Below are 115343 nucleotides of genomic sequence, written 5' to 3'. Positions count from 1 at the left end.
AATTTATAGTGGTATTAAAACGCTTAACAATATTTTTTAAACGGAAAAATATTGGTAAGCGTTTGACATTTATCTGTATTTCTAATTTGTATGATTTTTATATCATGCAAACAAAAATCGAGCCGATTATTGTAACGCAAAAAGGCTGATGACCCAAGAGCCATCAGCCATTTTCTGGAGCCGATTATAAAAAAATCGGCTCCTCTTAAGATTACTTAAGTGTAACTGTAGCACCAGCTTCTTCAAGTTTCTTCTTAAGTTCTTCGCCTTCTTCTTTAGAAACGCCTTCTTTAAGAACTGCAGGAGCGCCTTCAACCATGTCTTTAGCTTCTTTAAGACCAAGGCCAGTCGCTTCACGAACTGCTTTAATTACCGCTACTTTGTTCGCGCCGAAAGAAGTCAACTCTACGTTGAATTCTGATTGCTCTTCAGCAGCAGCAGCAGCAGGACCTGCAGCTACAGCTACAGCAGCAGCAGATACGTTGAATTTTTCTTCGAAAGCAGAAATAAGTTCAACAAGTTCAAGAACAGTTTTTTCAGCAACTGCGTTTAAGATTTCTTCGTTTGTTAAAGCCATGAGAGTAACTCCAAATGGGTATTGAATGATGTGTGTTTAAGTTTGAGCTTATGCAGCTTCTGACTCGTTTTTCTCTTGAAGCGCTGTAAGCAAGCGGCCCAATTTCGAAATAGGAGCTTGAAGAACGCTTGCAAGCATAGTAAGCGCTTTCTCTTGGTTTGGAAGGTTCGCGATAACGCTAACTTCTTCGCCTTGATAAAGTTTGCCTTCAAACGCAGCAGCTTTAAGTTCAAATGCTTTGTTAGTTTTCGCAAATTCTTCAAATAAGCGTGCCGCAGCACCCATATCATCTGCAGAAGTTGAGAAAGCTAAAATTGTTGGGCCAACAAGGTTGTCGTTCAAGATATTGAATGGAGTATCTTGAAGAGCGCGTTTAGCCAAAGTATTACGTACAACACGTGTAGCAACACCCAACTTACGAGCTTCAACACGAAGAGCAGTTAATTGCTCAACAGTTAAACCTTGGTAGTCAGCCACAACAGCAGCAAACGCAGTAGAAGCAACTTCAGTTACTTCAGCAACGATCTGTTTTTTGCCTTCGATAAGAAGAGCCATTGTAAAACCTCCTAACGGTGATTTATGTGCTTACGCGAAGCACACTCCCAATTCGCAAGTTCATCACTGAACTTGCACGCGGAGGATGAACAAATCACACCACCGCGTCTACTCAGGCTGGAAAATTAAGAAAGCAATCGAAATCACTCTCGCCTGAGGTCTTTGACGCTGATAAATAAATTTATCAATTCAAAGTTTGCCTAAGTCTGCAAGCAGTCCGAAACCGGTTTTGCTTGCGCAATATTTGAAGCAGCGCTTCAAATATTACTCAGGGCTTTAAAATTCTGTAATAAGCCGAAACTTATTTAGAAACGTTTGCCACTTCAACAACAAGACCAGGGCCCATAGTTGAGCTCAAAGTGATCTTTTGAATGTAGATACCTTTAGAAGTCGCAGGTTTTGCTTTCTTAAGGTCAGCAATTAATGCTTCAACGTTTGAACGAACAGCTTCAGCAGTGAAACCTACTTGACCGATCGCAGCGTGGATGATACCCGCTTTGTCTACACGGTAACGCGCTTGACCAGCTTTTGCATTTTTAACTGCAGTTGCTACGTCAGGAGTTACAGTACCCACTTTCGGGTTCGGCATTAAGCCGCGTGGACCAAGAATCGTACCCAGCTTACCCACAACGCGCATTGCATCTGGAGCAGCAATTACCACGTCAAAGTCAAGGTTACCCGCTTGAATACTTTCAGCAAGATCATCAAAACCAACAACGTCCGCGCCTTCAGCTTTAGCAGCTTCAGCAGCAGCGCCTTGAGCAAACACAGCAACACGTACAGTTTTACCAGTACCTGCAGGAAGTGTAGTCGCGCCGCGAACAACTTGGTCAGATTTACGAGGATCAACACCCAGGTTTACCGCAACATCCAAAGATTCTTTGAATTTTACAGCAGGCAGGCTGCTAAGAACTTGTACTGCTTCTTCCAAAGTGTAAACTTTGTTTGCTTCAATAGCAGCAGCAATGGCTTTTTGACGTTTAGTTAATTTAGCCATGTCTTATAGCTCCACTTCCAAGCCCATAGAACGCGCAGAACCAGCAATGGTGCGTACACGTGCGTCTAAATCAGCACCAGTTAAATCTGGTTCTTTAGTAGTCGCAATTTCTTCTAACTGAGCGCGAGTCAACTTACCAACTTTAGTTTTGTTAGGTACAGCTGAACCCTTTTGAATACCGGCAGCTTTCTTAAGCAGAATCGCAGCAGGCGGAGTTTTCATGATGAATGTGAACGACTTGTCGTTGTACACAGTGATCACTACTGGAATTGGAAGACCAGCTTCAACTTTTTGTGTCGCAGCATTGAATTCTTTACAGAATGCCATGATGTTTACACCGCGTTGACCTAGTGCAGGACCAATCGGTGGAGATGGATTTGCTTTACCAGCTGGAACTTGCAGCTTGATATAGCCGTCAATCTTCTTAGCCATTTCAATTACCTCTGGGTACTGACGCCGCTAGGCTCCCCATACATTTAAAGTAACGATACCGTTACAACAACAATGCCCGACTCATAACAAATCGGGCGTTTACCAGCCAATTCAAATTAAACTGATTTTTCGACTTGGCGAAATTCCAATTCAACTTGCGTTGGACGGTTAAATACATTAATCGTCAGCGTTAAGCGCGATTTTTCGTAAAGGACTTCTTCCACCACACCTTTAAAGTCTGTGAATGGACCGTCAATTACCAGTAATTCTTCGCCTGGCTCAAACATCGTCTTAGGACGAGGCGCTTCACCAGTATTGCGTACACGAGCAAGAATCGCATCAGCTTCTTTTTGCGTAATCGGTGCAGGCTTTTCCGCTGTACCGCCGATGAAACCCAATACTTTTGGACATTCTTTAACAATGTGCCAAGTCTCATCATTCATTTCCATTTCGACCAATACATAGCCTGGAAAGAATTTACGCTCTGATTTACGCTTTTTGCCATCCTTCATTTCCACCACTTCTTCAGTAGGGACAAGGACTTCACCAAAGCTATCGGCTACAGCGCTGCGCTGGATTCGATCATTAAGTGAGCGTAACACCTGTTTTTCATAGCCTGAATAGGCATGAATAATGTACCAACGTTTCATAGCTCTCTTACCCGATAAAAAACTTCATTAACCAGCCTAAAACATAGTCAAAGCACCATAAAACAATAGATGCAATAACAACTACTGCAAGAACTTGCCAAGATGTGGTCACAGTCTCTTGCTTTGTAGGCCAAGTCACACGTCGCAACTCAATCCGCGCATCTTTCAATAAACGGATAAAGCCTTTGCCTTGATGGGTGGCGTATAATAAACCTAAAGCCACGATGATACAAGCCAAAATTACCCCAACGCGCACCCAAACATCATTTGCAGGCGCCCAATACGCTGGCAGATGCTGATTCGCAAGCATTGCTCCGACCAATAAAATCAAGGCAACCACCCATAGAACAATATCTACAAGGGAACCAGAATTTACAACTTCAGCTGAATTATTTCTTTGGGGAATTGGCGCGTCGCTCAATGCGTCACGCGATTTATCATTCGACATTTTTGTACTCGTCGTAGGATTCGCGACTTATTATATGACCAGTTTAGCCAGCATCAAGCTTCTTTTTGAAAAATTTGGCAGGCCAGGAGGGACTCGAACCCCCAACATTCGGTTTTGGAGACCGACGCTCTACCAATTGAACTACTGACCTGCAGAATAAATCGAGAGCCTAAGCCCTCGATTTATTTTTACAACTTGTATTATGCAGTAACTTTAGCCACTACACCAGCACCAACTGTACGGCCGCCTTCACGGATCGCGAAGCGTAAGCCAGCGTCCATAGCGATCGGGTGGATAAGCTCTACTGACATTTCTACGTTGTCACCAGGCATAACCATTTCAACGCCTTCTTTCAACTGAATCGCGCCAGTTACGTCAGTTGTACGGAAGTAGAACTGTGGACGGTAACCGTTAAGGAATGGAGTATGACGGCCGCCTTCTTCCTTAGAAAGCACGTATACTTCTGCGTCAAATTTAGTGTGCGGCTTGATCGCGCCTGGCTTAGCCAATACTTGACCACGCTGAACGTCTTCACGCTTAGTACCACGCAGAAGAACACCACAGTTCTCGCCCGCACGGCCTTCGTCTAGAAGCTTACGGAACATTTCTACGCCAGTTACAGTTGTTTTAACTGTATCTTTAATACCAACGATTTCAACTTCTTCGCCTACTTTCACGATACCAGCTTCAACACGGCCAGTTACTACTGTACCGCGGCCTGAAATTGAGAATACGTCTTCGATAGGCATCAAGAATGGCTTGTCGATTGCGCGTTCTGGTTCTGGGATGTAAGTGTCAAGCGCTTCAACTAGAGCAACTACAGCTTCTTCGCCGTATTGGCCAGCATCACCGTTCAACGCAAGAAGAGCTGAACCACGGATTACTGGAGTGTCGTCGCCTGGGAAGTCATAAGTAGAAAGAAGTTCACGAACTTCCATTTCTACCAATTCAAGAAGCTCTTCGTCGTCTACAAGGTCGCATTTGTTCAAGAATACAACGATGTATGGAACGCCTACTTGGCGAGAAAGAAGGATGTGTTCACGAGTTTGCGGCATTGGGCCGTCAGTCGCAGCACATACAAGGATCGCGCCGTCCATCTGAGCAGCACCAGTAATCATGTTTTTAACATAATCGGCGTGGCCCGGGCAGTCTACGTGAGCGTAGTGGCGGATTGGAGAATCGTATTCTACGTGTGAAGTATTAATTGTAATACCGCGTGCTTTTTCTTCTGGTGCAGAGTCGATTGCAGCGTAATCTTTCGCTTCACCGCCGAATTTCTTCGCACATACAGTTGCGATCGCAGCTGTTAAAGTAGTTTTACCATGGTCAACGTGACCGATTGTGCCCACGTTAACGTGTGGCTTATTACGTTCAAACTTAGCCTTAGCCATGTTCATCTTCCTCGTTTACGTCGAACACAGGTATAAACAACTCGGTATCGACACATCGTCTAAAAAAATCAGACACCAAATACTTGAAAAGCAGACTAATAAGCCTGCTTTTTAAAAACTTTGTAGATAATCTACTAAACTGTAATCTGGAGCTCTTATCGAGATTTGAACTCGAGACCTCTCCCTTACCAAGGGAGTGCTCTACCACTGAGCTATAAGAGCAAATATAAGAACTTAGAATGGAGCGGGAGACGAGGGTCGAACTCGCGACATGCAGCTTGGAAGGCTGCCGCTCTACCAACTGAGCTACTCCCGCACGATGTTGGCACAATCCACTTCTAGAAGTCTTAAAATTGGTGGTGAGGGAAGGATTCGAACCTTCGAAACTTTCGTAGCGGAGTTACAGTCCGCCCCCTTTGACCGCTCGGGAACCTCACCATTTTACACTTGCTTCAGTGCTGTTCTTTACTTTACTTACTCAACTCTCTAAGATGGTGCCGGCACACGGATTCGAACTGTGGACCTACTGATTACAAGTCAGTTGCTCTACCAACTGAGCTATGCCGGCGTTTCTTAGTGTTTCGTACGTTTCGTATCGGAACGGTGTGCAGTTTAGCAAAACTCAGAATCCTTGCAAGTGTTTTTTTAAAAAAAACCGTCAAAAACTCATAAAATCAATCCATTTGATGATAATTCAACCGCTTTGATCACTGCGCGAGCTTTTATTTGGGTTTCGTTCCATTCAGATTCAGGATTTGAGTCATAAACCACCCCCGCTCCCGCCTGCACATAGACTTTATTTTCACGGATAACGCAGGTTCGAATGGCAATCGACATGTCCATTTCACCATGCCAGCCTAGATAACCCACAGCGCCGCCGAAAATTCCGCGCTTTACCGGTTCAACTTCGTCAATAATTTCCATCGCGCGGATTTTTGGCGCACCGGAAAGCGTGCCTGCAGGGAATGTTGCTCTAAAAACATCCAAGGCATCCACATCATCACGCACTTCACCCTGCACATTCGACACAATATGCATCACATGTGAATAGCGCTCGATCACCATCTGATCGGTGACTTGCACTTTACCGATTCTGGATACACGCCCCACATCGTTTCGGCCCAAATCAATCAGCATTAAATGTTCTGCAATTTCTTTTTCATCTGACAGCAAATCTTTTTCCAAAGCCAGATCTTCTTCTTTGGTCTTGCCGCGCGGACGCGTCCCCGCCAGCGGACGCACCGTGGCAATGCCATTTTCCAAACGCGATAAAATTTCAGGGGACGAACCGACAATATGGAAGGGCTGATCATTCTCCAAGGTTTGCCCCTGCACCAGGAATAAGTACGGCGATGGATTTAAATGGCGCAGCGCGCGGTAAACCTGCAATGGATCACCGTCAAAATCTGAAACCATGCGGTGCCCAGGCACTACCTGCATCACATCACCTGCCTTAATGTATTCCTTAACTTTAGCAATAGAAGCAATGAATTGATCATGACCTGTTAACGATTCAAAATGCGGCGCAGTATGTTTCTGCGCTTTCAGACTGACAGGGGTCGCCAGCAGCTCTTCCAGCGCATCCAGCTGACTCTGCGCTTGAGCATAGGCATCTGTATCCTGCACATCCGCATGTACAATCAAAAACAGCGTGTCTTTTAAGTTATCAAAAACAATCACGGTCTTAGACAGCATCATCCAGATATCAGGCAAGCCGACTGGATCAGCTTCCGGCACATTATTTAAGCGCGGCTCGATATAGCGCACCGCATCATAGCCAAAGTAGCCCACCAAGCCGCCGGTAAAACTAGGCAGCGCCGGAAGATCCTGCTGGGTAGGCACGCGGTACAGCGCCTGAAAGTCACGGATATATTGGAAGGGATCTGAACACTGCTGTTTGCTGATCCCGCCATCTGCCTGCTGAACCGTCAGTACGCCCGCATTGCAGGAAAATACAGTCGACTCGCCTAAGCCGATAATGGAATAGCGCGCCCAGTTTTCACCGCCTTCCACGGATTCGAATAAATAGGCCTGCTTATGCCCTTTTAGACGGGCAAATACAGATAATGGTGTTTCCGTGTCCGCCAGGCGCTGGCGGTAGACAGGAATTAGGTTATAGCCCTGGGCTTTGAGTTGATCGAATTGGCTTTGCGTGGTCATGCGGTTTCTCTATTTTGATTGGCGCTATTCAGTTTTATTGGATTGCTGGACTGAGTTCCGCCATCGAAAAACCATTCTGCTGCTCATGTTTATTCCTTCAATGCACTGTATTACGCAAGCAATTCCCGAAGATCATCCACCACAAGCTGCGGCTGGCAATCTTGAATATTTTCACCATGATTATAGCCATAGCTGACCACAATACAATCTATACCCGCGCGGCGCGACGCTTCCACATCATTCGATGAGTCACCCACCATCAGCATGTTTGCTTTTTCAGTCTGATAATAATCTGCGCAATGCAGCAGCTGGCGCGGATGCGGCTTGCGCTGTTCAAAACGGTCACCGCCAATAACATCTGCAAAATAGCTGGAGATTCCCAAATTTTCAACAATCATGCGGGCCGGCTGCTCAGGCTTATTCGTCACGCAAATCAGTGTTTTCCCTTGCGCTTTGCCCCAATCTAAAAATTCCTGAATCCCCTGAAACAGCTGCGTTTCCACACACGGATCGGCATTATAAATTTTCAAAAAGGTCTCCAGCAGCAGCTGATGCTGCGCAGCGTCCACAATACCGGTTAAATGCTCCAAGACGCTGCTGCAAAAAATGGAAGTGCCTTTTCCAACCCAAACCCGCACCTGCGCTTCAGTGACCAGGGGCAGCTGCAATGCATTCAGGCTCATATTCATCGCACGGTATAAATCTGTGGCCGAATCAACCAGCGTGCCGTCCAAATCAAATAAAATCAGCTGTTTTTCCGCTAAATTCAGATTCAACATAAGGTCCTCTTTTCCATATATCTTCAGCTTAAACAATAAAGGCATGCGATTGCATGCCTTATTGCAGTCCAAGCGCGGCTTACTTAAAGAACAGCCATGCTAAAACTGCCAAAATAATAATGACAATCACGCTCATTAGGCCAACAGATGCATTTTTCTGCTGTTCTTTTTCCTGTTCAACCTGTGTCACCGGCTGTTCAACGGGAATTGGCGCCGGGTCAGGCTTCACCGCGCTGATATCGACACCTTCTGGAATTGGCGCCGGTTTTGGCACAGCGACATTTTGCGGCATGCCGTCACGGCTCAGCTGTACGCCTTCATGGCGCTCTTTCAAATCAGGCATGCCCTGATCATTCATCTTCTGCGCTGCCGCCGTCACTGGCGCTGCTGACTGGGCGGTTTCTGATACAGCGACCGCTTCAGATGGCTGCACCGCAGCTTCAGCCGGCGGGGTTTGCACTGGCGCTTTCTCTTCAGCATCATCCAAAGTGCGGGCGGGCTGCAAAACTGAAAATTTTAAGCTGGCGAATTGAACAATATCACCCTCTTTTAACAGCGCTTCATTTTCAATCTTCACGTCATTCACAAATGTGCCATTCGATGAATTCAGATCCTGCACCCAAAGCGCCTGATCCCTTAAATAAAATGCAGCATGCTTACGGGAAATTTCAGCCTGCTGCAGGACAATATCCGCAGCCTGATGACGCCCAATCAGCATATCACGGTCAATGCTGATTTCCCGCCCTGTTTGCTCTCCAGTAATGCCTTGTAGTTTCCAAGTCATGAAATGATTCTCTATCTGATTTTGATTTCATCATACATGCTGCAGTCTAAATTCATCAACCGCATGTTCTGCCCATGTTTTCCCGCTGCGCAGCAATACATTAAGGCGCAGGTGACTGACGCGCTCCATTCGGCACAGTCACCACCTGCCGCTTCACTGCCGGCTCTATCGCCACAGGCGTAACCTGAACCGCCGGCTGCTGCTGCGCGCCGCCCGATGGAACCGCCTGATAAGCCGGCTTCGGCGGATTGACCGGCATCTTCGAAACCGGAATCCTCTGCTGATACATGTCTTCGATATTTTCCGGCAATTTGGCAAAGTTGCCGTCATCATCCAGCGCCAATTGCAGGCTGTACAGCTGGCTGTAGCGCTGCTGCGACAGCTTGCGCACATCTTTGGCATCCCCCACAATGGTCGGATGGATAAAGATCAGCAAATTGCGCTTCACATTGGATTTGCCGTCTGAACGGAATAAGCGCCCCAGGCCCGGAATCGCACCCAAACCTGGAACGGATTGCCGCGTATAGGCCGTATCATCTGAGATCAAGCCGCCCAGCACAATAATCTGGCCATGCTCAGCCAAAATGGAGCTTTTAATGGCGCGCTTGCTGGTCACCAAATCTGAGGCTTGGCCTTTGTTGGCCTTAACGTTAGACACTTCCTGTTCGACCTCTAAGCGCACAGAGCCGCCTTCACCGATATGCGGCACCACTTTTAAGGTTACGCCTACATCCTTGCGCTCAATGGTGGTATAAGGATTGGCTGTGCCTGAAGATGTGGTTGAAACAGAACCCGTCACAAACGGCACGTTCTCCCCCACGACAATATAGGCTTCTTCGTTGTCCATGGTTAAAATGGACGGTGTCGACAGCAAATTGGATTTGGTTTTCTCTTTCAGCGCCTGAATCATCGCGCCATACAGCTTGCGTGAGCCGTCAGCGCTTTCTTTATAATCCCCCAAGATCAGTGAGGTGCCCGCGCCAATCGCGCTGCCCGCCCCCGCTGCGCCGCCGGTTAAATAGCCCGCTGCAATATTTTTTAAACTGGAACCGATATTGTCAAAATTGATTAAGCCAATCCCGCTGCTTAAATCACCCAGCGCCCACTGCACACCCAGCTGATCCGTATCGCTGCCTTCCACTTCAATAATCGCCGCTTCAATCAGCACCTGCTCACGGCGGGTATCCAGCTGTGAAATAGCCGATTCAACCTCCCGCATCAATGGCGGGTCGGCTTTCACCAGCAGGGAATTCTGTGTGGTATCCGCAATAATGCTGACCCCATTGGCGCTAAAGCTGCTGATGCTGTTTTCATTTGGATTATTCGAACCTGAGTTCAGGTTGATCCCCGAAGAAGCTCCCATGGATGAGCTGCTGGAACTTGAATTCGAATTATTCAGCAGATTGCTGATGGCATTATTAGAACTGGACGATGAATTGGATGAACCAGAATTAGAGCTGGACACTGCCTGCCCGCTTACCAGGCCTTGCAGGATTTCCGCTAAGTTTTTTGCGCTGGCATATTTCAGCCGGAATACTTTCAATCCGCCTAAACGGTCTGCAGGCGGCACATCCAGCATCTCGATGGTCTGCCGGATACGCTTCCGCGACTGCATATCGCCTTTAATAATGATGCGGTTGGTGCGGTTGTCCGCAATGATGCGCACACGCGAGCCTTTTAAATCTTTTGAAGCGCCCGTAGAGGTCATGGCTTCCAAGAGGCCGATCATTTCTTCCGCTTGACTGGATTGAAGCGTAACAGCCTCAATGTCATTCTGCCCTGTGCCATCCAGATTGCGGATAATGGTTTCCAGCTGATATATGTTGCTGGCGCGGTCAGACACAATTAAAGCATTGGTGCCGCCTACCGCAGATAAATGCGCAAATTGCGGCATCAGCGGGCGTAAAGCAGGAATCAAGTCATTGGCGTTGGTATTTTCCAGCCAAATCACCCGGGTCACAATTTGGTCCCCCGTTGCGCGGTGGCGCGAATCATAGGGAATGCCTGAGCTTTTCACATTGCTGTCCGGCACCAGCTTGACGGTATTGCCCGATGGGATCGCCACAACGCCATTGACGTTCAGCACCCCCAGAAACAAGTCGTAGACTTCATTTTTATTCAGCGGCTTGTTGGAAATCACCGTAACATTGCCGCGGACCCGCGGATCAACTGCAAAATTCTTGCCCGTAATATCAGCCACTTCATTAATAAATGCGGTTAAATCTGCATCCCGCAAATTGATTTTCCACGTCTGCGCGTGGCTTGCCGTGCTCACCATAGCCACCAATGGCGCTAAAGCATATGCCGCAAAGACAGCACGATGATTATTTAATAAAGCCATGAACTCTTATGCTTCCCAACCTGCTAGGTGATGACACATCACTTAAAATCCTGCTGCACGGTCATCACTTGATCACCCCGTTTTATTTCCAGCTTCACCTGCCCTTCGCGGCGAGCCTGTTCTAATAATTGCGCTTCTGTCTGGCCAGCGCCGACACTCTGCCCATTCAGCGACACAATGCGGTCCCCCGGCTGCAGGCCCAGCTTATTTCTCAATGCCGCCGGCGTGCGCGCCGTGACTTCAAACCCGCCGCCGGAAGATGCATTCACGCCCATTTCCTGCATATACTGTTCACGGTTTTCCTGCATGCGCTGCACCGCTTGCCCAAGCGCGCTTTGCGTTTGGCCGCTGCCTGAATAGCCTTGCTGCTGCGGATTGTTCATTTGCGGATTGGCGCTGCCACTGGGCACAATGGGCTGGTCCAATCCGTTTTCAATGCCTTTAAAAGCCAGCTCACGCACCGCGCCATTTGCGCTGCGCAAAAAGACCTTATCCCAATAGACTTCCGCCAGCGTATAAGATGAGCCTTCAACCGCCTCTCCCACCCGATAGCGCTCGGCTGTTTCATTGACTTTAATCACCGCTGACGAGTATTGGCTTGGATACCCCACCACAACCCCCTGCAATACCATATTCAGCTGTTCATCCGCACCGGATGCCCGCCCTGCTTCCTGAAATAAGGCAAAGGAGCTGATGTTCGGCACTTGAGGCTGCTGCGAGCCCAGCTCAACCCGATCCATCTGCATGGCTTGCGGCGGCGCCAGCACCAGCCACAGCATAGAAGCCAGTTTCCAGCACAAGCACATAATCAGCACGGCCAGCACAGCTGGCGCCAGACGGTCTGTATTTTTCCAGTTGTACTGCTTAAGCTTTTCAATCCAGTCATGCATTAGAAACCGCCTTTCAGCATAGGCTGACGGGTACTAATCACATAGGTGTCCAAACCGGCTTTGCCTTCATAAGAAGGAATATTCATTAATAAACGCTGCGTCAACTGCACATCCAGCATCAATTCCGCATCCAGCTGCAAATTCATCATTTTTTGTTCCCGCGGATCACGGACATCAATCTGCAGCTTGCCCTGATCATCCGCTAATTTCCCAATCAGCGACGGAACATTCATGCGGTCTTGACGCTGCGCAAAGATATACAGCAGCTCTCCGCCCGCCCATTGCAGCTGGCCGTCAGCCTGGCTGAATCCTTGCTGCTTTGTATATTTCAGCGAAAGATCCTTGAGCTGAACCGCATTGTTCGGCCACTGCCAATCTGCGATGGACTTTAAGGTTTCCGGCGCAATCTGCCCATTGAGAGATTTGATGATTAAGGATTGACCCAGGCCGTATCCAACCACGCCTTGCAGCTGTGTATTGCCGCTGTGAATTTCCACATCTGCACCCAACCGCATCAGCAGCAAATCCAAGGGCCGGCTTTTCCAGCTGATTGAACCTTTCAGCTGGCCTTTGCTCCAGTCCGCTTGCCCGCGCCAAATATTGCCGCTGACATTTTGCAGCGTCTGATTATTTTTATAAAATTTTGAAATCAGCCATGCTGCTGGTACTTGCAGCATAACGAAAATAAAAAATATGATGACCGCGAATAACAGCCATTTTATTTGTTTTGGCTTACCGCTCATCCCGCCCCAACCAATCTGTCAATTTCTTTCCCGAAAACTTTATTTCTTTTATAAACACATTATGCACACTTTTTCCACGCAGCCAATTCATAGGGATAAAAAAAACCAAGCAGTACTGCTTGGTTTTTTTTATCCTAGACTGCTTTTATGACAGCCCAATGACGCTAAGTTAAATTAAGAAGCTTTCCAGCTTAGCGCCTTTTTCCAATTCCGCAACCAGCCAGCGCGGCTGTTTACCGCGGCCGGTCCATGTATCATTTGGATTTGCCTTGCTGCGGTAGCGCGGCTCTACTGATTTCCGCGTTGTTTTCTTACGCTTGGTCGCGCCCAGTTCTAAAATTTGATCAATGCTTAAACCGACATTTTCAGCAATCGCTAAAATTTGGTTATATGCATCTTCAACCGCTTGATCTTTTTTAGAAGCGATTAACGCTTCCGCTTCAACTTGAAGTTTTTTAAGTTCTTCAACAGATAAATTACTGATGTCTGGCATGATATTAATTCCTCAACAATGAATATGTATTATTTTACTTTAAACTCGCTCATCATATTTACATTAATATAAACATTCAATATCAATATGGGGATTAAAAACCAGATTTCTATAGTTTTAACGAATTATTTTTCAGAATTTAAATTAAATAACATGCTGCGCGCGTAATTCAATTTGTTTTATTTTTTGGCGGATCATTTCAGGCATAGCTATTTTCTGCATATTTACTTTATCAACACACACAATGACCGCTTCTGCGGCTGCCGCTATTTTCTGCTGCTGCGTGCTCCATATTAAATAACTCATTCGAATCGCGCTATTTCGAAGCTCTTCTACACGCACGCCTATTTTCAACTGGTCTGGATAAAGTATTGGACTGAAGTATTTACATTGATTCGAAGCAACCACGGTAAAAACATCCTGCTGAAAAATATCAAGCTCATCAAAATAGCAAATGCGCGCGCTTTCAATATAGCGGTAATACTGCACATTATTGACATGGCCAAATGCATCCATATCGCCCCATGCCACATTTTGCTCAAAAATCACTGGATATTCAGAAATATTAATCATTTTATTTTTCACTATATTTTAATTTCTACAAAATTTGCATTATTTTCAAAAATTAAATTTAACTGTTTAATCAAATCTTCCTGACCTGACAAATTCGATTTAATTCTTAAATAACTCATTAATACATCATCAGGATACTGGTTCAGCAATAAAGCCGCCTCTGCTGCGCGCCCGGTTGCCATATATACATGCCATTTGGCAAAACTGAAGACAGGCAATGCTGGATATTGGCTTTCCCAAGCATTAATCCGCTGCTCAATTTGTTCATAATCAGGATTCTGCTTCAGCAATTGCTGCTGGAACCACAAATAGAACGCCTCCTGGTTAAACTGCTCTGACAACAAATGCACTGCGAGCTGTTCATGCAATGCACTCATTTCCGGCATGCGCGAAAGCACTTTCAGCCATAACAGCTTAATAGGAAAGGTGCGGTTATAAATTTGATCATTCAATGCCTCATACCGCTCTTTTAGCAGCTGCAAACTATCCGGGTCTGCCTGATCAAATGCCGCCAGCAGCTGTTCCAGCCAGGCCTGTTTGGTTATTTCATCCAAATGCCCATATTTTGTAGAACGCAAATACATCCATGGAAACTGCAGCGCAAACTCTCCCCATAGCGCGGTTAAACGCTGCTCATACGCTGTGCTGACATTCTGCAGCCAAGGCGAAAGTTCATGCTGATTGAGAAACTCTAAATGCGTTAAGGCTTTTTCGCCATCCTGCTGCGCCAGGTAAACCTCAATCCGCTGCAGTTCCGCCAATTCAAAAGCCATAGGATTGGCATCCTTTAATGCATTCAGCGCATCATTATATTGCTGGCGCATCCAATATAAGCGCGCATCCATAATCCCTTTCAGCAAACCGGATTCAGTAAATGCCTGCTGAATAAACTGACGCTGGTCCTGTGCCGCATTTAACAGCCAAATGACCGCCAATTGCTCATAGGGATGCAGTTTGCTGAAACTGAAAATATTTTCCCGTTTACGCTGTTCTCTGCTTAAATAACGCTTAATGCCCAGCCAGGCCATTTGCCCAGTAAAACTTAAAAGCGCCAATATAATGAGAAAAAACCAGATATTGGTTTGAATTTGCCATTCGCGCCAATAGATATAGACATAACCGGGACCATAGCCAAAACTGAGCACACTAAATAACGCAACAGCCAATAAACTGATAAATAAATACGCGAGTAAAATTTGCTTCATATGCAATTATCCAATTAAAGCCCGTGTATTTAAACTTGGTACCGGATTGGCTGAAATTTTCTTCAAATCATTTAAACGCTGAATAAAATTTTGTGTTTTTGCATCCGGCAGCTGCTTTAAAATTTGAACTGCTAAAGTTAATTCCTGCTGAAAGGCAATATATTGCCCTTTCTGCAATTGCTGCTGAGCCAGCAATAAACGCAGCTGCGCTTCTTTTAAAATGATACTGCGGTGCATTAATACTGCATTTGGCTGCTGTACCGATTCAATTTGAATCCAGCGCTGCCAAAATGATTTGCCTGCTTGCGGCGCCGGCTTTTGATATTGCGCTTTAATTTCCCCGCCAATTTCACGGTCAAGCAAATCCAGCACTGCTTGTATTTTATTTTGCTGTTCATTATTGGCATTAATATATTGCATTACCGTATGCCGGTCTTTATCAATCACCTGGTGCAGGCTGGCTTTCAGCGCCGGGGCAAGCGGGTATGCATTTATATTCAAATTCAGCTGATTCAATTTTTCCAAAGCCAGCGAATATTGCTGCTGCTGCAAAGCGAACTCAATTAAATCAAGCTGCTGCGCAATTAAAACCGTTGGCTGCAGCGCTGCGGCGGACGGTTGCGCCAAGGCTGGTTCCGCATGCTCTGTATCGGACGAAAGCGCTGCCTTGCTGAATTGCCGGTTTAAGGCAGCCAGCTGATCATTCAAACTGGCCGTTCTCTGCTCCAGCGCATTTTGCTGCTGCATCAACGCATCCTGTGCCGCATTGAGCCGATATAAATCAAAACTGATTTTTGCAATCCACAGAACACTTAAGGCCAAGGCCAGAACAAGCAGTTTTTTCATGAATTTCCTTGCACAAGCGCTATTTGCTTCAAAATGGATTCCTTCCGCAAATCATTTAACTGATAAATAGAAAAATTATATGGATGAGCTTGCCTGTAATGCTGCAGCAGATCAGATAAGCGCTCGCCCAGCACTAAAAAATGCGCTTGATTCAGCACATCCAGATGCGCCGCAATCAGCCTCAGCCAATTCAGCCAGCTGGCTTCACTGGTCACAAGCATGCAATAGCTCTGCAGCCCTAAAGGATTTTCCATAAGAATTTTAGGAGTTTGCTCCGGGCACTGCCGCCGGTACAGCACAAAATTCAACAGCTGAACGCCTTTCTTGCGCAGTGCATCCATCATGAATTGCCTGCCGCCTTCGCCGCGCCAAAAGGCCACTTGGGCAGTATTGTCCAGCTGATGCAGCACAGGCAAATCCAGCATGCCTTCAGAGGTTTCCACCAGCGGCACATGGCTGCTGAGGCCATAAGCCTGCAAAGCCTTTGCGGTCGCTTCACCGACGGCAATCCACTGGATATGCAAAATACTGGCCTGCGTCAGGCCTGCACGCTTCAACCCTTCCATGCCGTATTGCACAGCAGAAGGGCTCACCGCCACAATCACCTGAACCGATGCCAGCGCTGCATACAGCGCAGCTAAATCTTCAGACCAGGGCATCGGTGACAGTTCCAGCAGCGGCAAGTCCAGCACATCAATCTGCTGCGCCTGCAGAAACTGCGTTAAATCAGCTGCCCGGTCGGCTGGCCGCGTGTTTAAAAAAAGCATGCGGATTAATACAGCGCCTTCAGAAGCTCACCTGCGCCTTGAGCGACTAAATCTTTCGCCAAAGCCACGCCAAGCTGTTCAGCCTCTGCCGCTGCGCCCATATATTCAGCTTTCAGCAAAATTGCGCCATCAACGCTGCCTACACGGCCTTCCAAATGAATTTTCCCATTTTGCAAAGTTGCGTAGCCCGCGATCGGCACTTGGCATCCGCCTTCCAAATACGCATTGAAAGCGCGTTCCGCCCGCACACACACATCTGTCTCAGCATGCATAAGCGGGGAAATCAAGTCCAGTACAGCTTGATCTGCATCTCGGCATTCCAGGCCCAAAGCCCCCTGTCCAACTGCAGGCAGACTGAGTTCAGGCGCAATAGCATGGCGGATGCGTTCCGCTAAGCCTAAACGTTTTAAGCCGGCGCTTGCCAGAATAATGGCATCGTAATTTCCAGCATCCAGTTTAGCTAAGCGTGTACCGACATTGCCGCGCAAATCAATGATCTGCAAATCCGGGCGCTGCTTTAAAATCTGGCATTTACGGCGCAAGCTGGATGTGCCGACTTTTGCGCCTTGAGGCAAATCATCAAAATGGCGGTATGTATTGGATACAAAAGCATCCAGCGGGTCTTCACGCTCACAGATCACGGCCAAAGCCAGACCTTCAGGCAATGCCATCGGCACATCCTTCATGGAATGCACAGCCAGATCGGCGCGGCCATCCATTAAGGCCGCTTCCAGTTCTTTCACAAATAACCCTTTGCCGCCAATTTTGGCCAATGGCGTATCTAAAATTTTATCGCCCTGTGTCACAAAGGTCACCAACTCAACCTTTAAGTCCGCATGCAGCGCTTCCAGACGGGCTTTAATATGCTCTGCCTGCCACAGGGCCAGCGGGCTTTGACGAGTTGCGATTTTCAGGGTTTTCATAAATTTTAAACGGCTGTAAGAATAAACATTATTCTAAACTTATCTTGCCGATATTAAAATGCAAGTAAATTTAAGAAAGATGACAGCATTTATTCTTTTCTGCAGCTTTACAATTTCTGAATCCGCTCGCGCAAATTCGGCAAATGCCTTCGGCTCACCGCAAGGCGCTCCTCAAGCTCGCGGCAGCGCACTTGGTATTGGCCTGAACTGACCACTTCCAAACCATCCAAATAATTGACTGAAACCAGCGCATTGCGGTGAATGCGGATAAACTGGTCGCCAAACTCTGTTTCCAGGTCTTTCAGTGTTTCATCAATCAGGACACTGCCGTTTTTATGGCGCACGGTGACATATTTTTGATCTGCTAAAAAATAATACACATTTTCAACAGGCACCAATTCAACACCGCGATAGGTCTTGGCCGCGATTTGATGGCGGCTGATTTTGAGTTCTTCCATAGTTTCTTTTTGTTTTAGACAGCTCACTTGAGCTTGGGTTAATCTTATTAAATGATCCAAAACCTGCTGCAGTTCCTGCTGCATCACCGGTTTGAGCAAATATCCTTCTGCGTTTGATTTGAATGCATCCAATGCGTGGTGGTCATATGCAGTGCAAAAAATGATTGCCGGCATCGGTTCAAGCTGGCGCAAATACTGAGCGCAGGCTAAACCATCCATTTCCGGCATTTGTATATCCAACAGCACAACATCGGGCTCAAGGCTTCTCGCTAATTCGACCGCCTGCTGTCCATGTGTTGCATGACCTGTCACTTGGTGCCCCAATTGAGTGACTAAGCGTGACAAGCGCTCTAATGCAAGAGGCTCATCATCACAAATCAGGATGTCCATTTCTCCTCCTTACTCAGCTACCATCATTTTTTTTATAGGTTAACTGCACTGTTTTTACTTATATCGATATTGCACTACAGTCGTAAACATCCCTTCTCCTGCAAAGCTTTGGAATGCTGCAGATGAACCATAATACGCTTTCAGCCGCTGCTGCACATTTTCCACTGCAATACCATGTCCTTGACGTAAAGTTATTTTATCCTGTGCGTATGGGTTAGTAATGACTATATTGACTTGATTTTGCAATATTTCAATCAATATGCTTATCGTACTCTTAGTTAGAATTTTTTCAACTCCATGAAAAATACTATTTTCCACTAAGGGTTGTAAAGTTAGCAGCGGAATTTGTACGCGCGTGTACATTTCCGGATTAACCAATTTCCATTCAACCTTTAAGCGCTCTCCCAGCCGGATTTGCTCAATGGCTAAATAGCGCCGGCATAAATCAATTTCATCACTCAGCGGCACCAGCTTCAGTTCCTGGAAGCTGGCGCGAAACAGGCGCGATAAATTCAGCAGCATTTCTTCGGCTTTATCTGGATCAATGCTGATGAGGCTGATGGCGCTGTTTAAGCTGTTAAATAAAAAATGCGGATGAATGCGGGCCTGCATGGCCTGAATGCGGGCATTCAGCTCACTGTTCTGCTGCCGGCTCCATTGTTCACGCAAATATAAATAGCGGAAGCAAAATGCCCCCAGCAGCATGCCAAAACTGAGATTCATGCCTGCACGGCTGAACACGGTTCCCCAGCTGAGGCCAGCAAAGCTGAAGCTCTGCCCAAAATACATTAAAATATTCAGAACGAGTGTGGTGCACAGGACAATCAGCTGCAGCAGCAAAAAGCCCAGCAGCAAGGTCAATTTCAAATTTAAAGGCGATAAGCGCTGATCGAAATATTCCACAATCGCCGCGAAAGCCAGCAGCACCCAATTGATGAATAAAATATGCTGTATCAGGCTGCTGAAGCTTAAATTTGACCATGACTGCGCCTGCGCTAAAGCCAGCACCAGCGCCAAAATATTGCCGGCAGTAAACAGCTCAAGGACATACTGCCAGCGCCCAATCCTGCTGGAAAAAAAAGAAACCTCCATTTGCCCTCACTGCTCGAAAAAGATTGATGAACTTGCACTTCGGCAATAGGGTTCGAATTTGCTATACTCTTGGACAGTTCTACTGCTTTTTATCTTATTGAGCCGACATGACCACATCTTCTAATTCCTCAAATCCGTCACAAGCCCAAACTTCGGGCATGTGGGGCGGCCGTTTCTCTGAAGCAACTGACGCTTTTGTTGCTGAATTTACAGCATCTGTTCAATTTGACCAACGCTTTTATAAACAAGATATTGCAGGTTCTATCGCGCATGCAACCATGCTTGCCAAAGTTGGCGTATTAACCGAACAGGAACGCAATGACATTGTTAACGGCTTAAATACGATTAAAGCTGAGATTGAAGCAGGCAATTTCGAATGGCGCATCGACTTAGAAGATGTGCACATGAATATTGAGTCGCGCTTAACGCAGCGGATCGGCATAGCTGGCAAAAAGCTGCATACGGGCCGCAGCCGCAATGACCAAGTGGCAACAGACATCCGTTTATATGTGCGTGATGAAATTGATGCCATTTTGCAATTGCTTGAAAAATTGCAAAATGGCATTTTGGGCTTGGCTGCAAAAAACACCAATACCATCATGCCGGGCTTCACGCATTTGCAAACTGCGCAGCCTGTGACTTTTGGCCACCACTTAATGGCCTGGTTTGAAATGCTGGTGCGTGACTCTGAGCGCTTGATTGACTGCCGCAAACGCACCAACCGCATGCCATTGGGTTCAGCGGCGCTTGCAGGAACCACCTACCCGATTGACCGCGCCTATACAGCGGAACTGTTAGGCTTTGAAGCCGTTGCAGAAAATTCGCTGGATGCGGTGTCTGACCGTGATTTTGGCATTGAATTCAATGCTGCGGCCTCGCTCATCATGATGCACTTATCGCGCATGTCTGAAGAAATGATTTTATGGACATCTGCACAATTCAAATTCGTGAACATTCCAGACCGCTTCTGCACCGGCTCTTCAATCATGCCGCAAAAGAAAAATCCGGATGTGCCTGAACTGATCCGCGGTAAAACCGGCCGTGTGTATGGTGACCTGATGAGTTTGCTGACCCTGATGAAAGGCCAGCCTTTGGCTTACAACAAAGACAACCAAGAAGACAAAGAGCCTTTGTTTGATGCCATTGATACCGTCCGCGGTTCGCTCATGGCATTCGCTGACATGATTCCTGCATTGGTTCCCAACATTGAAATCATGCGTGAAGCGGCGCTGCGCGGTTTCTCTACTGCCACCGACTTGGCGGATTATCTGGTGAAAAATGGCGTTGCGTTCCGTGATGCGCATGAGATTGTGGGTAAAGCGGTCGCGCTAGGCGTGCAAGAATCTAAAGATTTGTCTGAACTGAGCCTTGAGCAGCTTCAGCAATTCTCAGACTTGATTCAAGCCGATGTCTTTGAAAAAGCACTCACTTTGGAAGCATCTGTCAATGCCCGCAACCACATTGGCGGGACTGCGCCAGCTCAGGTAGAAGCCGCCATTGAACGCGCTTATGCCCGTTTGGAAAAACTTTACGCTTAAAGGATAGGCGCCATGACTCGACAAATATTTTGCCGCAAGTATCAAAAAGAAATGGAAGGATTGGATTTTGCACCGTTTCCCGGCGCAAAAGGCCAGGAATTATTTGACTCTGTGTCCAAAGAAGCTTGGCAGGAATGGCTGAAGCACCAGACTACGCTAATCAATGAAAAGCGTTTAAACGTGTTTGAGCCGGATGCGAAAAAGTTTCTTGAAGAACAGCGTGAAAAATTCTTTAACAATGATGAGTCATTGGAAAAAGCTGAAGGGCTAAAGCCTGAGGCGTGATAAAGCGGAGCACTGCTCCGCCACGCCGCAAGACAAGAAGCTATGCTTCGAGTGGAAAAAATAAAGCGCTGCTTTAATTTTTATTCAAGACAAACACCGAAGGTGTGCGCAGGCTTTAATCTGAAAAATCCCCCATCCTTGGGGATTTTTTATGAGCTGCCTTTATAGGCTGCCTTATTGTTCTGAAAGACAAGCGAAGCGCACAGCTCCAAATGCCATCAAGGAATCTGAAACAGCTCCTTTTTTTATCAAGCAAAGTACTGCGCCGCCTGAATACAAAATCAGCCATTTTGCATGCAGCCCATCGAAAAGCAGAACGTTTAAGTTTTTAAAATTTAAACATTCCTTTGCACAGTATTTTTAAACGCAAGAGAAGCATAGAATTTGTATCAAAATTAGGAAATGTAAATCTGCGATACATTCTCTTAATAAAACGCAGCATTACAATACAAGAACCTACATGATTTTGGCGTTGCGAGTTCCTATAATCGGTTTCAAGAAGATGGAAACATCTTCGAATAATAGTGATAAGTATCCCCAATTTTCTTCCCAGATTTCCCCCAAAGTCTGGGATTTTTTTTTATTCTAATGCCTGCAGATTCTGCAATCTTTGACTTGAGTCAATAGCCAGCCTGAAATGTGCTGCCGGCTGGCATTTTTAAATATTAAAGTCGACATAAAAAAACCCCATAAAGGGGCTTTCAGAGCTCTAAGCTTAAGGCTGCTTCAAATACGGCCATGCTGCTTTTAAATAAATAAACATTGACCATAGCGTTAAAATCACTGCGGTATACAGCAGCGCATAAGCCAGCATTTCCAGCGGCGGCCAATTCAGCAGAAAGACGGAGATCGCAATCATTTGGAATGCTGTTTTGTATTTGCCCACTGTGGATACCGCAACACTGGTGCGCGCGCCCAGTTCCGCCATCCACTCGCGCAGCGCAGACACGGTAATCTCACGTGAAATAATCACAATAGCGGCAAAAGCCATCGAAATCGTGGGCTGCCATTGCACCAGCACAATCAGCGCCGCCGCTACCATCAGCTTATCTGCAACAGGGTCCAGAAAGCGGCCAAAGGCTGAAGTCTGGTTTAAGGTGCGCGCCAAATAGCCATCGAACCAATCCGTAACCGCAGCCACTACAAAAATCCCCGTCAGCAGCATATGCCGGCTCATGCCGGCATCATGGCCTTCAACTCCCATGGCTGGCGGCCAATAGGCCACAAGCAAAAATACCGGAATTAAAGCAATACGCGCTAAAGTTAAAATGTTTGGAATATTCAGGATTCGACCTGCAGTCATAGACACCGCCAATGTTTCCCCTTCATGCACGATGCAAATGCACAATATATTGAGGATTTACCCTTCGTTAATTCTGTTCACTTTATACGAAATGGCCTAAAGTGTCACTAGGCAAACACGGTAACTGTTTGCCGTGAAATCGCGATCAGCCGGCCTTCTGCATCCCATAAATGCGCATATTCCGTCGAATAGCCGTCTCCTGCATAGTCGGTAAATACTTTATATTTAAACCAATCCTGCACCTGATGCTGCAGCGGGTGCACATACGTCAGATGCCATGTCAGCGAACTGGCTGGCGCCATGCGCGTATACATCGGCAGCACACCGGGCGGCCACATATCGAAAGCCACCATTAAATCCGCCACCGTCATCTCGCGGTTTTCATGCCATGCCGGATCAAAACGGAACCAGCCGCCAAAATCAGGCTGCTGGGCTGCAGTACAAGGATACTGCCCTTCCGCCCATGCCATTTGCATCTGCTTAAAGCATTCCGGCGCCAAAGGATGATGCTGCGCAATCTGCAGATCTTCAACAGCAGGATAATCTGGCGCTGCCCGCTCATGGCTCACCTGAATAGATGATTCGCGCTGCGCGCCAAAGCTGGCCAGTAAAATGCTTTGCACCGCGCCATCCTGCCAAAGCCGGACTTCCACGGTAGTCACAGATTTTCCTTCACGCAGGATTTCCGCAGTCAGCTTCACTGAACTTAATTGCACAGGCCCGACAAAAGTCACACTGGCGCTGAGCAAGCGCTTCCCCTCATCGGCCACCGCCAGCACGGCTTTCTGCATCAGCATGCCCGCCACCAAGCCGCCATAAATCGTGCGCCCCTGCAGCCAGCCTTGCGGAATATCGACTGTATCTGACTGCTGAATCTGCTCATATAATGCGGTTAATGACATGCTGCTTCCCTGCTGAACGCCAACGTGGTGGCCGATACGCTATCTTTATTGGAATGGCCGCTGATGTAAATGCTCAATGACCCATGGGTCATTGAGCATTTTAGCCAAGCGCTTCCATTTTCAGCACAGCGCTTTAAGTCCGCCTGCGCCCAGGCAATTTATTCATGCAAAATTTTATAAATGGTGCGCGCCATCACATCCCCCAAACCTGGCACCAGTTTCAATTCATTTTCCGAGGCTTTCAGCACGCCTTGAATGCCGCCGAAGTGGGTCAATAAGTCACGGCGGCGTTTCGGCCCCAAACCCGGAATGACTTCAAGCACTGAAGAACCGCGTTTTTTATCCCGCTTAGCGCGGTGTTTGGTAATGGCAAAGCGGTGCGCCTCATCACGCACCTGCTGAATTAAATGCAGCGCTTTGTGGTCTTCAGGCAGCTGAATTTTCGTGCCATCGGTAAAATGCAGCGTTTCGAGGCCCGGCTTGCGCCCTTCCCCTTTGGACACACCAATCATAAACGCATCCAGCTCCAGTTCCCGCATCACCTCCATTGCCATATGCAGCTGGCCTTTGCCGCCGTCGATCAGCAGCAGGTCAGGCAGCATGGCTTTTTTATAGCGGCGGGTCAGCGCCTGGCGCATCGCCGCATAGTCATCGCCTTCGGTAATGTCATTGATGGAAAACTGGCGGTAATCGCGCTTGCGTGCGCCGCCTGCATCAAACACAACACAGGAAGCAACCGTGGCTTCCCCCATGGTATGGGAAATATCAAAACATTCAATGCTGTCAATGGGCCTGCCCGCCACCTGTTCCAGCTGATGAAAGCGTTCATTCAATTCAAAATGATTGGCCAGCTTGCCTTTAATGGCGTGCTGCACGTTCATCTGCGCCAGCTCCAGCCATTCAGCGCGGGTTTCACGCACACTGTGCTTAATTTGAATCTTTTTCTCAAAGTGCTGCTGCAGCGCCTGCTCCAGCTCTTTGCGGTTGACCGGTTCAACATTCACAATCAATTCAGCTGGAATCTCATCTGCCACCTGAAAATAAAAGTTGGCGATGAAATCTGACAGCATTTGCGCCAGATCATCACCCAGCATATCGGGGAAATAGCTTTTGCCGCCCAGCATCTTGCCATTGCGCACATGCATAATCTGCACGCAGGTCACCCCCGCATGGTAGGCAATGGCGATAATATCCGCCTCGCCTTTGACCTTGTAAATCGCCTGCTGCGCCTGCACATCCCGCAGCAGCGCCATGCGGTCACGGTAAAATACCGCTTTCTCAAACTCCAAAGCTTCGGCCGCCTGCTCCATTTTTGCAATCAGTTCTTGATTCAGCTCTTTGGTATCCCCCTGCAAAAAACGGATCGAGTTATCGACATCATTTTTATACTCTTCAGGGCTAATCAGTCCCACACACGGCGCTGAGCAGCGCTTGATTTGATACTGCAGGCACGGGCGCTTGCGCTGTGAAAAATAGCTGTTTTCACACTGGCGCACATTGAACAGCTTTTGCAGCACCAGCAGCGTATCGCGGGCATTGTAAGCGCTTGGATAGGGCCCAAAAAACTTGCCGGCCTGATGCTTGCCCTTGCCGCGGCCTGACGCAATGCGCGGATACGGCTGATCTGCGGAAATGAAAATATAGACGTAGGACTTATCGTCCCTCAGCATGATGTTGTAGGGCGGCCGGTGCAGCTTAATCAGATTCTGCTCCAGCAGCAGCGCTTCGGTTTCAGAACGGACGACTAAGGTTTCGATGTCATAAATGCGCGCTACCAACGCCTGCGTCTTCGGGTGCTCAATGGTTTTGACAAAATAGCTGGAGACGCGGTTTTTTAAATTTTTTGCTTTGCCCACATACAGCAGCTCGCCATCCTTGCCCAGCATGCGGTACACGCCTGGCAAAGTCGTCATATGGGCTAGAATTTTTTCAATATGTTCACGCGCGTTTTCGTTCACTGGCGGCCTGTCTTCTGCTGATTCACTGCATTGCTGCGTCTATGCTACATGATGTGATGGTTTAAGCCGTATTTTCAAGCATTCCCCCCTGAATTTTACGGCGCTGGCAATAACATGATTGCTAAAAGCTATTATTGAAAAAACTGAAGTTTGCTATGCTCAAAGCGTGCGGAATGTATTGTTGAGGCGCCTGTTTTTTGATGGCTCTTTTCCCAGCCAATCCAGTTTTAAACCCAAGGAATCAAACGGAATGAACACAGCCCATCCAGCCCTCCATGCCGTGCAGCCCAGCACTTCAACATACAGCGCATCGGAAAAAGACCGCTTGATTGGCAAGCCGCGCTTTCATTTTGAACCGCAGGCGGTGATGCAAAGCTTAAGGCAGCGGATTATTGGGCAGGATGATGCGCTGAATGAAATTGAAAAAATGCTGCAGGTCGTCAAAGCGGATTTTTCCAGTCCTGAACGCCCGCTATCGGTGACCTTAATGCTGGGCCCAACCGGGGTCGGCAAAACCGAAACTGTGCGTTTAATTGCTGAAGCTATTTATGGCCGTTCAGACGCCTTTTGCCGCATTGATATGAACACCTTGGCGCAGGAACATTATGCCGCAGCCATTACCGGCGCGCCTCCGGGCTATGTCGGCTCGAAAGAAGGCCACAGCCTGTTTGATGAAGCCGCCATAGCAGGCTCACATACCCGTCCGGGCATTGTGCTGTTTGATGAACTGGAAAAAGCCTCGATTGAAGTGCTGCGCGGCCTGATGAATGTGCTGGACACCGGCACGCTGACCCTGACGGCAGGCACCAAAACCATTGATTTCCGCAACTGCATGATTTTCATGACCAGCAATATCGGCGCGCAGGCAGCGCAGCTGTACTTGGATAAATTGAATTTCCTGCCAAAAAAAATGCAGGATCTGTGTTTAAAGCGCGTACCGACACAGCGCATTATTGAAAAAGCCATGCAGCGTAAATTCGATCCTGAATTTCTCAACCGCATTGACCGCGCCCTGCACTATCGGCCGGTGCAAAATGATGCCTTGCCAAGGCTGGTCGAAATTGAACTAGAAAAACTCAATCAGCGCCTGCAGCATCAAAAACGCAGCCTTTCCTTAACAGAAAGCGCCAAAGCGCATTTTTGCCAAGGGCATGACATCCGCTACGGCGCCCGGCATTTGGCGCGCAGAATGCGCACCGAGCTTGAACCGATTTTGGCCGTGCATTTTCTCACCCACCCCGAGCAGGCCGCACTGCATATAGACTGTTCAAACGGCCAGCTGACGGTAAAGTCCTCTGCCTGAACAAACAGCGGATTTATTGGCCCAACCCGCAGCAACAGGCCTGATCCATATGTTATGAAGCTGTGATCAACAAATCGGTCAGATATTCCTGTCAAAGGATAAAACAAGCAGAATGGTTAAATACAGCGAATCAAGAATACTGCCTTCATGTATGGATCAGGCACTCCAATTGCTGAAATAGATGCGCTAAATCTTTGACATCAATAGGCTAGTGAAACCCTGCTTGTCTTTTGGGGAAACCAATACAGATTTAATTTTTCCATCTTTCAGATAATCAACTTTCAGACGGTCAAGGGACAGCGCAGGTGATGAAACGGAGTTGGACGTCGGAGAAATGCCCTGAATATCAGCCATAGGAATATTCCTGTTCAGCCACATGCAGCGGATATTCAATTGCCCGTTAGCCACTGTATACTGCGTCGTCCAGACCGGCCACCAGATCATTGCAATAGTCAGCACATAAACCGCGGTATGCTCCGGATACTCTGCCATGGTGCCCTTCGCATACATGGTCAGCAGCAGCTGTATCAGCATCCCCGTCAAACAGATCACAAACCCCATTACCCACCAGTCAATTTTACTTCGAAATCTTTGCATAGCCGGAAACCATAATTTTTCAATGCTTATTTTTGCAGTGTAAATTAATCCCATATTTTTTTCATGGATTAATGATCAACACTGCAAAACTAATCCTCATAAAAAACGCGCCGCAGGGTATTTTGAGTTGCAATTGACTTTTCTGACTGCAAATAAAGACCCGTCTACAAAAAAAAACAGTCCATTGATGGCATAAATCATGCCGTTACGAATTTTAAAATACCTGCTGAAACAATCAGTTCCCATACACTATCTGCTGCAGATGCAGGCATGGCGCAGTTCAGCCCCCATTGATGAGAAAAAAAATTGATGACCCTTGCGTCACGGCTTGATACAACTTGTTATGTTCTTTTTAGATATAGTTATCGTAAGATTAGCGAGGCAAAAAGTGCGCAGGAATCGCGTACTCACCGCTTCAAAACATCAACTTAGAAGTCCTCCAAAATAAAGGAGATCAGGCATGATCCACGCTGGCAATGCCATTACCGTCCAAATGCTTTCGGACGGAATTGCAGAATTCCGCTTTGACTTACAAGGTGAGTCGGTCAACAAATTTAACCGTGCAACAATTGAAGATTTTAAAGCTGCAATTGACGCGGTTAAAGCAAACGGTGACATCAAAGGCTTAATCGTTACTTCGGCTAAATCTACATTTATCGTTGGCGCAGATATTACTGAATTTGGCGCAAACTTCGCTCAAGGCGAACAAGCGATTGTGGATTGGGCATTGCCTGTTCACGACATCTTCAATGCGTTTGAAGATTTAGACATTCCTAAAGTTGCAGCAATCAATGGCATGGCATTGGGCGGCGGCTTTGAAATGTGCCTCGTGTGTGACTATCGCGTGATGTCAGAAGCGGCGCAAGTCGGCCTTCCTGAAATCAAACTGGGCATCTTCCCTGGTTTCGGCGGTACAGTTCGTTTAAGCCGCCTGATCGGTATCGACAATGCAGTTGAATGGATGGCCATGGCCAATCCTAAAAAACCAGCTGCTGCGCTGAAAGACGGTGCGGTTGATGCGGTTGTTGCTGCGGATAAACTGCAAGACGCTGCAATTGACTTGGTTAAACAAGCCCTTGCTGGCCGTGTAGACTGGAAAGCAAAACGCCAGGAAAAACTTGACCCAGTTAAATTGAACCCAATCGAACAAATGATGGCGTTCAACTCGGCGAAAGGTGCAGTTCTTGCAAAAGCAAATCCTGCTCAATACCCTGCGCCTAAACTTCTTCTTGACTCATTACAAGCAGGTGCAAGCCTTCCGCGTAATGAAGCGCTTCAAGCTGAAGCGGCTGGTTTTGCAAAAGCAGCCATTACACCACAAGCAAATGCGTTAATTGGTCTATTCATCAATGACCAAGTGGTGAAGAAAACTTCGAAGAAATATGAAAAAGGTGCGCACCCTGTCAACCAAGCGGCTGTATTGGGCGCGGGCATCATGGGTGGCGGTATTGCTTACCAAGCGGCAAGCAAAGGCACACCTATCATCATGAAAGACATTGGTAACCCGCAACTTGCTTTGGGTATGAAAGAAGCCAATGGCTTACTGACCAAGCAAGTTGAACGCAAAAAAATGACCCCTGCAAAAATGGGTGAAACACTTGCGCGCATCCGTCCAACTTTAAGCTATGACGAGTTTAAAGAAGTGGACATCGTGATTGAAGCGGTGACTGAAAATCCAAAAGTAAAAGGCATTGTACTTGCTGAAACTGAGAAAAATGTTCGTGACAACACGATCATTGCTTCAAATACTTCAACAATTTCAATCACACGTTTGGCTGAAAACCTACAGCGTCCTGAAAACTTTGTCGGTATGCACTTCTTTAACCCAGTACACATGATGCCATTGGTAGAAGTGATCCGTGGTGAGAAGACTTCGGCTGAAGCAATTGCGACCACTGTGGTTCTTGCTCAGAAAATGGGTAAAACACCGATTGTTGTCAACGACTGCCCTGGTTTCCTTGTAAACCGCGTATTGTTCCCTTACTTCGGTGCATTTGACCTGCTATTGAAAGACGGTGCTGACTTCCAGCAAGTCGACAAAGTCATGGAAAAATTCGGCTGGCCTATGGGTCCTGCTTACCTAATCGACGTTGTTGGTATCGACACGGGCGTTCACGGTGCAGAAGTCATGGCTGAAGGTTTCCCTGACCGTATGAAGCCTGACTTCAAAGGTTCAATCGAAATCATGTACGAAAACAAACGTTTGGGTCAAAAGAACGACGTTGGTTTCTACAAATACGAACTTGACCGTAAAGGCAAAAAAGCCAAAGTGGTTGATCCAACTGCATATGAGCTTGTTGCTACTGTGGCAACTGCGGAAAAACGCGAGTTTGATGCTCAAGAAATCATTGACCGTATGATGCTTGCTTTCTGTAACGAAACTGTTCGCTGCTTAGAAGACAACATCGTAGCGACTGCTTCTGAAGCAGACATGGCGATGATTATGGGTGTAGGTTTCCCTCCATTCCGTGGTGGTCCATGCCGTTACATCGACCAAACAGGTGTTGCTGAGTACGTTGCACTTTGCGACAAATACGCACACTTAGGTAAGGCTTATGAAGCGCCACAGATGTTGCGTGACATGGCTGCTAACAACAAAAAATTCTACGGTTAAGGAGCAACGTGAATGGCTACTTTAAATCCACGTGACGTTGTCATCGTTGATGGCGTACGTTCAGCAATGGGTAAAACCAAAAACGGTATGTTCCGCAATGTACGTGCTGACAGCTTATCGGCTGAATTGGTTCGTGCTTTAGTTGCCCGCAACCAGTTTGACACCAATGAAGTTGAAGACCTGATCTGGGGCTGTGTAAACCAGACTCTAGAACAAGGGATGAACATTGGCCGTAACATCGGTTTATTGGCTGACCTTCCAAAAACTGTGGCAGGTCAAACGGTTAACCGTCTTTGCGGTTCATCTATGCAAGCGCTGCACACGGCTGCTGCACAGATTGCTACCAACCAAGGTGATATCTTCATCATCGGCGGTGTAGAGCACATGGGTCACGTCGGCATGATGCACGGCATCGACCTGAACCCAGAAGCGTCTAAGCACTATGCAAAAGCGTCTAACATGATGGGCTTAACGGCTGAAATGTTAGGCCGCATGAACGGCATTACCCGTGAAGAACAAGATGCGTTCGGTGTTGAATCTCACCGCCGCGCTTGGGCCGCAACGCAAGAAGGCCGTTTCAAAAATGAAATCGTGGGTGTTGAAGGTCATGATGCCAATGGCTTCAAAATCCTTTGCGATATCGATGAAGTGATTCGTCCAGATGCAAACCTTGAAGCATTCAAAGGTTTGCGTCCTGTATTTGACCCGAAAGGCGGTACGGTAACAGCAGCAACGTCTTCAGCTTTGTCTGATGGCGCATCTGCAATGCTGCTCATGTCTGCTGAGCGTGCTCAAGCTTTAGGTCTTAAGCCACGTGCTGTAATTCGCTCTATGGCGGTTGCAGGCTGTGATGCTGCGATCATGGGTTATGGTCCTGTACCTGCAACTCAAAAAGCGCTTAAACGTGCTGGCTTAAGCATGGCGGATATCCAAACCATCGAGTTAAACGAAGCGTTTGCTGCTCAAGGCTTATCAGTGATGAAAGGCCTAGGTGTTTATGAGAAGCAAGACATCATTAACTTAAATGGTGGTGCGATTGCATTGGGTCACCCATTGGGTTGTTCTGGTGCTCGTATCACAACCACGTTGTTAAACGTGATGGAACAACAAGATACGCAAATTGGTCTTGCGACTATGTGTATCGGTTTGGGGCAAGGTATCGCGACTATTATCGAACGTGTTTAATATTTAGTTAAATACTGAGATAAAAAGAACCCCGCTTATTGCGGGGTTTTTTTAAGGGTTTGATTTAAAGTTTTTTAATAAATTTGAGACATGCTCCATCCCATCAAAAGTTGAGGGTATATTTTCATCTGAAGAAACAATGGAGGAAAATATAATATTCTCAAACTTTTCAAAACCTTCTTTATTGGCTTCTTTGAGCTCTTTCGATTTTTCTGCATAGCTTTGAATAAATTGACACAATGTCATACGTAATTCGAGTTGCATGATTTGAGATTTGACCGATTTGATATTGTGTAAAACAATTCTAAAAAACCAAAAAAGAACGAATAAAAGCGTTAGTGTTGGAAAAACAATAAATAACACTTTCGTTGAATCTATACTATTTAAATTATCAAATACCCATGCCAGTTCTAAAAGGGGTATTGATATAATGATAAGCCCTATAAAAAAATACTGAATTTTTAAACTATCAAGTTCATCGACTTTCTTCTTGAGAAGGCTTGAAAAACCTTGATATAGACCTACAAAATTAAAAGCTGTCTGATAAGTATCTAACTTATCTTTAAGAACTTCTACAGCCGACTTTTTCTCTTGAAACTCATTATTCCATGTATCTATTTTAGATATAGACTCATTTTTTGTTCGTATAAATTCTTCAACCTTATTAATATCTGTACTTTTGATTGCATTTGATAAAGCTCTAGCATGATCAGAATGGAATTCTTCTTGCATGATGAGAGTTGGCAGATCATCTAATAAATTTATACACCATGAAGATTTTTCAAAAAATTCCTTCCTATTTCGTCTAATCAATTCATTTAATGAATAAAAATCATCCCTTTCATCTATACTATAATTCCCTCTAAAACTTAATTCTCTTAGATAAATCACTAAAAATAAAGCCAGCCTATGTAAACGAATAACTTCATCATCTTTACTAAAGCTTGCAAATCCACCGTCCCAAGCTCTCATTAACTTTAATCCTCGATAATTTCGACATGTAATTAGCTGGGCATTCAGCCTATTAACAAAAGAACTATCATTTATAATCGAGTGAAAAGCTAAAAGGTTCTTAGCTAGTAGCCCATCAAAATCACTTTGACTCTCATATTTTTCTGCAATTCCAAGAATTTTATTTATAGTATCTAAAGATTCTTGAATCTCAAATTCAAATTTTTCACCCATTATTTCCCCCACCTAAAGTAAAATCTATTGGCCAATAATACGCTGCGCCAATAACGTCGCAAAATGCTGTTGAATCCGCTCACCCTTCTCATCGACCCGATGTAACTCCCCTACATTTTCATTGTATTTCACAATGTTCCAGCCATCGTATAGCGCACTTAACTCTCCTGCTTTAAACGAAAAAGGAAAGTCAGGCTGTACAGGAATATCATCGGTGTCCATCGCACACACGATCAAGTTAAACCCGTTCACTTTGGTTGTTTGCTGCATCTGTTGAATTAGTGGCTTCACGGTTTGGGCTTCTAAAAACATCATCACCACCGTACAGCAAATAAAGTCGTATGTACCTGTAATGCTTGGGTCAGCATTGAGGTCACGCTGTTGTATATGAATCTTTTGAATACCTTCGGTATCTATAATCTGCTGTAATTTTTGCAAACTTTGCGGATTCACGTCCCAAGCATCCACCTCAAAGCCCTGCTGACTTAAGTACAGTGAATTTCGCCCTTGTCCACAGCCGACATCCAAAGCCCGGCCACCGTGTAAATACGGCGTAGCTGCCAAAATTTCTGAGTGCGTAGGTGAAAGCTGATATTTCTTATAAAAATAATCCTGCTGGGTACAGTAAAATTGCAGCTGACACTCTATATCATCACTGGTCGAAACAATTTTGTGCCATGCTTGAGGCTGAATAAACGGCGGCTGTTGCTCAGGTGTAAACAGATGTTCAGATTGCACTTGGCCTGCCTTATCTAAAAAAGCAAAGCGCAGTTCCCCTTGATAAATTTTTAACTTGGCCCACGTGCCCGCTTTGGTATTGTGCTGATTTTTAAACCCTTGCGGAATGGTCTGCGCAGTCCACACAGGAAGTTCTTTATAACAAATCAAGTCTTGCATCAGCCGATTCCCACTCTTGTTATGACGTATTCGCCAGTCCATACTTTTTATTAAGCTCTTACATGATCATAGCCAGTTCAGACTCAAATGAACATTCATTCAGTATCTAGAAACTACAGATCAGTAAGAAATAAAATCCGTCGCTCCCCTACATTGCGCAACTCATAGAACTTTCATGACTTTAAACTTTTGGGTTTTGACGCCTTTTTGAATGTTTTAATGATAGGCTGAAAGACAATAAAAATTCAGCTTAGCTATATTTCAAATGATTCGGAGTCTATCGATGTTTGCATCACCTTTAAAAACCATCATTTGCTTAGGCGTCATGGGGACATTATTCACAGGCTGTGCCACCAAAACCCTGATGACCAAAGACAATAAAACCTATACCCGCACTAACCAAGTCACCTTGATCGAAGACCAAGTGGTGGCTTTTGGCAAACCTGCTCAGCCTTTGCCGAATTTACCTGCGCATAGTTTAGTGATTGCAGGGCAGCAAAAGAGCTATGTCCTTACCCAAGGCGGGCCTCAATTTGTCAGCTTGGTTGGGAAACTCGACCCGAGAAATATCCAAGTCACCCGAGAACTGAGTTTCTATTCAGAAAAGAATGATGGCCATTTTACAGGAACACTGCCGCTATCTTATGTGAAACTCAAAGAAGACATCAGCAAAAAAGATCTGGAATTTTTTATTGAAAATGGCGCGAAGGAATGTTCAAGTTCCAGTGATGAACGCATGTTGGCACAGCGTTTCTGTTTTGAGATCAAACTGGCAGGTGTGGTCTACCCTGCCGCGAACAATTTAGCCTCTTTAAAAGCCCTGAGTAAGCCTTATCAGGTGAGTATTTATACCCATCAAGAGGAAAGCTATAAATCCAAGTCAGGCATGAATCCTTTTGAAAAATTAGTGCTGCTGCCTTTTGCCGTGGCAATCGACGTGGTCAGCCTGCCTTTCCAAGCTGCCGATAAAATTTTTGACTGACCGTCCTATATCCATTTTGCCAAAAATAAAAGCCCCTCAACATTAGGGGCTTTGATGTTCAGCGATGAACAAGAGCTAATAAATAATATGCAGAGACCGATTTAAAAAATAGAAAGCCAAAGTGTAACGGTCCGAAACATCATGTTATGCCTCTGTAAATATAGTTGATTATTCACACAATTTTAGCCTGTTCCATAATCAATAGCCTAAATCCATGTTTCATAAGCATTAACATAGCCAACTCTCCCTCCAACCGAATCATAAAATTCAGGATGCTACCCATGAATGCGATGAAAACTGCTATGGCGATTGCTCTAGTTGCAGGCACAACTTCTGCGATGGCTGCAGAAGCGGCTCCAGCGGCGAACCCGCTTGCGCAAGTTAAAGCGGACGCCGTTAAAACAGCCGCTGCTGTGAAAACCAATACTGCAGCTGCTGCAAAAAAAGCTGCAGTTAAAACTGTTGCCGTAAAAGATGCTGCTGTTAAAACCGCTGTAAACGTGAAAGACGCGGCGGCTGCCAAAACTGCTGCTGTAAAAGACGCAACTGTTACAACTGCTGTAAACGCGAAAGATGCTGCTGCCGCTGAAACAGCTGAAGTTAAAGACGCAGCTGTTAAAACCGCTGTAGATACGAAAGATGCCGCTGCCGCTAAAACAGCTGAAGTTAAAGACGCTGTTGCAGCTAAAGCTGAGGCGGTAGAAGCGGCTGAAGTGAAAGCTACAGCAATGACTGCTGAAGCCCAAAAAGCATGTGCTGAAACATGCGCAGAAAAAACAGCTGAAGCTGCAAAAGCGCAAACTGAAGAGAAAAAAGGTTTCTTCTCTTGGTTCAAGAAAAAAGCGGCTTAATTTAAGCGCTGCTGTTTAAAAAGACGCCTGAAAGGCGTCTTTTTTTATAATCGCGGTTCAGGCAAACTGCCGGCTCAATTCTAAAATCAATACTGGCTGCGGGCATCTTCAAAAATACTGCCCCGTCTTAGCTTGAAGCATCACAATCGGCTCTGTACTGTGCCAATCATCCATTGCATAAAAACAGGGGCTGAAGAAAAAACCAGTACTCGCCTGCGCAATACCGTTTACAGCAGAAACATTTTCCAGAATTTCACCGGCCTGGCGCAAATGAATGACAGCTCAGCAGCCCTCGTCTCAAATGCCATGATGAATGCTGCAGGCTGCCTCCTGAAAAGGCGGATTAAAGCTTCTCTGCAATCTCTTTGCGGTTCTGCACGCTGACCTGCTTCATTTGCTGATTCAGCGCCAGTATCTCCTTATAGAGCGCATTAAACTCCGCTAAAGGCGCGTCTTCATAAAACATAAAGGTCTTCCCGCGCTGTTCCCATCTATTGTTTTTCAGCACCTCAAAAATTGCATCGGCTTTGGCCAAGCTTTGCTTCTCCAGCTCAAACAGCGCATGCGCATCATCGCTGTGCTGGCTGTCTCTCAGGCTCTGCGCCAGCTGATGGCGGTATTTGCTTTTAATCGGTAAATTCTTGGCCTGCTCCAAACTGTTTTGTTCAAATTGCTGCATTTTCTGCGCATAGCTCTCCACTGCCGCATGCACATTTTTCAGCATTTCTTCAGTTGCTTGATAATTCTGCTTTTTATCGGCTGCGAGGCGGTCAATATCTAAAAAATGATCCCAATCCTGCGCTTTAAGTTCACGGATATAGGCATTTCTGGCCTCGGCGCTTTGTATCATCTGCGTCAGCACAAAATTCGCCATCACCTGATAATCGCCCTGCAGCCGCGGATCTGCAATATCGACTTGAATGGGTTTGGATGTGTCTTTGGCCTGAGCAAAAATCTGCTCGGTTTTTTCCAGCAGCACGGTTTGATAGGCTTGCAGCTGGCCTGCTTCTTTTTGCTGCGCATAGTATTGATAAAACAGCCCGCCAAAGATAATTACGGTAGCGGCGGTTAAAATAATAAAGATACGTGGCATAAAACGCTCCGAATCCAGTTTCTTTACAGTTTAAATCTAAAATACACAAATGGCGAATAAATAAGCAAAATTCAGCTTTACCGCTTTTAAATTCAAACTTTTTTTTGCGCGGCATCGGTTTTGAATTTAAAAAAATCCGCCTGAAAAAATTTGAATTCAAAACGCAATTTCCCTGAAATGACGCAAAAATCAGGCCTGAAAATTAAAAAATCCGCACATTGATTGCGGATTTTCACGTTTTGAATTTAAAACCATTGCGCGCTTACTTGCGAGGCAGGCCTTCCAGCATTGAGCGGTCGATAGTGCCTAAATTGATTTGTTCACGGCTGATTTGTACATTGGTGGCATCACGGTTGATGCCAAAAGGCTGAAGCATGATGTAAAGGCCATTGCGCGGATCCGAAGACTGCAGGCCGCTGGCGATATTCAACACATGCTGCTGCAGCGCTGGCGGCAAACTGGATAAATTCGGCGACGGCTCTGCTGGCAAAATATCTAAATTGGCCACAATTGAAGGATCCACCACAAAGGACTGGGTGTCTTCTTCAATTTGCATTACCCGGTGCTGCAGCGCTTTGCGGCGCGCAGTTTCCTGCTGATAAGGCACCACGCCGGTTTCTTCACGCAATTCGGGTTCAGCCAGAACGGTCAGCACAGGCAGGCGCACAGCCTCTTCATGCTCCTGCGGCGGCTCTGCAGCAAATGCAGACATTGAAACAGCGCCTGCCAGCGCAAGAACGGTATAGCTCAGCGGTTTAGGGAGATTCATATCACTGTACTCAAATCAAATACGGAAAAGATAAAACATCTTATGAATAGCTATAATTGTACAATAAACCGCCATGCACATCGTTTTTCTCAGACCAACGGCACCTGAGCGCCGCAGCAAAAAAATGACCGCAGGCAACGCTTAACTTTGCGCAGCAGCGCACAGGCCTACCCGCAGCAGCACAGGAAATTGCACAGCATAAGATGATGCTATTGGCTGAGCTGCGAAATATGCCTCCAAAGGCGCCAGCGGACTTTGATTATGCTGTTTTACATAATGCTTAAAGCCAGACCATGTATTGAAATAATTCAGCAGCTGCGGGCCGCTCCAGCGGTACTGCAGGGACAATGCCGGCATCTGCTGTTCTGCAAACGGAAATGGAATTGTTTGATACAGCTCATCCACATAATGCCGTTCGGCATCCCAGCAGCCTTTCAGGGTGTCAAAATACAGCAGTTGAATCAGCTGATTCAGCTGCGGATCCTGCGCTTCGATCAGGCCATAGCCAATAACCGCCAAACAGCCTTTAGGCTTCAGCACACGGCGCACTTCAGCATAAAATGCATCAAAATTGAACCAGTGGATAGCTTGCGCCACAGTGACCAAATCTGCGCTGTGATCGGCAAGCCCCGAATGTTCCGCCGCAGCGGCGCGGCAAATGACATTCTGCAGTTGCGGCGCCTGCGCCAATTGCGCCGCGCTCAGATCTGTCGCCAGCACCTGCTGGAAATGCGGCGCCAGCCATTGAGTAAATTGACCTGAGCCCGCACCGCAGTCCCATGCCAGCTGGCGTTCAGGCACGTATTTTAAAACCGCCTCTAGAATCTCTGCAGAATAGTCTGGGCGCGCCTGCTGATACAGCTGGCTGTTGTCGGAAAATAAATCTTTCATGGCAGGGATTCACGGCTAATTTTTAATGAGTGTAATTCAGTTTGTGCCGGCCGAAACTACAACTTAGGTCAGAGATTAGACATAAACATTTGAACGCTAAGAATTTACTGAATCACGTTTTGAATATAAAAGCTGGTTTGCGCAATAGGCTCCATCTGGTCATTCATTTGATAGTACTTGACATCATAATAGCCGGGGTTCCAGCCCGAAACCGGGTAGAAACTGACCCAATTTTGCTGATTTTCACTGACTTTGCGCGGTGTAAACAGCAAAATTTCACCTGTGTCGCGCTGTGTCCAGCGCACCATCACCTGTGCATTCGGCGGCACTTTGCCAAACGTATCAAAATGCGCGTATAGCGGCTGTTTCGCATAAATTTCACGAGGCAATACATCTGCCGGGTTCAGCTGAGACTGTGCCGTAACATAAGCCTGCCCAATCAGCTGCTGCTGCGGATCATTTTTGGCCTGCACAAACTCATTCAGCATCTGCTGTGCAAACTGCTGCTTATTCCTAATTTGATCAAAAGCATAATCAGGAAACGCTTGCTGTAAATACTGCGCGAGCTGCTGTTCAGAAGCATGCTGAATCAGACTTTGAACTTGCTGATATTGGCTTTTGAGCTGCCGCTGAGCCTCTGCAGAAGGCATTGACTGCATTGAATCAATGGCCAAGCCAGAAACAGGATTGCCATCCACTGAGGAACTATTCATCGATGGCTGATCTGGCGCTGGCAGTCCTGTACTGTCTGCATTGAAATCAGCAGCAGCATAACCCAGCGCAAAGCACAGCGCCCCTACCGCGCTGTATTTAATAAAATGCACAGTCATTAGATTGAATCAAACAATGATCAGGAATTGCTGCAGCGCAAAGTTTCGGATGTGGTTGATGAATTAAATTCACCGGATGGATAAGCACTTCCATTGATGCTGACCTTGTTCAATGTATAGCCTGAACCCGCCAACAGTTTAAGTGTGCCTGCAGCGCAGTAGCCGGTGATTTTATTGCTGTTTTTCATTGATGCAACGCAGCCGGCATTGGTTACAGCATAAAGCGTCTGTCCAGCATTCACGCTGCTTGAACAGGCGGCTGTGATTACTTTATCCAATGATGACTCACACGATGTGCAATTGCCGTTTTCACATAGTTTGGCTGCATTTTCACTCTTGCATTCATAAGTGACACCGCCTTTTACAATGGTTTTGGAATATGACGAATTGACATTGTCACCGCTGCCGCCGCCTCCGCATGCTGCAAGCAAAGCACTGGCCGCAATTGTCAGAGGAAGCAATATTATTTTCATCTTCATAAATTTACCCATTCATTTGTAATGTTATTTTTAATGTTCAATCATGCCCAGCGGGCAAAGTTTTTTTCAAAATCGATTGTAGCATCTAAATGGGATAAATCATCAGCAGCACCAAAAGCTAGCCATAAAAAAAGCCCCAAACAATGTTTGAGGCTTTTTTGAATATGGTGGCGAGACCCAGGATCGAACTGGGGACACACGGATTTTCAATCCGTTGCTCTACCTACTGAGCTATCACGCCGATGCGGTGTATTAAGCCGTAATTGATGGCATTAGTCAATCTAAATCATCAATATTTTTTACCGAATGTGTTTTTTTTAAGCAAAAAAAATCCCTGATGGGATCAGGGATTGAAACTTTAAATAAGTTTTAAATATGGTGGCGAGACCCAGGATCGAACTGGGGACACACGGATTTTCAATCCGTTGCTCTACCTACTGAGCTATCACGCCGATGTCGCGTATTAAACAGTTTAAGTGTGATAACGTCAAGCATCGGTTTTGATTTTTGCTTCATTTGTTTACTTTTACAGCAAAAAATCCTAATTTGCTTATTTTTTGTTTAAATCTCAAGGCATTATTCAGCTCAGTATTTGATTTAATGCGGATTTCAGCACAAAAAAAGCAGCCCGCAGGCTGCCTGAATGCGAAATCAGATTCAGATTTTATCCAAATGCGCCAAGCAGCGGTGAATGGCGCCGCAGCCCGGTTCAAAAATTTTCACACCCTTTTCTTCTTCCATGCGGCACGCTTCACTGACCAGCCTTTCCGCGACCCCGCGGCCGCGGTTGGCTGGGTGCACCACAATATATTCCAAGGTCTTGCTTTCACCCTGCCCCGTGCACCAAATCGCACCGATCAATTTAGTATTAAATTCTGCGGTATAAACTGAGGTATACTGAGCTAAGTTTTGCTCTAGTTGTTCAATGGCATCTGCACCGTCGCTAAATTCAGGACTGGTGTCGTACAGTCGCTCAAGCTGGCTGCGCACTTCATCATTTTCCAAAGAAGTATAGGCATGTACGGTAATAGGCATTGATAAACCCTCCTGAGCAATCTAATATGCGGTGACTTTTCGTCACAGCGAAAAACATTTTTACATCAATCATTTTGACGTATTTGAGGAACGTGTCTATGACCGACCGTATCAGTGAAGTGGTAAGAAACACTAACGAAACCAAAATTCGAGTTCGCGTGAATCTTGATGGTTCTGGTCAAGGCACTTTAAACACTGGTGTTCCATTTTTAGATCATATGATTGATCAAATCAAGCGTCACGGCTTGTTTGATATTGATATTCATTGCGACGGCGACCTCGAAATCGACGATCACCACACGGTTGAAGACTGCGGCATTACCCTGGGCCAGGCCTTTGCAAAAGCGCTGGGGGATAAAAGAGGCTTAAAGCGCTACGGCCATTTTTATGCGCCGTTAGACGAATCTTTAAGCCGCGTGGTGGTGGACTTGTCCGGCCGTCCAGGCTTATTCATGGACATTCCGTTTACCCGCTCCATGATCGGCCGTTTTGATGTCGATTTATTCTCTGAGTTTTTCCAAGGTTTTGTGAACCACGCTTTAATGACCCTGCACATTGACAATTTGAAAGGCAAAAACAGCCATCACCAAATTGAAAGCGTCTTTAAAGCTTTTGCGCGCGCGCTGCGCATGGCTTGCGAAGTTGATCCGCGTGCGGAAGGTAAAGTGGCTTCAACCAAAGGAACATTGTAATGACCCGTATTGCCCTTCTTGATTATGGCATGGGAAATCTGCACTCTGCAGCCAAAGCTTTAGAGTATGTGGGCGCAGCGGTTGATGTGACCAATGATCCCAAGCTGATTGCGCAAGCAGACAAGATTGTATTTCCAGGCGTCGGCGCCATGCGCGACTGCATGCAGGGCATGCATGAAGCCGGCATTGATGAAGTGGTGCGCAAAGCAGCCTTCAACAAGCCGGTGCTGGCCATCTGCGTAGGCATGCAAGCCTTAATGCAGCGTTCTGAAGAAAATGGCGGCGCAGAGGCGCTGGGCATTTTTGAAGGCGCCGTGAAGCGCTTCCCGGATATGGATGGCATTAAAGTGCCGCATATGGGCTGGAATCAGGTGCATCAGGCTGACCCAAGCCACCCGATGTGGAAAAATATTGAACAGGATGCGCGTTTTTACTTTGTGCACAGCTACTATGTCGAACCAAAAGATGCAGGCATTGTGGCTGCAACCTGTGACTACGGTTTAGAGTTCTGCACAGCCATTCATAAAGAAAACTTATTCGCCACGCAGTTCCATCCGGAAAAAAGCCATACCGCTGGCCTGCAATTGCTGAAAAACTTTGTGGAATGGGATATTTAAACCCGTTTCACTCAAAAAGCCCGCATCATGCGGGCTTTTGATCTCTTGGCGGTTTATTCTTTAATCTGCAAGCAAAAACAACTATGATTTGAACACTTATTAAATATTCCAATTAAAAATCAGAGGTCAGAATAATGAATAACACTGTAAATGATTCCCCCCTAAGCGCTGCTGGACGTTTTGGGCGGTTGTCCTATTTAGGATGGAATGGTCTGCTGGTGCTTGTCATGATGGTGCTTGGTATTTTTTGTGCGATTGCGCTTCCAGGATTTTCACCCAATATGGAACAAGGCATGCCTATGTTTGCCATGCTGCTGCTGGGCATTGTGTATGTCACCATGATTTACTTTAACTTTATTTTTGCTATCCGCCGTTTGCACGACCGCAATCACAGTGGCTGGCTGTCTTTGCTGATGCTGGTGCCGCTTGCGAACCTAGGTTTAGCGCTGTATTTAATCTTTGCCAAAGGCGATGCGCAGGAAAATCAATTTGGCCAGCCAAGAGCCGCACAAACCTGGGAAAAAGTTTTAGGCTGGTTCTATGTGCTGATTTTTCCAATCGGGATCTTGGCTGCAATTGCCGTCCCTGCGTACCAGGACTACGTTCAGCGCGCGCATCAGGCGCAAATCTCCATTCAGCAGCAAGCAGAATAAATACGGCTGCAGCCGATTAAATTTAAAACCTGCGCCCCGCAGGTTTTATTTTGCCTTTAACCTGAAAAACCGCTAGTCTGCCTGAAAAGATGCCATTTTGATTCAAATGAATGATCTCCGCGCAGCCGCGCTTCCCAGCAAAGAACAGATTCAAGCCTTGCCGCGATTTCAAAATTTGCCGGCTCAGAATATTCAGGTCATTCAGAATTTAGCGCAGTGCCGCGCCATTGAAGCGGAATTAAAAACCGCTGCCCTGCTGGGCTTCGATACCGAATCTAAGCCGACATTCAGCAAAGGTGAAATTGCGACTGGCCCGCATTTAATTCAGCTTGCCACGCATGAGCGCGCTTATCTCTTTCAAGTCAGCGATGTCATTCTGGATTTTTTAAAGCCTGTGTTTGCCAGCCATGATCAAATCAAGGCCGGTTTTGGCCTGAAAAATGATGCGCATCTTTTCCGTAAAAAAGGCATTGAACTCAACAGCGTAATTGAACTGTCCAAATGCTTTAAATCCTTTGGCTTAGACAATCCCGTCGGGCTGAAAAATGCGGTTGCGCTGCTGTTTCAGCAAAACTTTCCCAAAAGCAAAAGTGTCAGCACGTCCAATTGGGCCAGAAAGCATTTAACAGAACAGCAAATTGCTTACGCCGCGGCCGATGCCTATGCGCCGGTATTAATTTTTGAAGAACTGCTGCGCCTCGGCCTATTGCCCAAAGACATTCAGGATACCGCCTTAAAACTGCGCAGCCGCCCGAATAAAATAAAACCGCCATCTGACGCTTAGAAATCTGCCAATATTTTGCTAAGATGGCGGGCAATGAATTCATTGAAAGATTGAGCAAGGAGCGTAAGCATGCTGATCATCCCTGCAATTGACCTGAAAGATGGCAAATGTGTCCGTTTGAAGCAAGGCCGTATGGAAGACGATACCGTATTTTCTGACGATCCTGTTGCAACTGCGCAGCATTGGGTTAATGAAGGCGCGCGCCGCTTGCATTTGGTCGATTTAAACGGCGCTTTCGCAGGCACGCCAATCCATAAGCCTGTGGTTGAAGCCATTGCCAAAGCGCAGCCGGAACTGCCGATTCAAATCGGCGGCGGCATCCGCTCGCTTGAAACCATTGAACATTATCTGGATGCAGGCGTTTCTTTTGTCATTATCGGCACAAAAGCCGTGCAGAACCCTGAGTTTGTAGAAGAAGCCTGCAAAAAATTCGCCGGCCGCATCATTGTCGGCATTGATGCCATGAACGGCATGGTGGCGACCGATGGCTGGGCCAATGTTACTGACGTTAAAGCCACGGATTTAGCGAAGCGTTTTGCAGATGCCGGCGTATCCAGCATTGTTTACACGGATATCGCCCGTGATGGCATGATGCAAGGCGTCAACATTGAGCAGACCGTCAATCTTGCAGCCTACTCAGGCCTGCCTGTCATTGCTTCTGGCGGTGTGACCAACCTAGATGACGTCCGCAACTTAAAAGGCCAGCCAGGCATTTTAGGCGCCATCACGGGCCGTGCCATTTACGAAGGCACACTTAACCTTCGTGAAGCGCAGTCGCTTTGGGATGACCAAGCCATCTAAAGCACGGCGGCAGTCTAAGGAGGCCTTCGGGCCTCTTTTTTATGCTGCTTTTTTCTTCATGTCTTTTAATGCTTTATCTATTTGCTTGAAAATAGGTTTATGCAATTGACGTGAATATGCTGTTCCAATAGTCCATTTCTTTTGCAAATCTGCTCGAATTTGCTGAGCCAATTCCCCCTGATTGGTTTGTATCGCCCATAAAGCATATTCAGATAATTTTTCAATATCTTGAGATTTTGTCGCAATGATAAAATTTTGCCGCGCGCTTTCCTACTGATTTAATTGGTGATTCGCCAAAGCGCGGATTAACGCAATTTGTTCAATTTTATAATTGGGGTCAATCGATTTGATTTTATCCGTAATTGCTAAAGCTTGCTGCGCCTGTTGATCCTGCAGATATGCTGTCGCCCATTGTTCTAAGAAAGCAGGATCATTTTCAACAAGGCTTGTATGCTTCTGCTTTAAAATAGCAATTGCTTCACTGGCCTTGCCAGACTGTATTAAATACTCGGCATATCTAACGGCATTTTCAACGCTTGGAATGTTTTCATACTGCGTTTTGGCTTGATTGATTGCACGATTCGGCTGCAAAATATGCAGGGCTTTTTTACTCAATATATGGGCTTGATATGGCATTCGCGATTGCGGCAAATACACCGCAATCAAATACACGACACTGCCGAAAAACGGAAAGACAAATAAAATCCACAACCAGAAAAATGGCTGCCCATTGCGAATCGCATGAATTGCAAAACACAGTGCGATCAGTACGTGAACCCCCACCCCAAAAATAGAAAAATACTGGAAGTACCAAGATAATTCATCCATCAAATAACCTCTTGAATCTATTCTTTTAATCTTTGTTTTATGCTCAAAGATTATACGTGATTGTAAAATTCGAAAGTAGAACTGCAGATTAAAATTTTTTATGCTTTACCTGACCATGGATGGATGTTCATAAGCGCCATGAAGGGCAAGTTCATCAGGCACATTCAATGCTAATATTGCGCTCTCCCTCAGTCATAATCCGCTGTACATGCCTCAATTTGCCTCCACGCTCAACTCTAAAACACCGCAGCTCGCGCTGATCCTCATCACCATCATTTGGGGCGGCAGCTTCCTGACGGTGCAGTTTGGACTGAACTACAGCACGCCCATTTTGTTCGTTGCTTTACGTTTTGCGGCTGCCGCCCTTGCCGTCAGCCTGCTTTCCCTGAAAGATTTAAAAAAATGCAATGCCAGCGAAGTTTTTGCCGGATTTTGCATCGGCGCAGTGATCGCCATCGGCTACGGCACGCAAACCATTGGCCTGCAAAGCATCAGCAGCAGTGAATCTGCATTTCTAACTGCGCTCTATGTGCCATTAGTGCCCGTTTTACTTTGGCTCTGCTTTCGGCAAACGCCACACTTCATGACCTGGCTGGGTGTCATTTCTGCCTTTGCCGGCCTGGCCTTTTTAACAGGCAATGGTTTTGGCGCCATGCAGCTGAATTTTGGCCAGCTGATTACTCTTTTGGGTTCGGTTGCAATTGCCTTTGAAATTATCCTGATCAGTTATTTTGCAAATAAAGTCAATTTACGCAGGGTCACCGTACTGCAGCTGGCATTTGCCTCAGTGCTGTGCTTTTTGATTGCGCCTTTCAATGGCGAAACCCAATTGCCGGCCTTTGAGTGGCCGCTGCTGGCGGTACTCTGCGCGCTGGGAATTGCCAGTGCCGTTATTCAATTGGTCATGAACTGGGCGCAGCGCATGGTCGATCCTTCGCAAGCCGCCATTATTTATGCCGGCGAACCGGTATGGGCCGCCATAATAGGGCGCATTGCAGGCGAGCGCCTAGCGCCTTGGGCCTTAGCCGGCGGATGCCTGATGGTGCTGGGTGTCATACTGAGTGAATGGCGGCCTCAGTTTTTAAATAAAGCCAAGGATGTCAGCCCTTAGGCGCATCCTGAACTTGGAATGCGGATGATCCATTCATCTCGATTCTGTTTATGAGGAATCGGCGCCTGCGCAGAAGAAAAAAAATCTGACTGCCCATCCGCCGCCTATCGGGCATCAAAAATGCACATGGGACAGCGTGATTTCCCTTGAAATAACGCTGTCCCGCTGAATCCATATAATTGTCAGAATGACACCATTTTTCCAGGATTGACCATGGCGCCCAAGCTATAGGCGCTTTTGGCAAGAGGCACCACCACCGGCGCCAGCGCACGGCCAAACGGAATATCCTGATGCTGAATACTGCTCAGCATTTTAAAATCATCGGCTTTACCGCAAAAATCATCGGCGATGGCTTTGCCAATGCGCACCGTTTGCGCCACGCCATGGCCGCTCCAGCCTTGCACCGCATAAATCGGATATTTGCCATCTGATTTACGGCTGTCGGCAGCGCCATTCATGGTGAGGTCTGTTGTGCCGCTCCAGACAAAATCGAGTTCCACCTGCTTTAACTGCGGGAATACATGCAGAATGCGCCCCAATAAATAATCATGGGTTTTCTCCGCGGTCCAGCATGAACCTGTTCCCTCGCCCCCAAACAGCAAGCGGTTTTGGGATACGCCGCGGTAATAGTCAATCTGAAACTGCGTGTCATAAACCGGCGCATCTGAAGGCAAAATTTCGCTTAAATCCATTTCAAGCGGCGCCGTGGTACACACGTAGGTATAAAAAGGAATGGTGGTCTGATTGTGTTCTTGAAGCAATTTAAAGGCAGCATGATGCACCCCGATCACCGCGCTTTTACGCGCTTTAATCATTCCGCCACTGGTCAGGACATAAATGCCGTCTTCACGCTCTTCGACCGATAGCACTTCTGTCTGCTCATACACTGTGCCGCCGTTTTGACAGAAGCCATATACCAGTCCGCGGTTCAATGCCAAGGGGTGAATCTGTCCGCCCAATGTATCCAGCAAGCCTCCGGAGTAGTTGTCAGATTTCACGTATTCAAACAGTTCGTGCTTGCCCATAATGTGCGTATGGTCTTCGCCCAAATATTTGCGCGCATCGGCCCCTGCCGTGAGGGCAACCAAATGCCCCGGATGCACGGCGGCCGTAATATGGCTGCGTTTGCGCTGCACATCCAGCCCATAGGCATCGCTGATTTGGTCAATTAACTCCATCGCTTCGGTCGAAGTGAAATGCCAAAGCCTTTTGGCCTCTTCATGGCTGAAATGCTCAATCATTTCAGCGGCCTCCCAGCGCGCCAGGCCGGGTGTCAGCTGCCCGCCGTTGCGCCCTGAAGCAGCGCTGCCAATCCGGTTTTTTTCCACCAATACCGTCTCGACTCCCTGCTCTGACAAATGCAAAGCCGCAGAGCTTCCAAGCAGGCCTGCGCCAATCACCACAACATCACATTCAATGTCGGCCTGCAAAGCCTCAAATTCATGCCAAGAGGCCAGTGAACTTTCATAATAGTTGGCAGGAAAATCGAACTGGCCCCGCGCTGGATTGAGCCAGTTCCACTCCTTGCCTGTCTGCACATTGACACTGTTTTTAAATTCAACATCTGCAACAAATTTTGGCTTCATCATCATCTTATTTACTCTCTTCAATTCAATTTTAAACGTTCAAACTCAGTAAGCGCTGCCAATCGCAATACTTTGTTTTTTTAATTTTTTATAGGCAAAAAGCAATATTCCAACAGCAAGCCAGATGCCGCCGCACACCAAAGCATTGTGTTCCAGACTCATCCAAAGGCACATAATGGCTGCGACAGAAATGATGGGTAAAATTAAGTTCAGAAACAGGTTTTTCAGCCCTTGGCGCTGGCCATCGCGCACATAGAATTTCATAAAGACTGAAAAGTTCACGGCGGTAAAGGCAATTAAGGCGCCAAAGCTGATCATGCTCACCACGGTGGCTAAATCAAGGGCAATCGCCGCTAAGGAAATAACACCAATCATCAAAACCGCATATAAAGGTGTGCCCAGTTTGCTGTGCACTTGGCCCAGTGTCCCCTTATGGAAAATGCCATCACGCCCCATGAGATGCACCAGACGTGAAGCGCTGGCATGAGTCGCAAGGCCTGAAGCAAAAGTATTCATAATCTGGGCGCAGAGAAAGACCGATTGAAATAAAGCGCCGCCGACATACAGCACAATCTCAGGCAAAGCCTCATCCGGGTTGTTAAAGCGGACATTGCTTGGGAAATACAATTGAATAAACCAGGACGCGCCCAGAAAAATTACTCCGCCGATGAGCGTAGTCAGCATCACAGCGCGCGGAATATTGCGTTTTGGATCGCTGGTTTCATGCGACATTGTGGTCACGGCATCAAAACCCAAAAAGCTGAAACACAGAATAGAGGCGCCTGCGATCAGCGGCAAAACCGACGTATCGCCATTCCATAATGGAGCCATGGTTAATACATGATCATAGCCCTGCCCGCTGCCTATCCCTTGAATCACCAGGTAAATAAAGAAGCCCATCAGCAGCACCGGCGCGCAGACAAACAGCATGCTGAGATTGGCTAAAATATTGATGCGGAAGCAATTGATCAGTGTCACTAGCCCTGTAAACAGGGCCACCCATGCCCAGTACGGCACACTTGGAATCACCGCTTCTAAATAAATGCCAGCCAGAAGCGCATTGACCAGCGGCAGCATGATGTAATCCAGCAGTGTGCACCAGCCCACAAAAAAGCCTGCCTGCGCCCCGCATGATTCCGCTGTATAGGTATAGGCAGAACCCGGCTTATCCGAATGCCTGCTGAAGCGCGCATAGCTGAATGCGGTCAGCAGCATGGCCCCTAGCGCCAGAAGATAAGCCAATGGCACCCGGCCATCAGTAATGCCTGACACAATGCCAAAAGTATCAAACACCACCATTGGGGTCATATATGCAATACCGATAATGACCACTTGCCATAAAGACATTTTTTTGAAAGAAACTTGCGTTTTTTCCATAATGCCACCTATTTATTCATTTTATTAAAGTTAATTATTTTTTTGCAACAACTATGCCATATAATATAAAAAACTTATTTTAAGCTGGATCAGCATAAATGCCGAAATACTCATTAGAGCTGCGGAATGCAGCCATCCAGATGTACAAAAAAACCGACTATAAAGTTGCCGTTTGCAAGGAGTTTAATATCTCCCGGGTGACCTTAGACGCATGGATCAAACTGGAAGAAGAAACTGGAAGCCTGCATCCAAAAACAGGAAATAAACGGGGCGCGCCAAGCCATATTAAAAACTGGAATGAATTTCAAGTATTTGTAAAAGAAACAAAATTTAAAAACATAAGTGACTTGATCCCGCTTTTTGAAACACGCTTTGGCTATCCTGTTTCTTATGCAGTTTTGGTGCGCGCCATTCACCTTTTAGGCCTGCGCAGGCGCCGTGGGCGCTTTTATGGATAAGCGGGATTTTCAACTCCAAATACCCTTCGCTTCAGCGCCTGAATTAATCAATTTAAATGTACAAAAATGTAAATTTATTTTTAATAAAACGTAAATATAAAATATTAAAAAAGTAAGATTATTTATTTAACAAAGTAAATTAAATATATTAAAAATGTAAACTCATATTATTAAAAACGTAAATTATAAAAATTTAAAACGTAAAGCCTGTTTCATCAGCCTCACCACAAAGGCGCACTCCATTGCTTCAATCTGGCGCAAGGCTGCAACAGCAGGGCATAAAAAAGGCAGCCAAAGCCGCCTTTTTCAAATTTTACAGCGCCCCAAAGGGCCGCATTCAGCAAATGCTCACGATTGATACATCGGCTGATTGTCATTTACGCGGATCAGGCCTTTAATGGCGCGGTAAACAATCCAAATCCAAGACAGGCCAATCACCGCCACACAAAAGGCCGATGCGCCCAAAGCGACGCCAGCGAAGGCATCGGGATTTTCCCCGGTAAAAAATAAGAAAAAGAACGGCACAAATGCAATGATGTTCCAAAACAGATACCACCAGAAAGTGCGGATTTGCCATGTAAAGTGGCTTTCAAAAATAGACCCCTGCACATCGCTGCGTTTCACATAGTTGATGATCAGCGCTATAACCGCCAATAAGCCTGCAGAAAAAATTGCAACGATATAAAGCACATACAGCGCAATCGTTAAGCTGCGGTTCGGATCTTTATCAATGGAATAATTCATGCGCCCTCTCTATTTTTATGCGTCTCTTAACTTTTAAAAGGATTAAATGGCGAAATCAGCCACAAAATCAATAATATGTTAAAAGCTATAGTACAAAAATAAATTTGCCGGAACGGTTGTTTTTGTGTTTTATGACGCAGTCTGTGCTGCGCCAGCCAAGCGGCCGGCCAGCCGCCCAAAAAAGACAGAATATGCAGGGTATTTTCCGGCACACGGCGGTTGCCCAATTGCGCAGCTTCCTTATCCTGCGCATAGAACCAGTAAGTCGCCGCATTGACCAAGCTGATCGCCAACAGCGCGGTGCCGTTCAGCAGGCCGGCAAAGCTCAAAACAGCCAAGGCCAAAATGTAGGCGATGCAGAGGATCTGCATCGGCGAGGTTTTCTGCGGCATGCGCACGATATTGTCTTTCGCCCGTTTGGGCTTCGGCTGGGTTTGCGAAGCTTTTAAATAGGTGACCTGCTGCGCGCGGTGCCGGCCGCGCTCATCCAGAATAATCAGATATTCCAAAGCGCAGCCGACAATCGGGCGCGGCCCAGGCCGGGCAAAATCTTTGATATGCAGAAATACGCGGTCTTTGCTGCTGTCATTGGGCTGAATAAAGCCATAGCCTTTGTCATCAAACCATTCGATTAAGCGGCCTTGATCGCGCATGTTTTTTCCTTTAAATGATTCAAATTAAGCGGTGACAAACTTCAGGCGTTCGATCAGCATATCGCGCATTTCAGCAGGATTTTTCTGCAGAATATCGCCGCCAGTCCGGCCTTCAGCCGCATTTTTCTGCGCCACCTGCAGGCGCATCATCCAGAACCGCCCCGCCGCCATCGCCAAATACAGTTCCAGGCACGCTTTTTCATCCGCTGTCAGCGGGCGCACACTTTCATAGGCATTTAAGAATGCCACCGCTTTGTCTTCATTTAAGGTGATGTTTGGATATTCTGTGCAGAAGTCATTTAAGGTAATGGCTATATCAAACAGCCATTCATCTTTATTTAATTCATAAAAATCTAAAATGCCTTTCAGCTCATCGCCATCGAATAAGGTATTGTCGCGGAACAGATCTGAATGGATAAAGCCTTTGGGACGGTTTGGATACATCGCCGTCAAGGCATCATACACACCCAGCAGATTATTCAGCAGCATGGCGTCTGCATCGTTCAGGCTCGGCTTCACCTCACGCGAGACCTGACGCCAATAGGCATGGTCACGGTAAAACGCGCGCTCTAAAGGAAAATCCTGCAGCGCCACATGCATTTTGGCCTGCGCCACGGCAATGGCTTGCGCCTGCGCAAGTGACGCAGGCATCGGATGCTCGCCCTGCATGCGCGGCGCAATCTGTGCAGGTTTGCCTTTTAGCGTGTGAATGGCTTTGCCCTGATAGGATAAGGGCACCGGCACCGCCAGCCCCGCTTGGCCCAAATGCTCCAGCACCGGCACCAATTCGCCGGCGCCCTGCTCATCCATCTCTTCAAAGATCGTCAGCACATACTGCAGGCCATTTTCACAGACAATAAAATAGTTGGTATTTTGAATTCCGCCTTGAATCGGAATCAGGTCAGCCACATTTAAACCATATGGCGCTGTGAAGTCCTGAACTTCCTTTAAAGTCAAAGTGGTATAAACCGACATAGAAAACCTGCGAAAAATCTTACTTAAGTTTGATAGAATACCCGCTGAATCTGCCAAGGTGTAGCGCTTGAGCGGGTGAGTTTCATAATCGGCTGTAATTATTGGAAAAAATTATGCTTGCTAAACGTATTATTCCTTGCCTCGACGTCGACAACGGCCGCGTGGTGAAAGGCGTTCAATTTCTTGATATCCGTGATGCAGGCGATCCAGTAGAAGTAGCGCGCCGCTATAATGAACAAGGCGCAGATGAAATCACCTTCTTGGACATCACCGCAACCTCCAGCGGCCGTGACACCACTTACCGGACCGTTGAACGCATGGCGGAGTCGGTTTTTGTGCCGCTGACCGTCGGCGGCGGCGTGCGTAAAGTCGAAGATATCCGCTTATTGCTGAATGCCGGCGCAGATAAAGTCAGCATCAACTCAGCGGCCATTTATAACCCTGAATTTGTGCAGGAAGCGTCACAGCGTTTTGGCGCGCAGTGCATTGTTGTGGCCATTGACGCCAAAAAAACCGGCGACAATAAGTGGGAAATTTTCACCCACGGCGGCCGCAAGCCAACGGGGATTGACGCGATTGAATGGGCCGTAAAAATGGCGGAATTTGGCGCAGGAGAACTGCTGGTCACCTCTATGGATGCGGACGGCACCAAAGCAGGCTATGACTTGGAACTGATGCGCAATATCAATGACCGCGTCACCATTCCAACCATTGCCTCCGGCGGCGTGGGCAATCTGCAGCATTTGGCGGACGGCATTTTAAAAGGCGGCGCTGATGCGGTATTGGCGGCCTCGATTTTCCACTTTGGCCAATACACCATTCCAGAAGCGAAAAAATATCTGGCAGAGCAAGGCATTGAAATGCGCCTTTAATTAACGGCGGCATAAAAATTTGATTTCAAAGAGCGCTTCAGCGCTCTTTTTTATTTTAAATAGAGATTCATACTTAAACTGTTAACGATATAATAAACACAATAAAATGAATATCTTGAAACTAAAAAATGCCTATCACTTCAAAACAGATAGTTGAGTTATTTATACTTGCGGTCATGGGTGCCGCACTTTATAGCGGCGTCACGCGTTACCATCATTGGAAATATAAACAAGCGTTACAGTCTCCGAATCAAATTCGCCATTGCGGCAAATTCATTGAGCAGACAAAAGTGGTGCATGAGCGTTTTGGCCGATCAGACCGCGTTGAACATATCTATACGTTTTCAAATGAACTGGGCGTTTCATTTAGCTTTACCGGCAGCAGGCCAGTGATAAAGCAACTTCCGCGATTAACAAGCTTGCAGCCAGAGCAGCATGTTTGTTTCCAATACACGCCCTCCGCTAAAGACCGGAATGGACTGTTCTTTACACTGACTAAAATTGAATAGAGCATGTATTTAGACCAGCTGATATTTCTAATCGGCCTCTGCAGCTTATTGGCCATGTGGCCGGTTTCTGTACTGCTCAAACTCAACTCTCGAACCCAAGCCATCATTATTCTCTTGCTCATTTGCAGCTATTTTTATGTATATCTCTTTGGTCTAAATCAATATGGTGAAATGCGCTATCAAAAAGCGCTGGATTCACATCAGCAGTAAAGCCAATGCGCTGAATTCATCCAGCTGGTTAAATTCAATTGGGGCCGGAAAGGCCAACATGAAACGGCTGTTCAATTCCGAACGGATCAATATCAATTTATCGAATTCAATGCTGATCCGCCTGCTTTAAAACATCTTCCGCAGATGGCGCAGCTTCAGCACAGCAAACGCTATTGTTTCCGCTCTGCAGGGGAGATTAAAGACTGGAACGGGCGCTGGATGATGACAGCGCTGCAAGCTGATCAGCAAGATGCATCAATGCCGCACTGAAAGAAAAAACAGCAGGCAAAAAAAAGGAGTCCTTAGACTCCTATAAACCAAGAAAATTACAGCGCTCGGTTATCTTAAATGACCAGTGAAATATACAAACAGTTTCACGGAGACAGGTGAATGCCTCTGATTAAGCGACTATAAAATAAACACTGCCTCGAAATATTGACAATAAAGCCGCAAATTATTGACCAAACACGACAAACTGTCCTGCGTTATGCCCTTTTCCGGCAGAAATCCCTTAAGCGGCCGCATTTTCAAGCATTACCGCTTTCTTCTCGACCCATTTCGCAGGACGGATGCGGCTGACCGCCCAATTCAAGCCATCGGATAGCGCCTTCGGCAAAGTGATGCCCAGCGGGTTTAATTCCTGCAGTTCTGGCGATGAAATCACCCGGGTTCCCAAGATATAGTCAAACCACGGCTTGGTGACACACCAGTTGGCATCCTGATTGGAATTCATATGATGGTCATAATGCCACGGAATTTTCTTCATGGCCCATTCAGGCTCTAAATGCGCGCGGCGGTGAATGTAGTAATAATTGCCGGCCGCATACAGTACAGACAGGCTCATGCCTTTAGAAACCGGATAAAACAGCGGCGCAAAAACGCCTGCAACCACCGCCAATGAAATGATTTCATTTTTGGTGCGCCAATTGCTGAATCCTTCCACATAGCCATGATCGTGAAAGTCCGTTTTCCGCACCTCGCGGTGATGTTCCCAATGCGACTTCATGCTGTCCGGCACAGGGCTGTAGCGCGGCTTGCCGGCACGGTGCGTGCCATGCAGGATGTACTTGTGCGCAACCCATTCAAATCCATTCGCAATCACCAAACCCGCGATAAAACCTTTCAACATATGCGTTCTCCCTCTATTCAACTGACTATAGAGAATGCAAAAGACTAGATCTTGACCTGTTTTTTGAATATTATTGACAAATTACGACAATATCCAAAAATAAAAAATGCAGCAGCTTAAGAATTATACCGGCTCAGTCTACGGCGGCCTTGGACATTTGCTTTACGCGTTTTATCAATCGCAGGCGCTGGCTATTCCAGAACAGCTGGCGCGGGTGCAAAATTTAGAACGCTTTGATTATATCTTATGGCGGGATTTGCTGACGGCGCTGGATCAGCAGCTGCAGCGTCCGGCGCTGGGCCTGCAAATTGCGGAACTGGTTCAGCCTAAACATTTAGGCATCATCGCCTATATTGCCATGTCCTGTGAAAGTCTGGGGGAAGCGCTGCACCGCTATCATGACTTTCACCGTTTGGTTTATGACGGCTCACCGCTGCAGGTCTCGGCAGAAAATGGCCTGCTCTCGATCCGCTGGTCTGACTTGCCTAAAAACATGGCGACTCAATTGACCGATGAAGTTGCCATTGCATTGATGGTCGGTTTTTTAAAGCATTTTATGGACTTTAAGGATATCAGCCTGCATGAAGTTCATTTTCAGTCTGAAGCTCCTAAACATGTAGCGCTGTATGAACAGTATTTCCGCTGCAAAGTGCGCTTTTCCCAGCCCTGCTCGCAGGTGCTGATGCAGGTGCAGGAACTGTCAAAACCATTTTTTCAGGGCGATCAGACCCTGCAGCAGCTGCTGACGCAGCAAGCCCATGCGCTGCTGGAAAAACTGCCGAATACTACCCAAACCGACCACAGGCTGCAGCAGGCCATCTTAACAGGGCTGCAGAAAAATTTATTTCAAATTGAACATATTGCCACTCAGCTGAATATTTCTGTACGCCAGCTGCAGCGCCATCTGCAGCAGCAAGGCACGACCTATCAGCAGCGCATGCAGGAAATCCGCTGCATGATGGCTGAAGAATATTTGCGCGATCCGCATTTAAGCCTGCAGGAAATTTCCCTGCTGCTGGGATATTCAGAACAGAGCGCTTTTCAGCGGGCATTCAAGCAATGGCAGCAGCTGACACCTCAGCAATGGCGGCAGCGCAATCTTTAGGCTGCTGGAATTCTCTTTAGGTCATTATTCTGGCATAAATAATACAATAAATTCAGTATCTTATAAAAATAATCAGTATCCATCACAAAAAACAGCTTCTGGAGAGCTTATAAATAAATATGTTGCAGAATGAATTGGCGCCTTTTGGCTGGTCTTTGGCGGCTGCGGCTTTTCCTGAGCTCGGCATCGGCTCCGCAGGAGCCGCACTGGCCTTCGGCCTGACGGTATTCACTGGCGCTTATGCCCTTGGCCACATTTCCGGTGGACATTTCAACCCCGCCGTCAATATTGGCTGATGGACTAGCGGGCGCTTCGGCAGCAAAGACCTCATTCCCTATATGATTTCCCAAGTGATGGGCGCGCTGATTTATAGATGTGGCCCAAGCAGGCTAAGCTCCAAACTGCTGAAGCCTGCAAATGGGCCATATGCCTCATAAAAAAAGCGCATTTATGGCGCTTTTTTTATATTCCATGCGGACTGCTTTTTATACAGAATGGATTTTAAAGAAATGGATTTTCAATTTCCTGGCCCTGTTCCTGCGGCACGGTTTCAGGCAAATCCGCCTGGCTTTCCAGCGCTTTTACGACATCATTCAGTACAGCCTGCAGCGCTTTGGCGGCCTTTAATCCCGCCTGATCTTTGGTGAGCTGCAAATTGCCGTACAGGCTGACGCAATCAGCAGCATTTTCAACGGTTAAATCATGGATTGCATGTGACTCTGTGCCATGTTCATAAGGCTTAAACATAATTTTCCCTTATCTTGTTGTTATCAAATCTGCACCGCATTCCTGCCATCCTAATGCAGGAACATTATTTCAACAACTGCAGAATATATTGCAGCAGCGCTTCTATCAGCTGTTTGACAATTGCATCCTGTGCAGAAGCATCCAGCCCAGATGCAGCATCCTGGTTTTGCGCATGAGAAGATGTCCCCCCTGCGGATTTAAATTGCTTCTGCATGGCCTGCAGCGCGCTGTTATCTACCTCTTCCGCACATTGGCTCTCAGCATCCCAGTGCGAATAGTCAATCGGCTTGGCCGCTTTCACGGCCGTCGCCTTTAAGGGCAAATTATAGGTATTGCGTTTCTGTTCTTCTGTCAGCTGCGGAAACAGATTGATGCCCAGCTGCTCTTCCAAATAGCAGACACTGACAATTTTCACCTGCAGTGAATTATCATTTGGCGCGTAGTAGGCGCCGATTGCGCCTGTTTTTGGCAAATATACCGCCTTATAAGTGGCGGTCGGTACAATCACGCCTCTGCCAATGGTTTTAAGCTTTTTCGCAGCAAACACGGGGCCTGAAACAATATAGACATCCTGCTTTTGCCTGGTTGCTAAGGCGCGAACAGCTTCTTCCAGCTCGCGCCAGACCTGCTGATTATTTTTGGGCGCCTGCGGCACCATATTGGCCAAGGAAAAACTGTCAAACTGCGCGTCTTTAGTCGGCATGTCGGCATTCGGCGCCATATGGCCGCGGTCATAGCCTGAAGCGCGGTAATCCGACAGCAGCGCCCGATGCTCTTGCGCTACGCGGGGTTCTTCATGGAAACTGTCTTCCCGCGGGATTTTCTGGCTCAAGCGCTCTGGTGTAAGCGCTTCCGCCACCCACAGTGGCGTTTTTGAAACGCCTGAATACATGACATTAAAGCCGTTGAAGCACAGCGGATAACTGTGCTTATTCAGGCTGTCTTTCATTAAATACGGCGGCACATCCCGGTAAAATTGATCCAGACATGCCGAATTGGATGGCGTTGCCGATGCAACAAATTGCTGTATTTTTTCTTGTCCAAATGCAAAGGCAAAACTTCCTGCAGCCACTACGCCTAAAATCATTTTGACGCCATTTTGATTGAATAATCGGGTCAAAATCTGCCCTGAACTGCTTTTCTTTTTGGCCATTACCACAACATTTACATTTAAAAAGAACTATTTTTCACGAGCTTAGCAAGCGCCCTGCAGGAAGTATACGGAGCTTTTTTTGCTTTGATTAACAATTATGCAAAAATTGTCCAACAATACAGCAGTCGGTGTAACAAATTGTCGCGCATGTATTGAACTTTATACGCGCGATTGAAGACTTTCGGTGTGTTTCATTGCAACTGGCAGAATAACTATGACAAGGTAAAACGACGAAGGATATGCAAAAGAATTTTATTATTTGGGAGTCGTTATGCATTCTAAGACGAAAGCGAAAGCAAAGATCATTGGTTTAGGCCTCATCTCCGGCTTAATGAGCGCCGCGGCCATGGCAGAGCCGCCGATTCAGCCGGGCGATACGCTGCAAAGCCTGTCACAAGTGAAAATCACCACCACCGTCAACGGTCAGCAAGGCTCTATTCAGGAATTAGTGGCCAGCGGCCAAGTGCGTATTGCCGATGCCGCAGCGCAGCAAGCCAGCATCGCCCTCGGTGAGCCCGCACCTGCCGGCGCACAGCCCTTAGATGCTGCACAGGCCAATCAGGCTGCTGTTGAGCAGGCATCCGCTGATGCCATGGCGCCAGCCGAACTGAATAATACCCAAGCTGCTAATGCCAATCTTGGCGCCGATCAGGCAAACCCAGCAGCAGCTCAGGATCCGCAAAGCGCACTGAATCTAGAGCCAGCCGAGACTGAAATGCAGGCGCCTGCCAATACAGCCGCCGCTGCGCCGATTCTGTCCTCTTCTTCAGCGGCCCCAGTGAATGCGGAGGCTCCTGCCAATAGCGACAGCATGTCAGGCGCCGCACCAGAACTGCCGGATGCCAATGCAGCTGCTGAGGCTGCGCCCGAAACACCAGTGGCTGATACAGCAATTCAAGCCTCTCCTGAAGCGCCGCAAGCTCCGGCGGAGGCGATTGCGCAATAAGTTGAAAGCTTATCTTTGCGCAATAAAAAAACCAGAGGCTTGCTCTGGTTTTTTTATTGTTCTGATTTGGCGCCCGCTAGATCTCTATCTGACTGCCCAGCTCCACCACGCGGTTGGTTGGAATCTGATAGAAATCACTGACTGGACTGGTATTGCGCTGCATGGAAATGAACAGCTTTTCACGCCAAGGCGACATGCCTTCCCCCAAAGTATGGATAATGCGGTCGCGCGAAATAAAGAAGCTGATTTGCATTAAATCATACTCAAAGCCTAATTCTGCATAGGCTTTTTCCAGCGCCTCTGGAATATTCGGCTGATCTTTAAAACCATAATCCAGGGTAATGCGGTAAAAACGGTCATCTAGCTTTTCGACCCGGCAGCGTTCCGCGTCTGACACATAAGGGATATCCCGCGTCATCACGGTCACCATGATATTGCGCTCATGCAGCACCTTATTGTGCTTAATATTATGCAGCATGGCATGCGGCACAATATTGGGCGTTCCGGTTAAAAATACCGCATCCCCAGGCACAAACTTGGTTTCATTGCTGAAGCCGATGCTTTTGATAAACAAATCAATCGGCAATGAATCTTTTTCCAGGCGTTTAAAGACCAGCGCGCGGCCATCTTTCCAAGTCATTAAAATCGTGAACAGCACTGCGCCAATTAAAATCGGCACCCATCCGCCTGAAAGAATTTTCAGCGAGGTTGAGGCAACGAAAATAAAATCGAGCAATAAGAACGGCACTGCAAAAAGCGCGACTTTCCATAGCGGCCAGCGCCATAAGCTATAGGCCAATACAGAAATTAAGATCGTGCCGCACAGCATCGTCATGGTCACGGCAACACCGTAAGCGCTGGCTAAATTTTCGCTGTTTTCAAACAGCAGAATTAAAATCAGCACTGAGATATACAGCGTCCAGTTAATGAACGGCAGGTAGATTTGCCCGCGTTCTACATCTGAGGTATGGCGCACCGTCAAACGCGGCAAATAGCGCAGTTGAATGGCCTGATTCACCATCGAAAATACGCCCGTAATGACCGCTTGAGAAGCAATGACCGCAGCGGCTGTCGCCAAGCCAATCATTGGATACAGCGCCCAGTCTGGAATTTGCATATAGAACGGATTTGCCAATGCTTCCGGATTGCGCAGCAGCAGCGCGCCCTGCCCGGCATAGCTCAGCAGCAGGCAAGGCATCACCACAATAAACCATGCCAATTTGATTGGGAGGCGGCCAAAATGCCCCATATCCGCATATAAAGCCTCGCCGCCCGTCATGGTTAGAATCACGGCGCCCATAGTCAAAAAGGCCACATAAGGCTGATTGACCACAAAACTGAACGCCCAAGCTGGATTGATCATCAGCAGTACATGCGGGGTCTGCAAAATGCTCAATATGCCGAAGAAGCCAATAGACATGAACCACAGCAGCGTGATTGGGCCAAAAAATTTACCCATGGTGCCTGTACCGTGACGCTGGATTAAAAACAGCCCCGTCAGAATGCCAATCGACAAGGGTTCCAGCCACTGGTTAAAGATGGGCGTCGCAATGCTTAAGCCTTCAATTGCAGACAGCACTGAAATTGCTGGCGTAATAATGCCGTCGCCAAAGAACAGCGATGCGCCAATAAATCCCAATGCAATTAAATAAACCTTTTTTTTGTCACTGATCAGCGTGGTTCGAAGGTTCAACGCCAGCAAAGACATAATGCCGCCTTCGCCGTTATTGTCTGCGCGCATAATAATGGTGACGTATTTGAAGCTGATCGACAGCATCATGCACCAGAAAATCAGCGACAGGATACCCAGCACCGACGCTTCTGAAATGGCTAGATGCGCAGTGAGGAAGCATTGGCGCAGCGCATACAGCGGGCTGGTGCCAATGTCTCCGAATACCACACCTAAGGCTGCTAAGGTAATCGCAGGCAGTGCGGCTTTTTGTGCAGGACTTTGCATATTTATGTCTTCAATTTTAGACAGTATTTTTGCGAATCATATCATCAAGGCAAAAGTTTTTCTCTAAATCAATTGTTTCAGCTTGGCAGTCCGGTATTTTTTGGTTATTATCCACCGCGCATATGGTGAGGTGTCCGAGTGGCTGAAGGAGCACGCCTGGAAAGTGTGTATACGTTTGCGCGTATCGAGGGTTCGAATCCCTCTCTCACCGCCAAATTAGCTTCCCGTAGCATCCAACGGGGTACTGAAAGGCTTAAACTACATAGGTTTAAGCCTTTTTTATTGTTTTGTGAAATCCTAGCGCATCCATTGCAATCCCCCCATATCGTGGGGGATAATTGAGGGACAGACTTTCTAAGTTATTTTTCGTCCCCCAATTTGCACGGATACCATTCAAAATGCTTACTGATGCTCAAGTTAGAAAAATAAAGCCACTAGATAAAAAAAGCGCTATTCTGACGAAAAAGGACTATATCTGGAGGTTACACCTTCAGGTGGAAGGTTTTGGCGTTTAAAATATAGATTTAATGGCCGTGAAAGCACTCTAACTATTGGTAGCTATCCAGAGATCACACTTGCTCAAGCTCGCCGTGCACGTGATGAAGCACGTATTCAGCTTTACAATAATATTGACCCTAATGCTATAAAAAATGAACGCTTACAACAAATAGATGAAAGCATTCTTTTTAAATCCCTTGCTATGGAATGGATGGAAGATCGCAAGCCTGTAATTAAAGAAGGGACTTATTTACGTGACTTATCTGTATTTGAAAAGGATCTATTTCCAGAATTAGGTGATATACCTATTGACCAGATTAAAGGCAAAGATGTACTGGCATGTGCCAAAAAGATTGAAGCACGTGGTGCACAAGAAATGGCTAAGCGTTCTATCCCTCTAGCTGGGCGTATTTTTCGTTATGCGATTCGGAAAGGTCTTATCGAAAACGCCCCAACTCCCCACCTTCAGGAAGCTCTAAAGCCCCGTAAAGTAAAGCATATGGCTCGCTTAGATATTTCTGAGTTTCCACCTTTCTTAGAACGTATGGATCGTTATCACGGTAACATATTAGTCAAGACAGCATTACAGTTCATGACCTTAACTTTTGTGAGGACAGCTGAACTCATAAACATGGAATGGAATGAAATTGATTTTGAAAAGAAGTTGTGGCGCATTCCAGCTTATAAAATGAAAATGGCTCTACCCCATATTGTTCCTTTATCTCGACAAGCAATTGAACTCATTGAAGTCCTACAACCTCTTACAGGTAACAAGCAATTTGTATTTTATAATCACAGTACAGCTAAACCACTAAGCAACAACGCTCTTTTAAGTGCGATTCGCACCATGGGTTACACAGGTAAAATGACGGGGCATGGCTTTCGTGGACTTGCTTCAACAACATTACATGAGCAAGGTTATATGCATGACGCAATCGAAATACAGTTAGCACATACTGTTGGTAATGCCGTCTCTCAAGCATACAACCATGCTCAACATCTTGAGTACAGAACAAAGATGATGCAGGAATGGTCAAATTTTATTGATGAATTGAGAGGATAAATTGCACTTTACCCTAATTCAGATAAACATATAACACGTATATCTTTTATTCTGTTTTAACGACATAACTCACTACATCACGAATCACTAACTTTTGTATAGCTGAAATTAATGTTTGCATGAGGACATAATCTGGTTGGCCGTTATTTATAGGAAGTAAGATTTTTTCATATTGAACTTTAGTCCACACAGCCTTATTGTCCCATCCAAATTTTAATTTAATTGATTTTTCTAAACATGTAGCCAAACATAATAATTTTTGTTTGGTCATCATTTGTTCTTTAACTTTTAACAGATACGCATCCCAAAGAACACCTACTTTATGAGGTTGAGCATACACTCTACCTGTAGCAATAGCGCCATTACTTATAACATCAAGTACCATTTCAGCACTGTCAAAATCACCTTCACGTCCATAAAACATAATCCCATTATCACCAACTTTTGCATTAACTAATGGCAAATTAAACTCTGTGGTTTGAACCATACTTGTATCATCTTTTTTATCAAATTTTTTATTCTTATTTTTAGGACTTAATTTTTCAAATAGACTACTAATCTTAAACTCTCCCCACTGCCAATCTTCAAAATGCTCCAATATTTCTCTTTCTTTATCAGTCAAAGTATAATCATTTAACCCTGTATCCCTTAAATAGGTATTTATTTTTTGCATATATCCCTGTTCAAGAACTCCAATAAGTTTTTCCATAAAGTTAAAATCAATCTCACCATTTCTTACAGGCAATTGTATTTTATGATTTTTTATATCCTCTAATTTATAACCGCCTTGCTGCCCGTCAAAAGTGGAAACAAACTTTTGAATATAGGATATGAAAAAGTATGCTGTATTTTTATTCCACTTACTAACAACTTCCTTTGGACTTAATTTATTTATATTTTGCGAGCAATAATAAGGTTGTGTTTGGAATTTTACATATTTGTAGTTCCCTATCACTGTTGCGGTAATAGTAAAAGGTTCATTTGGCTCAAAGCTTTGCTTTTCAATTTTTCCTTGTATCCCATTATCACTAAATGTTCTTCCGACAAAATTAATACCACTTTTCCTAAAATTAACAGCATTACTATCTAATGATTTTGTTCCAACAATAGAAAACAAATCTTTTAACTGATACTCACCCCACTCAACATCATCTAACATGCTGTTTAGTGGGAAATTTACTTTCCCAGCTCATCATCTCCTGCACGTTGTTTAAGTAAGCTATTCACTTCCCAAGCTATATAATCAGCTACAGTCTTCTTGAAGTCGGCGAGTGTAGGCTTAGTATCGATAGGAGCAGATTGATTCCAATCACAGCCATTTTTAGGATCAATAGCTCCCTCGTAATATTCATTTTTACTTAAAAATTTAAGTTTCTTCTCACCAAAGCGGACTAAATCTACCAATTCTTGATAGCGCTCTTTAGCGTGATCAGTATCTTTAAGATTAATACTGGCCTTTTTTCGTGCTGTCCGTGTGTAACCATCATTACTAAAGTCAATAAATTTCACAGTATTGTCAGTATGATGTGCCTCTCCTACTTTCAGCACATAAATATAAGTCTGAACACTTGATTTACCCACAAAAATATCAACAGGCATCTTAATACTAGCAAGTAATGAATTTTTTTCTAAAATACGAATATTGAATTCTTTAGCCTTACCACTACCTGCAGATCCTTGTATGATTACTGCGGCATAGCCTCCTGTCATCAGGTTTAAGGCTTTCTCAACAAAAACCATACCATTACCCGCTTGTGAATAAGGGGGATTGAGAATAAAAGCATCTGCGGGGAATTTATCATCCGTTCTACCAAAGCCATATTTACCGTCAAAGCTTGTTAAAGAATCCAAATTTAGTAAGTTAGAACTACCATCACCCATTAAAATCATATTCAGTACAGCTAGCATATATACGTTTGTCAGGACCTCCAAACCAAGCAATTGGTTTGCTTTGATATGCACTTGTTTTTGACGTAACTCTTCTGGAGATTGAATACAATTTTTAGCATCAATCAACATTTCATTCATAGCGGCAACTAATAAACCTGCTGAGCCTGTAGCAAAGTCCCATACATAACTGTTTTTGTTCACTCGTGCTAATTTTGCAAGAAGAGTTGCTACATAAGACGGCGTAAGCACCACATCATTTAGTTTATCTTGGGTAAAACCTAGCCACCCGTACATTTCATTAAATAGCTTACCTGTAAAATCGGTCGTTAAGCCAATTTTGTAATAAATACCCAAATCATCAACTATCTTCTTAAATACTCTTTTGAGCTGACTTTCCCCATCTTTTGCTCTATTAATATTCTCACTTAATAAAGTGTTGGCAAGTGTACGACAAATCAGCTCTTTTTTTTCACTTGGAACATTCCGAGCATCTAAAAACGCGTTAATTTTTCTAAGAATAATATCGCCATCAGTACTACCTTTTTCAAAAGAAGATAGCAATTCTGCTGTATCCAAAGGCTTAACTTTACCCTCAACGCCAAGTGTGGCAATAATAGTGGCAGCAACTAGATATACCCGCTCATTTTCCCCCAAACCTTGTTCATTCTTATAAATGTCATTATTTAAACGAACAAGGCTCACATCGATTTCATGCTCGCGTTGCAGTTTGATTTTTTCTAATTGTTCAGAACTTAAACTTAATTTTTTTACTTTTTCAATAAAATCATCAAAATATGCTGGTGCTAAAAATGAAAAATCTTTAAATTCACCGATCTTTTGTCCAACCCCTAAATTAGTTTTAGAAACATAATAGCCCGCAATTTCATGTTGTATGTTGCCTTGTACATCTTTATATCCTGTCATGCCAATAGCAATAACGTGTTGATAATCGGTATAGTGTAAAATTGCATTAGCATAATGTATTGCACCATTAACGGCGTAATCTTTAATATGCTTAAAAGTCAAGGTGCCATCTACATTGTGATTATCAACTTGACCATCTTCATTGATTTTCTCCAATCTCCCCTTATAACCTTTATACTCGATTAAAACTGGATAAAACTCCCCAAATTTATTTCTTAGTATCAATTTTACATCAGGACGATTTCCACCTTTCCCTCCCTGCTTACTTTCATAATCTTTAAGCGCTTTATCAATACTTAGATTCAAGGTTTCTTGTTCTAATTTATAATCCAAGCCATATGACTTTAACCAACCATTAGCTAAATCTGCAATGTTTGGCTCAATAGATTGTACATTCTTAGTACTGTTTATTTTTTTGACTGTTGGCTGTGGGCTATTGGCTGTTGGCATTACAAAAAAAATCCTATATAAATTAATAGCTTTTAAACAAAAAGCCTTTCATTTTTTACAATATTAGGAGTATAACGCCTTATAACCTATCAATTCCAATACTTGCGATATAAAACTGCAATAAAAATATTTACTTCAATTTTCTTCTTAAAACTTGTGATCATTACCATATTTTGAAACGTTTTCCCTTTTCTTAATCTAGTCTAGTGCTCACATTTTACAAAATTTGTTGAATCCGTCCTGTCTTGATCATCCATAGTTCCGACATGGACATATAGGGATTAAGACCACAAGCAGCAACACAATCACTGCTGCCAATGCCCTTGCGTCGTACTTCCAGCCATTCGGCTTGCGTCATATTTTTAGTTTCCACGAAACGTTTTACACTAAACAGTTTCGGACGGTTCGCATATATATTTAGTGTTGCGTTGTTTGGGTGAATTACTGCTGGGTTCATAGCGATTTCCTGTCATTGTTGAATTTTGGGCATAAAAAAAGCCGCATCGTAGGATGCGGCTGACAAAGGTGCTCAACTTCTGCTTCTGAGGATTGCCATTAAACTGGTTCTGCTTAATGAACATCTCTAATATCAACCACCAAGATGAGGCAAATCTTAAGAAGCCAGCGTATCGCCTATTCCCAGCCATTTTATTTCAATGCTGCACTATCGCTGCATACGGATCTGGCCCTAGCCCGACGTTTAAAAAGCACCGCGCCTTAAAAACAACCATAACCGTCAAAAATACAGCAGGAAAACAGCCAGTTAACTATCAATCAGAGCATCCTATAGACCGGCTTTACTGATACGTTTTCTTACAAATAGAAAATTTACTGCCTAAAGACAATTGGCAAAGTCTGTGATAAAAAGAATTAATGCAATTTTTTCAGGGTATTGCACAATAAAAAACAGTCTATTGATCTTCATTTGATGTATTTGAAAAAATTTAAACTCACATTCCACTTGATCCACACCGTATTTGAAAGCGCCATTAACCAATCAGCATAAATAACTGCTATTCGGGAGAGCTCATGAATAACAGCCTAAACTATGTCAAACAGATCAAGAATGCGAAACGCGGCGGCTACACGCCAACCATAGCCAAGGACATTAATAAGCATAAGATTCAAAAAGCCCTTAAACTCATCGAACAATGGCGGATTCTAGCCAATGAACTGAAACCCCAGCTGCAGCTGGACACCGCATTTACCCTTGAAGAATGCGCTCAAGACTTAGACAGGATCCTTCGCAGCAAATAAAAAACATTTCCTTTCTGCAGGGCATAACAGGAATCTCCCGCTATGCCCTCATCAATTGAAACTGCCTATTCAATCGCTCACTTTTTGGCTTGCACCTTAAAAAAAAATCTGTAAAATGCATTCACAACGCCGGCATAGCTCAGTTGGTAGAGCAACTGACTTGTAATCAGTAGGTCCACAGTTCGAATCCGTGTGCCGGCACCATTTCTTAGCCTCGCTTTTCAGTGAGGCTTTGATGTTTCTGGATCGTGTGTTTTAGCCTTTCTGCGCCGTAATCTGCACGTATCGGACTATCCCGTCATCAAACAGCCTCCGGCACAGCTTGGCAGTCATTTTAATTTTAAAAGAATCCACCCCTTTTGATGCTTCTGCAGTGTTTAAAGCCGTTTCTGCATAATGCGCAAAGCCGGCAAAGACCTGCTCACTGATATCCTCGATTTGAATATTTGTAAATTCAGCCTGTTCCAAAGCCTGCTGCAATTCTTTTTTATTCATTAAATCATGCAGATTGACATCTGCTGCTTTCAGCAAAGCCTGATATTTCAATCTCTGCAGCGCATTTAAATTCACATATTTGTCAGACAGCATTAAATAATGAAAGCCCAAACGGCCTGTTGAATTTAAAACGGATGATGTAGAGAACAGGAATGAATTTAAAGCGCTGTGATAAGCCGCATCAATGCACAGCACCACATCAAACCGCAGATCCGGAAAAACAGTGTTTAAATTTAAAAAGGATGCGCAGCGGATGTCTGCTTTTGAATTTAAATTTTTTTGAATTTTTTCGATGCATGCCGGCTGCAATTCCACAGCAGACAGCCTTTGAATTTGATAATGATGCAGCCAGTGCTGCAGGCTGGCACCCTGGCCGCAGCCGATATCCAGCAGCTGATCATGTGAAGCCAATTTCAGCGCTTGCGCCAAATGATCGGCAAGCGCTTGGCAAGCCTGCGGATACGAGCGCGTATCCGCCTGCCAAAAGCCTAAATTGCTCCAAGCCAGTTCTGCATCATCTCCCAGCAGCTGCGCATTGATTGCGTACTTATGCGGAAACTGTTTGCGGAATGCTTGAAGCCATTTCATGTATTAATAACCGAGCTGCGGGGCAACCTCCACTTTAGGTTTTAATCCCACAAACGGCAATGGCGCGCCAAAAATTTCTGCAATATGCATCGCGGAAGTCACGGCAGACTCTAAAATCGGCAGGCCGTCACATGACCATGAACCGCAATAAAACACTTTGCGGTCTTGCGCTTTATGGCGCTGCTGCAGTTCTTTATTCAGCGCAACGGTATCAGAATCCACCACCGCTCGGGTTAATGTAACCTTGGAAATGATTTTTTTCGGGTCAATTGGCGTCACAGGGCGCCATGTTTGGAAAATAGGCGTTTTACCGACCAAGCTTGGCTCAATCGAGTTCAGCCATACGGTAAATTGCTGCTTGGTGAATTGACGGTCCATCATATAGCTGAGCACTGCCCAGTCTTTGCGTTTTGGCGGCATTACCGTCTGATCAGTATGAATCACCAAATCGCCCTGCTCAAATTTGAATTTTTTCAGCAGCGCGATATCATCCGCAAACTGCGACTTATCTAAAAATTCTTCAATTTTTGTCGTTGGCGTCGCCACCACGACACGGTCAAATTCAGTCACTTGACCTTGATTGTTTTCTACCAGCACTTTTTCACCCTGCTCTTTGACAGACGTGATCGCTGAACCGCTGACAATCTCAATGCCTTCGATCAGCTTGTTCACCAGTGCAGGCGTGCCGCCCTGAATGCGCAGCAGCGCATCGCCATCCGTCAATTGGCGCAAGAATACCAGCAGCGGTTTTGCCGGCCATTCCCCAATAGTTTTCGGATTGCAGGTGCAGATGGTATACAGCACCGGCATGACCGCGCCATGCCAGAACACTTCTTCAATTTCATTGCGGTTGATGAATTCCGCCAAAGTGATGTCTTGATCTTTGGATTTGAAAAATTTCGCAATGGCCGTTTTCAGCTGCAGCATGCCCTTCACCAGACGCCAGCCATACTGCTGAATGCCTTTGCGGTTATTGATAATCGGGAAATTGCCGATGCGGCTGCGCGTCGTCGTCAGCCAGGTTTCGGTCTTATCTTCAAACAGCCAGCTGCAGGCCATATAGGTGCGGACAGGGAAGGTTTTAATGCCTAAGTACGCGGCTAAGCTGAGCGTATTGCTCCAAAGATGCGGATTCATCACCCGCAGCGGCGCATCAATCAGGCCGCCTTCAAATTCGGTGCTGTGACTGTCCATGCCGCGCCCAGGCAACGCTTCAAAAATTGTAATCTTATGCCCTGCGTCTTTTAGAATTCTTGCGGCAGCAAGCCCAGCCATGCCGCTGCCGATGACTGCAATATCCAATCTGCTATTCCATATGTCAAACTTTTATAAAATTATGACCCATGCCAGTAAAAAACAGGTTATTAAAAACTACCAGAATACGGTTTTTTCAGCAGCGGATACAAAAACCCACAAAAAGCGCATTTTCCTTTTTTCGGCATCTGAACAGGCGCCGCCGCTTGCATCATCAAGCGAGTTTCATTGATACAATCCCAATAAAGCGGTTGAGAAACAAAATGATTCAGTTGACTTTTTTCAACGGGCGTTTGACTTGAAGGCAGATAGGCGCCTATCGCCGCTGCTAAAAAACATCTCATCCTGAAATTTATGCATATCACGCTTTTAATAGGGCAAAGCAAGAACAGCGGCAGCGCAAAAAAAGCCCCTGAACTGGTCAGGGGCTTTTTTTAAGGCATCAATAATGCCGTTTTTCTGAATCATTCTGCAGACTGAATTGGAATTTCGCCGAATTTGCCTGCATTAAAATCATTAAATGCCTGAATAATTTCATCTTTGGTGTTCATCACAAAAGGGCCATAGCCTTGAATCGGCTCATTCAGTGCTTTGCCGGTCAGCAGCAGGAATTTCGCATCCTGTACCGCTTCCAGCTGAAGGGCTGGATCGCCGTCTTGGGCAAACATCACAATCGAGCTGTCTGCAACTTTTTGCACGCCATTCAGCAGCAGTTCACCTTCCAGCAGCACCAGCAGGACATTATGGTCTACGGGTACATGCATCAGCTCGGCATGGCCTGCTTTTAAAACGCCGTCCCAGACATTCACTGGGCTGAACGTGCTGGCTGGCCCATGCTGCCCTGCATATTCACCGGCAATTACCCGCAGATGCCCGGCTTGATCCGCAAACTCCAGCACTGGAATATCCTGTTTTAAAATCGCCTGATATTTCGGTGCGGTCATTTTGTCCTTTGCCGGCAGATTCACCCAAAGCTGCACCATTTCAAACACGCCGCCATTTTTGGCAAAGTCTGGGGAATGAAATTCTTCATGCACCACGCCAGCGCCCGCAGTCATCCACTGCACATCTCCAGACTGAATCGTGCCGCCGCCGCCCGCCGAATCTTTGTGTGAAACTTCACCTTGATAGGCCAAAGTCACTGTTTCAAAGCCGCGGTGCGGGTGCGAGCCGACACCATGCTGTTCAGCCGTTGGCGCGAAAGGATACGGCGCGGCGTAATCGAGCAGCAGGAACGGGCTGATGGCCTGGCCTAAACGGTCATAAGAAAACAGATTTTTCACCGGGAAGCCGTCACCGACCCAATGCATTTGATGATTGCGGTAGACACCGATAACTTTTTTCATCTTTTGACTCCTATCTGCAATAGGATGAATATGGGTCCATCGTAGCCTTTTACCATGCTGGCGGGTAGCTTCAAATCAGCACACACAATCCTATAAATAAAACAATCAATTTAAAATAAGCATCCAATTGGACTGCGCTATGCTTCATCTTCAGATCATCCCGCAATTAGGATTGTTTTTCTCATTTTTACGCTGGGATTATCCTATTTTTAGCCCTATGCTTTTAAACAGCGCAAGGCTTTACATCTGCGCTTTAGACGCTGGGCTTACAGCATTTTACATGCCGGGCATAATGCCCCGCTCTGGAGTTGCATCACGCGCAATTCATATCATGCATCGAATTTCTGAGGAAAAGAAAATGGGCAAACCTTACGTACGTTTAGATAAAGATAATGCAGCCGTACTTTTAGTCGACCATCAAACTGGACTGCTTTCACTGGTTCGTGATATCGATCCGGATAAATTTAAAAACAACGTGCTGGCGCTGGCTGCAGCAGCCAAGTATTTCAACCTTCCAACCATCTTAACCACCAGTTTTGAACAGGGCCCGAATGGCCCGCTCGTACCTGAACTGAAAGAACTTTTTCCAGATGCGCCCTATATTGCCCGTCCCGGCCAAATTAATGCGTGGGACAACGAAGACTTTGTCAAAGCAGTCAAAGCGACAGGCAAAAAGCAGCTGATCATTGCCGGTGTGGTTACTGAAGTCTGTGTGGCCTTTCCAACACTGTCAGCCCTTGCAGAAGACTTTGATGTTTTTGTGATTACGGATGCTTCAGGCACGTTTAATCATTTAACCCGTGATTCTGCATGGGAGCGCATGTCGCAAGCCGGCGCACAGCTGATGACCTGGTTCGGCGCAGCCTGTGAACTGCACCGCGACTGGCGCAACGACATTGAAGGCCTGGGCGCGCTGTTCGGCAACCATATCCCCGACTACCGCAACCTGATCAACAGCTACACGCAAAATACCGCACAGAAATAAAACCTGAAGCGGCCATTAGGCCGCTTCCCGCATATTAAGCCCCAGCAATTTCACGTATGATGCTCAAGCCCATCACGCTTGTTCAGCCCTACTGGTGACTTATGCATTCCTTTGATGATTATTATTATTTCTATCTTGTGGTGAAGCATGGCGGATTCAGCGCCGCCAGCGATGCATCCAATATCACCAAGTCCAAGCTCAGCCGGCGCATCCTGGATTTGGAAGCGCAATTCAATGTGACCCTTATTCAGCGCTCCACCCGCCACTTCAAAGTGACGCCGCTGGGTCAGGAGTTTTTCCAAGAATGCGAGAAAGTTATTGATCAGGTGGAATGCGCGCACAATGTCTTGCTGAAGCAAACCAGCGAACCGCAGGGCCTGATTAAAATCAGCTGCCCCTCGGTCATGATGCGCTACCAAATCCGCAGCCTGCTGAATCAATTCTTAAAAGCCTATCCAAAAGTTCAAATTGAAATGGAGCTGACCAGCCGCCGTGTGGATGTGCTGCATGATGATATTGATTTAGCGATTCGCACCAATTTTCAAGCCAATGAAGATTCCAGCATTGTGGTGCGGGATGTGATTAAAACCACGCATTGCCTGGTTGCCAGCCCCGAACTGCTGAATGGCCGCAGCCTGCAGTTTCCAACTGAAATCAATGATTATCCCGCCATTGTTTTAGGGACACAGAAGCCGCATTATCAGTGGCTGCTCCATCATACCGGCAGTCAGGAACAGATAGAAATTCCTTTAGAGCCCCGGATCAAAAGCAATGACCTTGCAGGGGTGTATTATTCCGTCATCGACGGGCTTGGCATTGCCGACTTGCCGTATTTAACTGTCAAAGAGGATATTGAGGCCGGCCGCCTGCTTCACCTGCTGCCAGACTGGTGCTCCAATGTCGGCACAGTGCAGCTGGTGTATGCGTCACGCAAAGGCCAGCGGCTGGTCATGGAAAAACTGGTTGAGCATCTGGTGGAAGGGCTGCGCGCCAATGCGGAAAATCATCAAGGCTATACGCTATGACAAGCAAAGGCTGTGTGAAGCGCTGAAATTGCGCCAGATGCCAGTACCGGCTTCTTGCCAAAGTCTATGCAATAAAAAAACCAGCCTTTCCGGCTGGTTTTTTTATGACTGAATGCTATGCAGCTTCAGATTAGATTTTGCCGACCAAGTCGATTGAAGGCGCCAGCGTCGCTTCGCCTTCTTTCCATTTTGCCGGACATACTTCGCCCGGGTGCGCATGGACATACTGCGCCGCTTTCACTTTGCGGAGCAATTCAGCAGCGTCACGGCCAATGCCGCCGGCGTTGATTTCTACAATTTGGATTTTACCTTCAGGGTCAATCACAAATGTGCCGCGGTCCGCCAAGCCATCAGCTTCGATCAGCACGTCAAAGTTTTTCGCCAAAGCCCATGTTGGGTCACCCACCATTGGATATTCAATTTTCTTAATTTCTTCAGAAGAATCGTGCCATGCTTTATGCGTAAAGTGGGTATCGGTCGAAACTGAGTAAATTTCTACGCCCATTTTCTGGAATTCGGCATAATGGTCTGCCAAATCACCCAGCTCGGTCGGGCAAACAAAAGTAAAATCCGCTGGATAGAAGAACACCACAGACCATTTGCCAATCATGTCTTTTTCAGACACTTCAATAAATTGGCCGTCTTTATAGGCTGTTGCTTTAAATGGTTTTACTTCAGTATTGATCAAGCTCATTTCATTTTCCTCTTCAACATTTTGGGGGAAGTGCTTATCTGTTGAAGCTAGAATACGCAAGATTTTAAAATCGGTAAAACAGTTGTTTTTTATAATAACAATCGAATTATTAGATCAATATTTTCAATTGATTTGCGCTTTTTAATCGAAAGCAGTTATGTTTCACGCCGTTTGGGCTTTAGCGGGCAAAACAGATCATTCCGCTGCGGCATTTTGCGCCTGCAGCTGTTCAAAGCCGCTCCAAGCCGCCAGAGCAAAAGCCGCTTTATAGCTTTGCGGCGCAGTTTTTACCCGCCCGGATAGCCATGCACGGCAGTAGCTTTCTGTTGAACCTACCATCAATGATAAAAACAGTTCATGCGGAACCTGCTGAATCACCGCATAATCTGGCTGCTGTTTCATCCACGCCAGCAGATGCTGATTGCGCGCCGCATTTTTCTGCTGAAGCTCTTCTTGCTGCGCGCTTTTCGAAATACTGAAATGGGCTGCATATAAAAAACGGGCAAAATCAGGATAGTCCATGACCCAATCAATATAGCTTGCAATAATGATTTGAATGCCCTGCTGCAGATTCTGTGCAGACAGCAGAGACCGGTCGCGGCGTTCGGCCTGATCTTGAATTGCGCAAACATACAGTGCGGCCACTAAGCCTTCCTTATGCTTAAAATGATGGTAAATCGCCCCGACACTGGCGCCGGAACGCTCACGGATCATTTCAATGGTGGCGGTTTCAATGCCCTGTTCTAAAAAGCACTGCAGCGCTTCCGCCAAGATCTGGCGCTTGAGCGCAAATCTTTTGCCGCGGTACACCCGTTCCAGCAATTGCTGATTCTGCATAATGGCATCCGCCTGTTGTTCTGCACCCATGATAATTCATTGATGGCATTTTAAAAGCACGCATCCGTCTGCGCAGCCATATTTACAGAATATTATTCTGTTTTACACTCTGTTCAAACAACTAAGGAATAAACCAATGAGCCAAGCTCTTACAGTATGGAAAAAACTGGCGGGCGCGCCAGGCGGAAAATGGGCATTCTCAAAATTAATTTGCCTGAAAGCGCCTTATTTCAGCAGCATCGCCCCGCTCTTTGTACAGCTGGAACCGCATTACTGTGAAATTAAAATCAAGAAGCAGCGCGCTGTGCTGAATCATATCGGTACGGTCCATGCCATAGCCATGTGCAACATGGCAGAGCTGGCAGGCGGCTCTATGACAGATGTCACTGTACCCTCTACACACCGCTGGATTCCAAAGGGCATGACGGTCGAATATTTGAAAAAAGCCGAAACTGATTTAACAGCAGCCGCGGCACCGGCCATAGCCGATTTCACATGGGCAGACGGCAGTGATTATCCGGTAAATGTCGAAGTCAGAAACAGCCAAAATGAAGTTGTATTTAAAGCCGTCATTATGATGTGGGTATCATTAAAAACATAAAATCAGCGCATATTTGCAATATGAATGCCGTTTAATGATGATCTGCCGTTCTCAATAAACATGCTTATCTCATCAAATGACCAAGGGATGAAGCGCTATACAGCATCATCCCTTGCCATCAAGCATATGCGGCGGATCTTTTGAAACGCGCATAGAACACAAAGAGTATTTACAGCAGGAGGCCTTATTTTTCAGTCATGGACTCATGCCTTTGCGGCAAGTATCCTGCCTTGATTGAGCGGCCTTAAAAATGCAAATATTGCTCGATAAAATTTCCCCCAAGGCGTGCGGGCTGAAATTCCTCCCAGCCCTTCATTTGACATAAGCCCATAGATTCACTCGATGGCGGCGGCTTTAAGGCGCTGCCTTGCACATGTACTGATACAGTGCGTTCACTTCCGCTGCGCTTAAGTCCATCGGTTCAAAATATCCCGGCATTGCAACCTCTTTCTCCATGGCTGTTCCATTGGCCTTAAAGCGCTGGCTAAGAAGGTATGCGCGCGTTTGTGCTGCGCAATTCACCGCATGCACTGCCTGGACATAGCCTTTGGGTTCAATCTTTAGAGATGGCACGCCATAGGTATACACATATTTATAGCCAAACTTTTTTAATCCTGCCTGTTCCGGCAACGCCGCTGCTGCCGCAGAATGAATATCCACCAGCGCAGTTCCATACTCATCCTGATAGACGCTGACCCAATGGCCCGTTTTTGGCGCAGCATGCGCATTCGCCGCTGCGCACATCAAAAAAGCGGCGCCCCAATATGTTTTTTTCATTTGAACTCCTTGGTTTCTTATTGATTTGCCAATTCAGGTTATCGCTTTTTTGGGCTAGAGATCAAACAAAAAACCCTTTGCAGAAGCAAAGGGTTTTTAATTTTTTCAGCAAGTTAGCAGATTAGAACGGAAGGTCATCATCCAAATCTGCTGGAGCAGCCGCTGGCGCTGCTGGAGCTTTAGGCGCAAAACCGCTCGGGTTGTTGTTGGCATAGCCATTGCTCTGATTATTGCCGCCTTGATTGCCATAACCGCTTTGGCTATTGCCGCCCTGATTGCCATAACCGCCAGACTGGTTATTGTTATAACCGCCTTGCTGGCCATTGTTATTGTTAAAACGCGGCTGCTCAAAGCCTTGGCCTTGCTCACCTTGCGGGCGGCTGCTGTCCAGCATCTGCATCTGTTCACCGCGGATTTCGGTGGTGTAGCGCTCTTGACCGTTTTGGTCGGTCCATTGGCGGGTGCGCAAAGAACCTTCAATGTATACTTTAGAGCCTTTGCGCAGGTATTGCTGCGCAATTTCACCTAAGCGGTTATGCAGCACAATACGGTGCCATTCGGTCTGCTCTTTACGCTCACCTGTACTTTTATCTGTCCAAGAATCGCTGGTTGCGATCGAGAACTGAGTCAGCGAACCGCCGTTCGGGAAAGTTTTTGTTTCTGGATCTCGGCCTAATGTACCGACTAAAATAACTTTATTTACACCGCGCATCTGATGTTTACATCCTATCTATTTCTATTATTTACTTTATAAGAGTTATGCTTAAATGGCTACCTCTTTCCCAAACAAGTGCGTTAAATGTTGTCGCGCAGCATCATCAATTTGCTGCTTATCAACCTTGACATAGGCCACCTGCTGGTCAGACATCACCACGACCTCTTCAATACCACGAATCGCTAAAAGCTGAGAAGTCCATTCATCTGTTTGTTTTGCCTCAGGCAAGCGCAAAACCAGTGAAGACAAATAGCGCGGCTGCGCCAAGCCGAAACTGATCAGCAGCCAAATGACCGCAATCGCGGTTAAAATGCTCCAGCCCATTGCCGTATTGTTCAGTAGCAGCAGCTGTCCGCCGATCATACCGCCAAAAAATGCGCCCAAAAATTGCGCGCTGGCGTTTACGCCCATAGCGGTGGCTTTCGACTGGATCGGCGCAGCTTTAGACAGCCACGACGGCAGTAGCGCCTCCATGACATTAAAGGCAATAAAGAACAGGCCTAAACCCGTCAGCAGCACATATTTCGACTCATAGCCGAAAATCAGCACCGCCAGCCCCAAAATAATGCCGCCAATCGCGGTGAGGAAAATGCCGCGCATTTTTCGGTATTTTTCCGCCAGAATAATGCTCGGAAAAGCAAAAAACAGGCTGATTACCAGTAAGGGCAGATACACCAAGCCATGGCTGGATAAAGGAATTTTGGCGAAATCAATCAGCTGAGACGGCACATAGATAAACATTGCCGTCAGCAGCAAATGCAGTGAAAATACCGATACATGCAGGCGGTTGAGATTGCCCATTTTCAGCACTTGCTTCAGCTGGGTCAGGTAGCCTTGCTGAAAATTCCGGTGATGGCGGGTGACTTTTGGCACCAGCAGCAGCATGGAAATCGCGGCCAAGCCCATAATGGTTGTCACCCAGAATAAACCAGAAATCCCCACAAGGCCTGTCAGCCAAGGCCCGAGGCTGAATGCTACGACAAAAGAAAGGCCAATGCTCATGCCCATAACGGCCATGGCTTTGGTGCGCTGTTCTTCACGGGTCACATCGGCCAAGAGCGCCATCACCACCGCAGAAACAGCGCCGCCGCCCGCAATCGCGCGGCCAATAATCACCCCGTAAATCGTCTCAGACATGGCCGCAATCGCGCCGCCCAATGCAAACAGCAGCAGGCCGATCACCACCAAAGGCTTCCGGCTGTAGCGGTCAGCAATCAGGCTGAAAGGAATTTGTAAAATTGCCTGCGTTAAGCCGTACACGCCTACCGCCAAACCAATCAGCGCAGGTGTCGCGTATTGATAAGACTGCCCTGCTACGGAAAATACAGGAATAATCATGAACAGGCCCAACATGCGCAATGCAAAAATACTGCTTAGGGCAAAAGTTGAGCGGCGTTCTAAAGCATTCATCATATCAATAAGCGTAAATTAAAGGGTAAACAGATGGGGATATCCTACATCATTCCGGCTGCCAGTGCTGATGTATTCATGCACTCACCCTGCAATAAAAAAGGGCGCAATTTATGCACCCTTGGATTGTAACCCGTCTTTATGAAGTGAAAATTAACGGTGCTGTTCCTGGCGCTTCTTGTATTGAATAGATGCAATCACCGCCCACACAATAAATGCCACACCGATTAAGCCTGTCACCACTTCCGGCACGTGCACGCCTGTGCCGCTGGCCAGCATGATGAATGCTAAAGCGCCAATCGCATAATGCGCGCCATGTTCAAGGAAAATGTATGCATCCAATGTGCCTTTTTCGACCAGATAAATAGTCATTGAGCGCACAAACATGGCGCCAATGGCAAGGCCCAGCATAATGATGACCACATCCGAGGTAATCGCAAATGCGCCAATCACGCCGTCAAAACTGAATGAAGCATCCAGCACTTCTAAATACAGGAAACCGCCGATGCCGGCCTTGACAACGCCCGTGGTCGCGCCGCTGGCATCATGCGCAACCGCATTGCCTTCTTCGTCAATTTCCGGCTCACCGCCCAGCAAATGGCTCAGCACCTGTACGCCAATATAAATCACAATGCCCCATATGCCCGCCAGCGTCACCACTAAGCGCTTCGCTTCTTCAACATTGGCCGCCATGATCAACAGCGCAATCAGCGCCAAGAAAGCAGACATCGCCGGCACATTGGCCAGATTGGACAAACGCGCTTCCAACCATTTAAACCAATGGGTATCCTTGCCTTCATCCAGGAAAAAGTTCAGGAATACCAGCATCAGGAATGCGCCGCCAAACGCAGCAATTTCCGCATGATGCGCCATCAGCTTTTCTGAATAGTGAATCGGGTCATTCAAGGCCATTTTCACCACTTCCAGCATGCCCATATCCGCAGTGACTGCAACAATCACAATCGGGAAAATCAGGCGCATGCCAAAAACCGCAATCACAATGCCGACGGTTAAAAAGATCATTTTCCAGAAATGATCCCAGCCGCGGAGCACCGAAGCATTGACGACGGCATTGTCAAACGACAGCGATACTTCCATCACCGCCAAAATTGCGGTAATGGTCAGCGCGGTAATCATGGCCTGTATGCCGGCGTTTGGCCCATGGGTGAACCCCCAATACGCGGCGATGCCCAGACACACGACCGTAAAGATGATAGAGAAACCAAAATGTTTCATCATGACAAATCGACCTATGAATTTATTGAAAGATGGGAAATTGGGTAAAACTTAAAGAAAAGTGTTTAAGATTTAATGTGCGCAATTATGACTGCTTTTATCAGCGATGCCAAAACACTTCGTGTGATTTTCTTGCATGGATGAAGGCTTGCCCGCTTAATTGCGGAACAGCCTGATTTTTTCGGATGCGTTCATTGCAGAAAAATAACAAGGCTCTTGTTGATCAGCCCTTTGCGGCAAACACAAGAGATAAAGCCCGAACGCGCCTTTCATGGCTCAGGCGCGATGCGCATGATTTATGTTCTGCGGTACCAGCCTAAATAAATTCCCATGGCCAGCACCACCAGCAGAATCATCCAGCGGGCTTCGCGAAATGAAGACCGCGCTTCCGCTTTGGCTTCTGCGGTATCAGCATGATATTGCGATTTAAACATCGGATCCAGATTGGCAAGCGCGGTCAAATCCTTGGGCTTTTCCCCCTCTCCCATCATGATATAAAGCCCCTTGACGTCCATATCCTGCAAAGGCCCCAATTCAATAGAAAGGCCAGCGGCCTGGGTGTTATATTCAGGCACCCAGTCTTCCACCCTTGCATAAACATGCGCCTGATCAGCATTAAAGACAGGCGCTTCTTCAATTTTTTTACCCGTCTGATCCTGAATCATTTCAGCCAGGTCTTGAAACTGGGTCAGTGAATATTGCTTTTTTTTGGCCAAATTAATCCCGTCAAACGCATATTGATCCAGCTTTTTCGCAGGCGCGGCCTTAAATAGAATGCCCTGAGGAATGACTTTAAAGCCAAGCGCCGTATTGTCAGGCGCTTGATTGGCTTGAACCACCATATATACCGCAGACCAGACTTGCGCATTCGGCGCAACTGCAGGCGCTGCAGCTGTATACGCCTGCTTTTCAGACGGATTGATAAACTGCTCAAAGGCCAGAATTTTGGTATCTGCCGCACAGGCCGCAGCGCTCATGATTGTTCCCGCAAAAAACGGCAATATTTTATTGAACATATTCGTATGCTTATAATCTTTATAAAGTTTAATTTTTAAGCATTATATGCAAAAACTGCCCTCTGAAGTCTAGCTTTTATTCAATCAAGTCATTGGAAAAAATATACTTTCCCTCATTTTCATCCAGTTTTTTGGATCATATGCAGAGGCGGCAGAACTCAAAATTGCTGCCAAGCGTAAATCAGCACCGCAGCCGCCGCCGCCCAGCCTAAGCCGGCCGCGCCAAGGCAGCCCCATAAAGACAGGCGTTCGGCCAGCAGATAAACCAGCAGCAGATAGATAAAGTAGGGGATTAAAGACCAGATCCCAAACAGCGCTGTTTGCCGCAGCGCCTCCGCCCCCTTCTCTTGCGCGACAATCACATGGGCAATGAGGGCAAACGTGGGGAACAGCGGCACTAATCCAGCGATATAAAATACCCTGCTCTTTGAAAAGAAGGCAATCACCAAGACTGCAGCAGCGCCCAGCAGGCTTTTTAAAAATAAGGACAGCATTGACCCGTTCTCCAGCCGATGCAGAGCGTCCGCATGCAGGCTGACTGTTGATTTAGACTTAAGATGTCATCGCACAGGGCTTTGAATCTGTTTATGACTTGCATAGCCGGTTGCTTTCGAATTGCCGCTTCTGCTCAAGCGCCAGCGTTTTAAAATCCTGCTGGATTTTTTGATCCGAAGCTGTCATCAGGTGCTGATTGGCTTCAATGATGGCCAGCATGCGCGCATAGTGTTCAGGAATCTCTACGCAGCTCAGCTTTTTTTCATCCGCCTCAGAGGAGGCTTGCCCCAGCTGAACAATCAAGCGATCAATGGTTTCACTTTCCGCATTCAGCGCTTTCGTGGCCTCTGCCACAGTAGGGTATTTTTCCGCCTGTGCTTTCTGCGCATCTGGCGCTTTGCTGCAGGCCGTTAATGCCAGCAGCGTTGCCGCGGCCAAAAGCGCGGTACAATTCATTCTTAAATTCATGTGCTGTCCTTAATGCAGGGCTCAACAATTTATGCTTTTGCTGCCCCGCCTGCCGAAGGCGCTTAGTTTAGCAGGCTTCTCCGCCGCTGAGCCAATACCGAAGCCAGGGTAGATTGAAGCAATCCTGCCTTTTTCTCATAATATGAACATGAAATTCGAGGTTTTTTACACTTGAACATTTTTCATGCGCTATCATATATAACCTTCCATTTGCAGCAAACTGAGATGTTTTTATGAGCCAAAGCCACATCCGTATTCGAGGCGCACGCACCCATAACTTAAAAAATGTGTCCCTTGATATTCCACGCGACAGGTTTGTGGTGATTACGGGGCTTTCCGGTTCAGGAAAATCATCTTTAGCCTTTGACACCCTATATGCCGAAGGACAGCGCCGTTATGTGGAATCCCTGTCCGCCTATGCGCGCCAGTTCTTATCGCAAATGGAAAAGCCTGAGGTCGATTCGATTGAAGGCCTCAGTCCCGCCATCGCCATCGAGCAGAAATCCACCAGCCACAACCCGCGTTCTACCGTCGGCACCATCACTGAAATTTACGACTATCTGCGCCTGCTGTATGCCCGCGTCGGTACGCCGTACTGTCCGGAACATGACCTGCCGATGGTGGCGCAAACGGTTTCAGAAATGGTGGATGCGGTCAAAGGGCTTGAAGAAGGCACGGCCCTGATGCTGCTGGCGCCCGTGGTGCGGGAACGCAAAGGTGAATACACCGCGCTGTTTGAACAGCTGCAGAGCCAGGGTTTTGTCCGCGCGCGCGTGGATGGCGAAATTATGGAAATTGATCCGCCGCCGGAACTGGACAAAAAGAAAAAGCACAGCATTGAAGTGGTGGTGGACCGCTTTAAAGTCCGTGAAGATTTAGGCAACCGGATTGCCGAAAGTTTTGAAACGGCGCTGCGCCTTGGCGGCGACATTGCTATTTTGTCATGGATGAAGGGCGAACAGGCTGACCGCGTGTTTTCCGCCAAACACTCCTGCCCTGAATGTGACCGCGCAGTGGCTGAACTGGAACCGCGCCTGTTCTCTTTCAACAATCCCTTTGGCGCCTGCCCAGTCTGTGACGGATTGGGAACACGTAGCCATTTCAGCGCAGACAAGCTGATTCCGAATAATGCGCTGAGCATCAGTGAAGGCGCCATCCGCGGCTGGGACAGACAGCGTCCGTATTATTACAGCATAATCCAAAAAGTGGCGGATCATTACGGCTTTACCTTGGAAACGCCGTGGAATGAACTGGATGCCGAGACCAAAAAGAAATTCCTGTACGGCACCGGCAAAGAAAAAATTGACCTGAGCTATATTGATGAACGCGGCCGCCGCCACAGCCGTGTACAGCCATTTGAAGGCATTTTGCCGCATTTGGAGCGCCGCTACCGCGAGACTGAGTCCAATTATGTGCGGGAAGATTTGGCGCAATATTTATCCAATGCCGCCTGTGATGCCTGCGATGGTTCGCGCCTGAATGAGATTTCGCGCAATGTCAAAATTTTAGACAAAACCATCGCGCAAATTACCAAAATGTCGATTGGCGACGCCGCAGAATATTATCAGCATGTGCAGCTGGAAGGCGCGAAAGGCGAAATTGGCGATAAGATTTTTAAGGAAATCCGTGAACGCCTACATTTTTTGGTATCCGTTGGCCTGAATTATTTAAGCCTGTCGCGTTCTGCTGAAACCCTGTCTGGCGGTGAAGCGCAGCGGATCCGTCTCGCGTCGCAAATTGGCGCAGGCCTGATGGGCGTAATGTATGTGCTGGATGAACCGTCAATTGGCCTGCATCAGCGTGACAACGATCGCCTGCTGGAAACCTTGGTGCGCCTGCGTGATCTGGGCAATACGGTTTTGGTGGTTGAGCATGACGAGGATGCCATCCGTGCCGCCGATCATATTATTGATATTGGCCCTGGCGCAGGCATTCATGGCGGTTATGTGATTGCGGAAGGCACCTATGAAGAAATTCTAGCCAATCCGGACTCTCTGACAGGCCAATATTTATCGGGCAAGTTAAAAATTGAAGTGCCGAAAAATCGTGTGCAGCCGCCAAAACCAGATGAACAAATCAAACTGATGGGCGCAGCGGGCCATAACCTGAAAAATGTTGATTTGACTATTCCTTTGGGCGTTATGACTTGCGTCACCGGCGTTTCAGGTTCAGGCAAATCGACACTGATTAACCGCACGTTGCTGCCGCTGGCGGCAACCCAATTGAATGGCGCCACTACGCTGACCGCAGAAAAATTTGATTCGATTGATGGCCTGCAGTTCCTTGATAAAGTCGTGGATATTGACCAAAGCCCGATTGGCCGCACCCCGCGCTCCAACCCTGCAACCTATACAGGTTTATTTACTCCCATCCGTGAATTATTTGCACAGACGCAGGAAGCCAAAGCCCGCGGCTACGCGGCTGGACGTTTCTCGTTTAACGTAAAAGGCGGACGCTGTGAAGCCTGTGAAGGCGACGGCATGATTAAAGTGGCCATGCACTTCCTGCCGGATATGTATGTGCCTTGCGATTCGTGCCACGGCAAGCGCTATAACCGCGAAACGCTGGAAGTGAATTACAAGGGCAGAAACATTTCGGATGTGCTGGAAATGACCGTTGAAGATGCCATGCATTTCTTTGATGCCATTCCAGTGATTCACCGCCGTTTAGAAACATTAAACCAAGTGGGCTTGGGCTATATCCGTTTGGGTCAGTCTGCGACTACGCTTTCTGGCGGTGAAGCGCAGCGCGTGAAACTGGCGCGTGAATTGGCAAAACGCGATACTGGCAAAACGCTGTATGTATTGGATGAGCCGACCACCGGCCTGCATTTCCATGACATTGCTAAACTGTTAGATATCCTTCATGAGCTACGCAATAAGGGCAATACCATTGTAGTGATTGAGCATAATTTGGATGTGATTAAAACTGCTGACTGGGTGATTGATTTGGGCCCTGAAGGTGGTGCTGGCGGCGGGATGATTATTGCCGAAGGTACGCCTGAAGAAGTGGTGAAATCTAAAGTTTCACATACAGCGAAGTTCTTGAAGCCGTTGTTAAAATGATTTAATCCTCCCCAACCCTACTTTGATAATGGAGGGAGCATTCCATTATTAATTCAATGGCGTTCCCCCTACCTCTTTTTCCTTGCGCCATATATGGCTCAGGGTTAGGGGAGATTTAAAAGATACCTTTTCTATGCTAAAACGGTGATTCATTCACCGTTTTTTATTTGGGGAAATAATGCGGTTTTCAGAAAGATATGGATATAAGTCAATTCGTGATGTTATTCAAAAAGAAAGTATGGATGATCATTTAAAAAATGGATTATGGAGTATTTTTGATACTTATATTTGGAATAAAGTTACTCATAAACATTGGCAATACAGGCATACAGACAGTTCTAACATTTATACTCTTATCTATAATTATTATTTTAACTTTTTTAAAAAGCCAATTGATACCATTCCAACTCAGACCTCAGATACAAAAGTCAGAATTAGAGACTATTTTTTCACAGCAACTTGGCATGAAATTTATAGCTTTATAGAAGAAACTATTGAACATTACCCACAATCACTATTAAGTCACAAAAATGATTTTATACAATCGATCAATCATGTTTTAGAAAGAGAGAATAGCGCCTATCGCTTAATTGGTAATGAAATTACTTCCATTACCTCCGAACAAGAAATTCAATCCATTGAAGAAGCTTTAGAAAATTCAAATGCATTTTCAGGGGTTCAACAACATCTAAACCAAGCTTTACAGCTTATGTCAGATCGTCAAAGTCCTGACTATAGAAACTCAATTAAAGAGTCAATTAGTGCTGTCGAATCCATCTGTAAAATCGTCACAAAAAATGATAAAGCAAGTTTAGGTCAAGCTTTAAAACTCATTGAAGATAAGTATGGATTGCATGAAGCTTTAAAGAAAAGTTTAAGCCTACTCTATGGCTACACTTCAGATGGAGATGGTATCCGTCATGCCATGTTAGAAGCATCAAATCTAAATTATATCGATACGAAATTTATGCTCGTTGCATGCACCAATTTTATTAATTATCTCATCGAAAAAATCAAAGACTAAATTCCAGCATCCATTCACATGACCAGCGTCATGAATATAGCCTGTTTGACTGGGGCATACAGACATGCCAAATAAAAAACTAATTCGAAACCGTATTCTTCCCTTTCGCCTTCGCCCGAAACAAAGCCTCATCCGCACGCGCCAGCAACGCCATCCAGCTGGCTGCCCCTACAGCAACCCCGGCACTGATAGAGACATTGACCTGCCCAAATTCTTCACTCTGAAAAAGCTCTGAAGCCAAAACGGTTCTGCGGATTTTTTCCGCAATCCTTAATGCCGTGTCTAAGCTGATATCTTCAATCAATACCAAAAACTCATCACCGCCATAGCGCACCAGCAAATCAGAGGACCGCATGCAGCTTTTCAAGCTTTCAGCGATAGACTGAATCACCAAATCGCCAGCAATATGGCCCAGGCTATCGTTTACCTGCTTAAAGTTATCGATATCAATCAGCATCAAACAGGTTTTTTTAAACTGGCTTGGCTGTTTTTCCAGCAGCTTAATATACTCATCCAGTGCAAAACGGTTTGCGACGCCTGTCAGCGAATCCGAATGCGCAATATGCTTCAATTGAAATTCAAATGCTTCGCGCTGCTGCAGCCGAGCCTGCAACCGGCTGATCGCATCAAAAATACTGGCATCCGCTTTGGCTTTTTTCTCAAAAGTGCGTGCTTTATTTTCTGCATGTGCAAGATTGAACAGTTGTTCCCGTGCCAGAATCAACGGCCCAAACACCCATTTTTTGGCATAAATCATGGTCAATAATACTGTCAGCAAAGAGACCAAAACCATCAAAATGGCATAAATAAATTCTTTTTGAGCATTCTGCTGTCTTGCATACGCCGTACTGATGCTGGTTTCTAAAATATAATTCTGCAAATCCACAACGGTGGTATATTTTCCGACCATCTCCCGAGTCAATTCTGGGCCGCTCTTGCTGAAAGGCCGGCCTTTTAAACTGTCTTCCATTAAGCTGCTGACAATCGGCAGGCCCTGATTCAAAAATTGATCTTTAACCTGCCGATAAAGCTGGTTAAATTGATTATTTTTCGCATCATCAGGCTGAATGACGCCGACCAGCTGCCACAGATATTGGGTCTGGCGCTGGGTCTGCATGGACCGCCCAAGATTTTCATCAGATATGCGCTCATTAAACGTCACCGCAGCCATGATATTGGATGCGGAGCGCCCCGCCTGATCACGCAAGTCGGCCAGCAATAAAATTAAAATATAGTAGTTGGATAAGGCATCATCTTTCGATTTTGCATTGCGGACGATATCCTGCAGCGCTTCATAACAGGGGTCCCATGCATGGAACATGGCCACAATAGCATCATCCATCTGGCGCATTTCACGCTGCGCATAGGGAATTGCAATATAGCCGTCTACAGCCTTTCGCCCTTTCATTAATGCCGGCAAAAAATTCTGCCGCAGCCCTTGCGCTATGTCGTGCTGACCGGTTTTTTCCAGCATTTGAATAGTGGATTGAATTTGGACATCAACTTCAGCGCGATATTTTTTTAATGCCTCATAATGCTGCTGCACATCTTTTGGCGAACTGGACATGGCATTATTGGCGGGCGCGCGTTCTTTGGAAATTTTATTGGCAAGTTCCGCCACCATTTTTAAGCTTTGAATTTCCTGCAGCGCTTCGGCGCTTTTTTGATAGCTGCGGTTGCTGCTCACAATCAGCGGCAAACCGATTAAAGACACAGACAGGACAATGACAAGCATCGCTATCCATAAACGGCTGCTGATATGTTCTGAACGCAAAGCATTTATAGCGATGTCTTAGATCTCTCACGCAATGATTTAGTGCCCTGATTGATTCAAGGCAAAGAAAATCCACTGTTAGGCGCGGCATTCTATTTGACTGTTTATTTCAGTTCAAATAAATGCAAGCCTTTCCCCAAGTGCCCGTTGCTCAGTATATTCAATTACTTTAGAAAAATACATTTTGTACAAAATATTTTTTATTTTAAATTTCATAAAGATACAAAAAATTAGATTATTTTTAAATCAAGCATTAATTCAATTATTTACACATGCAACAATTTGGTGCATAATGCACAGCATTAGGGCATTTTAAAATCATCCTCAGCAGTAATTTTAAATTTCCCGCACATTTTGGCGAGAAAATCCCAGTTTTGAATAGGAACTGGGATTTTTTTTGCCCATTTCATTCTCAATCATTCACTTTTCCTGAAATTACTGCACCATATTGGCGCACAACCTCACAAACAAGCTTCCGCTGGTGCATTTTTAAAAATTTCTCACCAAACTGATTAGTTTTACTCAATTATCTTAAATTTCAGGCAAAAAAAAGCCCAACCTTGGGGAAAGCTGGGCGGATAAAACAAAAAATTGTGGAGAATCAGTCAGGGATCACAAAAAAAGCAATCAAGCTGATCTAATAAGCACATTATGTGACATTTCGCCAAATAAGTAAAGCCTAGGATGACCGTCGGGATTAATTCCTGCTGAAAAAGCATTGAAAGATGAACGCAAGTTCATCCTATTTTCAAAATCTGCCGATTATTGAGAATTTTCAGCCTCTTTATTCTGTTAAATTAAATTAATAAAATTATATATTTAGCAAATCCTGTTGAACTTTTTTATTTTTTCTAACCTCATTGCAGCATCAACTTTTTTTAAGCTGCAAAAACACCATCAACACGGTCCATTTTGATGCTGATGCAATAACAGGCGCATTTACCCTTTCTAAAAACTCAAAAACTTGAAATTCCTTTAATCCAGCTGCTCTTGTACATGGCAAAGCATAGACCGCTGGCTAAAAGGCTTTCCCCTATGCGGAAGCTCTGGCTTTATTGATAAGCATGGGTGCAGATCTGGATGCGGCAAGCATGTGAACAGTGCAATGTTTGATTCTCGGCAAAGCCTTTCTGCCACAAAAAGAAGCATTTTGAGGCTGCATTGCTTTATTTCAGCTTATGAACAGCTGTGAACAGGCCTGCACTTTCAATAAATTTACCGATCAATAAATAAAATTGATCGAATATAACAATTAAATTATTTTTTGAATCGGCAAAAACACAGAAAATATTTAACATATTTCACTGTTATGACAGAATTTTTTGGGTTGACAACAGAAAGTGCAAACGTACATTTTTAATACATTATAGATTTTAGAGCAATCAATCAAATTCATAATGTTCTTTTAGTTCATTGACTTAATGTTTTGTTACAATACAATGCTCAATGTTTAATCCATTTGCAACATAACTGGTAATTATCATGAAAAAACTCGGTTTAGCCACTGCTTTATTATTAGCCATGACCGGTGCTCAAGCGTATCAAGTAGAAGTACAAGGTCAATCTGAGTACATCGACAATACAGTAAACGATAAAAACTTTACTGGCGCTGTTCAAGGCACTTACTACTTCAAAAATGTTGACTCTTCTAAAGGTCCATTGGCTGAAGCAGCGTTTTTAAACCAAGCATCTAACGCTTCTATCGCTTACAACTACGGCGAATATGACGTTGACGGCATCGCTGACAAAACTGTTCACACTATTGGCGCTAAAGCTGAAGCTTATGTTCCAACTAAAGTAGTTCCTGTATATGCTAGCGCGTCTTACAGCAATACAATTACTGACAATAAAGCTGCTGGCGTTGCAGACGACCACGGTGACCGCTATGCTCTAGAAGTTGGTGCGCTTGCTGCTCCTAATTTCTTGGTTGCTGTTGGTTATACCAGCGCTGCTAATCAATTCGCTTTAGATGCTTTCAACATCATGTCTAACGGTATTGTTAAAGCTGCCGGCGAAACTAAAACTTTGGGCGAAGATCAAGACGCAATCACTGCACGCGCTAAATATGTTGGCGCGATTGACGGCACTAACATGGCTGTCGGTTTCGAATCTGGCATCGTTTACGGTGATGCAACTGCATACCAATTCAAAACTGACCTGTATTTGAACCCTAAACTAAGCACTGGCGTTTCATATGCTGCATCTAGCTTTGTAGGCACTCCAGATTCAGCTTGGGGCGCGAACGTAAACTACTTCATCACTCCAGCAGTCGCTGTTGGCGCGAACTATGTTTATGCAAATGCTGAAGGCGCTAAAAACGACACTCAAACTGTTGGCGTAAACGCTAAATTCCGTTTCTAATTCATTTTAGAATCTGAATGTAAAAAAGGGCGCTTCAAGCGTCCTTTTTTATGGCTTGAATTTTGGTTGCCAGCCCTATTCATCTTTATGCTTATTCGGCAAATGCGCTACATACTGCAGCGCAATCAGCCGTGAAACGATCATCGCCAAATACATCACGCCGCAGAACATCTGAAGCATCGCCAAAACCCGTGCAGGCGCACTGACAGGCATCAAGTCTGACAGCCCCGTTGCAGACTGCAGGCTAAAGCTTAAAAATAATAAATCCAGCCAAGACTGCATGCCCGGAATATCAGGATTAGAAAAACTGCCTGGATAAATCTGCTGGCAAATGCTGTAAAGAAAAGCGAAGCCCCAAGCGATTAAAGTAAATACAGCCGCGGCAGCAAACATCTCGTCTTTGGTTAAATACCGGTCGGCAAACATATAGCGCAGCAGTCCGTAGGCGGCGCTGAAATATGCCAGCGCTTCAAAACTGTGGGCAATGATTTGAATATTGGGATTTTTCACCCCCAAAATGATCAGGGTTGAAAAAATGACGGCGCCGCCGACAAAGCTTAGGCCTAAAATGGTAAACATGGGAGTCTGGCGGATGACTTTGGCAATCAGCAGCAGCACCAATACGCCCAGCACCCACAGCACAGCGCGGTACGTCAGGCTGAAATTCGGCATTGCGGTCAAAATTAAAATCAGCAGCTGCAGCAGAAGCAGCCAGGCTGACGGCAGCAGGCGGAAACCTTTCCAAAAATCAATAAATCCTTGCATGGTTCATTCCACGTAACATTCTGGTTATCGTAAATTTTTATGGATGTCTGATGCTGTCCGGACAGCCAGCGTCTACATCACACTATAGAATAGTCAAGACTGAAAATACGCTTGACTCTGTTATCTACTATTAACTTAGCATGAAGCTTTTTGCTTTCAGACAATTAATTTGCATGATCATCAGCCTAAAGCGGCTTAATGAGTATGGTATCGAGCCCTCATAACCCAGGCCTGAATCATCTCTTGATCATTCAGCCACTGCCGGCTGAACCATGGGGTATTCATAGCGGGCTGCATGCAAATTCCAGCCATAAAAAAAGCTCCTTACGGAGCTTTTTTTATGGCTGATCAGATTAGTGATCTGATGCGCCAGAGATGCCAATACCCGTTTGTGAACGTACATACTGCGCATCGAATGCTCTGCGTTCTGCTTCTGCACGCGCTGAACTGTCAGTTACAGAGAATAACCAGCAGCAGATGAACGCTAACGGCATTGCAAAGATTGCAGGACCATTGAATGGGTTGATTGGCGTTTCAGAGATGCCTAAAGTATCTACCCAAACTGCTTTAGATAAGATAATTAGAGTTACCGCTGTAATTAAGCCAACTAAGCCGCCAATCACTGCGCCGCGAGTGGTTAAGCCTTTCCAGAACATTGACAGTACAAGCACTGGGAAGTTTGCGCATGCTGCGACAGAGAATGCCAAACCAACCATGAATGCAACGTTTTGCTTCTCGAACAAAATACCCAGAATCATGGCAAAAATCGCTAAGCCTAAAGTTGCAATCTTAGACATGCGCAGTTCAGATTCAGGTGTGGTTTGACCTTTCTTGAATACGTTTGCATACAAGTCATGGGAGATTGCTGAAGCGCCAGACAGTGTCAGACCAGCTACAACTGCAAGAATTGTTGCGAATGCGACCGCTGAAATGAAGCCCATGAACAAGTCACCGCCCAATGCATCAGACAAGTGAACCGCAGCCATGTTGTTACCGCCAACAAGCTCTAGCTTGCCAGTGACCGCCATTTTTGCGACATCAAGGAATTGCGGGTTGTTCGATACATAAAGGATCGCGCCGAAACCGATGATGAAAGTTAATAGATAGAAGTAACCAATGAAACCTGTAGCAACAACCACTGATTTACGCGCTTCTTTGGCATCTTTTACGGTAAAGAAACGCATTAGGATGTGCGGCAGGCCTGCTGTACCAAACATTAACGCAAGACCTAGAGAAATCGCATCAATCGGGTTGGCAGCCAGCTTGCCTGGACCCATGATATTGCTCGCTTCTGCCACAGTAATATCATGTACTTTTGCATAAACATCAATAGATTGAGAGAACATTTCAGCGAAGCTGAAGCCTACGCCTTTCATTACCATGAAAGCCATGAACGTTGCGCCAGACAAAAGCATGACCGCTTTAATGATCTGTACCCAAGTAGTCGCCAGCATGCCGCCGAAGATTACATAAGCCATCATGAGCAGGCCCACGATCACCACTGCAATGTTGTAGTTCAAGCCGAACAGCAGTTTGATCAGCTGGCCTGCGCCAACCATCTGAGCAATCAGATAGAATGCCACAACCACCAATGAACTCATTGCCGCCAAGGTACGCACTGGTTTTTCAGCCAAACGGAACGATACCACGTCAGATAAATTGAATTTACCCAGGTTACGCAAACGCTCTGCCACCAAGAACAGTACAATTGGCCAGCCCACCATGAAGCCTAATGAATACAGCAAGCCGTCAAAGCCTGAACTGAATACCAGTGCCGAAATACCCAAGAACGATGCTGCTGACATATAGTCGCCGGCAATCGCCAAACCGTTTTGGAAACCTGAGATGCCGCCGCCAGCTGTATAGAAGTCAGCAGTGTTCGTGGTTTGTTTTGCCGCCCATTTGGTGATCAGCAGCGTAAAGCCGACAAAAATGGCGAACATGATAATCGCGTGCCAGTTTGTCGCCTGCTGCTGAGCTTCACCTAAATCCGGCCCTGCCATTGCCATGCTTGACATCAGCAGTGCTGGCGCAGCCAGCGCCTGTGCTTTCAATGAATTCCATTTCATCTTAGTGCAGTCCTTTTTCATGAGTGATTGCTTCAACTTCACGCATTGCTTCTTCGTTTAATGAGTCCAGCGTATTGTTCGCAATGTAGGAATATACACCGCATAAAACAAAAGACAGTACAATGATGCTTAAGCCCAGCGGCATACCAATCGTGGTGACGCCGCCGCTTACTGAAGACATTAAAAATTCTTTGTTGTAGCCAACCAGCAGCATGAAGCCAACGTACACGACCAGCATAATAATAGTCAGTGTCCAGCTCAGTCTGCTTTTGCGGGCAACCATTTCCTTAAATTTTGGATTCTGTAGAATTTGCTCTACTTGTCTCTCATCCATAACCTTACTCCTGTAGGCACCCAGCCATGGGCGCAATTTTTTTAATTCGAATTATTTCGCCCCTAACATTAACAATCTTGCAGGGTTTTTGTAATTTAGACTTTGGTCGTTAAATTTTGATCAATTTTCAACGGGTTTGCCCAGATAAGGTATGATGAGCCTAAGATTTTAATGCTGCAGGCAGTATGAACAGCTGGCTTATTATTGGGGTTTTAGCCCTCTACATTGCACTCCTCTTTATTTGCGCATTTTTTGGCGAAAAGCACGCCAGCAGGCTCAGCACCCGGGGACGCATGCTGCTGTTCAGCCTGACGCTCGGCGTTTACTGTTCATCATGGACGTTTTACGGCGCAACTGGCGCCGCGGTGCGCGAAGGCATCATCTTTCTGCCCATTTATTTAGGGCCGCTGCTGTTTGTGGCGCTCGGTTATGATATTTGGCGCCGGCTGGGCCGTGTCCGCCAGCACCATGCCATTTCCTCCATTGCGGACTTCGTGGCCGCCCGTTACGGTAAAAGCGGCCCGCTGGCGTCACTGGTCACAATTTTAGCCGTGATTGCCATTATCCCTTATTTGGCTTTGCAGCTGCGCGCCATCGCGCTCAGCGCTTCAGTCATTTTAGATTCACCGACAGGCATCAGCAGCACGACCAACGGCGTGCTGTTTCTGACCGGCATTCTGGCCATTCTCGCCATGATGTTCGGCACCCGGCAAATTGCCAACACCGAGCAGCACGGCGGCTTAATGCTGGCTGTCGCGTTTGAATCCTTTGTGAAGCTGTTTGCTTTGCTGGCGGTGGCCTTTTTCTTTGTTTTTGAAGCCCCGGAAAACATTCATCAAATCAGCGCAGACATCAGCTCCACCTTTCATGATGTGCAGCTGTTTGGCGTCCCGGAAAGTTTCTGGATTCAAACCTTGCTGGCCGCGCTGGCCATCATTTGCCTGCCGCGCCAGTTTCACGTAGCAGTGGTTGAGCTGCGCGATGAAAAACACATCCGCGGCGCGCGGCGCTGGTTTGCTGTCTATCTGATTTTAACCATTGTCGCCATCATCCCGATTGCCAGCTGGGCCTTGCATGCTGCGCCGGCTTATTTGGCGATTCCGGACGTTGCCGTGCTGTCTCTGCCGCTCAGCTATAATCAGGATTGGCTGACCCTGCTGGCCTTTTTAGGCGGCTTCTCTGCATCTACCGGCATGCTGCTGGTGTCTTCTGTTGCGCTGTCCATCATGCTCAGCAATGATTTGATCATGCCGGCGCTGTGGCGCACCAACCTGCTGTCACGCCACGATAAGCGCCTGCCGCTGGTGCTGAAATTCACCCGCCGCGTATGCATTCTGGCCGTCATGCTGCTGGGCTTTCTGTTTTTCCATTTCTTTAATGATATTGACCAGCTGTCTGTCTTTGGACTCTTGGCATTCAGCGCTGTAGCGCAGTTCTCTCCTGCACTGATTGGCGGCCTGTACTGGCGCGGCGGAAGCAAGCAAGGCGTCTATGCCGGCTTGCTGACCGGCTTTGCGCTATGGGCTTACACCCTGCTGCTGCCCACCGTCCTGCGCAGCCTGCCCGATCAGTTTAAAGTGTATACACAGAACTTTTTAAACCATGGCCCGCTCGGCATCAGCTGGCTGCGCCCCGAAGCGCTGCTGGGCTTTGAATCTTTTGACCCCTTAACCCATGGCGTGGTATGGGCGCTAGGCCTGAACATTATTTTATATGTCTGGGTTTCACGGATTTTCCGCCCCAGCATTGCAGAGCAGATCCAGGCCGAAAGCTTTTTCTACTATGAAACCAAGCCGCTGCCGTCACACAATACCTCGAATGATATCAATTATCTGCATCACGATGTTGCGCGCTTAAAAGTCGGCGACCTGATCACGCTGGCCAAGCGCATTACCGGCGAAGGCGCGGCCACCCGCGCATTCCAGCAGTTCTGCATGCAGAATAATGTCAGCCTGAACGAAAACAGCAGCGCCAACGGCATGTGGTGGCGCTTTACCGAACAGTACCTCGCAGGCACGATCGGCGCCGCGTCCGCACGGACCCTTCTGACCACGGCCATGGTCAATAATGGTTTGGCGCTCGGCCAAGTCGCCAATATTCTGGACCAGGCGTCGCAGTGGCAGCGCTTTAACCAAAACCTGATCATGACCATGATTGACCATATGACCCAAGGCGTCAGCGTGGTGGATGAAAACATGTGCCTGGTGGCATGGAATAATCAATATTTAAAACTGTTTGATTATCCTAAAGACATTGTCTATGTCGGCTGCCCCATTGCCGATCTGATCCGCTATAACGCGGAACGCGGCGAATGCGGGCCAGGCTCGGTCGAAGAGCATGTGCGTAAACGGATTCACTGGATGCAGGTGGGCAGTTCGCATGAATTTGAACGCATCCGTAAAGACGGCCGCGTGATTCAAATGCGCGGCAACCCGATTGAAGGCGGCGGCTTCGTCACCACTTTCGCGGATATTACCGCTTTCCGTGAAAATGAAGCCTTTTTGGAAGGCCGGGTGCAAGACCGCACTCAGCAGCTGGCCAATGCCCTGTCTGAACAGCAGCTGGCGCGTGAAGCCGCGGATAAAGCCAATATGTCAAAAAGCCGCTTTATCGCCGCAGCCAGCCATGACCTGTTGCAGCCGATGCATGCCGCCCGGCTGTTCAGCACCGCGCTGGAACAAAGCGTGCAAAGCCAGGAAGACCGTCAAACATTGCAGCAGCTGGACCGCGCGCTGCATGGCGCGGAAAGCATGCTCTCTGCCCTGCTGGATATCGCCCGACTAGAAGGCGGCACGATTCAGCCGAAGCGCCAGTCTTATCCGCTGCATGACCTGCTCAGCGACTTGGAGCTGCAGTTTAAATCGATTGCCGCCCAGCGCGGCATTAAATTCAGTGTGCATGATGCCCAGTTCTGGATTGACACTGACCCGCAGTGGATCCGCCGCATCATTCAAAACTTTGTCAGCAACGCGCTGCGCTATACCGCCCGCGGGCGTGTCGTGGTCGGCGTGCTGCGCGATGCCGGCAAACCGAACCATATCCGCATCGGCGTGTGGGATACAGGCCCCGGTATTGCCGAAGAGCAGCGCATCAAGCTGTTTCAGGAGTTTGAACGCTGTGGCCACACCTCGCCTTGGGGCGAACAAGGGCTGGGGCTGGGCTTAGCCATTGTGCAGCGCATGACCAGCCTGCTGGATTATCCGGTGCATGTCTATTCAGAACTGGGCAAAGGCTCCTGCTTTATGATTGACGTGCCGATTGTGGAGGCGCCGAAAATCACTGCTGCGCCGATTCAGGCCGTGCCGCTGAAAACCAAAGCCTACAAAATTTTATGCTTAGACAATGACGAAACCATTCTGGAAGGCATGTCGACCCTGCTGACCAAATGGGGCTATCAAGTCTTTAAGGCGACCGAGCCTGAACAGGCACTGGACATGCTGCAGCAGGAAAATATTCAGGTTTGGCTGGTCGATCAGCACTTGAACAATGACCAAGTCGGTTTAGATTTTATTTTGGATAACCGTCAGGAGAATGTTCCCGTCGCGCTGATTACCGCAGACTCGGACCCAGAGCTGCCGCAGCGCTTAAAAGAGCTGAACATTGTGCTGCTGAAAAAACCGCTGAAACCGGCGTCATTGCGCTCTTGGCTGTCCGGACTGAAAATTTCAGGCAGCTGATGCCGCACTGAGTTTTTAATAGGCAAATTAAAAACTTACATGCCCCATTCATGCACATGAATGGGGCATTTCTATTTCCGGTCTGCATCATCATTTCATCAACTGGCAATTTATTTTTCCGCATAGGCAAAATACATCAAAAAAGCCGAAAAAATGGGGCGAAATATTAACCAAAAACACCAAATCCGCTTTGCCTATGGCAAAAGCTGATCATTACTTATCTTGCACAAACGCACACTTAGTTACAATTTTCAAAGCGTCTGTTTTTAATAAAATTATTAAGATAAACAATACCATCTACAACTTTAGTCGTATTTTTATTCCCTGCATTTTCAACCTACAAATAGTCCATGACCTGATCAGTTTTCAGCAGCATGCGCAATGCATACTTCATTTGAATATTAAAGCTGATCAGCCGCCCCTATCGGAGTTGAATTATGAATATTTATGAAACCGTCCCGCATGGCATTCACTGTACCCAGCAATTCCACCGCGAATATGGCGCCAATGCTCTGCTGCCCGAAATTCACTGGGCGGACCTGTTTAAATTCAGCAAACTGGATCATGCCAAGCTGCAGGCACTGGACACCCTGTATCAAAGCGCTGTGCCTTTGGCGCTGCAAGTCTTTGATGAGCTGGATTTTGACGTTTTTGCGCCATCTGCCTATGAGCCTCACGGCCTGGGCCTATTTGACCGCTTAGCGCAGCAGGAGGAAAAACTGCTGCAGCGTTTGGAGGCCGAGTCTGAAGATCTGAATGAAGATGCCCGCCACCAGATTTGGAGCATGCTGCTGCGCGGCGGCGCAGTGCTGGTGTTTAAAGCGTGGCTGGGAAAAGTGAAAACTGGCCAGGATCAGCTGGATACCACTCAGTTTGATGAACTGTCCGATCTGCTGTTTATTAAAACATCACCTTTTGAATTGGCGGAACGCCTGCGTGTTAAGGCCAATTCAGCTCAGGAGCATGCTTTTCTGATGTACGGCAATGAGGTATATCTAGACCGTTTCAACAGTTTGGAAACCGCTGCGCTGTTTGTCGATTTAGGTGTATATGATGCGGCTTTTCTAAGCCTGCGTGATGACCGCGTTGCCGAATATTTAAAAGCCAAAGGCTGCGTGACCGATGAACAGATTGATGAACTGCAATGCGCTTTAAATCCGCTGTTCTGCACAGATCTGACGCCTAAGCAAAGCTATATCGCTTAAGCGCGATCGTGCCAAAAAAAAAGACCTTGCAGAAGGTCTTTTTTTACAGCTGCCATCAGCTTACATTTTCTTTTCTTCAATATTCAGTGCATTAATCGCCAGCACAGCCTGCGTACGGTTCTGCACGCCCAGCTTGCGGAAAATCGCGGTTACATGCGCTTTAATTGTTGCTTCGGAAACGTCCAGTTCATAGGCAATCTGCTTATTCAGCAGGCCTTCCGCCACCATCATCAGCACGCGGAACTGCTGCGGCGTCAGGGACTGAATGCGTTCTGCCAAAGCGGTTTCGTCGGCCGCGCGCGGGTCAAAGCTGACATTCGCCGGCAAATTCGGCGGCAGCCAAATTTCACCTTCCAGCACCTGGCGGATCGCTTCGCCAATATGGCTCGGATGCGCTGATTTTGGAATGTAGCCCATGGCGCCATGCGCAATAGCGCGCTGAATAATTGAAGTTTCTTCGTGTGCAGAGACAACAATAATCGGCAAAGACGGATACTGTGCACGGACATGAACTAAAGCTGAAAAGCCTGAGGCGCCCGGCAAGTTCAAATCCAGAAGGACCAAATCCGGTTCAGGGCCATTTTCCAAACGTTCATAAAATTCATTTACTGCCGCCGTCTCATGGATTTGAGCTTGCGGTAAGCTGTAACGCACAGCTTGAATCAAAGCGTGGCGGAACAGCGGATGATCATCAACGATTAATATATTCATAAGCAGCGTGAAAGATCTTGTGCACAGTAGCCCTATTCTAACCACACATGAGGCTTTAAGGATATGCAAGTTATAACTATTTTTTTATGAAAATGCGGTTTTACTGCACAAATTATTCGGTTTATCTGCATTTCATGAATTCTTCAGTTCAAATCATTTTTTCTTATAAATTTTAGCCGCCGATGTAAAATCATTATCAGAATTCAATATAAAATTAAAATTCAATCAATTAGATAGAATCTATTATTTAATATTTCACATAATTCCGCATATCTAAAAAACTGATAACTTTTGGACTTTTGCTTATTTTACAGGAATAAGCGCATTCAGGATTAATACAAGGCATTCCGAGCTAACCCTATTTTTCAGGTTAAAAAAAAATGTCAAATTCAATTCAACAAAAACCGCTGAACATTGTTGCTGTTTCAGGCGGCCTCAATAATCCGTCAAAAACCGAAGCGCTGGTTCAAGCCATTATTGATGAACTGGGCGAAGCAACCCCGATTAATGTGCATTTCATTAAATTCAGCGAAATTGGCCAGCTGCTGGGCGGCGCAATTTACCGCAATCAATTGCCGCAGCGCGTTCAGGATGATTTGGCTGCTGTGGAAGCAGCAGATGCACTGATTGTCGGCACACCGGTTTACCGCGCCTCATTTACAGGCTTATTTAAGCACTTCTTTGACTTTGTTGAACAAACGGCTTTGGTCGATGTTCCTGTGCTGTTAGCGGCTTCTGGCGGCAGCGAACGCCATGCGCTGGTGCTTGAACATCAATTGCGCCCGCTGTTCAGTTTTTTCCAAGCGCAGACTTTGCCAATCGGTGTTTATGCTACAGATAAAGATTTCACCCCTGAATACACCATTCACAGTGAATTCCTGCTAGACCGCATTACGCTTGCCGTTGCCCGCGCATTGCCCATTTTAGAGTGGGCGCCTGCCAAAGGCCAGCGTGCAGAAGCCATCAAAGAAAAATCACAGCAAGCCAACCAAAACCTGGGCATTAACAAACAAATCGAGCAGGAAGACGTATTGCCTTCTGCAGCAGTCCCGACGCTAGATGCAGCAGAAGCGCGCCTGCACCACAAGAAGCCTAAGACTCACGTTGCATAACATCTAAAATTAAGAGGGTTCAGCCATGTCACAGCCGGATAGCGAGATTAAATTTGCATATTGGGTGCCGAACGTCAGCGGCGGTTTAGTGGTCAGCAATATTGAACAGCGCACAGACTGGAGCTATGACTACAATGTGCGCTTGGCGCAAGCGGCCGAGGAAAGCGGTTTTGAATATGCTTTGACACAAATCCGTTTTACAGCCGGCTATAACGCAGAAAACCAGCATGAATCGGTCAGCTTCAGCCATGGCATCTTGGCCAAAACTGAACGCCTGAAAGTCATTGCCGCCATTTTGCCAGGCCCTTGGAAACCGGCGCTGGCCGCCAAGCAACTGGCGACCATTGACCATCTGACCAATGGCCGTATTGCCATCAATGTGGTCAGCGGCTGGTTCCGCGGTGAGTTTGATGCGATTGGCGAAGAATGGCCAGAGCATGACCAGCGCTATGCGCGCTCGGAAGAGTTCATCCGCAGCTTAAAAGGGGTATGGACACAGGATAATTTCAGTTTTGACGGCAAGTACTATCAGTTTAAGGACTACACCTTAAGTCCTAAACCGCTGCAAAAGCCGCATATTGAAATTTTCCAAGGCGGCAGCTCACGGGCTGCCCGCGACATGGCATCCCGAGTATCCGACTGGTATTTCACCAACGGCAATACACCGGAAGAGCTGAAAAAGCAGATTGATGACATCCGAGAAAAAGCCAAAGCCAATGGCCACAGCGTTAAAGTGGGCGTGAATGCCTTTGTCATTGCCCGCGATACCGAAGAAGAAGCGCAAGCGGTGCTGCAGGAAATCATTGATAAAGCCAATGCTGAAGCCGTGAACGCTTTTGGCGATGCGACCCGCGAAGCAGGCGCAGCCACGGCAGAAGGTGAAGGCAACTGGGCTAAATCAACTTTTGAAGATCTGGTGCAGTATAACGACGGTTTCCGCACCAATCTGATTGGCACGCCGCTGCAAATCGCCGAACGGATTGTGGAATTGAAGCGTGTCGGCGTCGACCTGATTTTATCCGGCTTCCTGCATTTTATTGAAGAAGTTGAATACTTTGGCGAGAACGTATTGCCTTTGGTGCGTGAACTGGAAACGCAGCAACAGCGTGTCCCAGCCAAATCTGCCTAAAACAGCGCTGGCTGCAGTCACCGCACCATAATAACAATGATAAGCGGACAATGGCTTTTCTTCTCTCCAGGGCTCGGCTTGGAGGGATTTTTTATTTACCATAGCCGCTGCAGGGGCATGCTTAAACACGGCATTCAACAGCGCTATTTATTGCAAAATGCGTTATGACCCGCCCGCCATTTCACTTTAGAATATACTGCACCGCACAGAGGGAAATCAGCAGATGTATACCGGTATTGTTCAAGGCTTAGAAAAAATTTTAGAAATCCGCCAAGGTGAAGGATTCATTACACTGGTGATTTCCAATGAACATGATTTTTTCCATGATGTCTTTATTGGCGCCAGTGTCGCTGTGAATGGCACCTGCCTGACCGCAACGCAGATCGATTTAGCCGCCAGCCAAGTGCATTTTGATGTTTCAGACCTCACCCTCAGCCTGACTACGCTGGGCAGCCTGAAAACTGGTGACGCGGTGAATATTGAACGCTCTGCCAAAGTTGGTGCGGAAAATGGCGGACACAACCTGTACGGCCATATTGAAGGTACAGCACAAGTGAAGCACGTGAGCCGCAAAGGTGAAACCCTGCATATCGATTTACTGATTCCAGATGGCAAAATCAAATATTTCTTTCTCAAAGGCTTTATTGGACTGAATGGCTGCAGCTTAACGGTCAACCGCGTCGACCGGGACAGCAGTGAAATCTCGATTGACCTGATTCCTGAAACCTTGCGCCTGACCACTTGGAAAGATGTAAAAACAGGGGATGCCGTGAATTATGAGATTGATCAAATGACCCGCACGCTGGTCGATACGCTGGAACATATTCATCAAAAGTAAAATTTTAGTTAAAAAGAACGATAAATTAGGACGCATCAAAAAACCTCCAAACAGGAGGTTTTTTTTGATATGTAAATGCATTCTTCGAATCTAATCCAAGGTTTGCACTCCGCCGCCATTCACAAACAAGGTTTGTCCTGAAATCCATGAAGAAATAGGGGCCGCAAAAAACAAGACTGCGCCGGCGATATCTTGCGCCTCTCCCAAACGCTGTAATGGGGTATGCGCCAGCATGCGTTTCTCAATTTCAGGAGTCATGACTTTTTCCAGTGCTGCGGTGCGAATTGCGCCAGGCCCGACCGCATTAATGCGAATACTCGGCCCAAAATCATGCGCTAAATTTGCCCCCATATGATTGAGCGCTGCTTTAGATGAAGCATAACCGCTCATAGCAGGACTTTTATTAATAGAGCTCATCGACGTAATATTAATAATCGAACCATAGCCAGCTTGCTGCATATGCGGTGCAGCCAGCTGGCATAAGCGCCATGCGGCAAAAACATTCAATTGAAAATCACGGATAAAATCATCAACAGTAATCTGATCTGGCGCTTCACGCCCTCCTCCGCCGCCGCCTGCGTTATTGACCAAAATATGAAGGCTGCCAAAGGCCTGCAAAGTCATTTCAACGGCATTGACCAATTGCGCGTCATCTAAAATATTGCACATGACGCTTTTGACTTCATTTCCGGTTTGCTGGGCAATTTCCTGAGCGGTCTGCGCAGCAGCTTCGGTATTCAAGTCCGCAATCATGACACGGGCACCAGATTGCGCCAGCAAAGCAGCGCTGGCCCGGCCAATTCCTGCGGCGCCGCCTGTGACTAAGGCCACTTTACCTGACAAATCCCATAAACTTTGAGGCATATTCATTGTATTCTCCAGCTCAACTGAAATGCTTAAATTATTTTTAAGTTATTAATATTTAAATTTATATATTAGACACTTATTGATGGATTAAGTTCATTCAGCTAATTCATCGTACAAAAAATTTCTGCCTTAGTATTTATTGCAGCCTATTAAAAATCAATCCAGCCCTCTGCTTTTTTACAATTGGTATACCTGTACTCATTAAATCAATATAAAGGATCTGAAAATACGGCCTTGTATTTTTTCATCTGGCCATTGAGCCTAAAATATTCCTGATTTAGGAATAAAAACTCGGATCCGGCACTTTGCCGGTCAGCACCCATTCACCGATTTCCTGATATTTATAATCAATCGGGTCATGCAGCGTCTGCGTGCGCACATTGCGCCAGAAGCGGTCGATATTTAACTTGGCTGTGGTTGCCCGTGCGCCCATTACCTGAAAAATATTTTGTGTAATATTCAAAGATGCGTTGGTGGCTGCAATTTTTGCGGTGGCAACCGCAATGGATACCTCACCGCGCTGCGATGCTGTTAAGCTTTCACCGACATCCCACGCAGCCTGCAAAGTCGCAATGGCCTTGCCCGCCAGCAGCCGCACACCTTCCAGCTGCACATAAAACTCCGCAAAATGCTTTTGCGTAAAAGGGTCATTCACAGCATTTTCTGCCAAAGACTTCGACCATGCCTTTTGAGTTTTCACTGTCGCAATTGCTGTTTGATACGCCCCTTCCGCCACACCCAAAAACAGATGCACAAAAATTAGCTGGGCAATCAGCGGGCGCAGGCTGGAATACGGCGTACTGAGCGGACCGGGATTCAGCAGCAGTTCATCCCTATGTATTTTGACCTGCTCAAAATGACTGGTGCCGCTGTCGGTTTGGCGCTGTCCCATATTGTTCCAGTCGCCTAAAAAGCTCACACCGTCACGCGCCGTTGGAATCACCCCAATCAGCAGTTTTCCAGCATCATTAAATCCTGAGCACAGTAAAATGTCAGAGTCGATAGACCCTGAACAAAAGCTTTTGTCGCCATGAAAAATAAATTCATGTTCAGATATCTGTTGGGCTGATGTCCGTTTATCTAACGGGTTTAAGGTATTGCCCCAAAATAAGCTGTCTTTTGCCGTCTGTTCAAACCAAGGCGCATACTGCTCAGGCTGTGCAAACAGCTGTACCGTGGCAATCAGCAAATGATGAAAACCATACACATGCGCCAGAGAACTGTCTGCCTGCGCAATCTGTTGAATGGTTTTAAAAATGGTATTCCACGATGACCCTTGCCCGCCATACTGCTGCGGTATAGACAGCCCGAGCAAACCGCTTTGGCGGATCAAATCACGCTCATATTTTGGATTGCCGCCCTGCTTGTCGCGTTCGGCTGCCGTCAGTGCAAAAGTGTCCGCCAGCTGCTGGGCGGTATCAAGCGGATCTGCAGTCCATGAAGTTGGCGCATTCATAATATGGTCTGATTTTATTTCTATTTTTTGAGCTTAGCAGAGCCTGCTATTAAGGCATATCTGAATGCCTGCTGTGCTTATTCCAAAAATAAAAAAGCTGCCTGAATTTCACAGACAGCATTCATCAGCCCTGACCGATTATTTTGGATAAACCGTCGCAATTAAATATTCAACCACCTGCGGTTCTGCGAGTGTTGAAGTATCGCCTAAGGTATCCAGCTCATTGGCGGCAATTTTACGCAAAATCCGGCGCATAATTTTGCCTGAGCGGGTTTTAGGCAAAGCTGGCGCCCAATGCAGCGCATCCGGTGTTGCAACAGGGCCCAAAATTTTGCGCACCCATGCCACCAGTTCCTGGCGCAATTCTTCAGACTCCGGCGTACCCGCCTGCAAGGTCACAAACGCGCAAATGCCTTGCCCTTTAATATCGTGCGGCATGCCGACGACAGCCGATTCCGCCACCAGCTCATGCGCCACCAGCGCGCTTTCAATTTCTGCTGTGCCCAAGCGGTGGCCAGAGACATTCAATACATCATCGACCCGGCCGGTAATCCAGTAATAGCCGTCCGCATCCCGGCGCACACCGTCTCCAGTAAAATACGTGCCTGGATACGTTGAAAAATACGCTTCGATAAAGCGCTCAGGATCGCCCCAGATAGTGCGCATTTGCCCGGGCCAAGAATCTTTAATCACCAAATTGCCTTCGGCGGCGCCTTCCAGCTCTTTCCCGTCCGCATCCACCACTGCCGGCTGTACGCCAAAAAATGGACGCGCTGCAGAACCCGGTTTCAAGGCCATCGCGCCCGGCAGCGGGGTGATCATGTGGCCGCCTGTTTCAGTCTGCCACCATGTATCCACGATCGGGCAGCGGCTTTCGCCCACAACGGTATAGTACCAATTCCATGCTTCAGGGTTAATCGGCTCACCGACTGAGCCCAGCAGGCGCAGGCTGCTGCGGTCGCTTTCGCGGACAAAGGCATCGCCTTCACGCATCATGGCGCGGATGGCCGTTGGCGCGGTATACAGAATGGTGACGTTGTGCTTATCGACAATATGCCCGGTGCGCGCCCACGTCGGATACTGCGGCACGCCTTCAAACATCACCGTCGTAGCGCCATTCGACAATGGCCCATACAGCACATAGGAATGCCCCGTGATCCAGCCGACATCGGCGGTACACCAGAACACGTCATCCTGCTTTAAATCAAAAACTTCGCGGAAGGTGCAGTTGACATAAGTCAGATAGCCGCCGGTCGTATGCAGCACGCCTTTCGGCTTGCCTGTAGAGCCGGAGGTATACAGAATAAATAACGGATCTTCCGCATTCATCGGCTCCGGCGGGCAAAGATCATTCACGGACATGATTTCCATGTGATACCACAGGTCGCGTTCCGGCTTCATCTCAATCGGGTTGCCCGTACGGTGCACGACCATCACATGCTGCACCGATTCCGTGCCTGGGATCTGCAATGCAATATCCACATTTTCTTTCAGCGGAATCGGCTTGCCGCCGCGCATCCCGCAATCTGCTGTAATCACCATCTTGGCTTGGCTGTCATCAATTCGGCTGGCCAGTGAATCTGGCGAAAAACCACCAAAGACCACACAATGCACGGCGCCAATCCGGGCGCAGGCCAGCATGGCAATTGCCGCTTCCGGCACCATCGGCATATACAGCACCACGCGGTCTCCCTTGCCCACGCCATGCTTTTTCAGCACATTGGCAAAACGGCAAGTCTCATCATGCAGTTCTTCAAATGATATGATTTTATGGCGCGAAGGATGATCGCCCTCCCAGATAATCGCCGGCTTATACGGATGCTCTTTCAAATGTCGGTCGAGGCAATTGGCGCTGACATTCAGCTGGCCATCGGCAAACCATTCAATTTTAAAATCATCTTGCTTGAAACTGGTGTTTTTCACTTGTGTAAAGGGCTTGATCCAATCCAGTTTACGCGCCTGCTCCGCCCAAAACTCATCCGGCTGTTCGATAGATTTTTGATAGTGTTCGAAGTACTCCGATTCCAAGATACGGGCGGTTTTTTTGAAACTTTCAGGGACAGGATAGATTTCATTCATAATTGTACTTCCTTGATTTTTTTCATCTCATCACGAGATGCATGCCACATTTTTGATTTTATATTTCTGCATCGCGCCAGTATGGCGTTTATTTTTTAAGCAGATCAACCCTGCTTTGGTCGTATTTTGTTCATTCTATTTAAAACATAGGCTTGAGATCAAATTCAAGCCTTTCCTGTCTCATTTGCGTATCCGAACATTTCTTTTGCATTTTATATTTTAGTTTTATAATCATGCTGAAAATCCGTACAGCATCTCCCTTAAATATAACTTAGTTATCAGCTGGCTTAGCCCATGAATTCACAAGACTCCTCTCCTTTTTTTTCCCGCAATCCAGCCCCTGAAACAGATCACCCGCTGTCTATCAGAGGCCGCTTTGGGCGTTTAAGCTTTATTGGCTGGTACGCATTTTTAAATGTGCTCAGCTTCTTTGCTTCTATTGCATTCAGCTTGGCGGTTGGCATTTTTAATTTCAGCACCATGACCCTGAACAGTCAGTTTGCTGATCTGCTGACCGGCATGGCGGGATTGGGCTATGTCGCGCTGCTGGTATTCTATCTGTATTTTTATATCGTCATTACCGCGCGCCGCCTGCATGATTTAGACAAATCCGGCTGGATGATGCTGCTGATGCTGCTGCCGGTCATCAATGTATTTTTTATTCTGTATCTGCTGCTGGCGCCTGGCACCGCCGGCCTAAACCGCTATGGCGCTCCGCGCCCAGCTGCATTTTGGGAAAAACTGCTGGCATGGCTGATGATCATTATTGCTGTTCTGAGCATTTTTTCAGCCGGCAGCCTGGTGTCTTACATGATGGGCAGCGGTGAGCTGGAAACCCCGCAGGAAATGATGCAGAAAGGCACTGCATACTTTTAATGCATTTATGCTAAATTGCATAAAACATATCATTTCACTGCATTTTGTTGCTTAATTTTCCGTAAAAGTTCAGGCAAAATAGCTGAAAATTAGTTAAAGATTCGGAACCCCCGTGGCTGAAAAAGAAAATGCCTTGAGTGACGTCACTCAAGGCACCACCCAGCTTTTGCAGGAAGCGACTGAAAAAACAGCGCAAACTGTAATTGAACATACTGCAAAATATAACGACGCTTACAGCACCATCGATAAATTTATGGAGGGATTTTGGGAGCGTCTGCCTTACATCTGTATCGCATTGTTTGTATTTGCTATTTTTTACATGCTGTCCAAGCTGTTTAAATTATTTGTACGCAAGGCGCTGGCGGAAAAATCGTATACTAAACAAAACCTGGTTTTAGTTTTAAACCGTGTCGGCAGTTCCGCCATTATCTTTATTGGCTTCCTCATTGCGATGGTCGTTGCCATCCCGGGCTTTACCCCGGGCCAGCTCATGAGCGCACTGGGGATTGGTTCGGTTGCCATCGGTTTTGCCTTCAAAGATATCTTCCAAAACCTGCTGTCCGGCATTTTAATTTTACTCAGCGAGCCTTTTAAAATTGGCGATGACATTATTGTTTCAGGCATGGAAGGCACGGTGGAAGACATTCAGATCCGCGCCACCTTCCTGCGTTCTCCGGACGGCCGCCGCATTGTCATTCCCAACGCGACTGTTTATACCAGCGCAGTGACCGTCAATACGGCTTATCCGCGCCGCCGCTGTGAATTTGTGGTGGGCATTGGCTATGAAGATGATGTGCAGAAAGCCAAAGATATTGTGCTGAAAATTTTAGACCGCGATACCACGATTTTGAGCCAGCCGGGCTTTACCGTCAACGTCAGCGCGCTGGCAGATTTCTCCATCAATTTAACTGTACGCTGGTGGGTGAATACATCTGAAACCACGACCGCCAACTCGATCAGTGAAGTACAGGAACGCGTGATTCATGCCTTCAATGAACACGGCGTTTCTATTCCTTATCCAGTACAGGAAGTGAAGGTGTACCGCGGTGACGCTGCAGCAGCGGAATCAGCGGCTAAATAAGCGTCCAAGCACATAAGGAATCACCGTTTCAGTACGGATAATCCGGCTGCCCAAGCTCACTGCTTGGCAGCCGTTTTTTATGAGCAAATCAATTTCATAAGGGATGAAGCCGCCCTCTGGGCCAATCATAATCGTGCACGGATGCGCAATACCGGATGGCATAGCCTGTTCTGTATACGGATGCGCGGCATAGGCTGGGCGCTCCGCTGAAATCATCGTAGGCAGCACATCTTCCACAAACGGCTTAAAGCGCTTGTGCAATTCAATTTTAGGCGCAAGGGTATCGCCCGCCTGCTCTAAGCCTAAGTCCACATAATGCGGCAGCTGCTGCAAAAAAGGGGTTTGCCAATAGCTTTTATCGACGCGGTAACTGTGCAGCAAAATGATTTTTTCCACGCCCAGCGTCACACTGTCCATAATTAAGCGGCGCAGCACTTTTGGCCGCGGCATCGCCACAATCAGGGTCACAGGCAATTTGTCAGGCACCGCCTCTTCAGCAATCGGCTTCAACTGAATATGCTGATCAGACACAGCTATCACTTCTGTTAAATAACGCTTACCTTCCCGAATCCCCACCTTCAGGGTATCTCCAACTTGAACATCCACATGCGTGCGCAAATGCTCCAGCTGGCGTTTGGCGCGAATACTCCAAAGGTCTGATTCAGTTTGACGCGGGTCGAGCAAGACGATGTTCATAAATTTTCTCTATTGCCTCCTGTGGGATACACGTAAACGTCATCCACAGCTGTTCGAGGCAAGACTGCATGTGATATATAAAGTTTATGCGAGATCTTTGAAAAAAAACGGTATCTGACGAGTTTTGTGGATGGCAAATGGTTTTTTTCCTTTTGCCAAAACAAAAGTAAAATCAGAGCTCCGAGCGATTAATCTATAATAACAAGACACCGCCGCCCCCATTCATTACAGCAAATGCATTTTTAGAGGGTCTTATAGATACTGATCAATCACCTGAATATGCTTTTGCAGTGAGCCCGTATTTTTTTGCATAATCTGCTGTGCAGCGGCATTTAAAGCCTGCGCTTTTTGCGGATTTTCTGCCAGCTCAACCAAGGCTTGCGCAGCCTGTTCCGCATCCTCAACAACCTCGACACCTTGCACGGCAGCAAACTCATCGACAATGGTTTGAAAATTGAAATAATTCTTGCCCAATACTGTTGGCACCTGCAATGCAATCGGCTCTAAAATATTATGTCCGCCGCCCGGCTCATTCAATGAGCCGCCCACAAAGCAGGCCTGGCTTAACGCCAGCCACTGCCAAAGTTCACCCATGCTGTCCGCCAAGTACACTTGCGTATCAGACAAAATGCTCTGCCCTAAACTCCTGCGCTGGGTACGCAAAGCCAATTTCTGAGCTTCAGCAAAAACTTCATCAAAGCGTTCAGGATGGCGCGGAACAACGATGCACAGCAGTTCAGGATGCTGCTGTAAATAAGGCTTTAACGCGCTTAAAATTTTCTGTTCTTCAGGCGCATGCGTGCTGGCAATGGTCACAATTTTCCGGCCAGCCAAAGACCAGTCTATTTTCAGCTGCGCGGCCAGTTCAACCGCATGTTGCGGCGCATGAATATCAAATTTAATGCTGCCCACCACCTGACTCGCTTGAGGCTGAGCGCCTAAAGCAATAAAGCGGTCTAAAGTCGCCTGATCCTGCGCCAGCAATTGATTCAGCCCCTGCAGCATCGGACGGCTCAGACTCGGCACTTTGCCATAGCCCTTCGCCGATTTTTCTGACAGGCGCGCATTAATCAGCAAGCATGGCACTTGCAGCTGCTTAGCCTGATCAATCAAGTTCGGCCAAAGCTCAGTTTCCACTAAAGCCAGCAGTTTAGGCTGATATTTTTCAATGAAGTGCCGTACCAGATGCTTTTGATCGGCGGGCAGATACACGGCTTGAAACAGCGCTTCATACGGCGCTTTTAAGAATAAAGATTTGGCGCGGGCTTGCCCCGTTTTAGTGGTATTGGTGACTAAAACTGGATGCCCTTTTTTAAGATAATGTTCGATCAGCGGCTGCGCGGCATTGGTTTCACCGACAGATACCACATGAAACCAAATGGCGTGCAGATTTTTGACCGGCTGAAATGGCCCAAAACGCTCGAGGCATTCCTGCTGATACTGCGCGTCATTGTCCGCGCGCTTTTTAATGCGCGACCGATACAAAGGCTTAATGATGGAAAGCGCTGCGTTATACCAGAAAGGAGTAGTCAAATAGTTTGCCCTGATGCCGATTGTCTCGGCAGAATATATCAGAGCATTATCCACATGTTAATGGATAATGCATCTTTGCTGTGGGATTAATGCTGCGCTTGCCCTGCGCCAAATGTTTCATTCAGGCTTGGATAATCAATATAGCCTTCTGCAGTCTGTACGCCGATCATATTGTCAAAGACCAATTCATTCAGCGGCGCGTCCTGCACCAAGCGTTCGAATAAATCTGGATTGGCAATATACGCTTTGCCGAAAGATACCGCATCCGCCTTGCCTGAATTCAATAATTCAATCGCATCTGCACGGCTCAGCTTCATATTGGCAATATAAGGTACACCGGCAGAACGCGCTTTCAGATATTCACTGATGCTGTCATCGGCCAAATATTCACGGGTGAAGAAGAAGGCTATTTTGCGTTTGCCCAATTCTTCCAGCGCATAGCCGAATGTTTCACGTGGATCATCATCGCCCATGTCGTGCTCATCACCGCGCGGCGCCAAATGCACGCCGACTCGGCCAGCGCCCCAGACCTCAATTAAAGCATCAACCACTTCTAACAACAGACGCGCGCGGTTTTCTACCGAACCGCCGTATGCATCTTCACGGTGATTGGTTGTGCTTTGCAGAAACTGATCAATCAGATAGCCATTTGCACCGTGCAATTCCACACCGTCAAAACCGGCGTCTTTAGCGCGAATGGCCGCCTGTTTAAACTGCTCAACAATCACTTTAATTTCAGCGATTTCTAAAGCGCGAGGCGCCACATAATCACGTTTTGGACGCAATAGGCTGACCTGCCCCGCCTGCTGAACAGTGCTGGCAGAAACAGGAGTTTCCCCCTGCAGTAAATCAGGATGTGATACCCGTCCCACATGCCACAGCTGCGCGACAATCAAACCATCTTTGGCATGTACCGCAGCAGTTACCGCTTTCCAGCCTTCAACTTGCGCATCCGTAAATAACCCTGGGGTATTTAAATACCCATTGGCTTCTTCAGAAATTACGGTCGCTTCAGAAATGATTAAGCCGGCGCTGGCGCGCTGCGCATAATGCTCTGCCATCATCGGCGTAGGCACCCGGTCATCAGTTGCGCGGCTGCGGGTTAATGGCGCCATCACCACACGGTTTTTCAGGTGCAAATCGCCAAGAATTAAAGGGGAATTCAGTTCAGCCATATTCGTCTCATCCCTCACCCCTTTTTACTTAGAGTGAGTTTTTCAAGTAATCAATATATTGCTGAATAAGCGCTTCGTTGCGGGAAAAATAAGACCATTGGCCATATTTTTCCGCTTGAATCAGACCCGCCTGCTGCAACACAGACAAATGATTCGACATGGTGGATTGCGAGACATTGCCGAGTTTCTCGATATTCCCTGCGCACACACCGCGATTAAAGCCGCCGCATTGCTCTTCTGACAAAAATTGATTGGGGTTTTTAAGCCACTCTAAAATCTGCCGCCGAGTCGGATTTGCCAACGCTTTAAAAATTAAATCAATATCCATAATTCAGACGAGTTTAATTAAAAAATGAAAAAACCAGCGCAAAGCTCTATTCAGCATCTGAATACAATATATCGCATTTTTACGATTTTAATATCGAATTTTATAGATATATTGTAAAATAACTTCAAGAGCTTTGTTTTTTAAATAAATTTAATTAAAGACCCTGCTTTAAGCTGGCTTCAATAAATTTATCTAAGTCGCCATCCAAAACTGCGCCGGTATTTGAGCTTTCAACACCGGTACGCAAATCCTTAATGCGTGAATCATCTAAAACGTATGAACGGATCTGACTGCCCCAGCCAATATCCGACTTGGTGTCTTCTAATGCTTTTGCGGCGTCATTGCGTTTCTGCATTTCCAGCTCATAGAGTTTTGCACGCAATTGCTTCCATGCATGGTCACGGTTGGCATGCTGTGAGCGCTGGTTTTGACACGCCACCACAATGCCCGTCGGCGCGTGGGTTAAACGCACTGCAGAGTCGGTTTTGTTAATGTGCTGACCGCCCGCGCCGGATGCACGGTAAGTATCGGTGCGGACATCCGCTGGATTAATGTCAATTTCAATATTGTCATCCACTTCCGGCGATACAAACACCGCAGAAAACGACGTGTGGCGGCGGTTGCCTGAGTCAAACGGCGACTTGCGCACTAAACGGTGCACGCCGGATTCTGTGCGCAGCCAGCCATAGGCATACTCGCCTTCCACACGGATCGTTGCCGATTTAATGCCGGCAACATCACCATCCGATTCTTCCATAACTTCTGCTTTGAAGCCATGACGCTCAATCCAGCGCAAATACATGCGCAGCAGCATCGACGCCCAGTCCTGCGCTTCTGTACCGCCGGAACCTGCTTGAATTTCTACATAGCAAGGATTCGGATCCATCGGGTTGCTGAACATGCGGCGGAATTCAAGTTTAGCCAATTCAGCTTCAGCCGTATCCAATTCTGCCTGCACATCGGCCAATAAGCTTTCATCATCGGCTTCTACCGCTAAATCCAGCAAAGCCTGCGCATCTTCCAGCTGAGCCGACAAGCCTTCAAGGACGTTCAGTACATTCTCAAGCTCGCCTTTTTCTTTGGCCATCGCCTGCGCGCGCGCTTGGTCATTCCAAATCGCTGGGTCTTCTAATTCACGCAGAACCTCTTCTAAACGCTCTTTTTTCAGATCGTAGTCAAAGATACCCCCGTAATGTTTGACCACGGTCGTTTAAGTCTTTTAGCTGTAATAGATAAGGATTAATTTCCACGTGAAATACTCTCAAACAAAAATTTGGCTTAAATAGCCGGCAATTATATCACAGACCGTTTGCGCAAATTCAGCCCCTTTAGGGCGCCACAGCAATTGACACCAGCACATACTTTATGAAAAATACGCTCACTCATAATAAATATTACATTTTCTTTACAATAACAGTAGGTTAAACCCATGAGATTATCTTTTCTTACATTCGCACTTCTGGCGATTTCAACATCAAGCTTTGCTTATAATGGTCAAATCGATGCTGGATTTACCAACTTTGACCATGACAGCGATATCATTGACTCTAACGGCCAAGTCAATTTGAAAGGCACTTATTATTTCAATCCTGTCACCATTAAAGGCCCGTTAAATGAAGCCGCATTTTTAGGGCATAACAGCAATGTATATGCTGATTACAGCTATAATTATGCAGAAAGCAAAGATATCTCCATTCCTGCTGGAACAGCATCACGCGATATCACATCACATCATTTCAATGGCGGTATCGAATATTACGTAGAAAAATTTTATCTCAATGCTGGATTAGGCTTCGGCCAACTTGAAGTCGAAGATAAACTTGCAACTTCGATTGGCACTTTAAGCAACACTGAGAAAGAAGATCTATATGCCTATCGCGCAGTGGCGGGTTATATGCCTATTTCTAACCTATTACTGGCTGCAGGAACTGTCGGCTACCAAAGCAGCAATGAAGATCACGACGATAATCGCCTGCTCTTAAAAGCCAAGTATGTTGCGCCTATCGGAACAGGCCAACACTTCAACTTAGAAGCAAATGCCCTGCTCGGCCATACTGATGATTTAGCGATTGCTGCCGATTATTATTTCAATCCTGCCTTCAATATAGGCGCAGAATACAGCATCCATGATGATGGTGAAGATGACACCGATGCCTTTGCTGTTCGCGCCAAATACTTTGTGAACTCAAATTTTGCTGTCGGCGGCGCCATTGGTTTCGGCGACGATATCAATGTATTCAATATCAATGCCAGCATCCGCTTCTAAACATAATTTCGAACATCATACTGAATCAAGGCATCTTTCGGGATGCCTTGATTCTTTCTGCATCCCTTGCCTATTTTAAAGCCCGCTTTGCAGCATTTACTTTAATTTGTGTCTAAATTTTAATCAAAATCTCATAAATCCACAATATCCCCACAGTTTTAATAAAACAAAACATTTTAATATTACAATTATTTATCAATAATTTAGGTTCAATTATTTACATAAAATTACTCTGGACACAGTTCAGTAACTTTCTAAAAATTGACGCGCTGATTATTTGCTCTAGACTGAAAGTTGTAACAAAAAATGTATTATTTAAGCCAAATTTCAGAGGGGTATGATCCATGAAAAAATTAGCGATTGCTTCAGCACTATTATCTGCTTTAGCTGTTACAGGCACAGCACATGCCTACCAAGCAGAAGTGGGCGCTTCAGCTGGCTATATCGACCCAGACAATGGCGGCTCTGGCAGCGAATTCGGCGTGAACGGTACATACTATTTCAACCCAGTACAAACACGCAATGCGCCGCTTGCAGAAGCAGCATTCCTTGACCGCGCCAGCAATGTCAGCGTACATGCCAATTTTGCTGACCGCGGTGATGTAGACGACAACACTTATGGCATTGGTGCAGAATATTATGTGCCAAATTCAGATTTTTACTTAAGCGGCGATGTGAGCCGAAACAACACTGAAGTCCGCGATTTTTTAGGAAATAAGCACGATTTCGATACCACGTACTATTCTGCTGAAGTCGGCTATCTTCCAGCGCCGGGCTTCTTAGTTGCTGCCGGTGTGAAAGGTTATGACAACGATAAGGATGACGGCGCAGATCCTACACTCCGCGCAAAATATGTCACAACCCTAAGCAATGGCAAGGACATCAATTTAGAAGCGGGCGCATCATTCGGCGATTTAGATGAGTTCAATCTGGCCGCAGATTACTTCATCGATAAAACCTTCAGTGTCGGTGCAGACTACTACAACAATGATTTAACAGATCGAAGTGAAGTCGGCATCAATGCGCGCAAATTCTTCAATCAGCAAGTGAGCTTAGAAGGCCGTGTAGGCTTTGGCGAAGCTGGCAGCAATGATTACAACTCATTTGGCCTAGCAGCGAAATACCGCTTCTAATTCAAATCTGCCTATCTAGCCAGATAGAAAAAACCGCTCGTCAGAGCGGTTTTTTTATGGACAGCATTTTTAAATCGCGATCATTACTGTTCTAAATGCAAAATGCGCAGCTGCAGGCTGGTTGCGCCATTAAAGGTGTTTTTGTCCAACTCATAGACCAAACGCACTTGCCCGTGCATCGGGTCAAATTGATAACGGCCGGCGGCATTAAAGGCAATCGCATCCAGCACCTGCCCTGAAGGCAACGCAAGCCGCAGCTTGAGATGCTCCTCTTTCAGCCAGCGGTAATCCAATATTTTAAACAGGCCATCAAAAACCGGGGCTGGAAATTTCTGCCCCCACGGCGTCAGCTGCTGCAAAGTGTCCACCGTCGCGATTTGAAAAGCCTCATCCGGCAAATCGCCGTCCGTCCACAGCACCGCCTGAAACAGGCTGTCATCCTGCGCCGTCATCAGCTGTTCAAAGGCCGCTTTAAACGCTGCAAAATTTTCTTTCAGGATGGTTAAGCCTGCCGCTGCGGCATGACCGCCAAAATGGCTGACCAAATGCGGAGACTCTTCCGCAATCTGCTCGATGCTGTCACGAATATGAATGCCTTCAATCGAACGCGCTGAACCCTTGATATGTTTGCCGTCTTCATCGGCAGCAAACACGATGGCTGGACGGTGGAACTGCTCTTTTAAGCGTCCCGCCACAATACCGATCACACCTTGATGCCAATGCGGTTCAAACAGAATTAAAGCAGATGGCAGGTTTTTTTCATCCAACTGCAGCTGTTCCAACTCAGCCAAGGCTTCTTGCTTCATCTGTGTTTCAACCTGCCGGCGTTCCACATTCAGCTGATTCAGCTGCTGCGCCAACGGATAGGCCGCCTGCAGATCTGGCGCAATCAGGCATTCAATGCCGATATCCATGGTTTCCATACGGCCTGCGGCATTAATCCGCGGCCCAAGAACAAAACCCAGATCCTGCGCTTTCAGCTCTGCAGGATCACGCCCCGCAATGTCCAGCAAAGCACTGATGCCGGCACGGCATAAGCCTTGCTGAATGCGCTTCAGGCCCGCATCAATCAAAATCCGGTTGTTGTAATCTAAGCTGGCCACATCCGCATAGGTGCCCAGCGCCACCAAATCCAGATAATTCACAACTTTGGCAGACGATTTGCCCTGTTTGGCGCGCAAGCTGGACAAGTTGGCCAGCACATAAAAGGCCACTCCCACACCCGCCAGCGCTTTACTTGCGAAATCACAGCCCAGCTGATTCGGATTCACCACGGCTTCCGCTGGCGGCGTTTCTTTAGTGGTGAGATGATGGTCAGTGATAATCACCTGCATGCCATGCGCATGCGCCTGATCAACACCGGCATGGCTGGAAATGCCATTGTCAACGGTGATCAGCAGATCAGGGGCAAATGAGGCAAAGGCGAGGTCGGCTATAGCAGGCGTCAGGCCATAGCCGTATTTGAAGCGGTCAGGCACCAGATAATCGACCTGTGCGCCCATCTCGCGTAAAACTAAAATCATTAATGCGGTGCTGGTTGCGCCATCGGCATCATAATCGCCGACAATCACAATTTTTTTCTGCTGATCGATCGCCTGATCCATCAGCAGAATGGCGGCTGACAGCCCTTTCATTTCAGGCGTCAGCAAATGCTTCAGCTTCAGCTG

Annotated in this window: 108 protein-coding genes, 9 tRNA genes and 4 pseudogenes (1 of these 121 cut by a window edge); 40 read left to right on the top strand and 81 right to left on the bottom strand. The window is 46.7% G+C overall.

The genetic code is table 11. The features are described from left to right. Nucleotides 1–211 precede the first annotated feature (211 nt). The 26 genes and pseudogenes from rplL to F941_RS01265 form a co-directional block, all read right to left on the bottom strand. Nucleotides 212–577 (bottom strand): 50S ribosomal protein L7/L12, encoded by a 366-nt coding sequence (rplL, locus tag F941_RS01390; RefSeq protein ID WP_005006983.1) that lies wholly within the window; start codon nucleotides 575–577, stop codon nucleotides 212–214. 48 nt (nucleotides 578–625) lie between these two features. Beyond that, a complete protein-coding gene (gene rplJ, locus F941_RS01385) occupies nucleotides 626–1132 on the bottom strand; it encodes a 50S ribosomal protein L10 (RefSeq protein ID WP_004692769.1) in 507 nt (168 codons plus the stop codon). Nucleotides 1133–1433: 301 nt separating this feature from the next. Further along, nucleotides 1434–2129, bottom strand: a complete 696-nt coding sequence (gene rplA, locus F941_RS01380; RefSeq protein ID WP_005006981.1) for a 50S ribosomal protein L1 — start codon at nucleotides 2127–2129, stop codon at nucleotides 1434–1436. Between the two features lie 3 nt (nucleotides 2130–2132). After that, nucleotides 2133–2561 carry a 50S ribosomal protein L11 gene (rplK, locus tag F941_RS01375; protein WP_004868049.1) on the bottom strand — a complete coding sequence of 143 codons (429 nt, stop codon included), beginning with the start codon at nucleotides 2559–2561 and terminating at the stop codon, nucleotides 2133–2135. Between the two features lie 116 nt (nucleotides 2562–2677). Further along, the gene (gene nusG, locus F941_RS01370) at nucleotides 2678–3211 is read right to left on the bottom strand and encodes a transcription termination/antitermination protein NusG (RefSeq protein ID WP_005006980.1); all 534 of its coding nucleotides are present in this window, start codon (nucleotides 3209–3211) and stop codon (nucleotides 2678–2680) included. Nucleotides 3212–3218: 7 nt separating this feature from the next. After that, nucleotides 3219–3659 carry a preprotein translocase subunit SecE gene (gene secE, locus F941_RS01365; RefSeq protein ID WP_005006978.1) on the bottom strand — a complete coding sequence of 147 codons (441 nt, stop codon included), beginning with the start codon at nucleotides 3657–3659 and terminating at the stop codon, nucleotides 3219–3221. 75 nt (nucleotides 3660–3734) lie between these two features. Next, nucleotides 3735–3810 (bottom strand) — tRNA-Trp (locus F941_RS01360). A 49-nt stretch (nucleotides 3811–3859) separates the two neighbouring features. Continuing rightward, nucleotides 3860–5050, bottom strand: a complete 1191-nt coding sequence (tuf, locus tag F941_RS01355) for an elongation factor Tu (protein WP_005006977.1) — start codon at nucleotides 5048–5050, stop codon at nucleotides 3860–3862. A 147-nt stretch (nucleotides 5051–5197) separates the two neighbouring features. Beyond that, nucleotides 5198–5272: transfer RNA gene (locus F941_RS01350), tRNA-Thr, on the bottom strand. 18 nt (nucleotides 5273–5290) lie between these two features. Further along, nucleotides 5291–5366, bottom strand: a tRNA-Gly gene (locus F941_RS01345). A gap of 38 nt (nucleotides 5367–5404) precedes the next feature. Further along, nucleotides 5405–5488, bottom strand: a tRNA-Tyr gene (locus F941_RS01340). Between the two features lie 54 nt (nucleotides 5489–5542). Further along, nucleotides 5543–5618: transfer RNA gene (locus tag F941_RS01335), tRNA-Thr, on the bottom strand. Nucleotides 5619–5716: 98 nt separating this feature from the next. Further along, nucleotides 5717–7210: an anthranilate synthase component I gene (gene trpE / locus F941_RS01330; RefSeq protein ID WP_005006974.1), complete on the bottom strand. Its 1494-nt coding sequence runs from the start codon at nucleotides 7208–7210 to the stop codon at nucleotides 5717–5719. 110 nt (nucleotides 7211–7320) lie between these two features. Beyond that, a complete protein-coding gene (locus F941_RS01325) occupies nucleotides 7321–7989 on the bottom strand; it encodes a phosphoglycolate phosphatase (RefSeq protein WP_005006971.1) in 669 nt (222 codons plus the stop codon). 79 nt (nucleotides 7990–8068) lie between these two features. Beyond that, complete coding sequence (locus F941_RS01320; RefSeq protein WP_005006969.1) at nucleotides 8069–8773, bottom strand: FHA domain-containing protein; 705 nt, start codon at nucleotides 8771–8773, stop codon at nucleotides 8069–8071. Nucleotides 8774–8873: 100 nt separating this feature from the next. Then, nucleotides 8874–11114, bottom strand: coding sequence for a type II secretion system secretin GspD (gene gspD / locus F941_RS01315; protein WP_005006967.1), 2241 nt, complete (start codon nucleotides 11112–11114; stop codon nucleotides 8874–8876). Nucleotides 11115–11152: 38 nt separating this feature from the next. After that, nucleotides 11153–12004 carry a type II secretion system protein N gene (locus F941_RS01310; RefSeq protein ID WP_005006964.1) on the bottom strand — a complete coding sequence of 284 codons (852 nt, stop codon included), beginning with the start codon at nucleotides 12002–12004 and terminating at the stop codon, nucleotides 11153–11155. Further along, nucleotides 12004–12747 (bottom strand): type II secretion system protein N, encoded by a 744-nt coding sequence (gene gspN / locus F941_RS01305; protein ID WP_005006962.1) that lies wholly within the window; start codon nucleotides 12745–12747, stop codon nucleotides 12004–12006. Before gspN ends, F941_RS01310 begins: the two co-directional genes overlap by 1 nt. A gap of 169 nt (nucleotides 12748–12916) precedes the next feature. Then, nucleotides 12917–13243 carry an H-NS histone family protein gene (locus F941_RS01300; RefSeq protein WP_026253436.1) on the bottom strand — a complete coding sequence of 109 codons (327 nt, stop codon included), beginning with the start codon at nucleotides 13241–13243 and terminating at the stop codon, nucleotides 12917–12919. A gap of 141 nt (nucleotides 13244–13384) precedes the next feature. Continuing rightward, nucleotides 13385–13813 (bottom strand): acyl-CoA thioesterase, encoded by a 429-nt coding sequence (locus F941_RS01295; protein WP_005006958.1) that lies wholly within the window; start codon nucleotides 13811–13813, stop codon nucleotides 13385–13387. A gap of 11 nt (nucleotides 13814–13824) precedes the next feature. Continuing rightward, nucleotides 13825–15018, bottom strand: coding sequence for a hypothetical protein (locus tag F941_RS01290; protein ID WP_005006956.1), 1194 nt, complete (start codon nucleotides 15016–15018; stop codon nucleotides 13825–13827). A 6-nt stretch (nucleotides 15019–15024) separates the two neighbouring features. Beyond that, a complete protein-coding gene (locus tag F941_RS01285; RefSeq protein WP_005006954.1) occupies nucleotides 15025–15864 on the bottom strand; it encodes a hypothetical protein in 840 nt (279 codons plus the stop codon). Then, on the bottom strand, nucleotides 15861–16631 hold the full coding sequence (locus tag F941_RS01280; RefSeq protein WP_005006952.1) for a uroporphyrinogen-III synthase: 771 nt from the start codon (nucleotides 16629–16631) through the stop codon (nucleotides 15861–15863). Before F941_RS01280 ends, F941_RS01285 begins: the two co-directional genes overlap by 4 nt. Nucleotides 16632–16636: 5 nt before the next feature. After that, nucleotides 16637–17554 carry a hydroxymethylbilane synthase gene (gene hemC, locus F941_RS01275; RefSeq protein WP_005006949.1) on the bottom strand — a complete coding sequence of 306 codons (918 nt, stop codon included), beginning with the start codon at nucleotides 17552–17554 and terminating at the stop codon, nucleotides 16637–16639. 107 nt (nucleotides 17555–17661) lie between these two features. Then, nucleotides 17662–18402 carry a LytR/AlgR family response regulator transcription factor gene (locus F941_RS01270; protein ID WP_005006948.1) on the bottom strand — a complete coding sequence of 247 codons (741 nt, stop codon included), beginning with the start codon at nucleotides 18400–18402 and terminating at the stop codon, nucleotides 17662–17664. A gap of 54 nt (nucleotides 18403–18456) precedes the next feature. Continuing rightward, nucleotides 18457–19611, bottom strand: a pseudogene (locus F941_RS01265) (sensor histidine kinase). On the opposite strand from F941_RS01265, the gene argH reads away from it, so the two are divergent. Further along, the gene (argH, locus tag F941_RS01260; protein WP_005006944.1) at nucleotides 19602–21032 is read left to right on the top strand and encodes an argininosuccinate lyase; all 1431 of its coding nucleotides are present in this window, start codon (nucleotides 19602–19604) and stop codon (nucleotides 21030–21032) included. The pseudogene F941_RS01265 and the gene argH sit on opposite strands and share 10 nt — an antisense overlap. 12 nt (nucleotides 21033–21044) lie before the next feature. Further along, nucleotides 21045–21317, top strand: a complete 273-nt coding sequence (locus F941_RS01255) for an oxidative damage protection protein (RefSeq protein WP_005006940.1) — start codon at nucleotides 21045–21047, stop codon at nucleotides 21315–21317. Between the two features lie 715 nt (nucleotides 21318–22032). Here F941_RS01255 and pgsA read toward each other — a convergent pair. The 3 genes from pgsA to uvrC form a co-directional block, all read right to left on the bottom strand. Continuing rightward, entirely contained in the window at nucleotides 22033–22620 is a 588-nt protein-coding gene (gene pgsA / locus F941_RS01245; RefSeq protein ID WP_035361610.1) for a CDP-diacylglycerol--glycerol-3-phosphate 3-phosphatidyltransferase, read from the bottom strand. Nucleotides 22621–22727: 107 nt separating this feature from the next. Beyond that, nucleotides 22728–23522, bottom strand: a complete 795-nt coding sequence (locus F941_RS01240) for a thioesterase family protein (RefSeq protein ID WP_005006936.1) — start codon at nucleotides 23520–23522, stop codon at nucleotides 22728–22730. Nucleotides 23523–23680: 158 nt separating this feature from the next. After that, entirely contained in the window at nucleotides 23681–25480 is a 1800-nt protein-coding gene (gene uvrC, locus F941_RS01235; RefSeq protein ID WP_005006933.1) for an excinuclease ABC subunit UvrC, read from the bottom strand. A gap of 250 nt (nucleotides 25481–25730) precedes the next feature. On the opposite strand from uvrC, the gene F941_RS01230 reads away from it, so the two are divergent. Beyond that, nucleotides 25731–26783 (top strand): AAA family ATPase, encoded by a 1053-nt coding sequence (locus F941_RS01230; RefSeq protein ID WP_005006932.1) that lies wholly within the window; start codon nucleotides 25731–25733, stop codon nucleotides 26781–26783. 186 nt (nucleotides 26784–26969) lie between these two features. Here F941_RS01230 and F941_RS01225 read toward each other — a convergent pair whose 3' ends face one another. Beyond that, on the bottom strand, nucleotides 26970–27380 hold the full coding sequence (locus tag F941_RS01225; RefSeq protein WP_026253438.1) for a PH domain-containing protein: 411 nt from the start codon (nucleotides 27378–27380) through the stop codon (nucleotides 26970–26972). A gap of 460 nt (nucleotides 27381–27840) precedes the next feature. Between F941_RS01225 and fadB the strand changes: the two genes are divergently transcribed. Further along, the gene (gene fadB, locus F941_RS01220; protein WP_005006930.1) at nucleotides 27841–29994 is read left to right on the top strand and encodes a fatty acid oxidation complex subunit alpha FadB; all 2154 of its coding nucleotides are present in this window, start codon (nucleotides 27841–27843) and stop codon (nucleotides 29992–29994) included. 12 nt (nucleotides 29995–30006) lie between these two features. Continuing rightward, on the top strand, nucleotides 30007–31179 hold the full coding sequence (gene fadA, locus F941_RS01215) for an acetyl-CoA C-acyltransferase FadA (RefSeq protein ID WP_005006929.1): 1173 nt from the start codon (nucleotides 30007–30009) through the stop codon (nucleotides 31177–31179). 51 nt (nucleotides 31180–31230) lie between these two features. Here the strand turns inward: fadA and F941_RS01210 are convergent, their stop codons facing one another. Next, nucleotides 31231–32364, bottom strand: a complete 1134-nt coding sequence (locus F941_RS01210) for a hypothetical protein (RefSeq protein WP_005006928.1) — start codon at nucleotides 32362–32364, stop codon at nucleotides 31231–31233. 24 nt (nucleotides 32365–32388) lie between these two features. Continuing rightward, a complete protein-coding gene (gene tehB, locus F941_RS01205; RefSeq protein WP_005006926.1) occupies nucleotides 32389–33261 on the bottom strand; it encodes an SAM-dependent methyltransferase TehB in 873 nt (290 codons plus the stop codon). Between the two features lie 283 nt (nucleotides 33262–33544). On the opposite strand from tehB, the gene F941_RS01200 reads away from it, so the two are divergent. Together F941_RS01200 and F941_RS01195 are read left to right on the top strand one after the other, a co-directional pair. Further along, a complete protein-coding gene (locus tag F941_RS01200) occupies nucleotides 33545–34243 on the top strand; it encodes a YidX family protein (RefSeq protein WP_005006923.1) in 699 nt (232 codons plus the stop codon). A 281-nt stretch (nucleotides 34244–34524) separates the two neighbouring features. After that, nucleotides 34525–35094 (top strand): hypothetical protein, encoded by a 570-nt coding sequence (locus tag F941_RS01195; protein WP_005006920.1) that lies wholly within the window; start codon nucleotides 34525–34527, stop codon nucleotides 35092–35094. A 343-nt stretch (nucleotides 35095–35437) separates the two neighbouring features. Here F941_RS01195 and F941_RS01190 read toward each other — a convergent pair whose 3' ends face one another. The 8 genes from F941_RS01190 to F941_RS01155 all read right to left on the bottom strand — a co-directional run bounded on the left by F941_RS01190 (nucleotide 35438) and on the right by F941_RS01155 (nucleotide 40191). Next, entirely contained in the window at nucleotides 35438–36187 is a 750-nt protein-coding gene (locus F941_RS01190) for a hypothetical protein (protein ID WP_005006918.1), read from the bottom strand. Nucleotides 36188–36449: 262 nt separating this feature from the next. After that, entirely contained in the window at nucleotides 36450–36956 is a 507-nt protein-coding gene (locus F941_RS01185) for a hypothetical protein (protein WP_005006916.1), read from the bottom strand. Nucleotides 36957–37097: 141 nt separating this feature from the next. Beyond that, nucleotides 37098–37847 carry a class I SAM-dependent methyltransferase gene (locus tag F941_RS01180; RefSeq protein ID WP_005006914.1) on the bottom strand — a complete coding sequence of 250 codons (750 nt, stop codon included), beginning with the start codon at nucleotides 37845–37847 and terminating at the stop codon, nucleotides 37098–37100. Between the two features lie 104 nt (nucleotides 37848–37951). Continuing rightward, nucleotides 37952–38677, bottom strand: a complete 726-nt coding sequence (locus tag F941_RS01175) for a hypothetical protein (protein ID WP_005006911.1) — start codon at nucleotides 38675–38677, stop codon at nucleotides 37952–37954. A gap of 20 nt (nucleotides 38678–38697) precedes the next feature. Beyond that, entirely contained in the window at nucleotides 38698–39156 is a 459-nt protein-coding gene (locus F941_RS01170; protein WP_005006908.1) for a hypothetical protein, read from the bottom strand. 165 nt (nucleotides 39157–39321) lie between these two features. Next, nucleotides 39322–39397, bottom strand: a tRNA-Phe gene (locus tag F941_RS01165). Between the two features lie 135 nt (nucleotides 39398–39532). Next, nucleotides 39533–39608, bottom strand: a tRNA-Phe gene (locus tag F941_RS01160). Between the two features lie 205 nt (nucleotides 39609–39813). Next, nucleotides 39814–40191: a GNAT family N-acetyltransferase gene (locus F941_RS01155; RefSeq protein WP_005006903.1), complete on the bottom strand. Its 378-nt coding sequence runs from the start codon at nucleotides 40189–40191 to the stop codon at nucleotides 39814–39816. A gap of 98 nt (nucleotides 40192–40289) precedes the next feature. On the opposite strand from F941_RS01155, the gene hisB reads away from it, so the two are divergent. From hisB to hisA, 5 genes are all read left to right on the top strand, one after another. Beyond that, nucleotides 40290–40883, top strand: a complete 594-nt coding sequence (gene hisB / locus F941_RS01150) for an imidazoleglycerol-phosphate dehydratase HisB (RefSeq protein WP_005006901.1) — start codon at nucleotides 40290–40292, stop codon at nucleotides 40881–40883. Beyond that, a complete protein-coding gene (gene hisH / locus F941_RS01145) occupies nucleotides 40883–41500 on the top strand; it encodes an imidazole glycerol phosphate synthase subunit HisH (protein ID WP_005006899.1) in 618 nt (205 codons plus the stop codon). Before hisB ends, hisH begins: the two co-directional genes overlap by 1 nt. Before the next feature lie 134 nt (nucleotides 41501–41634). Beyond that, the gene (locus F941_RS01140; RefSeq protein WP_005006898.1) at nucleotides 41635–42153 is read left to right on the top strand and encodes a DUF805 domain-containing protein; all 519 of its coding nucleotides are present in this window, start codon (nucleotides 41635–41637) and stop codon (nucleotides 42151–42153) included. A 106-nt stretch (nucleotides 42154–42259) separates the two neighbouring features. Then, entirely contained in the window at nucleotides 42260–42937 is a 678-nt protein-coding gene (locus tag F941_RS01135) for a 3'-5' exonuclease (RefSeq protein WP_005006896.1), read from the top strand. 69 nt (nucleotides 42938–43006) lie between these two features. Next, nucleotides 43007–43738: a 1-(5-phosphoribosyl)-5-[(5-phosphoribosylamino)methylideneamino]imidazole-4-carboxamide isomerase gene (hisA, locus tag F941_RS01130; RefSeq protein ID WP_005006894.1), complete on the top strand. Its 732-nt coding sequence runs from the start codon at nucleotides 43007–43009 to the stop codon at nucleotides 43736–43738. 39 nt (nucleotides 43739–43777) lie between these two features. Here the strand turns inward: hisA and F941_RS16805 are convergent, their stop codons facing one another. Both F941_RS16805 and F941_RS01125 read right to left on the bottom strand, forming a co-directional pair. Next, nucleotides 43778–43909 carry a hypothetical protein gene (locus F941_RS16805; RefSeq protein ID WP_265597011.1) on the bottom strand — a complete coding sequence of 44 codons (132 nt, stop codon included), beginning with the start codon at nucleotides 43907–43909 and terminating at the stop codon, nucleotides 43778–43780. A 99-nt stretch (nucleotides 43910–44008) separates the two neighbouring features. Further along, on the bottom strand, nucleotides 44009–44566 hold the full coding sequence (locus F941_RS01125; protein WP_005006892.1) for a hypothetical protein: 558 nt from the start codon (nucleotides 44564–44566) through the stop codon (nucleotides 44009–44011). 208 nt (nucleotides 44567–44774) lie between these two features. Here F941_RS01125 and F941_RS01120 point away from each other — a divergent pair, with 208 nt between their 5' ends. Then, on the top strand, nucleotides 44775–45677 hold the full coding sequence (locus F941_RS01120) for a DMT family transporter (RefSeq protein WP_005006890.1): 903 nt from the start codon (nucleotides 44775–44777) through the stop codon (nucleotides 45675–45677). 182 nt (nucleotides 45678–45859) lie between these two features. Here F941_RS01120 and F941_RS01115 read toward each other — a convergent pair whose 3' ends face one another. Continuing rightward, nucleotides 45860–47266, bottom strand: coding sequence for an NAD(P)/FAD-dependent oxidoreductase (locus F941_RS01115; RefSeq protein ID WP_171065488.1), 1407 nt, complete (start codon nucleotides 47264–47266; stop codon nucleotides 45860–45862). 42 nt (nucleotides 47267–47308) lie between these two features. Next, the gene (locus F941_RS01110) at nucleotides 47309–48640 is read right to left on the bottom strand and encodes an APC family permease (RefSeq protein WP_005006886.1); all 1332 of its coding nucleotides are present in this window, start codon (nucleotides 48638–48640) and stop codon (nucleotides 47309–47311) included. A gap of 98 nt (nucleotides 48641–48738) precedes the next feature. On the opposite strand from F941_RS01110, the gene F941_RS01105 reads away from it, so the two are divergent. Next, nucleotides 48739–49098 carry a transposase gene (locus tag F941_RS01105; protein ID WP_005006884.1) on the top strand — a complete coding sequence of 120 codons (360 nt, stop codon included), beginning with the start codon at nucleotides 48739–48741 and terminating at the stop codon, nucleotides 49096–49098. Nucleotides 49099–49446: 348 nt separating this feature from the next. Here F941_RS01105 and F941_RS01100 read toward each other — a convergent pair whose 3' ends face one another. The 3 genes from F941_RS01100 to F941_RS01090 are packed head-to-tail and all read right to left on the bottom strand — an operon-like array spanning nucleotide 49447 to nucleotide 51470. Next, nucleotides 49447–49842 (bottom strand): DUF4870 family protein, encoded by a 396-nt coding sequence (locus F941_RS01100; RefSeq protein ID WP_005006882.1) that lies wholly within the window; start codon nucleotides 49840–49842, stop codon nucleotides 49447–49449. A gap of 26 nt (nucleotides 49843–49868) precedes the next feature. Further along, on the bottom strand, nucleotides 49869–50495 hold the full coding sequence (locus tag F941_RS01095) for a DUF1294 domain-containing protein (RefSeq protein ID WP_005006880.1): 627 nt from the start codon (nucleotides 50493–50495) through the stop codon (nucleotides 49869–49871). 24 nt (nucleotides 50496–50519) lie between these two features. After that, nucleotides 50520–51470, bottom strand: a complete 951-nt coding sequence (locus F941_RS01090; protein WP_005006878.1) for a homoserine kinase — start codon at nucleotides 51468–51470, stop codon at nucleotides 50520–50522. Nucleotides 51471–51583: 113 nt separating this feature from the next. On the opposite strand from F941_RS01090, the gene hisF reads away from it, so the two are divergent. The 4 genes from hisF to F941_RS16800 all read left to right on the top strand — a co-directional run bounded on the left by hisF (nucleotide 51584) and on the right by F941_RS16800 (nucleotide 53331). Then, nucleotides 51584–52342 carry an imidazole glycerol phosphate synthase subunit HisF gene (hisF, locus tag F941_RS01085; protein WP_005006877.1) on the top strand — a complete coding sequence of 253 codons (759 nt, stop codon included), beginning with the start codon at nucleotides 51584–51586 and terminating at the stop codon, nucleotides 52340–52342. A 128-nt stretch (nucleotides 52343–52470) separates the two neighbouring features. Next, complete coding sequence (locus F941_RS01080) at nucleotides 52471–52851, top strand: hypothetical protein (protein ID WP_005006874.1); 381 nt, start codon at nucleotides 52471–52473, stop codon at nucleotides 52849–52851. A gap of 3 nt (nucleotides 52852–52854) precedes the next feature. Continuing rightward, complete coding sequence (locus F941_RS01075) at nucleotides 52855–53061, top strand: hypothetical protein (RefSeq protein ID WP_005006873.1); 207 nt, start codon at nucleotides 52855–52857, stop codon at nucleotides 53059–53061. Nucleotides 53062–53205: 144 nt separating this feature from the next. Then, nucleotides 53206–53331, top strand: a complete 126-nt coding sequence (locus tag F941_RS16800; protein WP_018573015.1) for a hypothetical protein — start codon at nucleotides 53206–53208, stop codon at nucleotides 53329–53331. 241 nt (nucleotides 53332–53572) lie between these two features. Here the strand turns inward: F941_RS16800 and F941_RS01070 are convergent, their stop codons facing one another. Then, nucleotides 53573–54190 (bottom strand): hypothetical protein, encoded by a 618-nt coding sequence (locus F941_RS01070; protein WP_005006872.1) that lies wholly within the window; start codon nucleotides 54188–54190, stop codon nucleotides 53573–53575. A gap of 106 nt (nucleotides 54191–54296) precedes the next feature. On the opposite strand from F941_RS01070, the gene F941_RS01065 reads away from it, so the two are divergent. Continuing rightward, nucleotides 54297–55295 (top strand): AraC family transcriptional regulator, encoded by a 999-nt coding sequence (locus F941_RS01065; RefSeq protein WP_005006870.1) that lies wholly within the window; start codon nucleotides 54297–54299, stop codon nucleotides 55293–55295. Nucleotides 55296–55428: 133 nt separating this feature from the next. Then, nucleotides 55429–55657, top strand: a pseudogene (locus F941_RS16340) (aquaporin); the annotation flags it as partial. 139 nt (nucleotides 55658–55796) lie between these two features. Here F941_RS16340 and F941_RS01055 read toward each other — a convergent pair. Further along, nucleotides 55797–56042, bottom strand: coding sequence for a hypothetical protein (locus F941_RS01055; protein WP_005006865.1), 246 nt, complete (start codon nucleotides 56040–56042; stop codon nucleotides 55797–55799). Nucleotides 56043–56106: 64 nt separating this feature from the next. Continuing rightward, nucleotides 56107–57195: a DNA/RNA non-specific endonuclease gene (locus F941_RS01050; protein WP_005006863.1), complete on the bottom strand. Its 1089-nt coding sequence runs from the start codon at nucleotides 57193–57195 to the stop codon at nucleotides 56107–56109. Nucleotides 57196–57466: 271 nt separating this feature from the next. On the opposite strand from F941_RS01050, the gene F941_RS16850 reads away from it, so the two are divergent. Next, entirely contained in the window at nucleotides 57467–58141 is a 675-nt protein-coding gene (locus F941_RS16850; protein ID WP_005006861.1) for a hypothetical protein, read from the top strand. 76 nt (nucleotides 58142–58217) lie between these two features. On the opposite strand, the gene F941_RS01040 is transcribed toward F941_RS16850, so the two are convergent. Then, nucleotides 58218–60098, bottom strand: a complete 1881-nt coding sequence (locus tag F941_RS01040; RefSeq protein WP_005006860.1) for a potassium transporter Kup — start codon at nucleotides 60096–60098, stop codon at nucleotides 58218–58220. Between the two features lie 124 nt (nucleotides 60099–60222). On the opposite strand from F941_RS01040, the gene F941_RS01035 reads away from it, so the two are divergent. Next, nucleotides 60223–60312 (top strand) — tRNA-Ser (locus tag F941_RS01035). Between the two features lie 184 nt (nucleotides 60313–60496). Beyond that, a pseudogene (locus tag F941_RS01030) lies at nucleotides 60497–61659 on the top strand (tyrosine-type recombinase/integrase). Nucleotides 61660–61705: 46 nt separating this feature from the next. On the opposite strand, the gene F941_RS01025 reads toward F941_RS01030, so the two are convergent. The 3 genes and pseudogenes from F941_RS01025 to F941_RS01015 all read right to left on the bottom strand — a co-directional run. Continuing rightward, entirely contained in the window at nucleotides 61706–62818 is a 1113-nt protein-coding gene (locus F941_RS01025) for a restriction endonuclease subunit S (RefSeq protein WP_005006857.1), read from the bottom strand. 17 nt (nucleotides 62819–62835) lie between these two features. Next, nucleotides 62836–64923 (bottom strand): HsdM family class I SAM-dependent methyltransferase, encoded by a 2088-nt coding sequence (locus F941_RS01020; protein WP_005006855.1) that lies wholly within the window; start codon nucleotides 64921–64923, stop codon nucleotides 62836–62838. 226 nt (nucleotides 64924–65149) lie between these two features. Next, nucleotides 65150–65380, bottom strand: a pseudogene (locus tag F941_RS01015) (YqaJ viral recombinase family protein); the annotation flags it as partial. Nucleotides 65381–65952: 572 nt separating this feature from the next. Between F941_RS01015 and F941_RS01010 the strand changes: the two are divergent. Together F941_RS01010 and F941_RS01005 are read left to right on the top strand one after the other, a co-directional pair. Continuing rightward, nucleotides 65953–66180 (top strand): hypothetical protein, encoded by a 228-nt coding sequence (locus tag F941_RS01010; protein WP_005006850.1) that lies wholly within the window; start codon nucleotides 65953–65955, stop codon nucleotides 66178–66180. 128 nt (nucleotides 66181–66308) lie between these two features. Beyond that, a tRNA-Thr gene (locus F941_RS01005) sits at nucleotides 66309–66384 on the top strand. A 51-nt stretch (nucleotides 66385–66435) separates the two neighbouring features. Here F941_RS01005 and F941_RS01000 read toward each other — a convergent pair. The 4 genes from F941_RS01000 to F941_RS00990 form a co-directional block, all read right to left on the bottom strand. Next, nucleotides 66436–67263 (bottom strand): SAM-dependent methyltransferase, encoded by an 828-nt coding sequence (locus F941_RS01000; protein WP_005006847.1) that lies wholly within the window; start codon nucleotides 67261–67263, stop codon nucleotides 66436–66438. Between the two features lie 3 nt (nucleotides 67264–67266). Continuing rightward, a complete protein-coding gene (locus tag F941_RS00995; protein WP_005006846.1) occupies nucleotides 67267–68565 on the bottom strand; it encodes an FAD-dependent oxidoreductase in 1299 nt (432 codons plus the stop codon). A gap of 62 nt (nucleotides 68566–68627) precedes the next feature. Continuing rightward, complete coding sequence (locus F941_RS16435; protein WP_154649269.1) at nucleotides 68628–68861, bottom strand: hypothetical protein; 234 nt, start codon at nucleotides 68859–68861, stop codon at nucleotides 68628–68630. Nucleotides 68862–68981: 120 nt separating this feature from the next. Next, on the bottom strand, nucleotides 68982–69863 hold the full coding sequence (locus tag F941_RS00990) for a pirin family protein (RefSeq protein WP_005006844.1): 882 nt from the start codon (nucleotides 69861–69863) through the stop codon (nucleotides 68982–68984). A 358-nt stretch (nucleotides 69864–70221) separates the two neighbouring features. Here F941_RS00990 and ycaC point away from each other — a divergent pair, with 358 nt between their 5' ends. Together ycaC and F941_RS00980 are read left to right on the top strand one after the other, a co-directional pair. Continuing rightward, nucleotides 70222–70848: an isochorismate family cysteine hydrolase YcaC gene (ycaC, locus tag F941_RS00985; RefSeq protein WP_026253441.1), complete on the top strand. Its 627-nt coding sequence runs from the start codon at nucleotides 70222–70224 to the stop codon at nucleotides 70846–70848. A 101-nt stretch (nucleotides 70849–70949) separates the two neighbouring features. Continuing rightward, complete coding sequence (locus F941_RS00980; protein WP_005006841.1) at nucleotides 70950–71873, top strand: LysR substrate-binding domain-containing protein; 924 nt, start codon at nucleotides 70950–70952, stop codon at nucleotides 71871–71873. Nucleotides 71874–72003: 130 nt separating this feature from the next. Here the strand turns inward: F941_RS00980 and ahpC are convergent, their stop codons facing one another. Together ahpC and F941_RS00970 are read right to left on the bottom strand one after the other, a co-directional pair. Further along, nucleotides 72004–72567: an alkyl hydroperoxide reductase subunit C gene (gene ahpC, locus F941_RS00975; RefSeq protein WP_005006836.1), complete on the bottom strand. Its 564-nt coding sequence runs from the start codon at nucleotides 72565–72567 to the stop codon at nucleotides 72004–72006. A 195-nt stretch (nucleotides 72568–72762) separates the two neighbouring features. Further along, nucleotides 72763–73434 carry a TetR/AcrR family transcriptional regulator gene (locus F941_RS00970; protein ID WP_005006834.1) on the bottom strand — a complete coding sequence of 224 codons (672 nt, stop codon included), beginning with the start codon at nucleotides 73432–73434 and terminating at the stop codon, nucleotides 72763–72765. A 106-nt stretch (nucleotides 73435–73540) separates the two neighbouring features. Between F941_RS00970 and F941_RS00965 the strand changes: the two genes are divergently transcribed. Further along, entirely contained in the window at nucleotides 73541–74005 is a 465-nt protein-coding gene (locus tag F941_RS00965; RefSeq protein WP_005006832.1) for a hotdog fold domain-containing protein, read from the top strand. A 354-nt stretch (nucleotides 74006–74359) separates the two neighbouring features. Here F941_RS00965 and F941_RS00960 read toward each other — a convergent pair whose 3' ends face one another. From F941_RS00960 to F941_RS00925, 7 genes are all read right to left on the bottom strand, one after another. After that, complete coding sequence (locus F941_RS00960; RefSeq protein ID WP_005006830.1) at nucleotides 74360–74782, bottom strand: hypothetical protein; 423 nt, start codon at nucleotides 74780–74782, stop codon at nucleotides 74360–74362. Nucleotides 74783–74903: 121 nt separating this feature from the next. Further along, nucleotides 74904–75494, bottom strand: a complete 591-nt coding sequence (gene ssb / locus F941_RS00955) for a single-stranded DNA-binding protein (protein ID WP_005006829.1) — start codon at nucleotides 75492–75494, stop codon at nucleotides 74904–74906. 51 nt (nucleotides 75495–75545) lie between these two features. Continuing rightward, nucleotides 75546–76910, bottom strand: coding sequence for an MFS transporter (locus tag F941_RS00950; protein ID WP_005006827.1), 1365 nt, complete (start codon nucleotides 76908–76910; stop codon nucleotides 75546–75548). A gap of 150 nt (nucleotides 76911–77060) precedes the next feature. Continuing rightward, nucleotides 77061–78146: a DUF475 domain-containing protein gene (locus tag F941_RS00945; protein ID WP_005006825.1), complete on the bottom strand. Its 1086-nt coding sequence runs from the start codon at nucleotides 78144–78146 to the stop codon at nucleotides 77061–77063. Between the two features lie 293 nt (nucleotides 78147–78439). Continuing rightward, nucleotides 78440–79159: a hypothetical protein gene (locus F941_RS00935; RefSeq protein WP_018573022.1), complete on the bottom strand. Its 720-nt coding sequence runs from the start codon at nucleotides 79157–79159 to the stop codon at nucleotides 78440–78442. A 158-nt stretch (nucleotides 79160–79317) separates the two neighbouring features. Further along, complete coding sequence (locus F941_RS00930) at nucleotides 79318–79653, bottom strand: GlpM family protein (protein WP_005006822.1); 336 nt, start codon at nucleotides 79651–79653, stop codon at nucleotides 79318–79320. Between the two features lie 91 nt (nucleotides 79654–79744). After that, the gene (locus F941_RS00925) at nucleotides 79745–80122 is read right to left on the bottom strand and encodes a hypothetical protein (RefSeq protein WP_005006819.1); all 378 of its coding nucleotides are present in this window, start codon (nucleotides 80120–80122) and stop codon (nucleotides 79745–79747) included. A 233-nt stretch (nucleotides 80123–80355) separates the two neighbouring features. Here F941_RS00925 and uvrA point away from each other — a divergent pair, with 233 nt between their 5' ends. Further along, nucleotides 80356–83187 (top strand): excinuclease ABC subunit UvrA, encoded by a 2832-nt coding sequence (uvrA, locus tag F941_RS00920; RefSeq protein WP_005006818.1) that lies wholly within the window; start codon nucleotides 80356–80358, stop codon nucleotides 83185–83187. Between the two features lie 178 nt (nucleotides 83188–83365). After that, on the top strand, nucleotides 83366–84211 hold the full coding sequence (locus F941_RS00915; protein ID WP_005006817.1) for an AbiJ-NTD4 domain-containing protein: 846 nt from the start codon (nucleotides 83366–83368) through the stop codon (nucleotides 84209–84211). Nucleotides 84212–84290: 79 nt separating this feature from the next. Here F941_RS00915 and F941_RS00910 read toward each other — a convergent pair whose 3' ends face one another. Further along, complete coding sequence (locus F941_RS00910) at nucleotides 84291–85994, bottom strand: GGDEF domain-containing protein (RefSeq protein ID WP_026253444.1); 1704 nt, start codon at nucleotides 85992–85994, stop codon at nucleotides 84291–84293. Nucleotides 85995–87467: 1473 nt separating this feature from the next. Here F941_RS00910 and omp33-36 point away from each other — a divergent pair. After that, entirely contained in the window at nucleotides 87468–88346 is an 879-nt protein-coding gene (gene omp33-36, locus F941_RS00905; RefSeq protein WP_005006813.1) for a porin Omp33-36, read from the top strand. Nucleotides 88347–88421: 75 nt separating this feature from the next. Here omp33-36 and F941_RS00900 read toward each other — a convergent pair whose 3' ends face one another. From F941_RS00900 to F941_RS00890, 3 genes are all read right to left on the bottom strand, one after another. Beyond that, entirely contained in the window at nucleotides 88422–89111 is a 690-nt protein-coding gene (locus F941_RS00900; RefSeq protein WP_005006811.1) for an ion channel, read from the bottom strand. A 353-nt stretch (nucleotides 89112–89464) separates the two neighbouring features. Next, entirely contained in the window at nucleotides 89465–91180 is a 1716-nt protein-coding gene (locus F941_RS00895; RefSeq protein ID WP_005006806.1) for a cation acetate symporter, read from the bottom strand. 1 nt (nucleotide 91181) lies between these two features. Next, nucleotides 91182–91514 carry a DUF485 domain-containing protein gene (locus F941_RS00890; protein ID WP_005006805.1) on the bottom strand — a complete coding sequence of 111 codons (333 nt, stop codon included), beginning with the start codon at nucleotides 91512–91514 and terminating at the stop codon, nucleotides 91182–91184. A gap of 185 nt (nucleotides 91515–91699) precedes the next feature. Between F941_RS00890 and F941_RS00885 the strand changes: the two genes are divergently transcribed. Beyond that, a complete protein-coding gene (locus F941_RS00885) occupies nucleotides 91700–95191 on the top strand; it encodes a PAS domain-containing hybrid sensor histidine kinase/response regulator (RefSeq protein WP_005006804.1) in 3492 nt (1163 codons plus the stop codon). Nucleotides 95192–95628: 437 nt separating this feature from the next. Next, nucleotides 95629–96396: a hypothetical protein gene (locus F941_RS00875; protein WP_005006794.1), complete on the top strand. Its 768-nt coding sequence runs from the start codon at nucleotides 95629–95631 to the stop codon at nucleotides 96394–96396. 60 nt (nucleotides 96397–96456) lie between these two features. Here F941_RS00875 and F941_RS00870 read toward each other — a convergent pair whose 3' ends face one another. Then, nucleotides 96457–97107: a response regulator gene (locus tag F941_RS00870; RefSeq protein WP_005006791.1), complete on the bottom strand. Its 651-nt coding sequence runs from the start codon at nucleotides 97105–97107 to the stop codon at nucleotides 96457–96459. A gap of 380 nt (nucleotides 97108–97487) precedes the next feature. On the opposite strand from F941_RS00870, the gene msuE reads away from it, so the two are divergent. The 3 genes from msuE to F941_RS00855 all read left to right on the top strand — a co-directional run bounded on the left by msuE (nucleotide 97488) and on the right by F941_RS00855 (nucleotide 100186). Beyond that, on the top strand, nucleotides 97488–98219 hold the full coding sequence (msuE, locus tag F941_RS00865; RefSeq protein WP_005006789.1) for an FMN reductase: 732 nt from the start codon (nucleotides 97488–97490) through the stop codon (nucleotides 98217–98219). 25 nt (nucleotides 98220–98244) lie between these two features. Beyond that, nucleotides 98245–99348, top strand: a complete 1104-nt coding sequence (gene sfnG / locus F941_RS00860; RefSeq protein ID WP_005006787.1) for a dimethylsulfone monooxygenase SfnG — start codon at nucleotides 98245–98247, stop codon at nucleotides 99346–99348. Nucleotides 99349–99571: 223 nt separating this feature from the next. Continuing rightward, nucleotides 99572–100186 carry a riboflavin synthase gene (locus tag F941_RS00855; protein ID WP_005006786.1) on the top strand — a complete coding sequence of 205 codons (615 nt, stop codon included), beginning with the start codon at nucleotides 99572–99574 and terminating at the stop codon, nucleotides 100184–100186. Nucleotides 100187–100276: 90 nt separating this feature from the next. On the opposite strand, the gene F941_RS00850 is transcribed toward F941_RS00855, so the two are convergent. The 3 genes from F941_RS00850 to acs all read right to left on the bottom strand — a co-directional run bounded on the left by F941_RS00850 (nucleotide 100277) and on the right by acs (nucleotide 104588). Further along, entirely contained in the window at nucleotides 100277–101050 is a 774-nt protein-coding gene (locus F941_RS00850; RefSeq protein ID WP_026253445.1) for a glucose 1-dehydrogenase, read from the bottom strand. A gap of 280 nt (nucleotides 101051–101330) precedes the next feature. Continuing rightward, the gene (locus F941_RS00845) at nucleotides 101331–102509 is read right to left on the bottom strand and encodes an acyl-CoA dehydrogenase family protein (RefSeq protein ID WP_005006783.1); all 1179 of its coding nucleotides are present in this window, start codon (nucleotides 102507–102509) and stop codon (nucleotides 101331–101333) included. Between the two features lie 138 nt (nucleotides 102510–102647). Then, on the bottom strand, nucleotides 102648–104588 hold the full coding sequence (gene acs / locus F941_RS00840; protein WP_005006782.1) for an acetate--CoA ligase: 1941 nt from the start codon (nucleotides 104586–104588) through the stop codon (nucleotides 102648–102650). A 294-nt stretch (nucleotides 104589–104882) separates the two neighbouring features. On the opposite strand from acs, the gene F941_RS00835 reads away from it, so the two are divergent. After that, nucleotides 104883–105464 (top strand): DUF805 domain-containing protein, encoded by a 582-nt coding sequence (locus F941_RS00835; protein ID WP_005006781.1) that lies wholly within the window; start codon nucleotides 104883–104885, stop codon nucleotides 105462–105464. 112 nt (nucleotides 105465–105576) lie between these two features. Next, complete coding sequence (locus F941_RS00830; RefSeq protein WP_005006778.1) at nucleotides 105577–106545, top strand: mechanosensitive ion channel family protein; 969 nt, start codon at nucleotides 105577–105579, stop codon at nucleotides 106543–106545. On the opposite strand, the gene F941_RS00825 is transcribed toward F941_RS00830, so the two are convergent. From F941_RS00825 to prfB, 5 genes are all read right to left on the bottom strand, one after another. Then, nucleotides 106531–107241 (bottom strand): 16S rRNA (uracil(1498)-N(3))-methyltransferase, encoded by a 711-nt coding sequence (locus F941_RS00825; protein WP_005006776.1) that lies wholly within the window; start codon nucleotides 107239–107241, stop codon nucleotides 106531–106533. The two genes, F941_RS00830 and F941_RS00825, sit on opposite strands and share 15 nt — an antisense overlap. Nucleotides 107242–107493: 252 nt before the next feature. Next, complete coding sequence (locus F941_RS00820; RefSeq protein ID WP_005006772.1) at nucleotides 107494–108774, bottom strand: 3-deoxy-D-manno-octulosonic acid transferase; 1281 nt, start codon at nucleotides 108772–108774, stop codon at nucleotides 107494–107496. A gap of 86 nt (nucleotides 108775–108860) precedes the next feature. Next, nucleotides 108861–109949 carry an alkene reductase gene (locus F941_RS00815; protein ID WP_005006768.1) on the bottom strand — a complete coding sequence of 363 codons (1089 nt, stop codon included), beginning with the start codon at nucleotides 109947–109949 and terminating at the stop codon, nucleotides 108861–108863. A 28-nt stretch (nucleotides 109950–109977) separates the two neighbouring features. After that, on the bottom strand, nucleotides 109978–110277 hold the full coding sequence (locus F941_RS00810; protein ID WP_005006767.1) for an ArsR/SmtB family transcription factor: 300 nt from the start codon (nucleotides 110275–110277) through the stop codon (nucleotides 109978–109980). Between the two features lie 154 nt (nucleotides 110278–110431). After that, a protein-coding gene (gene prfB, locus F941_RS00805; RefSeq protein ID WP_099048127.1) for a peptide chain release factor 2 occupies nucleotides 110432–111527 on the bottom strand; the annotation gives its coding sequence in 2 pieces (ribosomal slippage) (nucleotides 110432–111454 and nucleotides 111456–111527; 1095 coding nt in all). A 179-nt stretch (nucleotides 111528–111706) separates the two neighbouring features. Here prfB and F941_RS00800 point away from each other — a divergent pair. After that, nucleotides 111707–112543 carry a putative porin gene (locus tag F941_RS00800; protein WP_005006759.1) on the top strand — a complete coding sequence of 279 codons (837 nt, stop codon included), beginning with the start codon at nucleotides 111707–111709 and terminating at the stop codon, nucleotides 112541–112543. A gap of 344 nt (nucleotides 112544–112887) precedes the next feature. Beyond that, nucleotides 112888–113676 carry a putative porin gene (locus tag F941_RS00795; RefSeq protein WP_005006756.1) on the top strand — a complete coding sequence of 263 codons (789 nt, stop codon included), beginning with the start codon at nucleotides 112888–112890 and terminating at the stop codon, nucleotides 113674–113676. Between the two features lie 83 nt (nucleotides 113677–113759). On the opposite strand, the gene recJ is transcribed toward F941_RS00795, so the two are convergent. Then, nucleotides 113760–115343: the 3' portion of a single-stranded-DNA-specific exonuclease RecJ gene (recJ, locus tag F941_RS00790; RefSeq protein ID WP_018573033.1), read on the bottom strand. The gene runs 120 nt beyond the window's last position; the window shows 1584 of its 1704 coding nt (coding positions 121–1704); its start codon lies off the right edge, out of view — the gene reads right to left on this strand; its stop codon occupies nucleotides 113760–113762.

It is taken from the genome of Acinetobacter bouvetii DSM 14964 = CIP 107468 (assembly GCF_000368865.1).
GTDB classification, from domain to species: domain Bacteria; phylum Pseudomonadota; class Gammaproteobacteria; order Pseudomonadales; family Moraxellaceae; genus Acinetobacter; species Acinetobacter bouvetii.
This window is presented reverse-complemented; position numbering and strand designations above follow the sequence as displayed.

Bases quoted from the DNA above. Each gene is read 5' to 3' on its own strand.
- rplL (WP_005006983.1), bottom strand. From the start codon at position 577: ATGGCTTTAACAAACGAAGAAATCTTAAACGCAGTTGCTGAAAAAACT.
- rplJ (WP_004692769.1), bottom strand. From the start codon at position 1,132: ATGGCTCTTCTTATCGAAGGCAAAAAACAGATCGTTGCTGAAGTAACT.
- rplA (WP_005006981.1), bottom strand. From the start codon at position 2,129: ATGGCTAAATTAACTAAACGTCAAAAAGCCATTGCTGCTGCTATTGAA.
- rplK (WP_004868049.1), bottom strand. From the start codon at position 2,561: ATGGCTAAGAAGATTGACGGCTATATCAAGCTGCAAGTTCCAGCTGGT.
- nusG (WP_005006980.1), bottom strand. From the start codon at position 3,211: ATGAAACGTTGGTACATTATTCATGCCTATTCAGGCTATGAAAAACAG.
- secE (WP_005006978.1), bottom strand. From the start codon at position 3,659: ATGTCGAATGATAAATCGCGTGACGCATTGAGCGACGCGCCAATTCCC.
- tuf (WP_005006977.1), bottom strand. From the start codon at position 5,050: ATGGCTAAGGCTAAGTTTGAACGTAATAAGCCACACGTTAACGTGGGC.
- trpE (WP_005006974.1), bottom strand. From the start codon at position 7,210: ATGACCACGCAAAGCCAATTCGATCAACTCAAAGCCCAGGGCTATAAC.
- F941_RS01325 (WP_005006971.1), bottom strand. From the start codon at position 7,989: ATGTTGAATCTGAATTTAGCGGAAAAACAGCTGATTTTATTTGATTTG.
- F941_RS01320 (WP_005006969.1), bottom strand. From the start codon at position 8,773: ATGACTTGGAAACTACAAGGCATTACTGGAGAGCAAACAGGGCGGGAA.
- gspD (WP_005006967.1), bottom strand. From the start codon at position 11,114: ATGGCTTTATTAAATAATCATCGTGCTGTCTTTGCGGCATATGCTTTA.
- F941_RS01310 (WP_005006964.1), bottom strand. From the start codon at position 12,004: ATGCATGACTGGATTGAAAAGCTTAAGCAGTACAACTGGAAAAATACA.
- gspN (WP_005006962.1), bottom strand. From the start codon at position 12,747: ATGAGCGGTAAGCCAAAACAAATAAAATGGCTGTTATTCGCGGTCATC.
- F941_RS01295 (WP_005006958.1), bottom strand. From the start codon at position 13,813: ATGATTAATATTTCTGAATATCCAGTGATTTTTGAGCAAAATGTGGCA.
- F941_RS01290 (WP_005006956.1), bottom strand. From the start codon at position 15,018: ATGAAGCAAATTTTACTCGCGTATTTATTTATCAGTTTATTGGCTGTT.
- F941_RS01285 (WP_005006954.1), bottom strand. From the start codon at position 15,864: ATGAAAAAACTGCTTGTTCTGGCCTTGGCCTTAAGTGTTCTGTGGATT.
- F941_RS01280 (WP_005006952.1), bottom strand. From the start codon at position 16,631: ATGCTTTTTTTAAACACGCGGCCAGCCGACCGGGCAGCTGATTTAACG.
- hemC (WP_005006949.1), bottom strand. From the start codon at position 17,554: ATGAAAACCCTGAAAATCGCAACTCGTCAAAGCCCGCTGGCCCTGTGG.
- F941_RS01270 (WP_005006948.1), bottom strand. From the start codon at position 18,402: ATGGACATCCTGATTTGTGATGATGAGCCTCTTGCATTAGAGCGCTTG.
- argH (WP_005006944.1), top strand. From the start codon at position 19,602: ATGACCACATCTTCTAATTCCTCAAATCCGTCACAAGCCCAAACTTCG.
- F941_RS01255 (WP_005006940.1), top strand. From the start codon at position 21,045: ATGACTCGACAAATATTTTGCCGCAAGTATCAAAAAGAAATGGAAGGA.
- pgsA (WP_035361610.1), bottom strand. From the start codon at position 22,620: ATGACTGCAGGTCGAATCCTGAATATTCCAAACATTTTAACTTTAGCG.
- F941_RS01240 (WP_005006936.1), bottom strand. From the start codon at position 23,522: ATGTCATTAACCGCATTATATGAGCAGATTCAGCAGTCAGATACAGTC.
- F941_RS01230 (WP_005006932.1), top strand. From the start codon at position 25,731: ATGAACACAGCCCATCCAGCCCTCCATGCCGTGCAGCCCAGCACTTCA.
- F941_RS01225 (WP_026253438.1), bottom strand. From the start codon at position 27,380: ATGCAAAGATTTCGAAGTAAAATTGACTGGTGGGTAATGGGGTTTGTG.
- fadB (WP_005006930.1), top strand. From the start codon at position 27,841: ATGATCCACGCTGGCAATGCCATTACCGTCCAAATGCTTTCGGACGGA.
- fadA (WP_005006929.1), top strand. From the start codon at position 30,007: ATGGCTACTTTAAATCCACGTGACGTTGTCATCGTTGATGGCGTACGT.
- F941_RS01210 (WP_005006928.1), bottom strand. From the start codon at position 32,364: ATGGGTGAAAAATTTGAATTTGAGATTCAAGAATCTTTAGATACTATA.
- tehB (WP_005006926.1), bottom strand. From the start codon at position 33,261: ATGCAAGACTTGATTTGTTATAAAGAACTTCCTGTGTGGACTGCGCAG.
- F941_RS01200 (WP_005006923.1), top strand. From the start codon at position 33,545: ATGTTTGCATCACCTTTAAAAACCATCATTTGCTTAGGCGTCATGGGG.
- F941_RS01195 (WP_005006920.1), top strand. From the start codon at position 34,525: ATGAATGCGATGAAAACTGCTATGGCGATTGCTCTAGTTGCAGGCACA.
- F941_RS01190 (WP_005006918.1), bottom strand. From the start codon at position 36,187: ATGCCACGTATCTTTATTATTTTAACCGCCGCTACCGTAATTATCTTT.
- F941_RS01185 (WP_005006916.1), bottom strand. From the start codon at position 36,956: ATGAATCTCCCTAAACCGCTGAGCTATACCGTTCTTGCGCTGGCAGGC.
- F941_RS01180 (WP_005006914.1), bottom strand. From the start codon at position 37,847: ATGAAAGATTTATTTTCCGACAACAGCCAGCTGTATCAGCAGGCGCGC.
- F941_RS01175 (WP_005006911.1), bottom strand. From the start codon at position 38,677: ATGACTGTGCATTTTATTAAATACAGCGCGGTAGGGGCGCTGTGCTTT.
- F941_RS01170 (WP_005006908.1), bottom strand. From the start codon at position 39,156: ATGAAGATGAAAATAATATTGCTTCCTCTGACAATTGCGGCCAGTGCT.
- F941_RS01155 (WP_005006903.1), bottom strand. From the start codon at position 40,191: ATGCCTATTACCGTACATGCCTATACTTCTTTGGAAAATGATGAAGTG.
- hisB (WP_005006901.1), top strand. From the start codon at position 40,290: ATGACCGACCGTATCAGTGAAGTGGTAAGAAACACTAACGAAACCAAA.
- hisH (WP_005006899.1), top strand. From the start codon at position 40,883: ATGACCCGTATTGCCCTTCTTGATTATGGCATGGGAAATCTGCACTCT.
- F941_RS01140 (WP_005006898.1), top strand. From the start codon at position 41,635: ATGAATAACACTGTAAATGATTCCCCCCTAAGCGCTGCTGGACGTTTT.
- F941_RS01135 (WP_005006896.1), top strand. From the start codon at position 42,260: ATGAATGATCTCCGCGCAGCCGCGCTTCCCAGCAAAGAACAGATTCAA.
- hisA (WP_005006894.1), top strand. From the start codon at position 43,007: ATGCTGATCATCCCTGCAATTGACCTGAAAGATGGCAAATGTGTCCGT.
- F941_RS01125 (WP_005006892.1), bottom strand. From the start codon at position 44,566: ATGGATGAATTATCTTGGTACTTCCAGTATTTTTCTATTTTTGGGGTG.
- F941_RS01120 (WP_005006890.1), top strand. From the start codon at position 44,775: ATGCCTCAATTTGCCTCCACGCTCAACTCTAAAACACCGCAGCTCGCG.
- F941_RS01115 (WP_171065488.1), bottom strand. From the start codon at position 47,266: ATGATGAAGCCAAAATTTGTTGCAGATGTTGAATTTAAAAACAGTGTC.
- F941_RS01110 (WP_005006886.1), bottom strand. From the start codon at position 48,640: ATGGAAAAAACGCAAGTTTCTTTCAAAAAAATGTCTTTATGGCAAGTG.
- F941_RS01105 (WP_005006884.1), top strand. From the start codon at position 48,739: ATGCCGAAATACTCATTAGAGCTGCGGAATGCAGCCATCCAGATGTAC.
- F941_RS01100 (WP_005006882.1), bottom strand. From the start codon at position 49,842: ATGAATTATTCCATTGATAAAGATCCGAACCGCAGCTTAACGATTGCG.
- F941_RS01095 (WP_005006880.1), bottom strand. From the start codon at position 50,495: ATGCGCGATCAAGGCCGCTTAATCGAATGGTTTGATGACAAAGGCTAT.
- F941_RS01090 (WP_005006878.1), bottom strand. From the start codon at position 51,470: ATGTCGGTTTATACCACTTTGACTTTAAAGGAAGTTCAGGACTTCACA.
- hisF (WP_005006877.1), top strand. From the start codon at position 51,584: ATGCTTGCTAAACGTATTATTCCTTGCCTCGACGTCGACAACGGCCGC.
- F941_RS01080 (WP_005006874.1), top strand. From the start codon at position 52,471: ATGCCTATCACTTCAAAACAGATAGTTGAGTTATTTATACTTGCGGTC.
- F941_RS01075 (WP_005006873.1), top strand. From the start codon at position 52,855: ATGTATTTAGACCAGCTGATATTTCTAATCGGCCTCTGCAGCTTATTG.
- F941_RS16800 (WP_018573015.1), top strand. From the start codon at position 53,206: ATGGCGCAGCTTCAGCACAGCAAACGCTATTGTTTCCGCTCTGCAGGG.
- F941_RS01070 (WP_005006872.1), bottom strand. From the start codon at position 54,190: ATGTTGAAAGGTTTTATCGCGGGTTTGGTGATTGCGAATGGATTTGAA.
- F941_RS01065 (WP_005006870.1), top strand. From the start codon at position 54,297: ATGCAGCAGCTTAAGAATTATACCGGCTCAGTCTACGGCGGCCTTGGA.
- F941_RS01055 (WP_005006865.1), bottom strand. From the start codon at position 56,042: ATGTTTAAGCCTTATGAACATGGCACAGAGTCACATGCAATCCATGAT.
- F941_RS01050 (WP_005006863.1), bottom strand. From the start codon at position 57,195: ATGGCCAAAAAGAAAAGCAGTTCAGGGCAGATTTTGACCCGATTATTC.
- F941_RS16850 (WP_005006861.1), top strand. From the start codon at position 57,467: ATGCATTCTAAGACGAAAGCGAAAGCAAAGATCATTGGTTTAGGCCTC.
- F941_RS01040 (WP_005006860.1), bottom strand. From the start codon at position 60,098: ATGCAAAGTCCTGCACAAAAAGCCGCACTGCCTGCGATTACCTTAGCA.
- F941_RS01025 (WP_005006857.1), bottom strand. From the start codon at position 62,818: ATGTTAGATGATGTTGAGTGGGGTGAGTATCAGTTAAAAGATTTGTTT.
- F941_RS01020 (WP_005006855.1), bottom strand. From the start codon at position 64,923: ATGCCAACAGCCAATAGCCCACAGCCAACAGTCAAAAAAATAAACAGT.
- F941_RS01010 (WP_005006850.1), top strand. From the start codon at position 65,953: ATGAATAACAGCCTAAACTATGTCAAACAGATCAAGAATGCGAAACGC.
- F941_RS01000 (WP_005006847.1), bottom strand. From the start codon at position 67,263: ATGAAATGGCTTCAAGCATTCCGCAAACAGTTTCCGCATAAGTACGCA.
- F941_RS16435 (WP_154649269.1), bottom strand. From the start codon at position 68,861: ATGAGATGTTTTTTAGCAGCGGCGATAGGCGCCTATCTGCCTTCAAGT.
- F941_RS00990 (WP_005006844.1), bottom strand. From the start codon at position 69,863: ATGAAAAAAGTTATCGGTGTCTACCGCAATCATCAAATGCATTGGGTC.
- ycaC (WP_026253441.1), top strand. From the start codon at position 70,222: ATGGGCAAACCTTACGTACGTTTAGATAAAGATAATGCAGCCGTACTT.
- F941_RS00980 (WP_005006841.1), top strand. From the start codon at position 70,950: ATGCATTCCTTTGATGATTATTATTATTTCTATCTTGTGGTGAAGCAT.
- ahpC (WP_005006836.1), bottom strand. From the start codon at position 72,567: ATGAGCTTGATCAATACTGAAGTAAAACCATTTAAAGCAACAGCCTAT.
- F941_RS00970 (WP_005006834.1), bottom strand. From the start codon at position 73,434: ATGGGTGCAGAACAACAGGCGGATGCCATTATGCAGAATCAGCAATTG.
- F941_RS00965 (WP_005006832.1), top strand. From the start codon at position 73,541: ATGAGCCAAGCTCTTACAGTATGGAAAAAACTGGCGGGCGCGCCAGGC.
- F941_RS00960 (WP_005006830.1), bottom strand. From the start codon at position 74,782: ATGAAAAAAACATATTGGGGCGCCGCTTTTTTGATGTGCGCAGCGGCG.
- ssb (WP_005006829.1), bottom strand. From the start codon at position 75,494: ATGCGCGGTGTAAATAAAGTTATTTTAGTCGGTACATTAGGCCGAGAT.
- F941_RS00950 (WP_005006827.1), bottom strand. From the start codon at position 76,910: ATGATGAATGCTTTAGAACGCCGCTCAACTTTTGCCCTAAGCAGTATT.
- F941_RS00945 (WP_005006825.1), bottom strand. From the start codon at position 78,146: ATGATGAAACATTTTGGTTTCTCTATCATCTTTACGGTCGTGTGTCTG.
- F941_RS00935 (WP_018573022.1), bottom strand. From the start codon at position 79,159: ATGTTCAATAAAATATTGCCGTTTTTTGCGGGAACAATCATGAGCGCT.
- F941_RS00930 (WP_005006822.1), bottom strand. From the start codon at position 79,653: ATGCTGTCCTTATTTTTAAAAAGCCTGCTGGGCGCTGCTGCAGTCTTG.
- F941_RS00925 (WP_005006819.1), bottom strand. From the start codon at position 80,122: ATGAATTTAAGAATGAATTGTACCGCGCTTTTGGCCGCGGCAACGCTG.
- uvrA (WP_005006818.1), top strand. From the start codon at position 80,356: ATGAGCCAAAGCCACATCCGTATTCGAGGCGCACGCACCCATAACTTA.
- F941_RS00915 (WP_005006817.1), top strand. From the start codon at position 83,366: ATGCGGTTTTCAGAAAGATATGGATATAAGTCAATTCGTGATGTTATT.
- omp33-36 (WP_005006813.1), top strand. From the start codon at position 87,468: ATGAAAAAACTCGGTTTAGCCACTGCTTTATTATTAGCCATGACCGGT.
- F941_RS00900 (WP_005006811.1), bottom strand. From the start codon at position 89,111: ATGCAAGGATTTATTGATTTTTGGAAAGGTTTCCGCCTGCTGCCGTCA.
- F941_RS00895 (WP_005006806.1), bottom strand. From the start codon at position 91,180: ATGAAATGGAATTCATTGAAAGCACAGGCGCTGGCTGCGCCAGCACTG.
- F941_RS00890 (WP_005006805.1), bottom strand. From the start codon at position 91,514: ATGGATGAGAGACAAGTAGAGCAAATTCTACAGAATCCAAAATTTAAG.
- F941_RS00885 (WP_005006804.1), top strand. From the start codon at position 91,700: ATGAACAGCTGGCTTATTATTGGGGTTTTAGCCCTCTACATTGCACTC.
- F941_RS00875 (WP_005006794.1), top strand. From the start codon at position 95,629: ATGAATATTTATGAAACCGTCCCGCATGGCATTCACTGTACCCAGCAA.
- F941_RS00870 (WP_005006791.1), bottom strand. From the start codon at position 97,107: ATGAATATATTAATCGTTGATGATCATCCGCTGTTCCGCCACGCTTTG.
- msuE (WP_005006789.1), top strand. From the start codon at position 97,488: ATGTCAAATTCAATTCAACAAAAACCGCTGAACATTGTTGCTGTTTCA.
- sfnG (WP_005006787.1), top strand. From the start codon at position 98,245: ATGTCACAGCCGGATAGCGAGATTAAATTTGCATATTGGGTGCCGAAC.
- F941_RS00855 (WP_005006786.1), top strand. From the start codon at position 99,572: ATGTATACCGGTATTGTTCAAGGCTTAGAAAAAATTTTAGAAATCCGC.
- F941_RS00850 (WP_026253445.1), bottom strand. From the start codon at position 101,050: ATGCCTCAAAGTTTATGGGATTTGTCAGGTAAAGTGGCCTTAGTCACA.
- F941_RS00845 (WP_005006783.1), bottom strand. From the start codon at position 102,509: ATGAATGCGCCAACTTCATGGACTGCAGATCCGCTTGATACCGCCCAG.
- acs (WP_005006782.1), bottom strand. From the start codon at position 104,588: ATGAATGAAATCTATCCTGTCCCTGAAAGTTTCAAAAAAACCGCCCGT.
- F941_RS00835 (WP_005006781.1), top strand. From the start codon at position 104,883: ATGAATTCACAAGACTCCTCTCCTTTTTTTTCCCGCAATCCAGCCCCT.
- F941_RS00825 (WP_005006776.1), bottom strand. From the start codon at position 107,241: ATGAACATCGTCTTGCTCGACCCGCGTCAAACTGAATCAGACCTTTGG.
- F941_RS00815 (WP_005006768.1), bottom strand. From the start codon at position 109,949: ATGGCTGAACTGAATTCCCCTTTAATTCTTGGCGATTTGCACCTGAAA.
- F941_RS00810 (WP_005006767.1), bottom strand. From the start codon at position 110,277: ATGGATATTGATTTAATTTTTAAAGCGTTGGCAAATCCGACTCGGCGG.
- F941_RS00800 (WP_005006759.1), top strand. From the start codon at position 111,707: ATGAGATTATCTTTTCTTACATTCGCACTTCTGGCGATTTCAACATCA.
- F941_RS00795 (WP_005006756.1), top strand. From the start codon at position 112,888: ATGAAAAAATTAGCGATTGCTTCAGCACTATTATCTGCTTTAGCTGTT.